Below are 115343 nucleotides of genomic sequence, written 5' to 3'. Positions count from 1 at the left end.
TTAGGATCTAGCGTCTTACGACGTGGGGGTTCAAGTCCCTCCACGCGCATTATCGAGTTTTTGCGGACGTGGCTCAGCGGTAGAGCATCGCCTTGCCAAGGCGAGGGTCGCGGGTTCGATTCCCGTCGTCCGCTCCATAATTTTTGCGCCCTTAGCTCAGCTGGATAGAGCGTTTGACTACGAATCAAAAGGCCGGGAGTTCGAATCTCTCAGGGCGCGCCATTTTTACAAATCAATAACGGGATGTAGCTCAGCTTGGTAGAGCACCTGGTTTGGGACCAGGGGGTCGCATGTTCAAATCGTGTCATCCCGATTGTTTTTGCGGGTGTAGTTCAATGGTAGAACTCCAGCCTTCCAAGCTGGTAGCGTGGGTTCGATTCCCATCACCCGCTCCATTTCTAAAAAGCAGAGACCGGAAGCGGTCTTTTTTGTTATATTCCCGGCGTTCTCTGTGGACGCCATTTTGTTGTATACATTCGCTTTTGCTCTGCGCAGTTTTAAAGCGGGAATTCTGTATTCCATACATAGGTTTCACCCGCTTTCATTCATAAATCAAGTTCCTGTTTCAGCTGATTGTTACTCGAAATACCCGGTCGCTTTTTCGCTATAAAGTGAAGATTTATCAAATGAATTGTTGTATGATGTGATGAAGATGTCATATCGGCAAGCATGCGATGCAGACAGATAGGAGGAGTAAAATGACTGAACTGATGGTAACCGCAAGCAAAGGCAGTTCCAACAATCTGCTCAGACGCGATGTGCGGTTCCTGGGAAATATCCTTGGTGAAGTACTCGTTCATCACAGCGGACAAGAACTCCTGGATAAAGTTGAGAAAATTCGCGAACTGAGCAAGTCGCTTCGCGCTATCTATTTGCCCGACCTGCACGAAGAGTTCAAACGGGAAATTTACTCGCTCGATCCGGAGATCCGACATCAGGTGATTCGGGCTTTCGCCATTTATTTTCAACTCGTCAACATTGCAGAGCAAAATCACCGGATTCGCAGAAAACGGGATTACGAGCGTTCTGCCGGCGAAGCCGCGCAGCCGGGCTCGATCGAGACCTCGGTTCAGCAGTTGAAAGAACAGAACTTCTCCTATGAAGACGTACAGGCTTTTTTGCAAAACCTGTCGCTTGAACTTGTCATGACGGCGCATCCGACGGAAGCGGTCCGCCGGGTCATTCTGGACATTCACAAACGCATCGCTGCGGACGTGATGAAGCTGGACGATCCTTCGCTGACGTTCCGGGAACGCGAACAGCTGCGCGAGAAACTGCTCAACGAAGTCATTACGCTGTGGCAGACCGACGAGCTGCGCGACCGCAAACCGACCGTGCTCGACGAAGTCAGAAACGGCATGTATTATTTCCACGAGACGCTGTTCCACGTGCTGCCGGACGTATACGGAGAACTGGAACGCTGCCTGGATATCTACTATCCGGGTCATGACTGGCATGTGCCGAACTATTTGCGCTTCGGTTCCTGGATCGGCGGCGACCGGGACGGCAATCCTTCCGTGACCGCGAACGTCACGTGGCAGACGCTCCAGATGCAGCGCAAGCTCGCCATTCGCGAATACCACGCCATTCTGGTGGAACTTATCCATATGCTCAGCTTCAGCGGCAGTATCGTGAATGTCACGGACGAGCTGCTGGAGTCGATCGAACGCGACCGCGAGACGGTCACGGTGGAAGCCAAAGCGAATTGGCATAACGATAACGAACCTTACCGCGTCAAGCTGACTTATATGATCCGCAAGCTGGACAACGTGTTGGATGAAGATAAAAAAGGACAGCCCGACCGGTATGCGGACCCGTCCGAGCTGATCGAGGAACTCAAGATCATCGACCGGAGCCTGCGCTATCACCATGCCGACTACGTAGCCGACAGTGCGATCAAGAAGCTCGTTCGTCAGGTCGAACTGTTCGGCTTCCATACGGCTTCGCTCGATATTCGCCAGCACAGCCAGGAACACGAGAAAGCGATGACCGAGATTCTCCACAGCATGAACATCGTCTCCAACTACCCCGAACTGTCGGAAGACGACAAGGTCAAGCTGCTCGTCGGCCTGCTCGAAGATCCGAGACCGCTCACTACGCCGTACCAGACGTATAGCGACGGAACCGAAGAATGCCTGCAGGTATACCGCACCGTGTTCGAGGCCCAAAACGAATTCGGACGCAACTGCATCGGCAGCTATCTGATCAGCATGGCGGAAGCTTCCAGCGACATTCTGGAAGTTATGGTCTTTGCCAAAGAAGTCGGGCTGTTCCGCAAGCATTCGGACGGCACGGTCGTCTGCACGCTGCAAGCGGTACCGCTGTTCGAGACGATCGGCGATCTGCAAGCCGCAAGCGGTATCATGAAGCGGCTGTTCGATATTCCCATCTACCGCGAAGCGGTCAAAGCGAGGAACGACCAGCAGGAAATCATGCTCGGTTATTCCGACAGCAGCAAAGACGGCGGCGTGGTCGCTGCCAACTGGGAACTGCGCGTGGCGCTGAACGAAATTACCGAGATGGCGTCTTCGTACGACATCAAGCTCAAGTTTTTCCACGGCCGCGGAGGTGCGCTCGGCCGCGGGGGCATGCCGCTTAACCGCAGCATCCTGGCCCAGCCGCCGCATACGGTCGGCGCCGGCATCAAGATTACCGAGCAGGGCGAAGTGCTGTCTTCGCGCTATTCGCTCCGGGGCATTGCCTACCGCAGTCTGGAGCAGGCCACTTCGGCGCTGCTGACGTCCGCGGTCGCCGCGACGGACACGTCTTATATGGAGGAAGAACTCCAATGGGAAGACATTGCCCGCAACATTTCCGAAGCTTCGCTGAATAAATACCAGGATCTGATCTTCCGCGATCCGGATTTCCTGTCCTTCTTCAAGGAAGCGACGCCGCTGTCCGAAATCGGCGAGCTGAATATCGGTTCCCGCCCTTCGAAACGCAAAAACAGCGACCGGTTCGAAGATCTTCGCGCCATTCCGTGGGTGTTCGCCTGGACGCAGGGACGTTACCTTGTGCCGGCCTGGTACGCGGCGGGAACAGGTATCCAGAGCTTCTACCAAGGCAAAGCGGAAAATCTGGAAGTGTTGAAAAAGATGTATGCGAGCTTCCCGTTCTTCACGTCGCTGATCGATTCGCTGCAAATGGCGATCGCCAAAGCGGACTTGGTCATCGCCAAGGAATACGCTTCGATGTACGGAGACGAAGAAAGCCGTACCCGGATCTTCGGATTGATCGAGGAAGAGTTCAAGCTGACGAAGCAGCTCATTCTCGACATTACCGGCCAACAGGAGATTCTCGATAACGTGCCGGTCATCCAGGAGTCGATCCGTCTGCGGAACCCTTACGTGGATCCGCTCAGCTATTTGCAGGTACAGCTGCTGAACGAACTTCGCACACTGCGCGATTCCGCGGAACCGGAAGACCAGGAGATGCTGCGCGAAGTGCTGCTGACGATCAACGGTATTGCCGCCGGACTGCGGAACACGGGCTGATCGACGGTCCGCTTCCCGTTTGTGCCAGGCACGCCTCACGAAAAACCGCGTCCTTTCATATGGAAAGACGCGGTTTTTTCGTTCGATTTTCCGGAAAAAGAAAAAGATCGGAGATTGTTGCTCAAGGCTGTAAAGGGTTGGAAGAAGTTACAGCAGCAGTGTTGCTTTTTGACGCCGCATGAATTACGATTTGAACATACGCATAAAACGGCAATTCCGCGTGGTTTGCGCTGCGGTTCGGACAAGAACGAGCCAGGCGGCGCACCGCGTCGGGACGTCGGAAGGAATGCTTGCCTTCAGTTGGTAAGGGAACCCCGGAAACGGAGCGACAGGGCGCTTCAGGTTCCCGATTCAGCAGGCTTAGTCTGGGGGAGACACGGTGGACAATCTGGAAACGAGATTGGTGAAGCTTGCGCTCAAAGGTGACCAGAGGGCTTTTGCCGAAATCGTTGATCTCTATAAAGATCGAATTTTTCATCTCGCCTATCGCATGCTGAGCAATCGGCATGAAGCGGAAGATGTCGTGCAGGAGACGTTTTTGCGCGTGTACCGCAATCTGGATCGGTACGATCCCGGTCAGAAGTTCTCGACCTGGATATACCGGATCGGCACCAACCTGAGCATTGACCGTCTCAGAAAAAGAAAACCTACATATTCGCTCGACGCGGAGATCGGCGATCAGGACGGCGCCGACGGCTACGCCCTTATTCCGGGCGATAACCGCACGCCGGAGACCGAATACATGATCTCCGAGACGCGAACGACGATTCACGAAGCGATCGACGGGCTGCCTCCGAAGTACAAGACGGTAATGATTCTGCGCTATTTGCAGGAGCTGTCTCTTCAGGAAATCAGCGAAGTGCTCGACATGCCCGTCACGACCATCAAGACCCGCGTGCACCGGGGACGGGAATTTTTACGAAAAAAACTGGAATCGCCGCAGCGCTGAGCGATTTCGGTTTTTTTATGCCTCGAAACCGCGAAATTTTACGAAAACCTGAATAAGATTTAATAAAATCGAATTAAAGTCCGATTTTGTCGTTTCGAATTGAAACTATCGTCGATCGAAGGCGTATTAAGTAGGGCATAATAAGGCCCATCACCAATTTCACCGAGTTTTCACGAAAGGATATGGCTCATATGGAATGCAAACAAGCCGTCTCGTTTATGCACGACTATCTGGATGGAGACCTGCCTTCGGAGCAGGCGCGCGAATTACAAAGTCACCTAGACGCCTGTCCGGAATGCCGATCGGCTTTTCGAAGTCTCGAAGAGACGGAGATGATGCTGTTTGCCGCAAACCGCAAAACGGAGTCCGTCGCGTTGTCCGAGGACGCAACCGATCGCATCATGAGCTTTCTTCCTCAGCCCAAAAAGCACAGTCCCGTATGGAATTGGGTGCGCAGGCATCCGGCTCTGACCGCAGCTGCCGCCTTTATCCTTATTATGCTGGGCACATCGATCGGATTCTGGAACGCGGATACGCAGCTTGTCGTCAAAGGCAGCGATCTCAATCGCGTTCAAGTGGAAGGCAACACCGTGATCGTTCCGGAAGGGACGGTCGTAACCGGGGATCTGACCGTTGAACGCGGCGAACTGAAGATCTACGGCGATGTAGAAGGAAACGTGACGGTAATCGACGGTTCGGCTTACCAGGCTTCGACGGCTCACGTCGCGGGCCAGGTGAAAGATATCAACCAGGCTTTCGATTGGGTATGGTACAAGCTCGGGAATATCTTTTCGGAAGTCGCTTACCGGTAAAGGGTCGGCCGCCGCGGTCGTGCGGACATCGGTTCGAACGACCGCCGGAATCCGGCCGGCGCACGGAATTCCGCTTATCTCGCAGTAGAAGCGCGGCGCCTTCGCCCTTATCGGGCGGCGGCGCCTTTTTTGCTTCGCGCAGCATCGGCTTGCAACAAAAGCATGAACGTTATAACCTATAGATATCAATCCGAACTACAATCCGAACCGGCAGTCGGTTCCGAAGCTTGGACGGCCGGCGGACATACATAGATGCCAGCAGCCTGAGGAAGACGGAGATAACGGGGGCTTGGGTCATGATGGATTATTTTACGAACACGGCTTGGACAGATCGGGTCAAAGACGTCGCGGACGTTTTGATCGTTACTTATATTGTATATCAATTGATTTTGCTGGTGAGGGGAACCCGGGCGGTGCAGCTGCTCAAAGGAATTCTCGTGCTGGTCATCATCTGGGCGATCAGCAGTTGGCTCGACCTGTACACGCTGAAATGGCTGATGGACCGCATGTTTACGTTCGGGGTCGTCGCCATCTTCATCATCTTCCAGCCGGAGCTGCGCCGCGGGCTGGAGCAGATCGGACGCGGCAAGTTCGTGGGCAGGAGCAGTGCGGACGAAGTGGAGATCGGTCAGATGATCGGCGAACTGATGAAGTCGGTCGCTTATTTGTCCCGGCGCAAGATCGGGGCCTTGATCGTGTTCGAGCGCAATACCGGGCTTAACGAGTACACGGAGTCCGGCATCCCGATGAAATCGGTCGTGACGTCGGAACTGCTGATCAACATTTTTACGCCGAATACGCCTTTGCACGACGGGGCCGTTATCATTCAGGATCGCACGCTGTCCGCGGCGGCCTGTTATCTGCCCCTGTCCGAAAATCCGTTTATCAGCAAAGAACTCGGAACGAGGCACCGCGCGGCGATCGGAATCAGCGAAGTGGCGGATTCCGTGTCCGTCATCGTATCCGAAGAAACGGGACAAGTCTCGCTTGCCCTGGACGGAAAAGTCGTCCGCGATATCAGCGAAGAAGCGCTGGTCTCGAAACTTTACGAGCTGTTGAAGCCGAATCCGTCCGTCAAGGACAAGAAGAGCCTGTTCTCGAGAAAGAAAGGGGACGAGCCGAATGGATAAGTGGTTAGCCAACAATACCGCTGCCAAAATTATCGCGCTGGCCGTAGCCTTGATCCTGTGGGCCATTGTTCATGTCGATACGGATACGCCGACCATTACGCGCAATACCCAGGGGAATCAGACGATAGCCAATCTGTCGATCGAACCTTACGGGCTCGACGATGCCAAATACGTCATGCAGTCCGTCGTGCCGCAGCGAATCAGCGTCGAAGTGTCCGGCCAGCGCTCGCAAATCACTTCGCTGCTGCCGAGCACCGAATATCAGGTGAAGATGGATTTGAGCCGGGTGACCGAACCCGGGCAGTATACTGTGCCGCTGCAGTTCGATCCGCCGGCCGGCGTAGAACTGCTGTCGATCGAACCGTCCCGGGTAACGGTGACGATCGAAGAGAAAGTGACGCAGGAATTCAATGCGGTCATCCTGACGACCGGCGTGCCGGAGAACGGGTTCACGGAACTCGATCCCGTCTTCGCGGAAGGCAGCGCCGTCCAGGTGACGCTTCCTTCGAGCCAGATCAAGCAGGTTCAGAAGATTCAGGGCGAGATGAGCGTGGACGGGGCAAGCGACAATATCTCCGGCCGCGTCAAGCTGGTCGCCTACTCGAACAACGGCGAAGTGCTGGACGACGCCGTCATCAATCCGTCGTCCCTCAAGGTGCAGATTCCGATCTCGTCCAACGTCTCTTCCGTGTCGTCGAAGACGCTGCCGCTCAACGTGAGTTACAGCGGCGAACTGCCCGACGGGCTGATCTTGTCGGGCGTCGAGGCCGGCGCGCAGCAGGTGACGCTGTACGGCCCCGACAGCGTGCTGCAGCGGCTGGACAGCTACCCGCCCGTGACGCTCGATCTGGGCGAAGTCAAAGCGGAAGGATCTACCCGCTACAAGGAAGCTCTCGCCGCGCCCGAAGGGGTCGAACGCCTCGAACCGTCTTCCGTCGAGTTCACGGTGAACGTCGTGCCTTACGAGCAGCGGACCATCGAGAACGTTCCGGTGACCTTGACGGGGCAGCCGAGCGGAGCCGAAGCGAAGGTTACCGATCCGGCGTCCGGCAAGATGAATGTCACGATCGAAGGCGCGCCGGATCGCCTGTCCACAATCACGGCGGGCGATATACGGCTGACCGCCGATCTGAGCGGCCTGCAGGCCGGTTCGCACAAGGTGCAGCTGAAGGTCGAGCTGCCGGATTACATCCGCGCGGGCGGCCCTTCGGCGCCGTCGGTGACGGTCGAGATCGGCGAGGCGTCCGAAGACGCCCCGGCCGAGCCGCCGGCGGATACCGAACCGGAACCGGCTCCGGACGCGGCGACGCCTTCGGCGCCGGGCACGACGGAAGAAGAACCTGAGCCGGAACCTGCCACGCCGGACGATCCGGCCGTCGTGCCCGAACCTTCGGACGGCGGCGGGACGACTGCGCCGGAGCCTGCGGCTCCTGAAGAAGAGACGCCTCCGGCCGTCGAGGAGACGCCCGATTCGGGTCAAGCCGAACCGGGCGATCCCGCCGTGCCGGGAAGCGAGAATCCGACGCCCGACACCGGCGAGGAACCGAGCGGCGGAACTTCTTCGCCCTAAATCGAAAGTCAGGCAGATTGAACCATCATCATATTCGAATACGTCGCATCGGAGTCTCGATCGGTCCGCATTTTACGGCAACCTAAAATACGGTGGATACGGCCCGCACGTTTTTGAAATAAAAGGAGAACGAGAATCGATATGGGAAAGTATTTTGGAACAGACGGCGTACGCGGGGTAGCGAATAAGGAATTGACGGCGGAATTGGCGTACAAAGTCGGCCGCTGCGGCGGCTATGTGCTGGCAGGCAAAGTGGAGAAACCGACCGTACTGATCGGCATGGATACGCGGATCTCCGGCTTGATGCTGGAATCGGCATTGATTGCCGGCCTGCTGTCGATCGGCGCGAACGTCGTCCGTCTCGGCGTCGTCTCGACGCCGGCGGTCGCTTACCTGACCCGCACGCTGAAGGCGGACGCGGGAGTCATGATCTCGGCTTCGCATAATCCGGTCGAAGACAACGGCATCAAGTTTTTCGGCGGCGACGGCTTCAAGCTGTCCGACGAGACGGAACTGCGTATCGAAGCGCTGATGGATGCCGAGACCGACGAATTGCCCCGCCCGGTAGGCGCGGCTCTCGGCACGGTCGTAAACGACGAAGAGTCCAAGTTCGTCTACCTCGATTACCTGAAAACGACCGTGCAGCAGTCGTTCCGCGGTATCAAAGTCGTGCTGGACTGCGCGCACGGATCCGCGTACGAACTGGCTCCCCGCCTGTTCCGAGAACTCGGCGCGGAAGTGATCGCGATCGGCGCTGAGCCGAACGGCCTCAACATCAACGACGGCGTCGGCTCCACCCATCCGGAGACGCTGCGCGAAGAAGTGCTGAAGCACGGCGCGCAGATCGGCCTTGCTTTTGACGGCGATGCCGATCGCCTGATCGCGATCGACGACCAAGGCGAAGTCGTGGACGGCGACTTTATCCTGTGCATTTGCGGCGACGCGATGAACCGTGCGGGCAAACTGAACGGCAGCACGATCGTGACGACGGTCATGAGCAATATCGGCTTCTACAAAGCGACCGAGAAGCTTGGCCTGAGCACGCTCAAAACGGCGGTCGGCGACCGCTACGTCATGGAAGAGATGCGCAAAGGCGGCTACAACCTGGGCGGCGAACAGTCCGGCCACGTGATCTTCCTCGATCACAACACGACGGGCGACGGCATGCTGACCGCTATTCAGCTCGTCGATACGCTTGCCGCTTCCGGCAAGCCGCTGAGCGAAGTCAAAACGATGATGCGCCAATACCCGCAGCTGCTGGTCAACGTTCGCGTGCAGGACAAACGCAACTACGAAGGCAACCGGGCGATTCTGGCCGCCGTCGAAGCGGTGGAACGGGAGCTCGGCAGCGAAGGCCGGGTGCTCGTGCGCCCGTCCGGCACCGAAGCGCTGATCCGCGTTATGGCCGAAGGTCCGGACAAAGACCAGCTGGACCGCGTCGTCGGACAGATCGCCGACGTCGTGCGCAGCGAGCTCGTCTAAGCCTCCGTTTGAACGCTTCCGAACGCGCGAGTTGTAAAACAGGGTCGAATATCATATAATGTTGAAGTGCCCGCTTGCGTTCAGGCGGGCCTTTTTATATTTTCGCGGCCAGGACTCCGTACAAAGTCCGACTTTGAGACAGAAAGCGAGGATCGTGAGGTAGGGATTCAACAAGCGCCAGAGCTTGGCCGCCGGACCGGAACGCCGAAGGACGACAGTCCGACGGGGATGCGCGGCTCAAGCTGACGAGGTGGAGGTGTTCGAAATATTCGGCGGGGACCTCCCGGTACTGCATCACACCGTAAGCGAATTTCGAAAAACGGACAGGCGACTGGCCGCACAAACGAGTTCGCGGATGCTCCATCATCGGGCTTTTCGTAGCGAAGACAAGAACGCGAGAGCTTACGCAGCCGAAAATCGACGCGCAGCGACCGCATTTTTCGGTATGCTGATTTTGAAAAAACATTCTGTCCGAAGGGTGAAGTCCGCCTTCCGGACCGGATTTAACGATTCCGATTTTGACGCGCCCGACGCGCCATTCCGTTTTCTTTTCAAAAAATAGCTCTGCCCTCGACCGCTCGAATGCCGATGATCCAACCCAAATCATGAGCGGAGGAACAATATATTATGTGTGGAATCGTAGGTTATATCGGAGCAAGAAATACGCAGGACGTCCTGATCGAAGGTCTCTCGAAGCTTGAATACCGCGGGTACGACTCGGCGGGTATCGCCGTATACACGGACGGAGGCCTGCGGGTCACAAAAGCGCTCGGACGCCTGGTAAACCTGGAGAACAAGCTCGAAAGCGCGCCGCTGACCGGTTCGGTCGGCATTGGGCACACCCGTTGGGCGACGCACGGCAAGCCTTCGGACGTGAACTCCCACCCGCACACGGACGCTACACAGAAGTTTTCGGTCGTGCATAACGGCATCATCGAGAACTATCTGGAACTCAAGGACGAGCTGATCGCAAGCGGCGTTGAATTCGTCTCCGAGACGGATACCGAAGTCATCTCCCACTTGGTGGCGCGCGAATACGACGGCAACATCGTGGAAGCCGTTCAGAAAGCGATCAAGCATCTGCGCGGCGCGTTCGCGCTCGGCGTATTGACCGAATACGAACCGGACCGCATCGTAGCGGTTCGCCAAGCGAGCCCGTTAATCATCGGTATCGGCGAGAACGAAAACTTCATCGGTTCGGATATTCCGGCCATCCTGAAGTATACGCGCAACGTCTTCATTCTGAACGACGGCGAAATGGCGCTTCTGACGCGTGACGGCGTGCAGCTGATGACGATCGAAGGCAACGCCATTACCCGGGAAATGACGTACATCGAGTGGGATGCCGTAACGGCCGAAAAAGGCGGCTACGAGCATTTCATGCACAAAGAAATTCACGAACAGCCTAGAGCTTACCAGGATACAATGCGCGGACGCGTGGACGAAACCGGCAAAAAAGTCGTGCTGCCGGACTTCCACATGACGGACGAGCAGATCAAAAATATCCGCAACATCCAGATCATCGCCTGCGGCACGGCTTACCACGCGGGACTGGTCGGACGCACCGTCATCGAACGCCTCGTACGCATTCCGGTCGAGACGGACGTCGCTTCCGAGTACCGTTACCGCTCGCCGATCATCACGCCGGAGACGCTCGTGATCGTCGTGAGCCAATCGGGCGAAACGGCGGATACGCTGGCGGCCCTGCGCGAAGCGCACGCCAACGGCGCGCACGTGCTTGCGATCACGAACGTGGTCGGCAGCTCGATCGCACGCGACGCGGACGACGTAATCGCGACGCTGGCCGGACCGGAAATCGCCGTGGCTTCGACCAAGGCGTACACATCGCAGCTGATCGCGTTCTACCTGCTCGGTCTGTACTTCGCGCAGGTGCGCGGCACGCAGACGGAAGCCCAGGTCGCCGAGACGCTTGCGGCCATGCAGGCTCTGCCGGAGCAGGTCGAGTCGATCCTGGCCCGCGAAGGCGAAGCGAAAGTGCATGCGGAGAACTTCTCGGCGCAGAAGCACCTGTTCTTCATCGGACGCGGCCTCGATTATGCGGCAGCCCAGGAAGGCTCGCTGAAGCTCAAAGAAATCTCGTACATTCATTCCGAAGCGTACGCGGCGGGCGAACTGAAGCACGGTACGCTTGCCCTGATCGAAGACGGCGTGCCGGTCATTGCGCTTGCGACCGAACAGGCGCTGATCGAGAAAACGGTCAGCAACATCAAGGAAGTCAAAGCGCGCGGCGGCGTCGTGCTGACGATCTGCTACGAAGAAGACGCGAAGGAACTCATGAAGTCGGTCGATTCGGTATTCACCATTCCGAAGACGCTGCCGCTTCTGACCGCTTCCCTGTCCGTCGTAGCGCTTCAGCTGCTGTCGTACTACGCCTCGCTGTCTCTCGGCCTGGACGTGGACAAACCTCGTAACCTGGCGAAAAGCGTAACGGTTGAGTAAACCAAGCACGGCTTAACGCAGGGGAGAATAAATCTTCGCCTATCAAAAAGACGACCTCGGTAATCGCGGGGTCGTCTTTTTTGGCGTTGGAGCGCATTAACGGAAACGTGGAACGGTGGCTTGCACAGAAAAGTTCTTTTTTTACGGAGCCGGGGAGATCGCCTTTTCTCTGTGCACGCTTTCCGTGCCGGCGGCCAACGCCGCTTCGTAGTAGTCGCACTTGTGCCGGATCACTTTCATCGTCTCGACCAATTCCGCCATATGGGCTTCCACAACGGCTTTGCGTTCTTCGAACATGTCGCGCCGCTGCCGGAGCGTCGAGTCGCCGTCGGAACACCAGTCGATAAACGTCTTGATTTCCTTGATCGGCATGCCTGTCGCTTTGAGGCATTCGATGATTTTGAGGGAGGCGATATCGGCTTCCTTGAAAAAGCGGGTGCCGCTTGCGCTGCGCTCCAAAAACGGCAGCAGCCCTTCCTTGTCGTAGTAACGCAGGGCGTAGGGAGTCAGGTTCAACAGTTGGGCGGCCTCGCTGATCGAATAAGAGGTCATGGTCATTCTCCTGTTCTATACGGATAGACTTCGAGTTAACTCTAGATTTGTCTTGATCGAAATCTTACCATCGGCATGATCGGCTGTCAAAAGTAAACAGACTTTGCGAAAATAGAACTTGACTTAGAGTTAACTGTAAGGCTTAGCATGGAAAAAGAACGAACACATCTTTGAACTTACAGGAGGTTTTTTATGATAACCGCTCAAGCAAAAGCTGTGCACGGCGCGGACCAGTCGTTTACGAGCACGGAAATCGAACGCCGGGATCTGAAAGCCCAGGATATCTTGATCGAGATCAAGTATGCGGGCATCTGCCATTCCGATATTCATAGCGCCCGCGGCGAATGGGGACCGGTGCAGTATCCGTTCGTGCCGGGACACGAAATTGCGGGTATCGTCTCGCAGGTCGGACCGGAAGTGACGAAATACGCGGTCGGCGACCGCGTCGGCGTCGGCTGCATGGTCGATTCGTGCGGCAAATGCGTACACTGCCACGACGGCGAAGAGCAGTACTGCCTCGAAGGCATGACCGGCACGTACGGTTCGGTCGACCGGTACGGCCAGTATACGCAGGGCGGTTATGCGACCCATATCGTCGTGACGCAGGATTTCGTCGTACGTATTCCGGACGCGCTGGAGCTTGACGCCGCCGCTCCGCTGCTGTGCGCCGGTATTACGACGTATTCCCCGCTGCGCCACTGGGGAGCGGCTCCGGGCCAGAAAATCGCGGTCGTGGGCCTCGGCGGCCTCGGACATATGGCGGTCAAATTGGCTCATGCAATGGGCGCGGAAGTGACGGTGCTGTCGCAATCGCTGAAAAAGAAAGAAGACGGCCTGAAGCTCGGCGCGAGCCACTACTATGCGACGAGCGACGAAGAAACGTTCAAGACGCTCGCCGGTTCGTTCGACCTGATCATCAATACGGTAAGCGCCAAAATCGACATCAACGCCTATCTGTCGCTGCTGGCGGTAGACGGCACGCTGGTCAACGTCGGCGCTCCTTCGGAACCGCTGCCGGTTCAGGTGTTCTCGCTGATTCCGCAGCGCCGTTCGTTCGCGGGTTCGTCGATCGGCGGTATTCGCGAAACGCAGGAAATGCTGGACTTCTGCGCCGAGCACGGCATCCAGCCGGAGATCGAAGTCATCTCGGCCGACCGGATCGACGAAGCCTGGGAGCGCGTCATGGCTTCCGACGTCAAATACAGATTCGTGATCGACATTTCGACGCTGTAAACAGCGGCAAGCCCGGCAGCCTTTCGCGCTGCCGGGCTTTTTTATGCGTGGCAGGCCGTTATAAAAAAGCTGAAATGCAAACGGAAAGCGGGTATAATGAAACAGGCGTAGAATTTACAAAATAACCCATTCACCAACCTTATATCGCACAAAGGAGCGACCCGATTGAACATCAGCAAGTCCTCTGCACGCAAACGCCGATTCCGACCTTGCAGCCGCGACGCCGTGCGTCCGTCCGCCTGGTTGACAGCCGCCTATTCTCGTCCACAGCCCGGCGGCGGGAGCCGGACCGGAGTGCGCCGGACCGGAATACGCCGGATGCCGGGCGGACGGTTCTGGATCGTCCTGCTGTTGGTGGCGGCGACCGTCCTGCTGGCGGCGCCCGCGACGGGACGCATGAACGTCGGCCTGACGCCGATCGGTCCGGACGATCCCCATATCCGGTATACCGGACGTTGGGACACTTCCGGCGCTGTCGCTTACCGGGGGTATTGGTCGGGGACGTCGCTTACGACCGGCTTTACCGGAACCGGCGTCCGGCTGCGGCTCGGTTATGCGGCGCCGCCCGCCGGCTCCGATCTGTTCGTGTCGATCGACGACGGACCTTACAATTTGTACAAAAACGCTTCCGGCATCGTCAATCTGACGCCGGAGCGGCTGCCGGGCGGCGAGCATACGCTGACGGTGGTGACGCGCAACATCCGCGACGTCGCCGTGTTCAAAGGGCTGCTGCTGGACGAAGGCGCCCGGACGTTCGCGCCGCCCGAACGCGGGCGCCTGATCGAGTTTGTAGGCGATTCGATTACGGTCGGTTACAAGACGCCGAACGTCTCGATCGAATCGTACGCCTGGATAGCGGGCGAACGGCTGGAGGCGGAGCATACGCAGATTGCCTATACGGGCATCTGCCTGACCGACGGCGTCTCCTGCAACGGTCTGCCGCCCCGCGGCATGAGCGAGCAGTATTTCAAGCTTCAGCCGCTCGATTACGCCGATTCGCCCGCGTGGAACGTCCGGGCGGCCGCGCAGCCGGACGCCGTCGTGCTTAACCTCGGCACGAACGACGCACGGGCGAAGATCGGCGGCGCCGCATTCCGCAAAGCTTACGTGCGCTTTCTTGAGCGGCTGCGCGGCGCTTACCCGGCGGCGCAAATCTTCGTCATCCGGCCGCTGAACGGCTATATGGCCGAAGAAGCGCAGGAAGCGGCCCTGGTCCGCCAGAAAAGGGGTGACGGACGCCTGCACGTGATTGCGACGGACGGCTGGCTGACGGCGGACACGGGCGACTATACCGACGCGCTGCATCCTTCGGTACAGGGCAACGAGAAGATGGCCGACCGTCTCGTGCCGGAGCTTGGGCGCGTCATGGGCTGGTAAGCGGGCTTGGGGAAAAGGTTCGGGCACCTTTCCCCAAGCCTTTTTTGCCGGGAAGGAAGAAAGAGGCGCTTAGCGGTGGTATAATAGCGGATACCGTCGTATTCGGGCAGAACGTGCCCGCTGCGCGGCCGAGCCGCGATTTGCGGCGGGGAATTCGCTCGAAGGCCGCGCCTAACCAACTTACATCCAAAGGAGAACAACCATGATAGCCAAAACGGAACAGGACATCGAAGGATTGAAAAAAATCGGACGGATCGTCGCGTTGATTCGCGACGAACTGAAACAAATGACGAAGCCCGGCCTGCGCACGATCGATCTGGATCGCCGCGCCGCCGAACTGTTCGAAGAACACGGGGCGATCTCGGCTCCGAAATCGACGTACGATTTCCCGGGATACACGTGCATCAGCGTGAACGAAGAAGTCGCGCACGGCATTCCGGGCGAACGCGTCATTCAGGAAGGCGACCTCGTGAACGTGGACGTGTCCGCTTCCTGCGACGGCTACTTCGCGGATACGGGCGTCTCGTTCGTCGTCGGCGAAGGCGATCCGCGCCTGGTCAAGCTGTGCGAAGCTTCGGTCGAAGCGTTCGAAGCGGGAGCGGCGAAGATCAAAGCCGGCTCCAAGCGCAACAATGCCGGCAAAGCGTCTTACAACGTGGCGCGCCGCCACGGCTTCAACATCATCGAGACGCTGACCGGACACGGGATCGGCACTTCGCTGCACGACGAGCCGGAGTACATCCTGAGCTACTTCGATCCGACCGATACGGATCTGTGGAAAGAAGGCTCCGTCATCGCGTTCGAACCGTTCGTCTCGACGAACGCCCGCGAAGTGTTCGAAGACGCGAACGACGGCTGGACGCTCCGCGCGGACGACGGCAGCTTCGTCGCCCAATACGAACATACGATGATCATCACCAAGGGCGCGCCGATCATCCTGACGAAGTAGGGGCCGGCATGGAGATCATGACGGCAACCCGCCTGTTCAACGAAGCGCTGCGCCTGCGCGAGGCGTCCGGTGCGGAAGCAGCCTATCGCTTCGTGCGCGAACAGGCCGGCAGCGACCGGCAGTCCGGGCAGGCCGATGCCCGGCAGATGAATCTGCTGTACGCGCTGGCCGCCGCTGCCGGCCGCGCGGACGAAGCGTTCGCGCTGCTGCGCGAAGCGGTCGAGGCGCGCGGCTTCTGGTATCCGGCGGACTACCTGCTGGAAGACGGGGATCTGGACGCGCTGCGCGGGCGCGAAGGCTTCGCCGAGCTTGCGGAGCTGTGCGCGCGGCGCGAAGCGGCGGCGCTGGAAGACGCGGCGCCGGCGCTTGCGGTGCTGGAGCCGGAGCCGGGAGCGCCGGCTTACCCGGCAGTCTCTGCCGCTCCGGCCGCCGGCGATGGCGATGCCGTGGCTGCGGCGGAGAGGCAGGCAGCCCCTCACGGGCCGCTGCTGCTCGTGCTGCACGGCGACCAGGAGAACGAACGCGATGCCGAGCCGTTCTGGAGCCCCGCGCTTGCGGCCGGCTGGACGGTCGGGCTCGTGCGTTCGTCGCAGATTCGCTTCCATGATACGTTCGGCTGGGACGATATCGACCTGGGCGCGGCCGAGCTGCGCGAACATCTGCTTGCGCTGCGCGGGGAAGACGCCGGGCAGAGCGGCGCGCCCGTCGTGCTCGGCGCTTTTTCCGCGGGGGCGGAAGTGGCGCTGAATGCGCTGCTGCACGACGAGTTTCCGGCGGACGGCTACGTGTTCGCCGCGCCGTGGCTGGACGCCCCGGACGAATGGGCGCAGGCGCTCGACCGGCTGGAAAGCCGGACGCCGCGCGGCGTCTGGATCGCGGGCGAACTCGACGCAGAAGGCCGGGCAGGCGCCGAGCGGATCTCCGCCGCGCTGCGCGAAGCGGGACTTGAAGCCCGGTTCGAAGTCGCGGCCGGCACGGGGCACGATTACCCGGCCGACTTTTCGGAGCGGCTGCTTGCGGCGCTGGCCCGGATGCGCAGAGCCTAGCGGCGCGGAAGCTGCGCTGCCGGGCGCGAGGCCGGAGGCTGCGCCTTCAAAGCCGATTGCCAACGATAAGCCCGATCCGGTCTGCACCCAGACCGGACCGGGCTTATTTGGCATGTGATCGCTTAGGGCTATTCCGTATCGGATTCGGCATCGGATTCGGCATCGGATTCGGTTGGCAAATCGTCGCGATAGGATTTGGGCGATTTTCCGGTGATCTTTTTGAAAGCTTTGGAGAATACGAGCGGATCGGCATAACCGACCGAGCGGGCAATATCGCCGATCGACAGGTCGGTATTCCCAAGCATGGCGGAAGCGGTATCGATTCGATAGCGGATCAGGTAATCCTGAATACTTGTGCCGGTCTCCCGGGTGAACAAGGCGCACAAATAGCTGCGGTTCAACCCGATCGAGGCCGCGACGTCTTCCATACCGAATTTGCTCGAAAAATTCATTTCGATAAAATCTTTTACCTGCTCCGCGTAAGTTTCCGCCCGGCTGAGCGCCGACGGACGAGGTGCCTCGGTCCCGCATTCGACCAGTAGGGACAGCGCCAGATACAGCAGTCCCGTCAAGCGCGTTTCCCGCGCTTTGCGATCGGCGCACGGCTCGGCCATCTCCTGCAGCAGGCGGCGGATACGATCGTTGTGTCCGCAGCGCAGTACCGGAGCCGCAGACGTAAGTCCCGCCTGCGCCAACAGCGTCTCGGCCAGCGTCCCGTTGAAGCCGATCCAGCCGTAGGACCAGGGATTGGATCGGTCGGCCCGGTAATAAGTGACGACATGCGGACAAATCAAAAACCCTTCTCCCTGTGCGAGACGATATTCGGCGCCGTCCACTTCGAACAGACCTTCTCCTTCGAACACGTAATGAAACAAATAATGCGTGCGGACCGCCGGTCCGAAATCATGGCCGGGCAGGCAGTCTTCCATGCCGAATTGAGTCAGATACAGTTGGGTGTACAGCTTGCTTCTTGGCAGATATTCAATCACGATCTGATCGCCTCACTTTCCGGGTATCTATCAAAATACCATATTTTCTAAGCACCGCGCCATGTACGAAACGTCGTGCCGGCGTATATGATTTCTGCAAGAGGACCTCTTTTATATACAAGAACGAACAAGCCTTATCCCATGTTCGGACCGGGGCGGCAGTCGGTTGGCACAAAGATTCGGAGAGATCCGCCGCAAAAGAAAGAGAGGGGATAGGCCATGGGTGTCATCGTGCAAGAGCAGACGGGATTGTTTCATTTGCAGTCGTCCGGCATGAGTTACCTGATACAGATCGTGGACGGTTATCCTGCCCACGTCTATTGGGGAAGCCGGCTGAAGCAGAGAGAGTCGATGGAAGGCATGCTGATCCATACGCCCGCGGGAGCCGGGTTGGACCGGCTGCCGCAGGAATATCCGCAGTACGGGAGCGGCGATTTTCGGAATCCGGCTTATCAGGCCGAGTTGGAAGACGGGACAAGAATTACCGAACTCCGGTACGAAGGATACCGCATCCTGCCGGGCAAGCCGGCGCTGCCGGGTCTTCCCGCCGTGTACGTGGAACGGGAGAGCGAAGCCGAGACGCTTGAACTTCTGTTAAAAGACGCTTATTCGGGGCTGCGGGTCAGCCTGCTCTATTCCGTGTACGAAGATCGGAACGTAATCGTGCGCTCGGCCCGTTTGGGCAATGAAGGGCCGAATAAGCTGCGGCTTCGCCGCGCTTTGAGCGCAAGCGTGGATCTGCAGGGGCGCGACGAGCTGGAAATGCTCTATCTGTCGGGTGCCTGGGCAAGGGAAGGCAGCGTGAAGCGAAGACCGCTGCAGCAGGGAGAGGTCCGGATCGACAGCAAGCGGGGCATGAGCAGCCATCAGTTCAATCCGTTTGCCGCCCTGGTCACGCCGGAGACGACCGAGAGCGTCGGGGAAGCTTTCGGCTTCAGCCTCGTCTACAGCGGCGGCTTCGAAGCGGGCGCCGAGACGGATTCGTTCGGTTCGACCCGTGTCGGGATCGGCCTGAATTCGTTCGATTTCGCCTGGCTGTTGGAGCCCGGCGAAAGCTTCCAGACGCCGGAAGCCGTACTGGTATATTCCGGCGAAGGGATCGGCGGCATGTCGCGAACCTACCACCGCCTCTATCGGAACCGACTGTGCCGCGGGAAATATCGGGACGAAGAACGGCCGATTCTGGTCAACAACTGGGAAGCGACCTATTTTGATTTTGACGCGGACAAGCTGGTCTCGATCGCGGAAGAAGGCTCCAGGCTCGGAATCGAACTGTTCGTGCTGGACGACGGCTGGTTCGGCACGCGCGATGCCGACAATTCGTCGCTCGGCGACTGGTTCGAAGACCGGCGCAAGCTGCCCGGCGGACTGGCGGACGTGGCCCGGCGGATCAACGAACATGGCCTGCAGTTCGGACTGTGGTTCGAGCCCGAGATGATTTCGCCGGAGAGCGAGCTGTATCGCACACATCCCGACTGGTGCCTGCACGTGCCCGGCAGAAGGCGCAGCGAAGCAAGATGGCAGCTGGTGCTGGATTATACCCGCAAGGAAGTGCGCGAGTACATCTTCGAGTCGCTGTCCGCTATCTTCTCCACCGTGCCGGTCGCTTACGTCAAATGGGACATGAATCGGGCGCTGACGGAGATCGGATCGGCGAAGCTGCCGCCGGAGCGGCAGGCCGAGACGGCCCACCGCTACGTGCTCGGCTTGTACGAACTGCTTGAGCGGATCACCGAGCGGTTTCCGGACATTCTGTTCGAGAGCTGCTCAAGCGGCGGCGGACGTTTCGATCCCGGCATGCTGCATTATATGCCTCAAGCCTGGGCCAGCGACAATACCGATGCCGCAGAGCGGCTGAAGATCCAGTACGGCACCAGCCTTGTGTATCCGGTCAGCTCGATCGGCGCGCACGTATCGGCGGTGCCCAACCACCAGGTCGGGCGGACGACGCCGCTTGAGTTTCGCGGCGATGTCGCGATGTCGGGCAATTTCGGTTACGAATTGGATCTCACCGCCTTCACCGGGGAAGAGAAAGCAATCGTCCGGCAGCAGGTAGCCCGCTACAAGCAGATTCGCGGATTGGTTCAGCAGGGAGATCTGTACCGGTTGAAAAGTCCGTTCGAAGGCGACGAATCGGCCTGGATGTTCGTCTCGGAAAACAAACGGGAAGGCTTGGTATACGCTTTTCGAACGAAGGCGGTACCGAACGGTCCCCTGCGCACGCTGCGCCTGGCCGGCCTGGACCCGGAGGCCGAATACGAGGTGGAAGCGGAACACGGAGGAGAGAGGACCCTTGTGGGAGGAGACCGCCTGATGCGCCTGGGACTTCCTCTGCATTACGAGTCCAAAGACTATCAGAGCCGGAGCTTCCGGCTGCGGGCTGTCGATCCTTCGTTGGAAAGGGCAGGCGAACCCGAATTCCCGAAGCCGTAGTGCCCGAAGGCATAGGAGGGTCCGAAGTCGTAACGGAAGTTGTAGGGTCCGAAGTTGTGCAAAAATGTTGTGCCGCCCGAAGCGGCCTGTCACCGGATTCGGTGTGGCAGGCCGCTCCATAACCGCAATATCTGTAAGCGATTACAAAAAAAGAAAGCGAGGAATACGCCTATGAGCAAACGAATCGGTCTGACCCTGTTGGCCCTGGTCCTGCTGGTCTCGATGATTCCCGGGACGGCGTCGGCCAAATCGGGATTCCGGGTGTACGAAGCGGAAAAAGGAAAATTGACGGGTACGCAGGTAGAAAAGTCGGTTCGCGGCTATACCGGAAAAGGGTACGTGACCGGGTTCGAGGACGAAGGCGACGCCGTTGAAGTAACCGTGAAGCCGGCCAAAGCCGGCTTGTATCAAATCAAGATCAGGTATCGGGCCTCCGAAGGCCCCAAGCAGGCGAATTTGTCCGTCAACGGAGTATCGGCCGGCATCGTCGACTTCGCGCCGACCGCTTCGTTTACCGAAATTGCCGTCACCAAAGCGATATTGAAAAAAGGATCGAATAGTATCCGGCTGGAAAAAGGCTGGGGATGGTACCAAATCGACTCGTTCTCGGTCGGGCCGGTCACCCAAACGCCGTCGCATCCGGTTGCCAAAACGTTGTCCAATCCGGACGCTTCCTCGTCAGCCCGATCGTTGATGAGCTACCTCGTCGACAATTACGGGCATCGTATCCTGTCGGGGCAGCAGGACTATGCCAACGTGGAGTGGCTGCAGACGAATCTCGGCAAAAAGCCGGCTGTCGTCGGCTTCGATCTGATGGATTATTCGCCTTCGCGGGTGAAATACGGAGCGGCTACCGAAGAAATCGAAGAAGCGATCGAGTGGGATCGCCAAGGCGGGATCGTGGCCATGCTGTGGCACTGGAACGCGCCGACAGGCTTGATCGACCAGCCGGGCAAAGAATGGTGGAGAGGGTTCTACACCGACTCGACGACTTTCGACGTCGGGTATGCGATGGCGCACCCCGATTCCGAAGAGTACGCGCTTCTGCTGAGAGACATCGACGCCATCGCCGTTCAGCTCAAAAAGCTGCAGGACGCCGATATTCCCGTACTTTTCCGCCCGCTGCATGAAGCCGAAGGAGGCTGGTTCTGGTGGGGAGCCCAAGGCGCGGAACCTGCCAAAGCTTTGTACCGGCTGTTCTATGACCGGTTAACGAACGAGCATCGCTTGAACAACCTGATCTGGGTATGGAATTCCGTGTCGCCGGAATGGTATCCGGGAGACGACGTCGTGGACATCGTCAGTTACGATTCGTATCCGCAGGGCGGAGACTACAATCCGCAGATCGGAAAATACGACCAACTGCTGGATCTCGTCGACGACAGCAAGCTTGTCGCCATGACCGAGAACGGCGCCGTTCCGGACCCGGATCTGCTGCAGGCGTATCGGGCGGATTGGAGCTGGTTCAGCATATGGGGAGCCTACGACGGCCAAGCCAATTCGCTGGAGCATTTGAAGAAGGTGTTCCATCATGCTTACGTCGTGACTCTGGACGAACTTCCGGACGTCAAAACCTATTCTTCGCAAACGGGAACAGGCGGGATCAGGCCGTAAATCAGACGGGAAGCCGCAGCCTGTCTGCTCCGGTCGAAGCGGCCGCCCATATAAAAGGCAAAGTATAATCGTTTTTCCAAATCACCGGTTCACCGCAGCAAAGCGGCATAAATAATCGTTGACAGCAGGGAGCGAGCCCGGTATATTGGTTGAAAAATCGGTGGACCCGGCAGGAACAGAAAAGTGTTTCCGAGGCGTCTTCAATACGAAGACGCCTCTTTTGCGTGCGGACCGAAAGGGGCAAATACGGATGGATCAACAAAACGGCGGGAATTTTCAGCGGAAAATGGAAGTTCGGCACGTCGTCATGCTGTCGCTCGGCGGCGTGATCGGAACGGGGCTGTTCCTGAGCTCGGGGTATACGATCCAGCAGGCCGGACCCGTCGGAACGATTCTGTCGTACGCGGTCGGCGCGATCGCCGTCTATCTGGTCATGCTCTGCCTCGGCGAGCTGGCCGTGCAGATGCCGGAGACCGGCGCGTTTCACAGCTATGCCGCCAAATATATCGGGCCTGCCACCGGATACACGGTCGCCTGGCTGTACTGGCTGACCTGGACCGTGGCGCTCGGTTCGGAATTTACCGCGGCGGGGCTGCTGATGCAGCGCTGGTTCCCGGACATCAACGTCTGGATCTGGAGCGCGCTGTTCGCGGCGCTGATCTTCGGTCTGAACGCACTGACCGTGCGGCTGTTCGCGGAGTCGGAGTTCTGGTTCTCGCTCGTCAAAGTGCTGACGATCGTGGCTTTCATCCTGATCGGCGCGGCCGCCGTGTTCGGCATCGTGCCGATGGAAGGGCGCGAGACCGCGCCGCTGCTGTCGAACCTGACGGCGGACGGCTGGTTCCCGAACGGGGCGAGCGCGATCCTGCTGACGATGCTGGCCGTCAATTTCGCTTTTTCCGGCACGGAGCTGATCGGGATCGCGGCGGGCGAGACGGTCGATCCGGCCCGCACCATTCCGAAAGCGATCAAGACGACGCTTGTGCGCCTGATCCTGTTCTTTATCGGCACGATCGTCATCTTGTCGGCGCTGCTGCCGATGAACGAAGCCGGCGTGCTGGAGAGTCCGTTCGTGGCCGTGCTCGACCGGATCGGTATTCCTTACGCGGCGGACGTCATGAACTTCGTCATTTTGACAGCCATTTTGTCCGCGGCGAATTCCGGTCTGTACGCGTCTTCGCGCATGCTCTGGTCGCTGGCGGACAAAGGCACGATCCCGCGTTCGCTCGCCCGCCTGAACAAGCGCGGCATCCCGTTTAACGCGCTGCTGCTGAGCATGGCCGGAGGCGCGTTGGCGCTGCTGTCGAGCATCATCGCGCCGGGAACGGTCTATATCGCGCTCGTCTCGATCTCGGGCCTTGCGGTAGTCGTCGTCTGGATGAGTATCAGCGCTTCGCAGCTCATGTTCCGCCGCGCCTACCTCAAAGCGGGCCATTCGGTTCGCGATCTCGGCTTCCGCACCCCGCTGTACCCGTTCGTGCCGATCGCTTCGTTCCTGCTGTGCCTGCTGTCGTGCATCGGCATCGCGTTCGATCCGACGCAGCGCGTCGCGCTGTACTTCGGCGTTCCGTTTATTCTGCTGTGTTACGCGGCTTATTACCTGACCGCCCGCACCGGGCGTCCCGAAGGAGAGAAACAGTCATGACCGAAGATCCGCAAAAAAAGCATAATCGAACCGACCCGGCCGGAGCGCCACGCCAAGACCCGATCGCGGACCTGCTGAGCCGGCACCCGGTCTTGATCCTCGACGGAGCGATGGCGACGGAACTTGAAGGGCGCGGCTGCGACCTCGACGATCCGCTCTGGTCGGCGCGCGTGCTGCTGGACCATCCCGGGCATATCCGGGACGTCCATGCCGATTACTTCCGCGCCGGCGCGGACTGTGCCATTACGGCGAGCTACCAGGCGACGGTGGAAGGCTTCGCGGCGAGAGGGATCGGGGAAGAGGAGGCGCTCCGGCTCATCCGCCTGACGGTGGAGCTTGCGGCGCAGGCGCGCGACGAGTTCTGGGCCGGCGGCGACCATGGCGATCGGTCCAAGCCGATCGTGGCCGCTTCGGTCGGTCCGTACGGGGCTTATCTGGCGGACGGCTCGGAGTACGTCGGCCATTACGGGGTGAGCGACGAGCGCCTGGCGCAGTTTCATCGGCCGCGCATGCGCGCGCTGATCGAGGCGGGCGCCGACCTGCTCGCGTTCGAGACGATTCCGTCGCTGCAGGAAGCGCTCGTGCTCGCCGATCTGCTGGAAGAATTCCCGGGGACGTTCGCGTGGATGTCGTTCTCGCTGCAAAACGGCCGGCAGATCAGCGAAGGTACGCCGCTTGAGCAGTGCGCGCTTGCGCTTGAGCCGCGGGCGGGCATCGCCGCGATCGGCGTCAACTGCGCGCCGTCTTCGGCAGCGGCCGAAGCGGTCGCCGTGCTGGCCGCGCACACGTCCAAGCCGGTGCTCGTCTATCCGAACTCCGGCGAGTCGTACGACGCCTCGACGAAGACGTGGCACGGCGGCGAGTCCGCGGCCTGCGGCGACATGGCCGACTCGGCGCGCGCCTGGCACGCCGCCGGCGCCCGGCTGATCGGCGGCTGCTGCCGCACGACGCCGGAGCAGATCGCGCGGATCGCGTCGGTCTGGCGCGCTTAGCTTTCATAGCGCCGAACGCGCCGAACGCGCCGAACGTTCCGCTGCACCGCTCGCCGAACGTCCCGAAAAAGGTCGCGAAAAACTTTTTTAAAAAATTTCAAAAAAAGTGATCCAATCCGGAATCCTTTGCGTTTTACCCGGTGAGAGCACCACAGAACAACAACCGGTACGGCCCCATCGCCCGCTTAGATTTTCAACCAACCGTGGGTGCTCTCTTCTCAACTTTCGGCACAGGCCGGTCGATTTCCGCGGCTCGTATCCGCAGCTTCTCTCAACGATACAGCCTATACAACCAGAGCACGTTCACGCTTGTGATTTTCAGCCTACGGCATTTTGACCCATACCTTGTTTATTCGCAGCACTATTCCCCGCTTGCCGGCAGCCGCGGAAACGACGAAAAGCCCCGATTCGCATCGGGGCTTTTTGCTGCGTGCCTATGGCCGGTGCCGCGCCGGGCGGGAACGGAGCCTAGGCTCCGCCTCCGGTCGTGCTGGCGAGCAGCGTGTCCACGTTCAGCACGAGGACGAGCCGGTCGCCGTGTTCGAATACCGACGGCAGGAAACGGCGGCTGGCCGCTTCTTCGTTGTCCGTCAGCGCCGAATCGGGCACGGACGCCGTATCGTCGAGCGAATCGACGAGCAGGGCGACTTTTTCGCGGCGGAGCAGGATGAACTTGTCCGTATCCTGCTGGTCGTCGTGCGAGACGTTCAATTTTTTGCGCAGATTCAGGATCGTATAGATTTCTTCGCGGATCTTGACTACGCCCTCATGCCAATTGGAAGAGAACGGAATCGACGTGCCGGGTTTGGAGTTCTGGATCTCGTCGATCTCGTGAAAAGGAATTCCGTAAGTTTTGTCGGCCAGTTTGAATAAAATAAAGTCGCTCATCGTATACGCCGGTCTCCTTCGTTTGCGGATAGAATCTTTTTGTACCCCTTCCAAAAGAAGGCATGCAAAAGGATTGGCTTACCGTCATTATAGGCGATAAGGCCGCGGCTTTCTACCCGCATTGCGGAAAAGGCGCATGCTTTTTACCGGTGCAGCGCTGTTCAGGAGAGCAAGCGCGTGGTACACTTAACACGTGTCGTCCGTTTTTGCACGGAAAGTACGACGCACGTCAAAATTAGGACCAGATCCTAAGCCCATGAACAAGCGGAATACGGAAGGAGCAGTCGACGTGTTGTATCAACCCCTAGCTAAATTGGCCAGACTTGTACTGCGTGGATTCGGGAAGTTCGAAGTGATCGGAGCGGAGCGGCTGCCGGCAGAAGGCGGCTACGTGATCACCTGCACGCACCGGGGCTGGATCGACGTCATCGCGCTCGGAAGCTCGCTGCTGCCGACCGAAGTCCACTTTATGGCCAAGAAGGAATTGTTCCGAAAAAAGATTGCCGATAAATTTTTGCGCGACATCAACGCTTTTCCGGTAGACCGGGAAAATCCGGGGCCGAGCAGCCTGAAAGTGCCGATTCAACTGCTCAAGCAGGGCAAGACGATCGGGATTTTCCCGTCCGGCACCCGCTCCTCGGAAGACGTGCCGCTCAAGCGCGGCGCGGTGACCATCGCCAAGATGGCGAAAGTGCCTGTCGTTCCCGCGGCCTTCTCCGGTCCGACGACGTTCAAGGGACTGCTGCGCGGCGCGAAGACCCGGATCGTGATCGGCGACCCGATTCCGACCGTGTCGAGCGAGCCGTCGGAAGGCAAAAAAGATCTCGGCGAACTGGTCGACCGGCTGGCTCTGGCCATGAATACGCTGGAGACCGGGCTGGAGCGCCTGGACAAAGGCCACGCGCCGGAATAACGGCAAGGCCGCGGACAAGACCGCGAACAAGCTGCACCCCAACTTCATCACATCGACAACGGGAAAAGCGAAGGAAGTGCCTGCGCGGCGCGATCAACGCTTTTTCCGTTTTTGCCGATAAAATCACACAACGAGGAGTCATACATCCATGAAAACTTTAACCGGACCGCAGCGTCTCGGCATGATCGCCGCGCTCGTCCTGATCTGGGGCGTCTCCTGGTCGATCTACAAAGTCGCGCTCGACTACACGCCGCCGCTGCTGTTCGCGGGTCTGCGCACGCTGATCGGCGGACTGCTGCTGATGCTGTTCCTGCTGCCCAAGCGCAGCCGTATCCGCTGGAAAGAAAACCGCAAAGTCTATCTCGTCTCGGCGCTGCTTAATGTCGTGCTGTTCTACGGCCTGCAGACGATCGGCCTGCTCTATATGCCGTCGGGGTTGTTCACCGTGCTCGTCTATTTGCAGCCGGTGCTCGTCGGACTGCTCGCCTGGGTCTGGCTGAACGAGCGGATGAATCCGCTCAAAGCGGTCGGGCTGCTGCTCGGATTCCTGGGCGTGATCTCGGTCAGTCTGGGCGGATTCTCCGGCCATGTCGCCGTGATCGGCGTCGTGCTCGCTATCGCGACCGCGATCAGCTGGGCGTTTGGAACCGTCTTTATCAAAAAAGCGGGTACGTCCGTCGACTCGCTCTGGCTCGTGGCGTTCCAGTGTACGCTTGGCGGAATCGTGCTGACGCTGTCCGGTTCGCTGACCGAAAGCTGGAGCGATATCGTCTGGAACGGCGCTTATTGGACCGGCCTGCTGTTCGGCGTCTTCTTCGGGATTGCGCTGTCGTGGATTCTGTACATCACGCTGACCCAGGCCGGAGAAGCGAGTCAGGTCGCGTCCTATACGTTCCTCGTGCCGCTGCTGTCGGTGCTGATCGGAACGCTTGCGCTGCATGAGCCGTTCAGCCGCTTCCTGCTGCTTGGCCTCGTGCTGATCGGAACCGGAATCTATCTGGTCAACCGCAAGGTGAAGCCCAAGCCGGCCGTTTTGGCCGGATAGCCGCCAGCTCCCGTCAACCCGCACTCTCCGAAGCCGCGAAGGCGCGATCGGTTGAAACTTTCCTGTAACCGGGAACGTTCGGCCGGCCGCGCCCCGCGGCTTTTTGCGCTGCCTGAACAGTCGAACGATCGCCGTTTGGCTTCAAGCGGATGACCGCGCGATACGATGTGTAAAAATGGGTATATAAATACGACAACGACGCGGTTCGCGCAGGACCGACGAATGCCGTGAAGGAGGTGTTCCCCGCTTCGGTTCGCCGCGTGCGGCCGGAGGCGGGGGAACAGTGTGGAAATCGTAAATATATTAATCGTCATTTTGCTTATCGTGCTCACGGCCTTTTTTGTCGCATCCGAATATTCGATTATCCGGGTGCGCGTCTCGCGTATCAACCAGCTCGCGGAGCAGGGCAGCAAAAACGCGCAGGCCGTCAAACGCATCTTGTCGCGGCTCGACGAATTTCTGTCCGCCAGCCAGCTCGGCACGACGCTGACGTCGCTTGCGCTCGGCTGGCTGGGCGAATCGACGGTGGAAGAACTGCTGGCGCCGGCGTTCGTCTGGCTGCATATCCCGGAATCGGCCACAGGCGTGCTCTCGTTCCTGCTGGCGTTCCTGATCCTGACCTATTTCGAAGTGCTGATCGGGGAGCTGGTACCCAAAACGATCGCGATTCAGGTCGCCGAGCCGCTCGCGCTTGCGCTGGCCCGCCCGCTTATCGCGTTCTACCGCCTTACGTACCCGTTCAACTGGGTGCTCAGCCGTTCGTCGCGCGTCATCAGCGGGTTGTTCGGGCTGAAGCCGCTGACCGAAGGCGAAGCCGCGCAGAGTGAAGCCGAACTGCGCCTGGCGCTGTCGGAAGGCTTCAAGAGCGGAGAGATTACGCCGACCGAATACCGCTATCTCAACAACGTGTTCGATTTCGACGAGCGCGACGCGCAGGAGATCATGGTGCCGCGTACCGAGATTCGGCATATTCCGCAGCAGGCGGACGTGCGGGATCTGGTGGCGCTGATCGAACCGAAAGCGTACAGCCTCGTGCCGGTATCGCTGGACGGGGACAAAGACCATATCGTCGGCATGGTGAACGTCAAGCAGGTGCTGAGCGATTACGTGCGCAGCGGCGGCGGGCAGTCCAAGCCGATCGCGGCGTATATCCGTCCGGTCATCCAGGTAATCGAGACGGTGCGGGCGCGCGACCTGCTCGGGCGGATGCAGAAGGAAGGTATTCATATGGCAGTGCTGATGGACGAATACGGCGGCACGTCGGGATTGGTCACGCTCGAAGACCTGCTGGAAGAAATCGTGGGCGATATTCCGTCCAGTTCTTCGCCGGACGGCGAAGGGACGCCGACGCCGCTCATCCGCGAAGACGGGGACGGGCGGTTCCGGCTCGGTTCGAACGCGCTGCTGCACGACGTGAACCGGACGCTCGGCACCGATATCGATTCGGAGGAAGTGTACACGATCGGCGGCTGGCTGCTGTCGGCCAAGTTCGATCTCAAGCCGGGCGATACGCTGCACGAATCGGGCTGGGACTGGAAAATTCTCGATATGCGGGACGGCCGGATCGGACAGATCGAAGCGGTGCGCGCGTTCGGGCGGGACGGGGAAGAACGGCTGACGGATTGAGAGATTTGTGGATAAAAAAACCTGTTAATTGGAAAAAAGGAGCAAGCTTTCAACAGGTTGGGGGTAACTTGCCGATTATTGGGGATAAAGTTGTGGAAAAGCGCGGCATAACTTGTGCATAGCCAGCAAGTTATACACAGGGCTGCCGGGTTCCTTTCCCGCGGCATGAGCCGTATAATAAAGAGATACAGGTTCCTTCCGCAGGAACCGCGATCACGAGGGAGGAAAACAACATGGCTGCCAAGAAAAAACAGCCGGCCGCCCGTCCGGCACCTTCGGACAAGCCGGCTACGCTCAAAGATATGCTGAACCCCGAAGTGCTGGCGAAGCTGCAGGCCCAGGCGAACGAACTCAAGGCAACGGAAGAAGAACGGCGCCAGACCGAGCAGCGTCAGGCGCTCGAAGCGAAGCAGGCCGAACGCAAACGGCTGGAGAACGATTTCGAATATTTGCTCGGCCAGAGCGAAGGCAAGAAGATCAACAAGTTCGATTGATCGGCAGTTCTTGATCCGCAGCCCGGTTCGCGCCGGGTTTTTTGTCGTTTCCGGATTTCTTTTTCCCATAGAACGTTGACAGGGTGGCAAAAAGAGGCGTATAGTACGATTTGTTAATCGTAATAATTACTATTTGTTCGAGGAGCGGTACACATGCCTAGCGAGAAGATTCCCGTTACCGTCCTGTGCGGTTATTTGGGATCGGGGAAGACTACCCTGCTTAATCATATCCTTCATAACCGACAGGGTCTGAAAGTGGCGGTAATCGTGAACGATATGAGCGAAATCAACGTAGACGCGGGACGGGTGGCGGGCGAAGCCAGCCTGTCGCGCACCGAGGAAAAATTGGTGGAGATGTCGAACGGCTGTATCTGCTGCACGCTGCGAGACGACCTGCTGCGCGAAGTGGAGACGCTTGCGGCCGACGGCCGGTTCGATTACATCCTGATCGAGTCGACGGGGATCAGCGAACCGGTGCCGATCGCGCAGACGTTTACGTATGCGGACGAGACGACCGGTGTCGACCTGACGAACCTGGCGCGGCTGGACTGCATGGTGACCGTCGTGGACGCCTACCGGTTCTGGCACGATTTCGAATCGGGCGAGAGCCTGCTGGCCCGCGGACAGGCGAATGACGAGCACGACCTGCGCGACGTCACGGATCTGCTGATCGACCAGGTGGAGATGTGCGACGTGCTGCTGCTGAACAAGTGCGATCTCGTCGCGGAAAAAGATTTGCAGCGCCTCGAAGGCGTCCTGCGCAAGCTTCAGCCGTCGGCCCGAATCATTCGCACCGTACGCGGCGAAGTCGACCTGGCCGAAGTGCTGAATACGAACCGGTTCGATTTTGAAAAAGCGAGCCTCGCGCCGGGTTGGATTCGCGAACTGCAGCGGGAAGAGCATACGCCGGAAACGGAAGAGTACGGCATCGGCTCGTTCGTCTATCGCCGCCGCCGTCCGTTCCATCCGGAGCGGCTGGCGAACGTGCTGGCCGAATGGCCGGCCGAAATCGTCCGCGCCAAAGGGCTGATGTGGATCGCCGTCGAGCAGGATTGGGCAGCCAACTTCAGCCAGGCGGGGCCTTCGATCCAGTTCGGTCCGGCCGGAAGCTGGCTTGCGGGCCTGCCGGAGAGCGAACGCGCGGAACTGTTCGCCGAGCAGCCGGAACTTGCGGATGGCTGGGACGAACGCAGCGGCGACCGGATCAACGAATTCGTGCTGATCGGGATCGACATGCAGCGCGAAGAAATCGAGCGGGAGCTGGATGCGTGCCTGCTGGGCGAAGAAGAGATGGCGGCGGACTGGAGCGGGTTCGACAATCCGCTGCCGTGGACGGTCGCCGAAGAACTGCCGGTCTGAGGAACGATCGGCCCAATAGAAGCAAACCTACCAAAGCAAACCTACCGAAGGAGAGATAAACATGGCCAAAAAGTCCAAAGTGGTACGTCAGCAGCAGCGCGAGGCGATGGTAGCGAAATACGCCGACCTGCGCCGCGAACTCAAAGCAAAAGGCGATTATGCCGCCCTGCAAAAACTGCCGCGCGATTCGTCGCCGACCCGGCTCAAAAGCCGCTGCGAGATTACGGGCCGTCCGCGCGCTTACCTGCGCAAGTTCAAAGTGTCCCGGATCATGTTCCGCGAATTGGCGCACAAAGGCCAGATTCCGGGCGTCAAAAAAGCGAGCTGGTAACAGCGGGTCACGGCGCGAGCGCTGTTGACAAGAGATCAACGAATCCGTATAATTTCAACTATTCGTAATCATTACGATATTAAGCGGCACAGCATGCAGACCGTTATGCGGCCGCTTTCAAAAAAAGGGGAGGGTTCCGATCATGAGAGTCATCATTACGTTGGCCTGTACCGAATGCGGAGACCGCAACTACACAACGACGAAAAACAAAAGAAATCATCCGGAGCGTCTGGAATTGAAAAAATATTCCCCGCGACTGAAAAAGTATACGATCCATCGGGAAACGCGTTAAAACGAAAATACGCTAAAACGGAAAAACGGAAAAACGGAAAAACGGAAAAACGAAAACCGGAAAGAGGCAAATTTTTTTGCCTCTTTTTAAATCGTAATCATTACGCAAGGGGTGTCCGGCATGATCTTGTCTTCCATGCAAAACGTCGTTTTCGGGTACGGGGAAAAGCCGGTCGTGAACGGGGTATCGCTCGACGTGCACAAAGGCGAATTTTTGGGCATCGTCGGTCCCAACGGCACGGCCAAGACGACAGTGCTCAAAATTTTGCTCGGCCTGCTCAAGCCCTGGAGCGGCAGCGTCGAACTGAACGCGGCCGCGTTCGACGGAGAGAAGCCGGTCATCGGCTACGTGCCGCAGCATGCGGCGGCGTTCAACTCCGGCTTTCCGAGCCGGGTGATCGAATTGGTGCGTTCGGGCTGCCACGCCCGGGCGGGGCTGTTCGGCCGCCTCGGCGCGAAGGAAGAGCGGCTTGTGCGGGGCAGCCTGGAGCAGGTCGGCATGTGGGAGCTGAGAAGCCGCCGGATCGGCGAGCTGTCCGGCGGACAGAAGCAGCGCGTATGTATCGCCCGGGCGCTCGTCCAATGCCCGAACGTCATGATTCTGGACGAACCGACGACCGGCATGGACGTTAACAGCCGCACCGAGCTGTATCGCCTGATGCGGCATCAGGTGCGGCATCACGGCGTCACGGTCGTGATGGTCACGCACGGCCTTGAAGAAGCGGGTCGGTATCTGGACCGGGTCGTTACGCTGGAGCGGTTCGACACGGAATCGGTCGAAGCTTCGCCGCGCCCAAGCGAAGTCTCGACCGGCGACCGCTGGGAAAAGGGGTAACGGTTATGCTGGCTTACGAATTTATGCAGCGCGCTTTTCTGGCGGGAGCGCTGATCGGATTGATCGCGCCGGTGCTCGGCATCTACCTGATGCTGCGCCGTCAGGTGCTGATGGCCGATACGCTGTCGCACGTATCGCTTGCCGGGGTGGCGGCCGGCGCCCTGCTGGGCGTGAATCCTTCCGTCGGAGGCTTTGTCGCGGCGGTCGTCGCGGCGCTGCTGATCGAACGGCTGCGGCGCGGGTACCGCACGTATGCCGAAGTACCGGTCGCGATCATGATGACCGGCGGGCTGGCGCTTGCGGTCGTGCTGATGAGCTTCGGGAAGACGCTGTCCCAGAGCTTCAATGCCTATCTGTTCGGCTCGATCGTGGCCGTCAGCGAGACGCAGCTCTGGTTGATCGGGAGCGCCGCGGTCGCGGGCCTTTTGTTTTTGTTCGTGTTCCGGCGGCCGATGTACGACCTGACTTTCGACGAAGAGACTGCGGGGATCAGCGGGGTGCCGGTGCGCGCGTTATCGATCGCTTTCTCGGTATTGACCGGAATGACGGTGGCCGCCGCCATGCCGATCGTGGGCGTGCTGCTCGTCTCGGCGCTGCTCGTGCTGCCGGCCGCTTTGGCGCTGCGGATCGCGCAAGGTTTTTTGTCGGCCATCTTCATCGCCGTCGTCGTCGGGCTGATCGGCATATTCGGCGGACTGACCGTGTCGTACTTTTACGACATGCCGCCCGGCGGGACGATCGCGCTGATTCTGCTGGCCCTGCTGCTGCTCGGGACGGCGCTGCAAAAAGTCGGGCTTCTGTTCCGGCGGAAACGTCACGGCCGGGTCGGTATTTCAAATACCGGCAGCCGCAAAAAAGAGATTAAACAGATCGTTTGAACGGAGAGGACTGAACAAAAAGATGCAGGCAAAAAGAAATACAAAGAACGTGAAGACCGCAAGCGCCGTCGGCGCTTCGCTGCTGGGTTTGATGTTGGTATTGGGAGGATGCGGGTCGAACGCGGCTGCGCCGGCCGGCACGGCTCCGGCGAACGGGTCGGCGGAGAACGGCGGCACATCCGGGCAGGCCGCCGCGCCGGCGGACAAGCTCAAGGTCGAGGCGAGCTTCTATCCGATGTACGAATTCGCCCGCCAGGTCGGCGGGGATCTCGCGGACGTCGAACTGCTCGTGCCGGCCGGAACCGAGCCGCACGATTGGGAACCGACGCCGAAAGACATCGCCAAGATCTCCGAAGCGGATCTGCTCGTCTATAACGGGGCGGGCATGGAGAGCTGGGTCGATCAGGTGTTGAACGCCACGTCGGGCGACGCGCCGGCGGTCGTGGAAGCGAGCGCGGGAATCGACATTATGGAAGGTTCGGAAGACGAGCATGACCATGAACATGGACACGAACATGACGCGGCGGCCGAAGAAGCCCACGACCACGAACATGACGCGGCAGCCGAAGAAGGCCACGACCACGAGCATGACGCGGCGGCCGAAGAAGCCCACGACCACGAACATGACGCGGCAGCCGAAGAAGGCCACGACCACGAGCATGACGCGGCGGCCGAAGAAGCCCACGACCACGAGCATGACGCGGCGGCCGAAGAGGCCCACGGTCACGACCATGACCACGGCGGACTCGATCCGCACGTCTGGTTGTCGCCGCGTCTGGCGATCGAGGAAGTCCGCGGCATCGAAGCGGCTTTTGCCAAAGCGGACCCAGGCAACGCCGAGCGTTTCAAGAGCAACGCCGACGCTTATGTCGCGAAGCTTGAAGCGCTGGACAAGGAATTCGCGAGCGGCTTCGCGGATACGAAACGCAAAGACTTTATAACGCAGCATGCCGCGTTCGGCTATCTGGCCCGCGATTACGGGCTGACGCAGGTGCCGATCGCGGGACTGTCGCCGGATCAGGAGCCGTCCGCCCAGGAAATGGCGGAGATCGTCGAGTTCGCCAAAGCGAACGACGTCAAGACGATCTTCTTCGAGACGCTCGTGTCTTCCAAAGTCGCCGCCACGATCGCGACCGAGATCGGGGCGAGAACGGCGGTGCTCAATCCGCTCGAAGGCTTGACCGAAGAAGAAACGGCCGCAGGCGCCGACTATTTGTCCGTGATGCGTACCAATTTGCAGCAGCTTCAGAGCGCCCTGAACGAATAGACGGTCCCGTACGATCTTTGACCCGCGCCCGGCCTCCGGACGCGCGGGGAGAAGCTCCTGTCCCGTCGTCGCGCACGCATTCCGCCTTTCGCCCTATCGGCGAAAGGCGTTTTTGCATTTTGGTCCGGCAGGGCGCTATGTTATGATGAAGGAAGCAGACCAAGAAGGAGAGATCGTCATGAACGGAAAGAACCGCTCCAACATTCGGCCGGGCCTCACCGTCGATATCATACTCAAAAAAGACCAGCGGACCGGCGCGCTGACGCGCGGCGTCGTCAAAGATCTGCTGACCAATTCCGCTACCCACCCGCACGGAATCAAGGTTCGCCTGCAGGACGGCCAAGTCGGCCGGGTTCAGCAGATCATCGAATGAATGCCCGGTTCGGCCGGGCCGGCGATTAGAGAAGGAATATTCGCGTTTATATAGTAGAGTAACGGCGTCATCTTCATTAGCTTCCGCCGCAGCGCCGGGCACGTCCGCGGCGGTCGGGATAAGAAGACAGGAGGAACGTAGGATGAGCAGTATGTCTCAGGGTACGGAGCCGAAAGTGGAGCTGAAGTTTTTCCGTCCGGAATACGAAAAAGCTCTGTTCGAGGACTATCAGGTATCCGCGGAGCAGGAGAAATATACCGCGCTGCCGGTCCGGGCCATCCAGTTGTGCAGGGAAGACCGGGATCGCCACCCGATCGTGATTTTGGCGGACAAGAAGCCGGTCGGCTTCTTCGTGCTTCACCGGGGAGACCGGATCAAAAGTGTGACCGAATCTCCGCGCGCGATGCTGGTGCGTTCGATGTCCGTCAATCTTCCCGAACAGGGCAAAGGGTACGCGAAGCAGGCGACAAGCATGCTGCCCAAGTTCGTCAGCAATTATTTCCCCGACATGAACGAGATCGTGCTGGTCGTCAACCAGCACAACGAAGCGGCGCTGCGCGTCTATGAACAGGCCGGCTTCGAAGACCGCGGCCACCGCAAGCAGGGTCCCGTAGGGCCGCAGGTGCTGCTGCACTACCGCATGAACCGGAAGTAAAGGCCAAAAGAACCCCCTGTCCGATCGAGAAGATCGGACAGGGGGTTCTTTTGGCTGGATACGGCCCTATTCGGGCCGACAGGCGGCAGACCGGCGTCAGATCGGCAGCAGCACGAGAATGATCGAAGACAGGCTGAGGCAGACGCTGACCAGGCACAGGACGAACAGCACCTGCTTCGGATTCATCCCGCTCGACAGCAGCCGGTAATGGATCTGCGAAGCATCCGCTTCATAGATCTTCTGTCCGTTCTTCAACCGCTTCAGCACGACGAAGATGTTGTCGAAGATCGGCACGCCGAGTGCGAGAATCGGCACGAGCAGCGACAGGGCCGTCGCCTGCTTGAACGCGCCGTCCAGAGCGATGATTGCCAGGATAAAGCCGAGGAAGGTCGCTCCCGAGTCGCCCATATACACTTTGGCGGGCGGCTTGTTGTATTTGAGGTACGCGAGGCCGACGCCGACGAGGCTGATCGCCATGATCGCCGAATTGCTCTCCTGCTGGGCGATCGCGACAACGAACAGCGTGCCGGCGGAGATGGTCGCGAGACTGCCGGCGAGGCCGTCCAGACCGTCGGTGAAGTTGATGACCGTCGTCACGCCGAAGATCCACAGCAGCGTAAGAACGAGCTGGAGCCATTCGGGCAGGACGACGTAGCTGTCCGTGAACGGGTTGGAGAAGCCGGAGAAGCGGATACCGGCCATGTAGACGAGCAGCGCGGCCAGCAGCTGCACGATCAGCTTGGGCAGGGCCGGGAATTCGCGGCGGCTGACTTTGTACCAGTCGTCGACGAGGCCGATCAGCAGGATCAGCAGCGAACCGCCCATGACGGCAGCCGATTCCGTGGCGCTCATATCGTTGAACAGTATGTAAGAGACGGCGAATCCGGCGAACAGCGCGATTCCCGCCATGAGCGGAATCGGTTCGCGGTGCAGTTTGCGTTCATTGTCCGGTCGCGGTTTGTCGACGAAGTCGAGCCGGACGGCCAAATTCCGAAGCAAAGGAATCAGAATCAGGGCAACGGCCAAAGACAATACAAAAGCGGCTAAATAATACATAGACCCTCCTTGAACGGACGGCATGGCCCGTTGGTCGATCGAATGCGAAACGTCGCGTCGCGGCAGACGGGCCGGCGCTTCATCCTGTTGTCAGTATAGTCCGCTTCGGGCGAATTCGCAACGGATGAAAAGGGCGGCCGGCACGCGGATGAACAGCGGCTTCTTTCTGTGTTATGATGAAATGGGGCCGCGTGTCGGCCGATACGGCGAGCGGCCCCGGCAATCGCCCGATGTTCGGAGGATGAAACGTGTGATGAGAAGGTTGACAAGAAGGTTTGTCCGATGGCTGAACGATATGAAAATACGCAACAAGTTGATCTTTTTTTATGTAATCGTTGTCATGGTTCCGGTACTGATCGTCGGTCTGATCGTGATCCAGTATTTCAGGCAGGACGCGCTTGAGAAAGCGACCGAGCAGACCGAGAACAACGTCCAGCGGATCAAGACGCAGATCGAGAACCAGCTTAACGTGCCGATCAGCGTCTCGAACCAGCTGCTGCTGGACCGCGACATGGAGCGGGTCGCCACGACGGTGTATCCGCCCGACGATCCGATCCAGCTGGTGAACGCCTACCGCGGCTATACCGATTTTAGCGACTATCTGCGCGCCTACAGCGAAATCAAAGGCATCCAGCTGTTCACCGACAATCCGACGCTGCTCAACAACCTGCAGTTCATGAACGCGGACAGCGCGATCCAGTCCGCCGATTGGTACAAGAAGGCGATGGGCAAACGGACGATCTATTGGATGTATATCGAAGACCTGAACAATCCAAGCTCGATATCCGGCAAGCAGCTGAGCCTCGTCCGGCAGATCTTTTTCCCCAATACAGGCAAACGCAGCGTGCTCGTCGTGCAGGTCGATACCGATTATCTGAACTCGCTGCTCAGCCAGGAACCGTTCGATACGATGGTCGCCGACGAAGACGGCTACATCGTCGCGGCCAAAGACCGGTCGACAATCGGGCGTACGCTCGGCGATATGGGCTTCGAGGTGGCGGTCGGCGACCGGGAGCAGGAGCGGACGTTCGAGCGGGCGATCAACGGCATGGATTACCAGGTGTCGATCAATACGCTGATTCCCGACTCCAGCACGAGCGGACTGACGATCGTGTCCGCGTTCGCGTCGTCCAGCATCGTACATGACGCGAACCGGATCGGCCTGATCGGAGCGGAGCTGATCATCTTCATCCTGCTGACGGCGCTGCTGGCCGTATATTTCAATTCGCGGCTGATCAGCTCCCGCCTGCTCAAGCTCAACCGCAACCTGAACCGCGTAGCCGAAGGCGATCTGGGCACGGTGTCCCGGATCGACGGGCACGACGAGATCGGGCAGCTGTCGGAACAGTTCAACTATATGGTGAGCAATATCAACGAACTGATGAGCCAGGTGTACGAAGCGAGCGAGACGAATAACCGGCTCGAAGTGATGCAGCGCGAGATCAAGCTCAAGATGCTCGCGAGCCAGATCAATCCCCACTTTCTGTTCAACGCGCTGGAATCGATTCGGATGCGTGCCCATATCCAGGGGGAAAAAGAGATCGCGCGCATCGTCCAACTGCTCGGCAAGCTGATTCGCCGCAATCTGGAACTGGGCAATCGGCATACGTCGCTCAAAAGCGAACTGGACATGGTCCGGTCGTACCTGGAGATCCAGAAGTTTCGCCACGGAGAAAGGCTGCATTACGAGCTGGCGGCCGAGCTCGATACGCTTTTGGTTCTTTTGCCGCCTCTTATCGTACAGCCTTTGATCGAAAACGCTATCGTCCACGGGTTGGAAAACAAGGAAGCGGAAGGCATCGTCTCGCTGCATGCGGTGCGGGTCGGCGACGAGGTGCTGATCGACGTTATCGACAACGGAGCGGGCATGACGCCGGAACGGCTGCGTCAGGTCGAAGAATCGATCCGCGACAAGGAAGAGAACGAAGAAAGCCGGATCGGGCTGCGCAACGTGCACCAGCGGCTGATCATGACGTACGGAGAAGAGTGCGGGCTGCGCATTTCGAGCGAGCTCGGCAAAGGAACGCAAATCTATTTCAAGATACCCGCCGGGAGGGACGAATGATGTATAAAGTGCTGATTGTGGACGACGAGCCGATGATTCGCGAAGGCCTGCGCACGATCGTCGATTGGGGCGCCGAAGGGTACGAGATCGTCGATACGGCGTCGAACGGCAAAGAAGGATTGGAGAAGTTCGGCCGGCTCGAACCGGATCTGACGATCGTCGATATCCGGATGCCGGGGATGACCGGGCTCGATTTGATCGAACGGGTGCGCAAGACGAATTCTACGGCGCATTTCCTCATCCTGAGCGGCTATGCGGAATTCGATTACGCGAAGCGCGCGATCGTGAGCGGCGTCAGCGGCTATCTGCTCAAGCCTGTCGACGAGGAAGAGCTGCTCGACGAGCTGCGCCGCGTGCGCGAGCTGCTGCAGCGCGAACGGGACGCCCTCAGCGCCCGGTTCGAGCAGGAAGCTTCGCTGCCGAAGGCGCAGCTCGTCGAAGAGCTGCTGTTCGAAGAAGACGCGGACGACGCGCACAAGAACAAGCTGGCCGAAGCGCTGGGGCTGCCTGCGCCGGCTTACCGGATCGCGCTGCTCGACGCGCACGGAGGCGCGGATACGGAATCCCGCCAGCATGCGGTGTTCCGGCAGCGCCTCAAGGAAGTGTTCGAAGAACGCGGCGGCAGCGTACTGTTCTCGGCCGGCTCGCATATCGGCATGCTGCTCGTGCGGCAGAGCCACGTGGAATGCGGCGACACGCTGCGCGCCCAGCTGGCCGACGCCGCGAGCGGCCTCGAATTCCATGCGGCCTGCGGCCTCGTCGTCGACAGCCTGACCGCGATCGGCGAGTCGTTCCGCGACGCCGAACGGCTGCTGCACGCGCGCTTCTTTTTCGAGAACGGCTCGGTCATCGACCGCTCCGCCTACGAAGCGCTGTTCGACGGCCCGCAGGCGCCGGCAGACGGCGAAGCGGCCGAAGACGGCCCGCAGCTGGGCGACAAGCTGTATTACGCGCTCGATATTCGCAGCCGCGACGCGGTGGACAAAGTGCTGGCGGAGCTCGAACTCGCGGCGGTCGGCCGGCGGATGGACGAAGCCGCGGTCCGCGGCGAATATTCCCGCACGCTGTCGCTCGCGATCGGCAAGCTGTCTTCCGGCGGTTCCGCCGCGGCGGAGCAGGCCCAGCACTACCACAGCCTGCTGCTCTCGGACGTCAACCAGGCGCAGAGCTACAACGAACTGAAGCAGCGCGTGCATGCGCGGCTCGGCGAACTGGTCGACCGTTTCGGCGGCGCGAACAAAGATACCGTGCTCAAGCAGATGATCGACTTTATCCGCCGCAATTACAGCGAGAACCTGAAGCTTGAACTGCTGGCGGAAATGTTCGGCTACAACAGCGGCTACCTCGGCAAGCTGTTCAAAAACTATACCGGCGAGTATTTCAACGCTTTCGTCGACAAGGTGAGAGTGGACAAAGCGAAAGAGCTGCTGGCCCAGGGACTCAAAGTGCACCAGGTCGCTTCAAGGGTCGGCTACTCCAACGCGGACTATTTCCATTCGAAATTCCGCAAATACGTCGGCACTTCGCCTTCCGCTTACCGCAGCGAGGCGCACGGCGAGCAGCAAAGCGGAGAAAGATAACGGTTGCAAAACAAAGTTCGACGAAATCCCCTTTTATTTTTACGGAAACGGGTGAGGATTGGAGAGCGATCTCTAATTTTCACCCGTTTTTTTGCGAATTGTGAGAGAGTTTGATTTTGATGTCTAATTTTCGCATGATTTTGTCCAAAATTCATAGGGTATGCGCTTTCAAAGAAAACGCTTATCATTAGGTCATAAAGGAAATCAGGAGGGGTTATAGAAATGGGAACGCTCACACCAGGCGGTACTTCCAAAAACCCGGGTACTCCTGCTGCCGATCCAAACGCTGGTAAGCGCTTTAAAAAGCAAGGTTTCTGGCGTACTGCTCTGCAGCAAAGGTATCTGTATTTAATGTCGTTACCGTTCATCATTTGGGCTTTTGTGTTCAGTTACTTGCCGTTATGGGGCTGGACGATGGCCTTCCAGGATTTCAAGCCGGCCAAAGGATTCTTCGATCAAAAATGGGTCGGATTCGAACACTTCGTGGAACTCTTCAGCGATGACCGTTTCTATCTCGCTTTGAGAAACACCCTGGCAATGAGCGTTCTCGGCCTGCTGGTCGGTTTCGTCATTCCGATCATCTTCGCGATGCTGCTGAACGAACTGCGCGGCATGATGTTCAAACGATTCGTGCAAACGGTCTCTTACCTGCCCCACTTCGTATCGTGGGTCGTTGTGGCCGGTCTCGTAACGAAAATGCTTTCGACGCAGGATGGAGCGATCAACGACCTGCTGCTCGGACTTCACATTATCAATGAACCGATCCAATTCATGGCCAAAGGCGAATGGTTCTGGTACATTGTAACCGCTTCAGATGTATGGAAAGAAATGGGCTGGAACACGATCATCTATCTGGCGGCCATTACCGGCATCGATCCCGAGCTGTACGAAGCTTCCCGTGTCGACGGCGCAAGCCGTTACAGACAGATGTGGCATATCACGCTTCCGGGTATCCGGACGACGATCTCGGTTCTGTTCATCATGCAGATCGGTCACCTGCTGCAAATCGGCTTCGAGAAACAATTCCTCCTCGGCAACAACTTGGTGCAGGAATACTCGCAGGTGCTGGAACTGTACGCGCTGCAGTACGGATTGCAGATGGGACGCTTCTCGTACGGTACCGCGATCAGTATTTTCAACTCCGTTGTCAGCGTAATCCTGCTGTTCACGGTAAACGGCATCTTCAAGAAAATATCCAAAGAAAGCATCATGTAAGGGGGGGAACGTCATGGCAGCACCTAAAGCTTTCAACGCCACACGCGGCGATAAAATATTCGACGTCGCCAATATCGTGTTCATGTCGCTGGTCCTGATCGTTACGCTGTATCCGTTCCTGAACGTACTGGCGATCTCGCTCAACGAATCGTCCGATACGGTCAAAGGCGGAATTACGATCCTGCCGCGGGTATTCACCTTCGAGAACTATCAGCAGATCTTCCAATATGAAGGTCTGATCCGCGGCCTGTGGGTTTCGATTCTCCGTACGGTCATCGGTACCCTGTTCGGCCTGGTCAGTGCCTCGATGCTGGCGTACACGCTCAGCAGACCGGACTTCCAGGCCCGCAAATTCACTTCGACGTTCCTGGTCGTGACGATGTACGTCAGCGGCGGCCTGATCCCGGTCTACATCCTGTTCCGCGATCTCGACCTGCTGGGCACGTTCTGGGTGTACGTCCTGCCTACCGTCGTCAACGCCTTCAACGTCATCGTCATCCGTTCCTTCATGGACGGCCTGCCGTATGCGCTGCAGGAATCGGCGAAGCTGGACGGCGCGAATGATTTGACCATCTATTGGAAAATCATCCTGCCGCTCTGTAAGCCGGTACTGGCCACGATCGCCTTGTTCCTCGCGGTCGGCCAGTGGAATTCCTGGTTCGATACGTACCTGTATAACGGACGTCATCCGGAATGGACGACACTCCAATACGAGCTCATGAAGGTGCTGCAGAGCACCCAGCAGGGCGGCAGCGGACAGCAGATCAACGCGAACGACATGGCGCAGAAGATGACTCAAATCTCGCCGGAATCGATCAAAATGGCGATCACCATCGTCGTTACCGTACCGATCCTGATCGTGTATCCGTTCCTGCAAAAATACTTCGTCAGCGGCATGACGCTCGGCGCGGTAAAATCGTAAGGGCAAGCAGATAACGTCAAGACCGCAATCGCTCCCGATCGGGACCGGCTGCGAGCAAGTATTCCTTAGGTATCTATGGGAGGCTTCGGCCTCCCGATATACAAAGGGCGCTTTGCGAAATTCGCCTGAAGCTGTTTTTCGGACATTTTGACAAAGAGCTCCATACAAATAAAGAGATTAAATTCTCAGGGTGAAATTGAATAGGGAGGTTTTTATAAGTGGTAAGCAAAAAAGTGAAATGGGTAGCCCCTGTCGCACTGGCATCGATCGTCGGTCTGACGGCATGCGGAGGCGGCAGCGCAAGCGATAGCGAAGCAGCAGCAGAGACGGAAAGCGGACCGATCGACTTCACGTTGTTCGGCGCCGATACGAATACGAACTGGGTCAATATGCAGGACGAAGTCGGCAAAGTCATTACGGAAAAAACGGGCGTTACGCTCGATGCCGAATTCGCAATCGGCGGCGACACGCAAAAAGTCTCGCTGATGATCGCTTCGGGCGAATACCCTGACCTTATTATGCCAAAAGGCGATACGAGCAAGCTGGTGGACGCCGGCGCGCTGGTCGACCTGACGGACTTGATCGACCAATACGCTCCGAACATCAAAAAACTGTATTCCGAAGACATGAACCGTCTGAAATACAGCAAAGAAGATCCTTCGATCTACATCATTCCGACGTACACCGGCGTAGGACAAACTTCGTTCGACGCGGGCGGCGGTTTCGAACTGCAGCTTGAAGTGCTGAAAGAACTGGGCTACCCGGAAATCCGGACGCTCGAAGATTACGAGAACGCCATCAAGGAATATTACGCCAAAAACCCGACCATCAACGGCCAGCCGACGATCCCGATGTCGCTGAACGCGGATGACTGGAACATCATGATCGGCGTGACCAACCCGGCCTTCATGGCGACGGGCCTGCCGGATAACGGCGAGTATTACATCAATCCGGAGACGTACGAAGCGATGCTGCACTACAAACGTCCGGAAGAGAAAGAATACTTCCGTTGGTTGAACAAAATGAACAGCGAAGGCCTGCTGGACAAAGAAACGTTCACGCAAAAAAGCGACCAATACCTGGCGAAAATCTCCAGCGGACGCGTACTCGGCACGATCAACCAGGAGTGGGGCTACTCGGAAGCGGAAAACGCGCTTAAAGGTTCGAGCGACGCAACGACGCAAAACCGCATCTTCGGCCACTTCCCGGTTACGCTGAGCGAAGAGTACAAAGACCACTCGTTTATCGACGTAGGCTTCCCGGGCGGCTACGGCGTCGGCCTGACGACCAACCTGAACGAAGCGGAACAGATCCGCGCGATCAAGTTCCTCGACTGGCTCGCTTCCGACGAAGGCCAAGTGCTCGTGCAGTGGGGCGTTGAAGGCAAGCATTACAACGTCGAGAACGGCAAACGCGTTATCCCGCAAGAAGTGCAGGACCGCAAAACGAAAGACAGCGCGGCGTTCACCAAAGAAACGGGTATCGGCATGTACACGACGATGTCCCCGCACTACGGCGACGGCGTAAAAGACACGACCGACAACTATTACACGACGAACTTCCCGGAACAGATTCAAGCCGCTTACACGCAGCCTGAAAAAGACGCGCTCAAAGAATACGGCGCGAAGACCTGGAAAGACCTGTTCCCGCAGGCGGACGAACTGGGCACGAGCGACTGGGGCGCGGCGTACAACCTGCCGGCACCTAACGATTCTTCGTACTCGGTAGCGTTCCAAAAATCGCAGGATATCGTGCGCAAGCGTATTCCGGAAGCGATCCTGGCGACGCCGGCCCAATTCGACGCTGTGTACGACGGCATGTTGAAAGAGCTGGAAGACCCTTCGATCCTCGAAATGGAAAAAACGTTCACGCAGCAAATCAAAGATACGGTTGACCTGTTCAACGGTAAATAAGTCATTAGAATATCAAACATTCATAAGAAAAACTCTCCTTATAAGGAGAGTTTTTCTTTTTGAGTAAAAAAAGAACATTTATATAGACAAAACGTTTTCGGTCCGTTATACTCGGACTGTAAGCACTTACAATATTAGATGAAGGTTTATTTTCAGCCTGTTCCGAAAACGCTTTATGCAGAAGGTCTTGCTGCTTATAAAAAGCAGGCCGAAGCGCGGAAACGAAGCTGCATTTTTATTAGATGTGCAAGCGCTTTATAAGTAAAACGAAGTTGGAATTGTCAAAAATACATCCTAAGGGGGATGCAGATCCATGCGCAAACAGACAAAGAAAATGGCGGCTCTGCTTATGACGAGTACGCTGGTAGTGGCGGCAGGATGCGGCGGCGGCGACGCGGCCAACAAGTCTTCGGGAGCCGGAACATCAAGCGAGACGGGCGCGCCGAGCACGGAGCCGATCGAATTCTCGTTCTTCGGCGGCGACGCCAGTCCGAACTGGACCGGCATGCAGGACGCGGTAGGCAAAGCGATTACGGAAAAAACCGGCGTGACGCTGAATGCGGAGTTCGCGGTCAGCGGTACCGACCAGCAGAAGATCGCGCTTATGATCGCTTCGGGCGATTACCCGGAGATCATCTTCCCCAAGGGCGAGACGAGCAAGCTGGTCAGCGCGGGAGCGATGGTCGATCTGACCGATCTGATCGACAAGCACGCCCCGAACATCAAGAAAATCTACGGGCCGTACATGAACCGTCTGAAATTCAGCAAAGAAGATCCGTCCATCTACACGATCCCGACGAACAGCATGGTCGATAACACGGCGTTCGACGCCGGCGGCGGATTCGAAGTGCAGCTGGCGGTGCTGGAAGAACTCGGCTATCCGGAGATTCGCACAGTCGAAGACTTCGAGAAAGCGCTTAAAGATTATTACGCGAAAAATCCGACGATCGACGGGCAGCCGACCATTCCGCTGACGCTGAACGCGGACGACTGGAAGATCATGATTACGGTGACGAACCCGGCCGTATTCACGACGGGCGGCGGCGATGACGGCGAGTTCAGCATCGATCCCGATACGTACGAAGCGAAACTGCACTACAAACGTCCGGAAGAGAAAGAATATTTCCGCTGGTTGAACCATATGTACAACACCGGCCTGCTGGACAAAGAATCGTTCACGCAAAAAGACGACCAGTACAAAGCGAAGATCGCAAGCGGCCGCGTGCTCGGTCTGATTGACCAAAGCTGGGGCTACGGCGAAGCCGAAAACGCGCTCAAGAGCGCGGGCAAACACGAGCGCACATACGGTCACTTCCCGGTTACGCTGACGGAAGAGTACAAAGATCCTTCCTTCACCGATATCGGTAACGGCTCCGGGTACGGCGTCGGTCTGACGACGGCGCTGAGCGAAGATCAGCAGGTTCGGGCGATCCAATTCCTGGACTTCATGGCTTCCGACGAAGCGCAGGTCCTCAACAACTGGGGGATCGAAGGCACGCATTACAACGTCGAAGACGGCAAAAGAGTCATTCCGGCCGACGTGCAGGAGCGCAAGACGAACGACAATGCCGCTTTCCAAAAAGAATCCGGCGTCGGTCTCTATGCTCCGCTGTCTGTCCGTTACGGCGACGGCGTCAAAGATCCGAGCGACAACTACTACACGACGAACTACCCGGAACAGATCACGGCGAACTACAGCGAGCCGATGAAAAAAGCGTTGGCCGCGTACGACGCGACGACGTGGAAAGACCTGTTCCCGGCCAAAGACGAATTCCCGGTGAAAAAGTGGGGCGCCGCATACAACCTGCCTTCGCCTAGCACGCCAGACTTCACCGTACCGTTCCAAAAATCGCAGGACATCGTCCGCAAAGCGATTCCGGCCGCGATCGTGGCGACGCCGGAGAAGTTCGATGCCATTTACGATCAAATGCTGAACGATCTTGAAGGTTCGGGCATTCCGGAGATGGAAGCTCTCTACACGCAGCTGATCAAAGATACGGTCGAACTGTGGAACAGCGACACGGCCGCCCAATAACATAAGCCTTTTCAGACGAAAAACCTTGTCCATTCGGACAAGGTTTTTTGCTTGAAACCAGCCGTCTGCGAAAGACCGAAAACGTTGAAAAAAATTCGTGTCGATTTAAGCGATTGGTTATTGACAAAACGTTTTCGGAGCGTTATATTCTTACTGTAAGCACTTACATTATTAAATGAAGCAATTATTCAAGCTTCGCTCGAAACGGCTTTATCCCAGAGACTTTCCTGCTTCGAAACAGTTTGGAAACCGGCCGGATAAAGCTTAATTATTCATTAATAATGTAAACGCTTTATATGACAATCAAAGTCGGGAAATGTAATCTCTTTTTGGCAGGATCGACAGAAGTTCAGCATCGGTATAACCGGGTCAGCGCCCGTTGTACGACTATAAAATCCGTCCTAAGGGGGATGTAGATTTATGAAGGGGAAAACAAAGAAAATGGCGGCTTTGCTCATGACGAGCACGCTGGTTGTGGCAGCAGGATGCGGTGGCGGTGGCGGCGGTACGACAGCCAGTACCGACCCGGCCAAGACAACGGATACCGGAGGCACAACCGAGACGGCAGCACCGAGCACGGAACCGATCGAATTCACGTTCTTCGGCGGCGACGCCAGCCCGAACTGGACCGGCATGCAGGACGCGGTAGGCAAAGTCATTACCGAGAAGACCGGCGTGACGCTGAATGCGGAGTTCGCGGTCAGCGGTACCGACCAGCAGAAGATTGCCCTCATGATCGCTTCGGGCGATTACCCGGAGATCATCTTCCCCAAAGGCGAAACAAGCAAATTGGTTGACGCGGGCGCTATGGTGGACTTGACCGACCTGATCGACAAGTACGCCCCGAACATCAAGAAAATCTACGGACCTTACATGAACCGTCTGAAATTCAGCAAGGAAGATCCGTCCATCTACACGATCCCGACGAACGCGATGGTCGACCAATCGTACTTCGACGCCGGCGGCGGATTCGAAGTACAGCTCGCCGTGCTGGAAGAACTCGGCTATCCGGAGATCCGTACGGTCGAAGACTTCGAGAAAGCGCTCAAAGATTACTACGCGAAGAACCCGACGATCGACGGACAGCCGACCATTCCGCTGACGCTGAACGCGGACGACTGGAAGATCATGATTACCGTGACGAACCCGGCCGTATACGCGACCGGCGGTCCGGATGACGGCGAATACTATGTCGACCCGGAGACGTACGAAGCGAAACTGCACTACAAACGTCCGGAGGAGAAAGAATATTTCCGCTGGTTGAACCATATGTACAACACCGGCCTGCTGGACAAAGAATCGTTCACGCAAAAAGACGACCAGTACAAAGCGAAGATCGCAAGCGGCCGCGTACTCGGCCTGATCGACCAGAACTGGAACTACCAGGAAGCCGAAAACGCACTCAAAGGCGCAGGCAAACACGAGCGTACGTACGGTCACTTCCCGGTTACGCTGACTGAAGAATACGAAGACCACTCCTTCGTGGATATCGGCAACGGCTCCGGTTACGGCGTCGGCCTGACGACCGCTCTCAGCGAAGAGAACCAGATTCGCGCGATCCAGTTCATCGACTGGATGGCTTCCGACGAAGCCCAAGTCCTCAACAACTGGGGTATCGAAGGTACGCATTACAACGTCGAAGACGGCAAGAGAGTGATTCCGGCCGACGTGCAGGACCGCAAGACCAACGACAACGCCGCGTTCAGCAAAGAATCCGGCATTGGTCTGTACAACCCGCTGTCCGTCCGTTACGGCGACGGCGTCAAAGATCCAAGCGACAACTACTACACGACGAACTACCCGGAACAAATTACGGCGAACTACAGCGAGCCGATGAAAAAAGCGTTGGCTGCATATGACGCGACAACTTGGAAAGACCTGTTCCCGGACAAAGACGCCTTCCCGGTCAAAGCATGGGGCGCCGCGTACAACCTGCCGGCTCCGAGCGGTTCGGACTACACGGTTGCTTTCCAAAAATCGCAGGATATCGTCCGTAAAGCGATTCCGGCCGCGATCGTGGCGACACCGGAAGAGTTCGATGCCATCTACGATCAAATGCTGAACGATCTCGAAGGTTCGGGCATTCCGGAAATGGAAGCGACGTATACCCAACTGATCAAAGATACGGTAGAAGCCTGGTCGGCCAAATAATTCCGTACCCGGATTCTGCACGCAGCGGCAAACAGCCTTCATCCCCCGCGGATGAAGGCTGTTTTTGCGCGAAAGAAAAGGTTCGTACAAGCCGCCGCGGCAGAGCGGGACACAGGACCGGACAGGGTCAAATTTGCATGAAGGAATTGACGCTGTTTGGCGGCTGAATTATACTGAATACGTATGTGTAAGCATTTTCAGCGGGCCAATTCCGCGATGTACCTAAAACGTTTTCCGGAGACGGGGGTAAGACGCAATGGAGCACAACCGAACGTTCAAATTATGGTATAAACAGCCGGCGCAGCGCTGGGAAGAAGCGCTGCCCGCAGGCAACGGACGCCTGGGCGCCATGGTGTTCGGCGGCGACCGCCGGGAGCGATTGCAGCTGAACGAAGATACGCTGTGGTCGGGCTTTCCGCGGGACAAAGTCAACTACGACGCGCAGCGTTATCTGAAGCCGGCCAGGGAAGCGATCTTCGCCGGCCGATACGCCGAAGCCGAGCAGCAGATCAACCAGCGGATGCTGGGCTGGAATACGGAAGCGTACCAGCCGCTCGGAGACCTCTACATCGACCGGATCGGCGGCGGCGAAGCTTCGGGCTACGAACGCGAACTGGACCTGTCCACGGGCGTTCTGGCGACCGTGTTCTCGGCGGACGGCGTCCGCCATACGCGCGAAGTGTGGATCAGCGAACCCGATCAGGTGCTGGTCGTCGTGCTGAGCGCCGACCGTCCGGGAGCGATCGACGCGGACGTGTCGCTGGAGAGCCTGCTGCCTTACGAGACGGCTGCGTTCACGGATGGACGGCTGTCGATCAAAGGCATGGCGCCGAGCCATGTGGAATCGAATTATTTCCGCGACCATCCGCAGGGCGTCCTGTTCGAGGAAGGGCTGGGCATGCGCTTCGAAGCGCAGCTCAAAAGCGAGGTCGAAGGCGGAACGGTGCGCGCCGCCGCAGGGCGGATCGAGATCCGCGGCGCCGACCGGGCCGTGCTGCTGCTTGCGGCGGCGACGAACTTCGAAGCGTACGACAAGCTGCCGGAGAGCGGCGGCCGCCGGCCGGATCGCCTGTGCGAAGCATGGCTCACGGCGGCTTCGGCGCTCGGCTCGTCGGCGCTGCGCGAGCGGCATGTCCGCGACCATGCGGCGCTGTTCGGCCGCGTGGAGCTGGATCTGGGCGGCGCGGAGCGCGCGCAGCTGCCGACGGACGAGCGGCTGGACGCGTACAAGCAGGGAGCGGCCGATCCGGCGCTCGAAGCGCTGTACTTCCATTACGGCCGCTATCTGCTGATGGGCAGCTCGCGTCCCGGGACGCAGCCGGCCAACCTGCAGGGCATCTGGAACCATCAGATCGAGCCGCCGTGGAACAGCAACTACACGTCGAACATCAACGTGCAGATGAACTATTGGCCGGTCGAGTCGGTCAACCTCGGCGAATGCCACGAACCGATGCTGCGCATGATCGGGGAGCTGGCGCAGTCCGGGCGCCGCACGGCGAAGATCCATTACGGGGCGCGCGGCTGGGCGGCGCATCACAACGTGGATCTGTGGCGCATGACGACGCCTTCGGGCGGAGAAGCCAGCTGGGCATTCTGGCCGATGGGCGGCCTGTGGCTGACGTCGCATCTGTGGGAACATTATCTGTTCACGGGCGACGAGCAGTTCCTGCGGACAACCGCGTATCCCATCCTGCGCGAAGCGGCGCTGTTCGCCGTCGACTGGCTCGTGGACGGGCCGGACGGCCGTCTGACGACGGCTCCGTCGACTTCGCCGGAGAACAAGTTCATGACGGCGGACGGCGAGCCTTGCAGTACCGCTTTCGGTTCGGCGATGGACCTGACGCTTATTCGCGACGTGCTGGAGCAGGCATCGGAATCGGCTTCGATTCTGGGGCTCGATCTTTCCGGGACGGCGGAATTCGCCGCGGCGCTGGAACGCCTGCAGCCGCTGCAGGTCGGCTCCGACGGACGCCTGCTGGAATGGGGCACCGAACTGGAGGAGCACGAGCCGGGCCACCGCCACGTCTCGCATCTGTACGGCGTGTACCCGGGCCGTTCCATCAACCGGGAAGAGTCGCCGGAACTGCTGGCGGCCGCGCGGGCTTCGCTTGAAGCCCGCATCGCAAGCGGAGGCGGCCACACGGGCTGGAGCTGCGCGTGGCTGATCAATTTGTACGCCCGCCTGCTGGACGGGGACAGCGCTTATCGCTTCGTACACACGCTGCTGGCGCGCTCTACGCACCCGAACCTGTTCGACGACCACCCGCCGTTCCAGATCGACGGCAACTTCGGCGGAACGGCCGGCATCGCGGAGCTGCTGCTGCAGAGCCATCTCGGCGAGCTGCACCTACTGCCGGCGCTGCCGGAAGCGTGGGCGGACGGCTCTGTTCGCGGGCTGCGCGCGCGCGGGGGCTTCACCGTCGCGCTGGACTGGCGCGGCGGCAAGCTCCGGTCGGCCGAGATCGCGGCCGACCGTTCCGCCACGGTCCGGCTGCGCGCCGACCGTGCTTTTGAAGGCTCTTCGCCGGCTGCCGCGGGCGAAGCCGGAGCTTTTGCCGGCGAATTCGTGTTCGCCGCCGGCGAGACCCGCCGTATCGCCTTCGAGTAGGCGATACGGTCCTGCCGGCCGCTGCCTGCCGAGCGGCCGGCGCCCTGATGCTTTTCGATTCGCCCTGCAATGCGGGCCTGCCTGAACAGATCCGCCCACACTCAATTTATGGAGGAACGACACATGACTATTTTCCAATTCCCGAAAGATTTCAAATGGGGCACGGCTACGGCCGCCTACCAAATCGAAGGAGCCGCGCAGGAAGGCGGCCGCGGCCCGTCGATCTGGGATACGTTCGCCCGCACCCCGGGCCGGGTCTACAACGGCGATAACGGCGACGTCGCGTGCGACAGCTACCACCGCTACGAAGAAGACGTCGAGCTCATGAGAGAACTCGGCATCAACACGTACCGCTTCTCCATCTCCTGGTCGCGCATCATTCCGGACGGCGACGGCGAGATCAACCAGGAAGGACTGGATTACTACCACCGCTTCGTCGACAAGCTGCTGGAAGCCGGCATCGAGCCGTTCTGCACGCTGTACCACTGGGATCTGCCGCAGACGCTGCAGGATGTGGGCGGCTGGGAAAACCGCCGCAGCATCGACGCTTTCGTCAAGTTCTCCGAAGTGATGTACCGCGAGTTCAACGGCAAGATCAGATACTGGCTGACGTTCAACGAGCCGTGGTGCATCGCCTTCCTGTCGAACGTGATCGGCGTCCACGCGCCGGGCAAGCAGGATCTGCAGGCCGGCCTCGACGTGGCGCACAACCTGCTCGTCGCCCACGGCAAATCCGTGTCCAAGTTCCGCGAACTCGGCGTCGACGGCAAGATCGGCATCGCGCCGAACGTAGCCTGGGCCGTGCCGTATTCCAAGACCGAAGCCGATCAAGGCGCCGCGGACCGCAATATCCAGGTCTTCTCCGACTGGTTCCTCGACCCGATCTACAAAGGCAGCTATCCGAAGCCGCTGTACGACTGGTTCGAGCAGTCCGGCCACGTGCCGCCGATCCACGAAGGCGACATGGAAGCGATCGCGCAGCCGATCGACCATATCGGCATCAACTATTACGCGATGAGCGTCAACCGGTTCAACCCGGACGGCGGCTATTTGCAGATGGAAGAAGTCGACATGGGACTGACCAAGACCGATATCGGCTGGCCGGTCGAATCGAGAGGCCTCTATGACGTCATCCATTACCTGCAAAAATACGGCAACATCGACATCTACATTACCGAAAACGGCGCCTGCATCAACGACGACATCGTCAACGGCAAAGTCAACGATACGCGCCGCATCTCGTACCTGCAGCAGCATATCGCGCAGGTGCACCGCGTCATCGCCGACGGTATCAACCTCAAAGGCTACATGGCCTGGTCGCTCATGGACAACTTCGAGTGGGCCGAAGGCTACCGGATGCGGTTCGGTCTCGTGCACGTGGACTACCGTTCCCTGAAGCGCACGCCGAAAGAAAGCTTCTACTGGTACCAGAACCTGGTGAAGAACAACTGGATGGAGACCCGCAAAGACTAGGGCGCAGTCGCCCCGAGGCTTCCCTGTTTCGAAAAAGCGCACGGCCCGAAGACGCGGATCTCCGCGTCTTTTTGGCGTGCGGGGAAAATGGGGGAGTCGGGCCGGGCGATGGTGAGGCTGGTGATGGTGCTGGCGATAGCGGTGGCGGTGGCGATGCCGGTGGCGATACTGAGGCTGCGGGAGATGTTGGTGGTGCTGGCGATGCTGGTGGTGCTGGTGGCGGCAGCCTCGAGGCGGGTCACGGTCAGGCTAACGAATCGTCAGCACGCTATTTGCGCCCGGATTCGCTTTTTGGCGTTTTAACGAATCGTCATCACGCTATATGCTCGAAATCGGCCCTAATCGGGCGGATTGCGGCAGATAAGGATAACAGGATTCGTTGGAGGGCGGAAAAAGCCGAAAACGGGCAAATAGCGATAGGAGGATTCGTTGCGGGTTGTAGCGAGAGCAGGGTAGAGCAGGGATGAGGAGCATAGTACGAACAAGTGGAGCGCGCAGGATGGGTTCGATGTGTCGGAAAAAGGCGAATTCGCGCGGTTTCTACGCGTTTCGGCCGCAGAAATCCGGATAGGACAGAGGCTATGAGAAATGTCACAAAAGTGTCGAAGAGAGCGCCGGATAACCCTTGAACGCGCCGAATAAAGGCCGATAATAGAAAGAAGCCCCGTAGAAGGAGGAAACCGGAAGGAAAGGTGTTTAGGATCGGACCGGAAGACGTTAAAGGCTATATATCGGCCTATTATAAGGAAGAGAAAATTTAAAATTTGAAATAAAGTGAGGTGGGGGCGGAACAATAGGCGGTGATGGAAGGAAAGCGACAGGGGTTTTTTCGCGCCGGGGATTGTTAATGGGGAAAAGATTTGAGGGGAAGATCTGAGGGCAAGACTAAGATCAAGATCCGGGATTAAGATCTCATGATTAAGATCCGAGATTAAGATCAAGTGCGTTTCAAGGCTAAAGGCGCGTTAGGCACTGGGCATGAAAAGCACTTAGCCTTCGGGTAAGTGCTTTTCAAGGCGAAAGGCGCGTTAGGCACTAGGCATGAAAAGACACTTAGCCTTCGGGTAAGTGCTTTTCAAGGCCTAACATCACTAATTCCGGAGGATAGTTTGACATCTTTGTTAACAAAGTCAAAACTTTTCGAAAAAGCTGTTCATTTCTGGTATCTTTAAGTGTAGAATCAAAGTTGCGTTTTAATGTGTGAAATGCTTGTCGAATTTACTGAGCGTTCAACAAAGAGAGGGGATCCACATGGGCAAAAAACGAAGATCGCTCGTTCGCGCAGCTTTCTCGGCTGTCATGCTCGTCATGACGATGCTGCTGCTCTCGGGATGCGCGGACTATATGGTCCTCGATCCGAAGGGACCGATCGCCGCGAAGCAGTTGGACCTGATGATTATCACCGTGATCCTGTGCGCGATCATTATCGTGCCGGTGCTTATCATTACGTTCATCATTGTTTGGCGCTACCGGGCCAGCAACAAGAAGGCCGATTATAAGCCGGAATGGGCACACAGTAACCTGCTGGAGACGATCTGGTGGGGAATTCCGATTGTCATCGTTATCGTCCTCGCTATCGTTACCGTGCGTTACACGCACGAACTCGAACCGTCCAAAGCTTTGGCGTCCGAGAAAGACGAAGTCACGATCCAGGTCGTATCGCTGAACTGGAAATGGTTGTTCTTCTATCCGGAAGAAGGCATCGCGACCGTCAACACGATTACGATTCCCGAAGGTCATCCGGTACGCTTCGAGTTGACGGCGGATTCGCCGATGAACTCGTTCTGGATTCCGGAACTGGGCGGACAGATTTATGCCATGTCCGGCATGTCGATGGCGCTGCATCTGCAGGCCGACGAACCCGGCAAATATTTCGGCACGGCGGCCAACTTCACCGGCGAACACTTCGAGAACATGACGTTCGACGTTAACGCGACAAGCGAAGCGGACTACGAGAAGTTTATCGAAGAGGCGAAAAGCTCGCCGAACAAAATCACCGCCGAGTCGTACGAAGAAATGTCCAAGCCGACCGAAAGCGAAGAACCGACGCTGTACTCTTCGTTCCCGGAAGGCATTTACGAAAGCATCGTGACCAAGTACATGCACGAAGGCGCGGAACTTCACCAGCACGGAAGCGCGTCGGCCGACAAAGCGGACGGCACGGCTTCGACTGCGGACTCGGAAGAACACGGTTCTTCCTCGCACAGCGGTCACTGACATTCGGTCTTGGCCGGATAGGGTGATCTGAACATTTACTGCAACGAAAGGAGCTCCCTAATGCTCGAGAAAATCAAAGAGTTCGCATCCGAGTTTTTTGTAACGGGCGATCCGCTCATCTACGGCGCGGACGCATCCATCGTGTTGGCGACGCTCGGGATCGTATTCGTACTGACCTACTTCAAAAAATGGGGCTGGCTCTGGAAAGAATGGCTCACGACCGTCGATCACAAAAAGATCGGGATTATGTATATCCTGGCCGCGATCGTGATGCTGTTCCGCGGCGGCGTCGATGCCGTCATGATGCGGACTCAGTTGGCTTTTCCGGAATTGAACTTCCTGGAAGCCGACCACTATAACCAAATCTTTACGACGCACGGCGTCGTCATGATCTTCTTCATGGCCATGCCGCTGATGTTCGGTCTGTTTAATATCGTCGTGCCGCTGCAAATCGGCGCGCGCGACGTCGCTTTCCCTTTCCTGAACTCGCTGAGCTTCTGGCTGTTCTTCGCCGGCGCAATGCTGTTCAACCTGTCGTTCGTCATCGGCGGTTCGCCTGACGCCGGCTGGCTCGCCTATCCGCCGCTTTCCGGTTCACAGTTCAACCCGGGCGTCGGACAGAACTTCTACATCTGGGGGATACAGATCTCCGGTATCGGCTCGCTCGCGTCCGGTATCAACTTTATCGTTACGATTCTCAAAATGCGCGCTCCGGGCATGACGATGATGAAAATGCCGATGTTCACCTGGTCGGTATTCGCCGCTTCGACGACGATCATCTTCGCTTTCCCGATCCTGACGATCACGCTGCTGCTGTTGTTCATGGACCGCTTCTTCGGCGCCCATTTCTTCACGCTCGACGGCGGGGGCAACCCGATGATGTATATCAACCTCATCTGGATGTGGGGTCACCCGGAAGTGTATATCGTCGTTCTGCCGGCCTTCGGCGTATTCTCGGAGACGGTTGCGACCTTCGCGAGAAAACGGCTGTTCGGCTACGCGTCGATGGTATTCGCCATGGTTATCATCAGTATCATTTCGTTCTTCACCTGGGCTCACCACTTCTTCACAATGGGCTCCGGCGCTAACGTCAACGCGTTCTTCGCGGTCACGACGATGATCATCGCGATCCCGACCGGGGTCAAGATCTTCAACTGGCTGTTTACGATGTACAAGGGCAGGATCACCTTCCCGACCCCGATGATGTGGACGATCGCGTTCATACCGGCGTTTGTCGTCGGCGGGATGACGGGGGTCATGCTCTCGGTCGCACCGGCCGACTTCCAGTTCCACAACAGTTACTTCCTGATCGCCCACTTCCACCAAGTGCTGATCGGCGGCGTCGTATTCGGTTACTTCGCGGGCCTGTACTACTGGTGGCCGAAGATGTTCGGCTTCAAGCTGAACGAATACCTCGGCAAATGGGCATTCTGGTTCTGGAACATCGGTTTCTACGTCTGCTTTATGCCGCAGTACCTCGTCGGCCTCGACGGCATGACTCGGCGGATCAGCGTATTCAAAGACCCGGATTGGCAGGGCCTCAACGTCCTCTCGACGATGGGCGCTTACCTGATGGGTATCGCATTCCTGTTCCAGGTTGCACAGATCGGCTACAGCATCTTCCGTCACGAAAAAGATACGACGGGCGATATCTGGGATGCTCGTACGCTTGAGTTCTCGATTCCTTCCCCGGCGCCGGAATACAACTTCGCGGTCATTCCGCAGGTTCACAGCCGCGACGAGTGGTGGGAAGAGAAAGAACGCCGCGCCAGAGGCGAGAAGCCTTGGGATCTCGGACCGATCGAACCGATCCATATGCCGAAAAACTCGGCGATCGGGCCGATCATGGGCGCATTCTGGTTCGTGCTCGGATTCGGTCTCGTCTTCCACTGGCTGTGGATGGCCATTCCTGGCCTGCTCGGCGTATTCATTTGCATGTATGCTCGTTCCTTCAGCGCACACAAAGCGGAATACTACATTCCGGTTGATGAGATTGAAAGAACCGAAGCGAAGTTAAGAGGGGGCGCGGTATAATGGCACAGTCTCCGGCACACGGCACGGATCATCACCATCACGCTGCGGGTCATCATGATCCGCAGGATATCAAACTGCTCGGTTTCTGGATCTTCCTCGTAACCGACGTTATCTTGTTCGCAACGCTGTTTGCGACATTCATCGTTCTTCGCGGCGGTACGGACGGCGGTCCGACCGGCGCGGAACTGCTGGAGATCAACGGGATCATCATCTCGACGTTCCTGCTCCTCACAAGCAGCTTCACGAGCGGCGTGGCCGTTCTGGCCATGCACCAGCACAAGATCAAGCAGATGCTGATCTGGCTCGTGATTACCGGATTGCTCGGCGCAGGGTTCCTCTACCTGGAAATCAACGAGTTCCTGCACCTGATCCACGAAGGCGCGACGCTGCAAACGAGCGCGTACTGGTCGGCATTCTTCACGCTCGTCGGCACGCACGGGGTGCACGTTACCGTCGGTATCGGCTGGATGATCTCGATCATGATTCAGATCGTTCGCCGCGGTCTGACCGACGATACCAAAGGCAAAGTTACAGTATTCAGCTTGTACTGGCACTTCTTGGACGCGGTCTGGATCTTCCTGCTCTCGATCGTGTACCTGATGGAGGTGATGTAAGGTGGCGGATCACAACAACGCGCATAACAGCCACGGTGGGGATCGTCACGAGCACGGTTCGCTCAAATCCTACATCATCGGCTATATCATTTCGATCGTGCTTACGATCATCCCGCTCGTTGTCGTCCTGAACGACATGATGGGCCGTACGGCGACCATCGCGGTCATCATGGTTACGGCAACGCTCCAGTTTCTCGTTCAGCTGATCTTCTTCATGCACGTGCGTGACGGAGAGCAGCCGCGTTGGAACTTGATCACGTTGATCTTCGGGGTTCTGATCCTGCTGACGATCGTCGTCGGTTCGATCTGGATCATGGGCAACAACTCGATCGGCATGAAAATGTAGACAGCTTCAACGAAAAAGAGCCCGCTTCGGCGGGCTCTTTTTTTGTTGCGAAGAAACGCGATTGCAGACAATCAAGCAAACAATCAAGCGGGAAACGGCCGCGGCGATTTACGCGTATTCGCACGCAAAGTCGGTGAATTCGGCTTCCGCATCTTCGCCTACCGCGTACAATCCGACCACGACGCCGGTGAAGCCGCCTGCGACCTCCGACGAGAGATAGCGGGTCTGGGCGCTGCCAAGCGGGATCTCGCGGCTGTCTTCGACGAGGAAGAAATGGTAGCGTTCGTGTCCTGAGCGGATCAGCAGCCGGACGGCGCTTGCACGGCTGAGCGGAATCTCTTTTTCAATAGACTTGATGTCGCCGACGTTGAGTCGCTTGATCACGCTGAGGCTGCCGTCGGCATCGGTGCGCACAGCCAGGTCGTAGCGGTGGTTCTCGTCCATGTACAGGGTGAGGCCGGCTTCGCCTTCTCGGCCGGAGAGCCGTACTTCGCAGGCGATCGTCGCGTCGAAGTCTTTTTGCCGCAGCCCGATAAAAGTCGGCGAAGCCGCTTCGTCCAGACTGACCGCCGTGCCCCGCAGCCGCAGCACCTCTTCGCCCAGCTCGTAATTCGACGGCACCGGATGGCGCAGATAGCACCAGTCCAGACTCCAATCCGTATTGTCGAACGTATCGAGCTTCTTCTCCTGCTGGCGCACCGCCTCGGGAATCCGGTCGGTCGTGAACGACGTCAGCGTCAAGCCGTCATACCCGGCGGTGAACCAGCCGTCCGCGCCGAACGTGACCGGGGTGAGGAACACTTCGCGGCCCAGATGGTGATAGGTGAGCCAGCGCCCGATCTGCCGGAAGCCGAGATGCAGCATCCACCAATGGCCTTCGCCGTCTTGCACGAGGTCGCCGTGACCGATGCCCTGCAGCTCGTAGCCGCCCAGATTGCGGTTGGTCAGCACCGGATTGGCCGGGTACGATTCGAACGGGCCGGACAGGCTGTCGCCCCGCGCGTAGACGACCATATGGCCGTATTCCGTTCCGCCTTCGGCGGCCATCAGATAGTAGCGGCCGTCGATGTTGTACAGATGCGGACTTTCCAGATAACGTCCGCCCGTTCCCTGCCAGATCGAGCGGCTCGGCGAACGTTTGGCACCGGTCTCGATATCGAGTTCGCACTGCACCACGCCGCCGATCCCGTCGTCGTCCGTTCCGTTGCTCATGAAGAACGCCCGGCCGTTTTCAAAATACAGATCCGGATCGATGCCGCCCTGATCGACGTACACGGGTTCGGACCATTCGCCGCGGATATCGTCGGTCCAGACGTAGAAGTTCTGGCGCGTCGTATCGTTGGTCGTCGTCATGTAGAACCGGCCGGCATGATGACGAATCGTCGGAGCGAAGACGCCGCCGGAGCTGTTCACGCCGCCAAGCCGCACCTGGCTCTCCCGGGTCAGGCAGTGGCCGATTTGCGTCCAATTGATCAGATCGCGGCTCTCGAACAAGGGAACGCCGGGAAAATATTGAAACGAACTGCACACAAGGTAATACGTATCGCCGACCCGGCAGACGCTCGGATCGGGATAGAAACCTTTGATCACGGGATTGTTGTATTTCATGCTGTGCTCCTTTTTCGAATGTGGGATAAGTTGAATTCGCTTTTGCGTGAATCGATAAAGTTAGAGCAATTAAGCCAATTAAACAATATTCGAAAACGGTTCACAATATGATACAGTAAAATCGGCGCAGAAATTGGGTTGAATGAATGCCGATATGATTTCAACAATCAAGAAGGAGACGGAAGATGCTCAAAGTCAACGGGGACGCGGGATGCATGCCGATCTACGAAGCGCTGGCGAGCGAAGTCCGGTGGCAGATCATGAATCTGCTGGCCGAGCGGGAACGCAACGTCAAAGACCTGGCGGCGGCACTTGGGCTCAGCCCGTCGATCGTGACGCTGCATATCCGCAAGCTCGAACAGGCAGGCTTGACCGGCAGCCGCCGGGTGCGCCTGAACGGGGGCACGCACAAGATTTGTTTTCTCGCGGAAAGCCGTATCGAGATCGAGCTGCCGTCGGAACGCCAAACGTCGAAGATCCGGGAGCAGTCGATCGCGATCGGCCATTATACGGCGTTCGATATACGGCCGACCTGCGGCCTCGGGACGCTGGAGAAAGAGATCGGCGTGTGGGACGATCCGCGCTATTTCTTCGATCCGGAACGCGTGCAGGCGGCTATTCTCTGGTTCGGGCAGGGATTCGTCGAATACAAAACGCCCAATTACCTGCTGCCGGAACAGGCGGCGGAAGCGATCGAAATTTCGATGGAACTGGCTTCCGAAGCGCCGGGGCTGCGGGACGACTGGCCTTCGGACATCGGGTTTGTATTTAACGGCGTGTCTCTCGGCATCTGGACGAGTCCGGCCGATTTCGGTCGGGCCGCGCGCGGGCGGCACACGCCGACGTGGTGGCATCGCAACGTCAATCAATACGGGCTGCTCAAAACGATACGGGTCGACGCGCGCGGCACTTTTATCGACGGAGAGTATATGTCGGACGTGACCGCCGCGGACCTGCGCCTGAACGAGCCGTTCTGGACGCTGCGCTTCGGGGTGGACGAGCAGGCGAAGCATGTCGGCGGACTCACATTGTACGGAGCGGGCTTCGGCAATCATGATCAAGACATCGTTATTCGCGTGCATCTCGGGGAAAACTTATCAAAAGGAGCGGAAAACATTCAATGAAAACGTTCAAAGCGGCGGAAGGTTACGTGAAAAAGCTTGGCCGAACGCACGAATACGACGATGCGCTGTGGCTGGCCCTGTCGGGCAGCGGCGCGGAGTTTTCTTTTTACGGAAAAAAAGCGCAGATTGCCCTGATCGGCGACGATACCGTCGGCGGAACGAATAATTTTGCCCGGATCGGCATTACGGTGAACGGGCAGCGGGTCGTGGACGATCTTATGAACGAAGCCCGCAAAGTGTATACCGTGTTCGACAGCTATGAGCAGCAGGAGGTCACGATCGGCATTCTCAAGCTGTCGGAAGCCGCCATGTCGACGGTCGGCATCCAGGCGATCGCGGTCGACGCCGAAGACGGCATCCGCCCGACGCCGGGCAGAAGCCGCCGTATCGAATTTATCGGCGACTCGATCACGTGCGGATACGGCATCGACGACGAAGACCCGCTGCATGCGTTCTCCACGGCGACGGAAGACGTGACCGGGACGTACGCGTACTTAACGGCCGAAGCGCTCGACGCCGATTACAGCATGGTCTCGTACAGCGGCTACGGCCTTATCTCGGGGTATACGGAGAACGGCGAGAAGCTGCTGACCCATCTGGTGCCGGACTACTACGCCAAATGGGCCAAGTCCGAAGGCCGACCGGGCGGCACGCTGAATCCGCTGAGCGTGGAGTGGGACTTCTCGCGCTTCGTGCCCGACCTGATCGTGATCAACCTCGGCACGAACGACGATTCGTATGCGCAAAGCGATCTCCGGCGGCAGGCGGAGTTTGCGGAGCGGTATACCGCTTTTCTCCAGGAGGTGCGAAGCCGCAGCGCCGAGGCCCCGATTCTGTGCACGCTCGGCATCATGGGCGATCGGTTATATCCGCTGGTGGAACAGGCCGTGAAGCGGTACGTCGAAGCGACAGGCGACACGTCTGTCTCCGCCTTGAGATTCGACGTGCAGCGCGACGAAGACGGACGGACGTCGGATTACCATCCGACGAGGAAGACGCATGTCCGGGCGGCCGGGAAGCTGACGGAGCGGATCAGAGCGGAGTTCGGGTGACGCGAAAGACCCAATAGCGGCTCAGCATGTAGTTCAGCGCAAGGCCCGGAACGGTTACGGCGATTTTGGATATCCACAGAGGCAGGAACGGTTCGAGCCGGATGAGTAAAAAAGAAGTGAGCAGAGCGACGACCCCATTTGCGAGCAAAAAGCGAAGCAGCTCGCCTCTGGGCGCGGGAGAATCGCTCCGGAACGTCCAGCCGCGGTTCCAGACATAGCTGTTGGCCGTGCCCGCGGCATATCCGGCAGCCTGGGCGAGCGGACCCAGCCAGCCCTGCAGCAGGAAAAAGACGATAAAATCGACGGCCGTATTGGATACGCCGACGATCGCGAAGCGCAGCGGACGGCCGAGCGCACTAGCTGTTCTCAACGGAAGAATCCCCCTTATCCAGATCGTACAGCGTATAGCTTCGGTGCAGCCCCAACAGGTCGACGGCGCGGCCGAGCATGCCGGCGACCGTGCCGGCTTGCTCGGCTTCGGCGCCTGCAGCCGCGGAGAAGCCCGAAGCTTCGCCTCGGCTCATGACGTCCCAGCGGGACCGCGGGACGACCGCGGCATGCTGCCGCACCCACGAGGCGACGGCGTCCGCCGAGTCGTGCGAGCCGCCCAGCAGCACGTAGCGCACCTGCCCGGTCGCGGCCATGCGGCGTATCCCGTCGACGCCGAGAGCGGGGTCGGCGCCTTTGAAGCCGCCCCACGCCAGCACCGGCTCGCGGGTCTGGATAATGAGCGAATCGGCTCCGCTGTTGGACGAAGGTATGGCGGCGACGTATTTGGCGTCTCCGCGGTGGCGGAGCAGGTAATGCACGAGAGCGGCGTCGAGCGGCTCGCCGTCGCGGCTCCAGCTGTCGCCGTCCGCCAGATACGGCGACGCATAAGGCTGTCGGGCGCTTCCGCCGTACAGGGCGGGCGTGAGCGACCAGAAGCCCGGCGCGGCCAGCACGCCCGCGAGACAGAGCGCGAGGGCGGCCTTCGAAGCGGCGCGCGCCTGCGGAAGCGCCAGCGCGAGCAGGAGGCCCGAGGCGCCCAGCGCCGCCGCGGCCAGGCCGAGGCGCGGCAGCCCGTCGGTGCCCGCGATATAGGCGGCGGTGCCGAAAGCGACCGCGCCGCCGGCCAGCAGCCAGGCCGGCTGCCGGTTGCGGCACAGCTCCGCGATCGCGGCCCCGGCAAGCGCCGCGATGCCCGGCGCCAGCATGACCAGGTAGTAGCGGTGGAAAAAGCCCGCTGCGCTGAACACGACGATCATCGGCAGCAGCCAGCCGGCCCACAGCAGCACGTCCGCCCGAAGCTTGGGACGTCTCACCCCCAACAGCACCGCGCCGAACAGCGCGAACGGCAGCAGCCACGAGATCTGCCCGGCCAGCTTGACGTCCAGCAGACGCAGCGGGCCGGGCGGCCCGTCTTCGCTGCTTGAGCTCAGAACGGCGGCGCTCGCGCTGCCGCCCATCTGCCCGGTCAGCCGGCCGATGCCGTTGTAGCCGAGCGCAAGTTCCAGCACGGAATTGTGCATGCTGCTGCCCACGTAGGGGCGTTGGTCGGCCGGCGTGGCGTCGACGAACGTCGCCCACGAGAGCGAGACGGCGACCAGCACCGCCAGCGCCGCCGCCGACTGCTTCAGCAGGCGTCTCCACGGCAGCGTGCGGGCCGTCAGTACAAACAGCGCGAACGCCGGCAGCACGAGGTAAGCCTGCATCATCTTGACGTTGAAGCCGACGCCGACGAGCGCCGCCGCGGCGCACAGCCGCAGCGTACTCTCGGTACGCACGGCCCGCTGCAAGGCGAGGGTCGCAAGCAGCAGGCAGAAGAGCAGCACGCTGTCGGCGTTGTTGGTCCGGCTGACCGCCGCGGCGATCGGCGTCAGCGTCAGAATCAGCGCGGACAGCCGGGCCGCCGCCAGACCGAACGAAGGCCGCACGAGCACGTAGAGCAGCGCGACCGAGCCGGCGAACGCCAGCGCGGACGGCAGCGCGAGGCTCCAGGCGTGCAGACCCAGCAGCTTGACGCTGATCGCCTGCAGCCAGAACGCGACCGGCGGCTTGTCGATCGAGATAAAGCCGCCGGGATCGAACGCATTGTACAAAAAGTTGTGGAAGCTCTGGCTCATGCTGACGGCCGCGGCCGTGTAATAAGCGTTGAGATAGCCCGATTTGTCGATCCGCAGCAGCGATAGCAGCAGGGCCGCGAAGGCAAGCGCCGCGGGCAGCGGATCGATTCGGCGAAGCGAAAACAGATTCATGCGCGATTCCTCCGGTCGGGCAGGAAAAGGCGGACAGCGTCGCGGTCCGCCTGTTTGCCGTGCCGCTTTGTTTGCTTCCGAGTATAAGCCTCAAGCCTGAGCGGAATCTGAAAAGGCGCTGAACGAAAGCTGAATGTTTGCGCCGGCGCCGGAGAAGTTTTCTTTTTTACCGGAAAGTCTATACAAAAGGAAATAAAAGAACTAAAATGAACCTATATAAACGTTCATTTGCGTATTTGCGCTGGATAGCAGCATGAAGGGTCCGCCCGGCAAGTTCTTCACACTCCCAACCCGAAAGGATGAATGTTATGGAAAACCGTTATGCTTCGCACCCGAACGCCGTCAAGACTTTTGATACGACCCAACTGCGGGAGGAATTTTTGATCGAGACGCTGTTTGCGCCGGATCAACTTGTAACCGTTTACTCGCATGTGGACCGTTATATCGTCGGCTCCGCCGTGCCCGTATCGGGCGAGATCAAGCTGGAAGTCGATCTCAAGCAGATCGGCGCGGACTACTTCCTGGAGCGGCGCGAAGTCGGCATCATCAACGTGGGCGGCGAAGGTTCCGTGACGGCGGACGGCGAGACGTTCGAAGTCGGCAAAAACGAATGTCTGTACGTCGGCCTCGGCGTTCGCGACGTGACGTTCCGCAGCGCGGACGGCGGCAGCCCGGCCAGGTTCTACCTCGTCTCCACGCCGGCCCACAAAGCGTATCCGACCCGCAAAGCCGGTCAGGGCGAAGCGATCAAAGCGCATCTGGGCAGTATCGACAGCTCGAACGAGCGCACGATCAACAAGTACATCCTGCCGGGCGGCATCGAGAGCTGCCAGCTCGTCATGGGCATCACGGAGCTTGCACCGGGCAATATGTGGAACACGATGCCGTGCCATACGCATAACCGCCGCTCCGAAGTGTATCTGTATTTCAATATGCCGGAAGACGCCGCGGTGTTCCATTTCATGGGCGAGCCGCAGGAGACGCGCCATCTGGTCGTACGCAACCAGCAGGCCGTCATCTCGCCGAGCTGGTCGATCCACAGCGGCGTCGGCACGAACAATTACACGTTCTGCTGGGCGATGGGCGGCGAGAATCAGCTGTTCGACGATATGGACGCGGTGGACATGAAAGACTTAAAATAGAGCCTAATCACTTTTTGCGGAATAGGGGCTATATCGACACATGAACGCACTCAAACGGCACGAGAAAATTATGGAAATCCTGATCGAACGGCAGGAGATCGGCGTGGGCGAATTGAGCTCGCTGCTGGACGTGACCGGCAAGACGATTCGGGAAGATCTGGCGCGGCTCGAAGAAAAAGGGCTGCTGACGCGGGTGCACGGCGGAGCGATGCTGGCGCAAAACGACCAGTTCGGCATCTTGTCGCCCCGCGGAACGGGAGATCGGCACGCGGCGGAAAAAGCGGAAATCGCCGCCCGCGCGCTGCGTTATATCGAGCCGGGCGACATTATCGCGCTCGACGGCGGCGGGACGACGCTCGAGATGGCCCGCCAGCTGGAGAACGCGCCGCTGACCGTCATCACGAACGACCTGTTCATTCTCAGCGAGCTGGCGCGCAAAGACCGGATTCGGCTGGTCGTGCCGGGCGGCGAGCGCGTGCGCAACGTGCTGATCGGACCGGGCAGCGCGGACTTCGTGGGCGGGCTGAATATCAGCAAAGCGTTTCTGTCGGCGACCGCGCTGCATGCGGAACTGGGCGCTTCGATCTATACGGGCGATCTCGTGCCGTACAAAAAGGCGCTCGTCCGCACAGCCCGGCACGTATACGGCGTAGTCGAGCACCAGAAATTCGGCAACTTTGCGCTGTGGACGTTCGCGGACTGCGCGGACCTGGACGTGATCATTACCGACGGCGGGCTGGACGCGGCGCAGAAAGAACTTTTTGCGCGAAAAAACATCAGGCTGGACGACGGAAGTGGACAACCGGGCTATCCGGCGTAATCCGCTTCCGCGGTTCGGCGATATTCGGGAGGCACTCATGGGCATATTCGATCTAAGCGGCAAAGTGGCAATGGTAACGGGAGCAAGCGGCGGACTCGGTCAGGGGATGACGCTGGCGCTTGCGGAAGCGGGCGCGGACATCGTCGCCGTCTCGTTCAGTTCGTGCGCGGACACGGTAGCGAAAGTGCGGGCGCTCGGACGCCAGGCGTATGAGATCCAGGCCGATCTGAGCCAAAAAGAAGGACTGGAAAACGTCGTGGCCCGGGCGCTGGAAGCGGCGGGACGCATCGATATTCTGGTCAACAACGCAGGTATCATCCGGCGCACGCCGATTTCGCAGCACAGCTGGGACGATTTCGACGACGTGCTGGATCTGAACCTGAAGACCGTCTTCTACCTGACGCAGCTCGTCGGCAACCATATGGTCGAGCGCGGCAGCGGCAAAGTGATCAATATCGCGTCGATGCTGTCGTTCCAGGGCGGAATCAACGTGCCCGGCTATACGGCGAGCAAGCACGGCGTGGCCGGGTTGACCAAAGCGTTCGCGAACGAATGGGCTTCCAAAGGCGTGCAGGTGAACGCGATTGCGCCGGGCTATATGTCGACCGACAACACGGCGCCGATCCGCGAAGACAAAGAGCGGACCGATTCGATCACGACCCGCATACCGGCGGATCGCTGGGGCACCGCCGAAGACGTCGGCGGACCGGCCGTGTTCCTCGCTTCGTCGGCGGCCGATTACGTGAACGGTCATGTGCTCTGCGTCGACGGAGGCTGGATGAACCGCTAGACGGCCCGCACCCCACGAGGAGGAATCATAAGATGAAACTTGGCATTCTGGCCCATACGTACGGCAAGCTTCCGGCGGCGGAACTGGCGCGCAAAGTGGCGGACGAAGGCTTCACGTCCGTGCAGCTCGCGCTGCTCAAAGCGATCGGGGATATCGACTGCTCGCCCGGCAAATTGAGCCCGGGGCTTGCGAACCATATCGCCGAGACGTTCGACCGCGAAGGCGTGCGCATCGCCGTCCTCGGCTGCTATATCGATCCGGTGCATCCGGACGAGAGCGTGAGGCGCGCCGAAATCGCGCGCTTCAAAGAACATCTGCGCCTGGCGTGCGATTTCGGCTGCGGCCTCGTGGCGACGGAGACCGGTTCGATCCGGACGTATGCCGAATATCATCCGTCCGATTACGAAGCACGCGGCTGGGGCATCCTGCGGGAGAGCGTATCCGAATTGGCGGAAGAAGCGGAGAAATGGGGCGTGAAGCTTGCGATGGAACCGGTCGCCGGCCATACGCTGCATTCGCTCGACCATTTCCGCCGGCTGCTGGAAGAAGTGCCGTCTTCGACGATCGGGCTGCTGTTCGATGCGTGCAATCTGCTCAACGAAGAACGGCTGCCGCAGCAGGATCGACTGATCCGTGACGCGTTCGAGACGCTGGCCGACAAAATGGTGCTGATCCACGCCAAAGACGTGGACTTCGGCGAAGGCGGGCACTTTGCCGGCAGCGGACAGCCGCGGCTGGATCGGCCGATCGGCGAGGGCCTGCTGAACAAGGCGCTGCTGTACCGGCTGCTCAAAGAACACAAGCCGCATATCGATATTTCGATCGAAGGCGTCACGGCGAGCGAAGCGAAGCGTTCGGCCGATACGCTGCGCCGCATGTACGCGGAAGCCTGAACAGGCGGTTTGGCGTAAGGAATCGGGCGTTTCGCGCTTATGCGGGCTCCGGGCCGGGTAATGGGGCGTGAACGTCCATCTATCCCGATCTACGGCAAAAGGAGCGAACGCAAATGAGCAATCACGTGCTGGATTCGGAACAAGTTCTCGTAGCGCTCGTCACCGGCGGAGCCAAAGGCATCGGCCGCGGCATCTGCCACGTGCTGGCCCAGAAAGGCTATCGCATCGCGCTCACCTATCATTCGGATTCGGATGACCCGGAAGGCATCACCCGGGAACTGAAACATATTTACGCGGCGGACGCGTTTGCGCTGCAAAGCGACCTGACGCAGCCGGGCGAACCGCAGCGCGTCGTCGAAGGCGTATTGGAGCATTTCGGCCGCATCGATCTCGTCGTCAATAACGCCGGGCACGGATTTTCCGGCGAATTGATCGAACTGGAAGAGGAAAAGCTGGCGGCCATGATCGCGCTGGACTACACCGCGCCGGTGCTGCTGTCCAAATACGCGGTGCGGTCGATGATCGAGCGCGGCATCCGGGGCAGCGTCCTGTTTATCACTTCGTCCCGCGGCGAACGCGCCTATCCGGGCGACAGTATCTACGGCGGCATGAAAGCCGCGCTGATCCGCTCCTGCGGCTCTTTCGCCCTGGAATGGGCGCCGCACGGCATCCGCGCCAACTGCGTCGCGCCCGGCGCAACGGTCAACAAGCCGGAGCAGGATGCCCGGACCGAACCGCTGGGGCGGAAGATTCCGCTTGGGCGCATGGGCACGCCGTCGGACATCGGCGAGGCGATCGCCTGGCTGGCGTCCGACAAAGCCGCCTATATTACGGGCATCAATCTGCGGATCGACGGCGGGCTGATCCTGCCGGGCATGCCCGAAGACCTGTCCGAAGCGGCCGGTTACGGCTGGGGCTACATGCACCCGAAGCCGGACTGATCGCGCCGATGCTGCGCCGTTCTTCGTCCGGTACCTGATTCAAGCGGCTCCCGCAGGCGGAGCCGCTTTTTCATTCCATAACACACTAATCGGATCGGAATTTATTTTAAGGTCTTTTCATTCCTGCCCATCTGTGTAAGAATAAGAGCCAAGTACCGCGTTCAAGAACTAAAGACAAGGGAATTTCCCAATCGCTTGAAGGCATCCAGAGCTGCATGCGCAGGCGGAACGCATCGAACGGCCGCAAAGCGGCCGCAGTCGGTCCGCGGGCGGGAACAGGGGGAGATTCCGTTCACTATCCGGCGCAAGGCGCCGGCATTTCGGGAGGAATCGAACATGACGGAAGACAGAAAGCTTGCTTTTGAGACGCTCGCCGTACACGGCGGGCAGGAGATCGATCCGGTTACGGGAGCCCGCGCCGTGCCGCTGTACCAGACGACTTCTTACGGATTCCGCGATACGGAACATGCCGCGAACCTGTTCGGCCTCAAGGAATTCGGCAATATTTATACGCGTCTGATGAATCCGACGAGCGACGTGTTCGAGCAGCGCGTGGCCGCGCTCGAAGGCGGAGCCGGAGCGCTCGCGACCGCGTCCGGCCAGGCGGCGATCACGTTCTCGCTGCTGAACATCGCGGGAGCCGGAGACGAGATCGTCTCGTCGGCCAGCCTGTACGGCGGTACGTACAACCTGTTCGCCGTCACGCTGCCGAAGCTCGGCATCAAAGTGCATTTCGTCGATTCGAGCGATCCCGAGAACTTCCGCAGCGTCATCAACGAAAAGACCAAAGCGGTCTACGCGGAGACGATCGGCAACCCGCGCGGCGACGTGCTGGATATTCAGGCGGTGGCGGACATTGCCCACGAGCACGGCGTGCCGCTGATCGTGGACAATACGTTCCCGAGTCCGTACCTGCTGCGCCCGATCGAACACGGCGCGGACATCGTCGTGCATTCGGCTACCAAGTTCATCGGCGGCCACGGCACTTCGATCGGCGGCATCATCGTGGACGGCGGCAAGTTCGACTGGGCCGCGAGCGGACGCTTCCCGGGCTTGACCGAGCCCGACCCGAGCTATCAAGGCGTCGTCTACACCGAGGCGGTCGGCCCGATCGCCTACATCATCAAAGCGCGCGTGCAGCTGATGCGCGATCTGGGTGCAACGATCTCGCCGTTCAACTCCTGGCTGCTGCTGCAAGGGCTGGAGACGCTGCATCTGCGGATGGAGCGCCACAGCCAGAACGCGCTGGCCGTCGCCAAGTTCCTCGAAGGCCACGAGCGGGTCGAGTGGGTCAGCTACTCCGGCCTGCCGAGCCATCCGTCGCATGAATTGGCGCATAAGTATCTGCCGAAAGGGCAGGGCGCGATTCTGACATTCGGCATTCAGGGCGGAATCGAAGCCGGCAAAAAACTGATCGAGAGCGTCAAGCTGTTCTCGCATTTGGCGAACGTCGGCGACTCGAAGAGTCTGATCATCCACCCGGCGAGCACGACGCACCAGCAGCTCGGCGAACCGGAACAGATCGCGTCCGGCGTCCTGCCCGGCATGATCCGCCTGTCGATCGGCACCGAATCGATCGACGACATCCTGCACGATCTGGAGCAGGCGATCGCGGCTTCGGGTCAAGCCTGATCTCCGAACCCCGAACCGCCTTCGGCCGCCGGGGAAGAACAGGGAACAACGCGAACGGCCGCGCGAACGGCCTCATGAAGAACGATAGCAAAGCCCATTTTCCGCCGCGGCGGAAGATGGGCTTTTCGCTGCGCCGGCAGGCAGGCAGTTCATGAAATCTTCATTTTCATAGCGGGAAATTCAACTTGACACAATACATTTCAGGATTCATAATGAGAACTACATTGTAATCATTATAAAATAGGAATGACTGAGAAAGAGGAGGATCACCGTATGTATAAATCGATCATTGTCGGTACCGGACCCGCCGGACTGACTGCTGCTATCTATCTGGCTCGCGCCAACATGAGCCCGCTGATTATCGAAGGACCGCAGCCGGGCGGACAGCTCACGACGACGACCGAAGTCGAGAACTTCCCGGGCTTCCCGGATGGCATCATGGGCCCCGAACTGATGGACAATATGCGCAAGCAGGCCGAACGTTTCGGCGCCGAGTTCCGTACGGGCTGGGTCGAGAATGTCGATTTGTCGCAAAGACCTTTCAAGCTTAACGTGGAAGGGCTGGGCGAACTGGTCACCGACACGCTGATCATTTCGACCGGCGCAAGCGCCAAGTACCTCGGCATTCCGGGCGAAGAAGAGAACATCGGCATGGGCGTCAGCACCTGCGCCACGTGCGACGGATTCTTTTTCCGCGGCAAAGAAATCATCGTGGTCGGCGGCGGCGATTCCGCGATCGAAGAAGCGAACTTCCTGACCCGCTTCGCCACCAAAGTAACGCTCGTTCACCGCAGAGGCGAACTGCGCGCATCGAAGATCATGCAGGATCGGGCCCGCCAGAATCCGAAGATCGAATGGGCGCTCGACCATACGCCGCTTGAAGTGGTCAAAGGCGGCATGGAGCTGCAGGGCCTCAAAGTCCGCGACAACCGCACGGGCGAAGAGAAGCTGCTCGAAGCAAGCGGCGTGTTCGTCGCGATCGGGCACCATCCGAACACGGGCTTCCTGAACGGGCAGGTCACGACAGACGAGAACGGCTATATCGTCGTGACGCCGGGCACGAGCGAGACGAATATTCCGGGCGTGTTCGCCTGCGGCGACGTGCAGGACACGCGCTACCGTCAGGCGATTACGGCTGCGGGCAGCGGCTGCGCCGCGGCGATGGACTGCGAACGGTTCATCGAGAGTCTGGAATTTGCCGAAGCTGCCGCCGAAGCCGAAGCGGTCGTCTAAGCATCCATCCAAGCATCCGACCCGGCATCCGTTACGCCAGACCTGTTCTTTTTCACGCTTCCGATCGTTTCCGCGCTTGGTATTGCGGAGCGATCGCGTTACAATATAAGACGACGGATATCCAATCAACAGCCAGTCCAATAATAGAGCGAAAAGGTGGAGAGAGTATATGGCAACCGCAATCGTATACACCAAAACGACTTGTCCGCACTGCACGCAGGTCAAAACTTATCTGAATGCAAAAGGCGTCACGTACGAAGAGCGCAACATCGAGCAGAGCGACGCTTTCGCGCAGCAGGTGTGGGATATGGGTCTGCGCGCCGTACCGGTTACGGTAATCGGCGACGCGAAGATCGTGGGCATGAACAAGCTGCAGCTGGAAAAAGCGTTGAACGCGTAAATCCGGATTTCAAGTAGTAACGCATCATGCATAAGCAAATTGAAAAGGCGAAGCCCCTTGGGGCTTCGCCTTCAGTGTGTCGGGAAACCCGGTTCTCCAGCGCGGAGAACCGGGTTTTTTGCATGAACGGTGGATACAAGGCAAGGGAGGTGTGAGCATTCTAATGGATTCAGAGGACGCTTAGAATGAAATGGGGCTTGTTTTTGGCGAAAAAAAGGTGATAAAAAGCAGCTAACGGAACTACGATCCGTTAAAAGTTTGGGGAGGCTTGGTTGGGTATTCTAAAGGACATACAATCCGTTAGCCGAGCCGAGCCGAGCCGAGCCGAGCCGAGCCGAGCCGAGCCGAGCCGAGCCGAGCCGAGCCGAGCCGAGCCGAGCCGAGCCGAGCCGAGCCGAGCCGAGCCGAGCCGGATTGCTCTTTTTATCGGCAAGCGTGGGGGCTCGTCAGCGCCTTGCCCGGCACGCAGCGTGCCTGGCCGCTTAATTCGGATCAAAAGTCAGCATTTTATGCGAAAAAGCTGCTCAAAAAGCAAAAAGCTGACCGGAAGTCAGCTTTTTGCTTCGATAGGGCCTGTCCAAAGCGAATTTTGAAGAAAAAGTGGACGGGAAGTCAGCATTTCTTCTGAACAAGCCGTTCAAACAGCAAAATGTGGATTCCAGGTCAGCATCAGGCAGGAGAGCCTTTTCGCCTGTCCGTGTTCGGACGGTCAGTTGGGCCGTCGGCGCCTCGCTGCCCGCTACAGCGAGACGCGGACGCGGCCGAGAAACTGCGAGACGGCCAGATGCGCCGCGCCAAGCGCCGCCGAGCGGCTGCCCAGCTCCGAGAACGAGACGGCCAGCTCGCGCCGGTGATACGGCAGCGCCCGCTGCGCGATCTCCGCGAGCATGGCGGGCTCGATCCAGGCTTTCGCTTCGGTCAACGGCCCGCCGACGACGATCTTCTCGGGATTGAAGCCGTTGACGAGATTGGTGATGCCGATCCCGAGCCTGCGGCCGATCTCGGCGTACATCGCAAGCGTCCCGGCATCGCCGAGGCTCGCCCGCTCCGTCAGCTCCCGCGTCGTGAGCACCGGCATGTCCCGCGCCGGCTCCGCCTGCTCCAGTCCGTCGGCATAGGCGTAAGCCCGCTCCGACGCGTACAGTTCCCAACATCCCCGGCTGCCGCAGCTGCACAGCCGGCCGTCGCTTTCGATCGACATATGGCCGGTCTCGCCGGCGTAGCCCCACGCGCCTTTGTACAGCTGTCCGTCGATAATCATGCCGGAACCGATGCCCATGCCCGCGCTGACGTAGACGAGATGCCGCACATGCCGGCCGGCGCCGTATTCGCGTTCGCCCGCCGCGCCGGCATTCGCTTCGTTGTCGACGACGACGGACACGCCGAATTCGGCTTCGAGCCGACTCTTGAGATCGACGCCTTCCCAGCCGAGGTTGGGCGCGTACAAGATGACGCCGTCTTCGTCGACCATGCCCGGTACGCCGATCCCGATGCCGATCAGCCCGTACGGCGTATGCGGCGCCGCTTCAAGCAGCGGCGCGGTCACTTCCCGGATCGCCGCAAAAGCCGATTCCGGATCGTGATCCGCAAGCGGCGCGCTGCGTTCCAGCAGGATGCGTCCGCGCAGATCCGTCAGCGCCGCCTTGACCGCGGTGACGCCGAGCTCGATCCCGACCGCGCAGCCCGCCGCGGCGTTGAACAGCAGCATGAGCGGCTTGCGCCCGCCGCTGGACTGTCCCGGCCCGGTCTCCTCGACCAACTGCTGCTCCAGCAGTTCCGTCGTCAGATTGGAGACGGTCGCCTTGTTGAGCCCGGTCCGTTCCGAGACGTCCGTGCGCGACAGCGGCCCTTTTCTGCGAATCGTGTCCAGCACGATCGATTTGTTCAATTTTTTCACGAGCGCCTGATCCCCGGTCACCCTCATTTCGATTCCTCCATCCGTGCCTCAAACCTCTTGTTATCTTAATCCAAACGTCCCGGGAAAAGAAGGTCGCCGCGCAAACTCCCTGTGCCGTGTAGGTTGGTAACGTTATCATCTTCTGATTATAACGTACCCGAAGTTTTTGCGAAAGACTTAGTTTATCCAATAGACAAAGTTTTTGCGATGTGCTAGGATATCCATGTAAACGATTTCCGCGAACCTACGAGGAGGCATTTCTTACATGGCTTATTTTGAAAATATCGGTAAAGTGGCTTACGAAGGCAGTCAGTCGCAAAATCCATTCGCTTTTAAATTTTACAATGCGGACGAGGTTGTCGCAGGCAAGAAAATGTCCGAACACCTGAAATTCTCGATGGCTTACTGGCACACGCTGACGGCGGAAGGCAACGATCCGTTCGGCGACACGACGGCGATCCGTCCGTGGCATTCCTACAAAGGCATGGACATGGCCAAAGCCCGCGTCGAAGCCGGCTTCGAGTTCATGGACAAAATGGGACTGGAGTACTTCTGTTTCCACGATATCGACATTACGCCTGAAGGATCGACGCTCAAGGAGTTTTTCGCGAACATCGACACGATCGTCGACCTGATTGAGACCCACATGAAATCGACCGGCAAAAAACTGCTGTGGAACACGGCCAACATGTTCACGAACCCGCGCTTCGTTCATGGCGCGGCCTCGACGAACAATGCGGACGTCTACGCCCACGCAGCGGCCCAAATCAAAAAAGGTCTTGAAGTCGGCAAACGTCTCGGCGGCGAGAACTACGTCTTCTGGGGCGGACGCGAAGGGTATATGTCCCTGCTCAACACGGACATGAAGCTGGAGCAGGACAATATCGCCCGCATGTTCCACATGGCGGTCGACTATGCCAAGGAAATCGGCTTCGATGCCCAATTCCTGATCGAACCGAAACCGAAAGAGCCGACGAAGCACCAATACGACTTCGACGCGGCGACTTCGATCGCGTTCCTGCAAAAGTACAACCTCGACAAAGACTTCAAGCTTAACCTGGAAGCCAACCACGCGACGCTTGCCGGCCACACGTTCGAACACGAACTGCGCGTAGCCCGCATTAACGGCATGCTCGGTTCGCTCGACGCCAACCAGGGCGACATGCTGCTGGGCTGGGATACCGACGAGTTCCCGGTTAACGTCTACGATTCGACACTGACGATGTACGAAGTGTTGAAGAACGACGGCCTGGGCAAAGGCGGCATTAACTTCGACGCCAAAGTGCGCCGCGACTCTTTCGAAGCCGACGACCTGTTCCTGGCTCATATCGCCGGTATGGACACATACGCCAAAGGCCTCAAAGTCGCAGCCAAGCTGATCGAAGACGGTGCGTTCGATAAAGTGATCGAAGAACGCTACAGCAGCTTCTCCGAAGGCATCGGCGCCGATATCGTAGCCGGCAAGACGACTCTGGCTTCCCTGTCGGAGTATGCGATGAATAATGAGAACCCGCGCCCGAATAAATCGGGACGTCAAGAGCTGCTTCAAGCTGTGCTTAACCAATATATTTATGGTTAAAGGAACGAAACTCGCCGACCCCTCCGGGCAAGGCGAATTGAGTTCCCGCGCCAAGCGATAATCTTTACACGCCGGATCCCCCCAATCCGGCTCCGCGCCTAGCGACTTTTAAATGTTTTAAATCTTCTCAAAAAAAGCCGGCAATTCGACCGGCTAAGCCGCAGCTTACGCTTATCTCTGGATCTGAATCCTTCAGGTTTCACTTGTTTGGTGCTCGTTGAACCTTCGGGCTTCCCCCGTTCGGTTTTCATCGAACCTCCCAGGTCCCCCCAGCGATTTCCGCCGCGGCCGTCAGGGTTCCACACATACAGAATCGCATAAGCGATCACCGCTTTATAATCGGACGGCTTCCCGCAAGCTCCCTTCGGGGAGGGGAGCCGTCCTTTTATCTTTATTCGTAAGCTCCACACCCAAAGGAGGAACCACCTATGACTTACGTAATCGGGATCGACCTCGGCACGAGCGCCGTCAAATCGGTGCTCGTAGACCGCACAGGCAACGTCGTCCGCGAAGAATCGGAACAATATCCGCTGTACCAGCCGAAGCCGGGCTACAGCGAGCAGGAAGCGGAAGACTGGGTCGAGAAGACCGTGCTGTCGCTGAACAAGCTGCTCGCAGCAAGCGGCGTGCAGCCGGAAGAGATCGAAGGCATCAGCTTCTCCGGCCAGATGCACGGACTGGTGCTCGTCGGCGAAGACGGCCGGGCGCTGCGCCGCGCCATCCTCTGGAACGACACGCGCACGACGCCGCAGTGCCGCAAGATCGAGCAGGTGCTCGGCGACAAGCTGCTGAAGATCGCGCGCAACCGCGCGCTGGAAGGCTTCACGCTGCCGAAAATTCTCTGGGTGCAGGAGCACGAGCCGGAAATCCTGGATCAGGCTGCGCTGTTCCTGCTGCCCAAAGACTACGTGCGCCTGCGCCTGACCGGCCAGGCCGCGATGGACTATTCGGACGCGGCCGGCACGCTGCTGCTGGACGTGGGCGGCAAGCGCTGGAGCGAAGAGATCGGCGCGGCGTTCGGCCTCAAGCCGTCGCTGTTCCCGGAACTCGTCGAATCGTTCGACGATACGGGCGCGCTGCTGCCCGAGATGCAGCAGCGTACCGGCCTGACGGGCGCGACGCGCGTCTACGCGGGCGGAGCGGACAACGCCTGCGGCGCGATCGGCGCGGGCATCCTGAGCGAAGGCCAGACGATGTGCAGCATCGGCACGTCGGGCGTCGTGCTCTCGTACGAGACGCGCCGCGACCTGGACTTCGAAGGCAAAGTGCATTTCTTCAACCACAGCGAAAAAGACGCCTTCTACATTATGGGCGTCACGCTTGCGGCCGGCTACAGCATGCAGTGGTTCCGCGAAACGTTCGGCGGCGGCGTCTCCTTCGAGGAACTGCTCGGCGGCATCGGCGAAGTATCGCCGGGCGCGAACGGCCTGCTGTTCACGCCGTATATCGTCGGCGAACGTACGCCGCACCCGGACGCGGACATCCGGGGCAGCTTTATCGGCATCGACGCCAGCCACAAGCTGCCGCATTTCGCCCGGGCCGTGATGGAAGGCATCACGTTCTCGCTGCGCGAATCGATCGATATCCTGCGCGCGGCCGGCAAGACGGTCGACAAAGTGGTCTCGATCGGCGGCGGCGCCAAAAACAAGGAATGGCTGCAAATGCAGGCGGACGTATTCGGCGCCGACGTCGTCAAGCTCGAAAGCGAGCAGGGCCCGGCGATGGGCGCGGCGATGCTGGCCGCTTTCGGCAGCGGCTGGTTCGAGACGCTGCAGGACTGCGCAAGCGAGTTTATCCGCGAATCGGTGACGTACAAGCCGGACGCGGAGCGCGCGCAGACGTATGACCGACTGTTCGCCGTCTACCAGGACGTCTATGGACAGACGGCCGAATTGAATCGCAAACTGTCCGCTTTCCGCGGCGGCAGCTAAAGCCCGCGCCGGGTTCGCACCCGACGTCGATACGATGCGAAAAGCCGTTTGCCCGATTTCGGGGCAGCGGCTTTTTGCCGTGCGCACGCGCCAAAATATCGGGAAACAGCAGGAAGTTGCTTTTTGACGGGAGACGTTCATAATAAAATGGGGGGCTTTTTGAGTCGTCCAACCGAATGTAAGACCAAATAAACGACCCAATGAAATGATACGGCGCGATAACGAAAAACGATCCGAATACCGATATAAGGAAAGAGACTTTCGTCAATAAAGGGGAGAATGCAGGCACATGAAGGGAAAAGCAAAAAGACAGCTGTTGAAAGTGGGCACGGCACTCGCACTGGTGACGGGAAGCACGGTCGGAGGATTCCAGCCTCTATGGGCGACTCCGTCCGCAAGCGCCGCATCCGTATCGCAGACCCAGGCGCAGGCTCAGCTGCAAAATCAGCTGTTTCAGGCGCTGTCGGCGCATAAGGACAGCGTGAAGCTGACTTATTCCGGCGGGATCGACCAACTGAAAAGAGCGATCGAACCCGCGCTGGACGCGGCGATTGCCCAGAACCCATACATTCATTACACGATGAAAGGCTACGCCTATTCGCTGAGCGGCAGCCGTTCGTCCGCCACCGCCACGGTGAAGCTCACGTACCGGGAAACGGCCGAGCAGAGCGCTTACGTCCATCAGCAGGTCGGAGCGGCGCTCAAGCGGATCGTCACGCCGGGCATGAACGATCACCAGAAAGTCAAAGCGATCCACGACTGGGTCGTGCGTACGCTGAAATACGATACGACGCTGTCGAAATTCACGGCGTACGAAGGGCTCAAGACGGGCAGCACCGTCTGTCAGGGCTACGCGCTGCTCACGTACGACATGCTGAAGCAGGCCGGGTTCGAGACGAATATCGTCGAAGGCTACGTCGGCAGCGAAGCGCACGCCTGGAACATGGTGAAGCTGGACGGCAAATGGTATCAGATCGATACGACATGGGACGATCCGGTGCCGGACCGCGGCGATCGCGTGTCGACTTCGTATTATCTCGTGACCGACGAGCAGTTGAAGCAGGATCACACGTGGAAAACGGCCCATTATCCCAAAGCGGTCACGCCCTACAACGAGACGGTGGACAGCCTGATCGCCCAAGGGGTAAAAGGGGCCAAAGAACTGCGGGTCGCGCTTGGCTACTCGGCGACTTCGTCCACGCTCGTCACGACGGCGGCGGTGCTGCAGCAGGTCGTAAAAGCGGCCGACGGCGACGGGCAGAGCAGCCTGACGTTCCGTTACAAAGGCACGAAGTCCAAGCTCAAAAACGATCTGCTGACGTTGTACGGACAGGGTCTGTCGCCGATCGGCTACACGAGCAAATCGCTTGCCGGCGCCAACAACTGGCAGGTTACGCTGTATTGGAGTTAAGGGATACCGAGTGGGAATCAAGCGAGATTAAGCGAGCCGCATGAAAGCCAGGCATACGAAAAGAGCCCGCGTACCGGACAACCGGTACCAGGCTCTTTTTTATGGGAGAAGACAGGTTACAGATCGCTGCCGCGCCCGTTCAGGTCGCATTCTTCCAGCGGTACGATTTTGGTGCCTTTGACCCGTTTGTAGCCGAACCACAGGATCAGGAACAGCGGCACGCTCAAGTAAGTCGCGATGAAGCCCATCCAGTCGACGTTTCCGTTCTCGATCGTGGACAGGCTCTGGCCGACGATGACGAAGAGGCAGAGCGCAAAAGCGAACAGCGGTCCGAACGGGAACCAGCGCGCCCGGTAAGGCAGTTCGTCCAGGCTGCGGCCCTGCTTGATAAACGCGCGGCGGAAGCGGTAATGGCTGACCGCGATGCCGACCCACGTGATGAAGCCGCACATGCCGGACGCGTTGAGCAGCCAGCTGTAGACGACTCCGTCACCGAAAAACGAAGCGAGGAACGCGAGCATGCCGACGGCTGCCGTCATGATCAGCGCGTTGATCGGCACGCCGCCGCGGGTCAGCCGCGCCAGGAACTTCGGCGCTTTGCCTTCGATCGCGAGCGCGTACAGCATCCGGGTGGACGCGTACATGCCGGAGTTGCCGGCCGAGAGCACGGACGTCAGGATGATCGCGTTCATGACGGCCGCCGCGAATGCGAAGCCGGCTCGTTCGAACACGAGCGTGAACGGGCTGACGCCGATCTGGTCCAGCTCGCCGTTCAGCAGGTTCGGATCGGTGTACGGAATGAGCAGGCCGATCACGAAAATGGCCAGGATGTAGAAGATCAGGATGCGCCAGAACACCTGGCGGATCGCACGCGGCACGTTGCGGCGCGGATCTTCGCTCTCGCCGGCGGCCACGCCGATCAGCTCGGTGCCCTGGAACGAGAAGCCGGCGGCCATGAAGACGCCGAGGAAGGCGAGGAAGCCGCCGTTAAACGGAGCGTCCCCGGTCGTGAAGTTGCTGAAGCCGACCGATTCGCCGCCCATGACGCCGAAGATCATCGCCACGCCGATAATCAGGAACAAGACGACGGTCACGATCTTGATCAGGGCGAACCAGTATTCGGCTTCGCCGTAAGCGCGGACGGACATGGCGTTCAGCAGGAACAAGATGGCCAGGAACAGCACGCTCCAGAGAAACGACGAGCTGCCCGGGAACCAGTATTTGATGATCAGCGTGGCGGCGGCAAGCTCCGCTGCGATCGTGACGGCCCAGTTGTACCAGTAGTTCCAGCCCATGGCGAAGCCGAGGGCGGGATCGACGAAGCGGCCCGCGTACGAGCTGAACGAGCCGGGCTCCGGCGAGTAGGTCGCAAGTTCGCCGAGGCTGGTCATGAGAAAATAGACCATGATGCCGACGGCGGCGTAGGCGAGCAGCGCGCCGCCGGGACCGGCTCCGGCGATCGCCCCGCCGCTTGCGAGGAACAGTCCCGTGCCGATCGCGCCGCCGAGGGCGATCATGGTCATATGGCGGGCTTGAAGCCCTTTTTTCAGTTGAGACGCCTGAGGCGCTTTTTCGTGCGATGCTGTCATGGGAAGTCAACTCTCCTCGTGTGGGTTTGAAAATTCACGAAAAGAAGCGTACGGCAAAAAGCCGGAAGACGCGGGTCCGCCGGCTGGGGCCTATTCCGCATCGCAAAATCGCTTCGTTTCGTGAAGATAGCTCAACATCCGCCCTGCGGCGGATGACAGTTCCGTTCCTTGTCGGAGACGGGCCCAACGCGGGATTCAGGTCAGAGAAATCCGCGCTTCGGCGGGTGCGCCTTTCCAGGCCGGCTTCTTTGGCGCTCTGCTGCGCCTCTGCCGGTGTACTGATCGCCACCGCAACCTCTACCTCATCAACGCTTCGAACTGCGGTGCGATGAGGGAATGCCTATTGAATTCGGACAAACAAGTCCGGAGTAACAAAAAAAGCCCTGCATTCGCAGGGCGAACAACTTTCACAGTATACGGGATTGCCCCGCGTGAGGCAACCCTATTTCGCGCAATCTTTCCCGCACCGTGCCCGGCAGGTCCAAGGCCGGCCGGGCGGCCGTTTTACGCCGGGTCGCCCGGCTTCTGGCGGCTCTTGGCCATCTGCTGCCAGATGGTACCGGCCGCTTCCTCGCCGGAATCGATCCGCTCCAGCGCCATGCGCGCCTGCAGCCCGACTTCGAATTCCGGATCGTTCGACGCCTGTTCCAGCGCTTCCCGGGCGTCGGCGGTGCCGACTTCGTACAGGAAGCGCGCGGCGCGCCAGCGGACGATCTTGCTGACGTCGGTCAGCGATTCCAGCATGACCTGGGTCGCGGACGGATCGCCGATGTCCGACAGCGTATCGCCGGCCGTCCGGCGCACGGCCGGCGAGCCGTCCTTCATGGCCCGGAACAGCAGCTGCATCGCTTCCGGCGTCTTGAGGTCGCCGAGATAGACGACGGCCAACCGGCGGATCTGCATCTTGTCGTCGCCCAGCGCGCGTTCGATCAGCGGCAGCGTCTGCTCGCTCGCTTCCATCGCTTCAAGCGCCGCGTAGCGGCGGCGCCAGTCGTCGCCGGCCAGCGTCTCTTCGATCTCGGCCTGCGACCATTCCCGGCGCTGCTCCACGAATTCTTCCGCTTTTGCGCCGTGGGCAATCGCCTGCTTGATGACGCGTTCCAGCCGCTCCTGCGGGAAGGCCGCTTCAAGTTCCTGTTCCACTTCGCGCGCGATATCCGGCAGGTCGCCGTAGCGCACGCCGTAATCGGTCAGCTTGCGTTCCTTGATCATCGTGGCGCTCGCGACTTCCGTCACGGCGTCGACAAAACGCTGGGCCAGGCCGATCCGTTCTTCCTGCAGGCCGGATTTGACCCGGATCTGCATCGGGATGCCGCGGAAGAACTGGACGAACACCTGCGCTTCGCCGAAATGGCCGGCCGCGTCTTCGATGTCCGAGTCGACCGGCAGGTCCGAGCGGCTGCCGAACACTTCCTGGACGCCGGACAAGATGGCGGGCCAGTCCGCGCCGGGCTTGCGGTCGATCGCCATGAAGTCCGTCGTGTGGAAAATGCTTTTGACGCCTTCGACGTGCAGCAGCCGCGCGATGATCGGCGGGGCGGAGCGTTCGTTGTCCAGCGTATATGTTTTGCGAATGCCCGCTTCCAGTGTCTCGTCCAGATGAAGCTTCATCGTATTCGGGCTGGGAGTAGGTTCGATCAATTTGATTTCCATGGGGTAATCAAGCCTCCTTCATATCTTTATTTTACACGCCGCCGTAATAATTGTCACAATCTTGTGCCTGCCGAATCGCGAATCGTAAAAAAATTGAGCTTTCTTAGTCGATATAAGGAAAGAGAGGGTAATGAGAGAGAGAGGCAGTCTAGCGAAGGAGGAACGGATATGCCGAAGGTGAAGTACCTGAACGCAAACAATACCCCGATGGGGAAAACGCTCAAAGAACATCGCGACCGGCATCTGCACCGTAGACGCAAAAAGCGCGATTATTCGTATATCATCCCGAGTCAGCCGGCCAAGCTGGATTACCTGACGGACAACCGCGACGATGTAACGATTACGTGGGTCGGCCATTCCACTTTCCTGATCCAGTACGCGGGACTGAACATCCTGACCGATCCGATCTGGGCCAAACGGATGGGGATCGGCAAGCGCCTGACCGAACCGGGCATTCCGATCGAGAAAGTGCCGCCCGTCGATTTGATCCTGATCTCCCATTCCCACTACGACCATATGCATATCGCGTCGATTCGCAAGCTGCAAAGCCCGAAGACGCAAATTATTGTACCGGTCGGCCTCAAGAAAAAGCTGGCGCGCAAGCAGGTCGGTCCCTGCATCGAGCTGGCCTGGTGGGAAGAGATCGTCGTACAAGGCGTGCGCATCACGTTCGTCCCGACCCAGCACTGGACGCGCCGGACGTTGTTCGACGCGAACACGTCGCATTGGGGCGGGTTCGTGCTGGAGCCGGCGGATGCGGTCAAAGTGACGCCCGGCAAGGTGGTCGGCACGTCCAAGGCGCCGGCGGGAGAAGCGGCCGACAGAGCAGAAGCGGGCGGAGAAGAATCGGATGGAGAAGAAGCGAAGTGCGGCCGGTGGAGCGAGACGTTGAACGCCAACGTGTCGGCCGACGGCCGGCCGCTTCCGCCGACCGTGTATTTTGCGGGAGACAGCGGTTATTTTGCCGGCTTCCGCGAGATCGGGGACCGCTTCCCGATCCATATTACGCTGATGCCGATCGGCGCCTACGAACCCGAATGGTTCATGGGGCCCCAGCATATGAATCCGGAGCAGGCGCTGCAGGCGTTCCGCGACGTCGGCGCCGAGATCATGATTCCGATGCATTTCGGCACGTTCAAGCTGTCCGACGATACGGCCGAAGAAGCGCTGGCGCGCCTGGAAGCCGAGCGCGAGCGGACCCGCACGTCGCGGGACTGCATCAAGCTTATGGCGCACGGCGAGACGATGATCGTGCACGCGCAGCAGAAGATGATCGAATAGCGGGCCAACCGCCCCGGCGCGCCGGGGCGGTTTTTGGCGCGTGCGGGCGTCGAAGCTGCGAAAATTTGCGGAAAACAGTCAGGAAATGTCTTATGGAGCGCCGTTTTGTGCTATAATAAGCTTTTGAAAAGTACCCTTGTTCTTTCGGAACCGAAAGACGACTCAAGCGTTTAACGAAAAGTTTATAATAAAGGATGGGAATGCACATGATCAGTACAAGCGGCATTACGCTTCGCTACGGCAAGCGGCCACTTTTTGAAGACGTCAACATTCAATTCAACCCGGGCAACTGCTACGGCCTGATCGGCGCGAACGGCGCCGGCAAATCGACGTTCCTGAAGATCCTCTCCGGAGAGATCGAAGCGAACCAGGGCGAAGTCTCCATCACACCGGGCGAACGCCTGGCCGTCCTGAAACAGAACCATTTCGAATACGACGAGTATCCGGTACTGGAAACGGTCATTATGGGCCACAGCCGTCTCTATTCGATCATGAAAGAAAAAGACGAGCTGTACGCGAAAAGCGATTTCTCCGAAGCGGACGGCATTCGTGCCGGCGAGCTGGAAGGCGACTTCGCGGAACTGAACGGCTGGGATGCCGAGTCCGACGCGGCTGCGCTCCTGATCGGTCTGGGCATTTCGCGCGACCTGCACGAAAAGAAAATGGACGAGCTGAGCGGCAACGAGAAAGTCCGCGTCCTGCTGGCTCAAGCCCTGTTCGGCACTCCGCAGATTCTGCTGCTGGATGAGCCTACCAACCACTTGGACATCGAATCGATCAACTGGCTGGAAAACTTCCTGATGAGCTACGAAGGCACCGTCATCGTCGTTTCTCACGACCGGCACTTCCTGAACAAAGTATGTACGCATATCGCGGACATCGACTTCGGCAAAATCCAGCTGTACGTCGGCAACTACGATTTCTGGTACGAGTCGAGCCAGCTCGCCCTGCGCCTCGTGCGCGACCAGAACAAGAAAAAAGAAGAGAAGATCAAAGAACTGCAAGCGTTCGTGCAGCGCTTCTCGGCGAATGCCTCGAAATCGAAGCAGGCCACTTCGCGGAAGAAACAGCTGGAGAAGATCTCGCTTGACGATATTCGTCCTTCCAACCGCAAATATCCGTTCATCAACTTCAAGCCGGAACGCGAAGCGGGCAAGCAGCTGCTGACGATCGAGAACCTGAGCAAGTCTATCGAAGGCGAGAAAGTGCTCGACAACTTCAATCTGGTCGTCAACAAAGGCGACAAGATCGCGTTCGTCGGCCCTTACGGCATGCCGAAATCGACGCTGTTCGATATCGTGATGGGCGAGATGGAAGCGGACGGCGGCGAATACACATGGGGCGTCACGACGACCCAGGCGTATTTCCCCAAAGATAACTCCGCTTACTTCGAAGGCGTCAACCTGAGCCTCGTCGAATGGCTGCGCCAGTATTCGAACGAACAGGACGAGACGTTCCTGCGCGGCTTCCTCGGCCGCATGCTGTTCGCGGGCGAAGAAGGCCTGAAGAAAGCAAGCGTCCTGTCCGGTGGCGAGAAAGTCCGCTGCATGCTGGCCAAGATGATGCTCAACGGCGCCAACGCGCTGATCATGGACGAGCCGACCAACCACTTGGATCTGGAATCCATTACGGCGCTCAACAACGGCCTGATCGATTTCGACGGCACGCTGCTGTTCGTGTCCCATGACCATCAGTTCATTCAGACGATCGCCAACCGCATCGTGGAGATTACGCCGAACGGCGTCATCGACCGCGTCATGACGTACGACGAATACCTGGAGAACGAAGAAGTCAAAGAACTGCGCAATCGCATGTATACGGTACAGGTGTAAGTTTTCCCGCCTGATGCCCACGCATTGAAAAAGCCCCTTGTCCGGTATGAACCGGATAAGGGGCTTTTGCTGCTGCCAGGGCGCAAGGATACGTTTACGATCCTCCGGTACGGCGGCGCTGATTATTCGCTTTTTTGTTGTTTTGGGTCGTCAACTTTTTGGGGTCGTTGCCATGGAAGCCGCTTTTGTTCGAACCGTTCTGCTGTTTTTTCTGCTCCAGCTTGCTGCGGATCGCTTCGGCCAGATCGACTTTTCGGGTCCCTTTTTCTTCGGTCATGCGGAACTCCTCCTCGCTGCGCGGCCCGGATGCCGTCCTTGAGAGACGAACGTTCGGGCGCGGATTTCTTACTTTATCTTATCCGCTTTCAGGCGGCGGGACAAGCGCCAAATTCGGCGTTCGTCCGCCGGAGTCCCGCCCGTCGAATTCGCTGGGCGGCCCGGCGCGTGCAGAGAGCGGTCCCGTATCGGGGATGCGCGCCAAAAAGCACCGGCGTAAGCCGGTGCTTTGAAGGAAAACGAGCGTGCGAGGAAGTATCGATTACTCGACTACGATCCAAGCCATACCCATCCAAGTGTAGATTTCTACCCATTGGCCGCTTGCAGGATCAGTCTGGCCTTTGCCAGTCGTATCGAGCTTTTGGGGTCCGAGGTAGCCGATCATCGTGCCGCCTGGGGATTTGTAGAACGGTGTCATACCCGTCAGTTGAATCGTAGGAGTCGGGTTAACGGATACTTTCGAAGGATCGTTGGCGATAACCGGGCTTCCTGGCATCATGCCCGTAGTCGGGTTAACCATGAAGTTCGGCAGGGCGCCGCTGCTGATGCTTTGCAGCAGAGTGTTGAACGCGTTAACGTCCGCAGCTGCCGTGAATGGGTTGCTTGCGCTCGAAGACAGGACGTAAGTCACGCCGCCGCTTGTGTTGAGGGCTTTACCCATAGCATCTTTGTTTGTCATGCTGTTCCATACGCCGCTGTCATAGCCGCGGATCGAAGCGAACACGACTGGTGTAGCGTTGGAATCCGTAGGAGTGTATGTAAATTCAACCAGGTATACGCCGGCTTCTCCGCGTGCTTGCAGAGCTGCTGCGTCGAACTCTTGGCTTTTTACTCTTTCGTTCCAAGCCGTTGGGTTTGTGAAGCTGAAAGCGTTTTTGCTTGCAGTGAACTTCGAAGAAGTTGTGCCGGTAACCGGAGCGGTGTAAGTCGTGTCCGTAACCGTTGCAGGCGTTGTTGTTGGAGCTGGAGTTGTTTCAGCTGCCGAAGCGGCTGTCGCCATCGTGCCCATCAGCAGGGCCGAAGCTGTAAGAGTAACTAATTTTTTCATAAAGTGAACCTCCTTGGTATTTTGGGAGCTTGTTTGCTCCATCCTGCTATAACAATAAACTAGACCTTAGTCGGTTGAACCATTTCTTCACAAAAAAATTACGGAATCGTAACTTGTTTTTGCAAGCGCTTGAAGTTTACATATGCCGCGAGAAAATTGCTATAATGATAATGCCAGGTAAATCGCTTGAAAAAAGCGTCTGAATAGAGGTCAAAATAGAGGTCGAAAAAAGAAAATGAATTTTGTCGAAAAAACAAAAAAAACCGCCCCCGAAGGAGCGGCTTGGCAAACCGTTGACTTGCTGTACGAATATTAGGGAATGTTATCTGCGGGCTCCGCCGCGTCCCCGGCCGAAGAACAGCGAGATGACGAACAAAGCCAGGAACACCCAGAACAACACTTTGAAAATTGCCGCTGCCGCTTCGATGATGCCGACGAATCCGAAGATGCCGAGCACGACCGCGATCACGAGCAGGATCAAAGACCATTTGACCATGACCTTCATCCTCCTTTCAGTATGTAGAATCAAGTGCGGGAAAACCTTCGGACTAATAGTAGGAAACCGAAAGGTTCAAGAAGGCTTCGGGTTCCCTGCGTCTCGTAGACAGACATTAACCGGGCACTTTGTCATTGAAACAAAGCTTACATCGGCATTCACGGCGTTGTTTTCGCTTTTGTTTCGGGTCAAAAACCTCAGGGTAACTATGGAGTAGCGCATGAGAGAGTTTCATCCATCATCGAAAAAACGGACGAGAAGAAAGCGAGGTTTTGAATTTGGAAATTTGGCAGTGGGCTGTGCTTATCGTAGCCTTGGCGTTTGTAGCGTTGGTGATCTTCCTGATCAAAATGCTGCAAGCGGGAACCAAGACGCTGGAAAATACGGCACAAACGTTGAAAGAAGTACAGAAGACGATGGACGAGCTGACTTACGAGGTCAAACAGATCGTTCGGCACACGAACGATATCGCGCTGGATGCCAACCACAAGCTCAAGCAGTTGGATCCGGTCATGGAATCGGTCAAAAACCTCGGACAGCTGCTTAACGAAGTCACGCTGGTGTCGCAGCAGTATTCGCACCGCATGATCGAAAAAGCGAAGCATCACCGGGAAAACAAAGAAAAGCAAAAACACGAGCATGAAGGCGCGGCGATGCTTCCGGAATCCGGACACAGCAAAACCGTTCGTTCTTACGAAGCCACTTACGGATCGGGAGAAAAAGCCGGTGCGCAAAAAATCGTGCAATGGGTCGATACGGGCGTATCGATTTGGCAGAAATTCCGCCGCTAAGCGAACCTCGGTCCAGGTCTAACAAGCAGTGACGGTTTGCCGGGGGACGGCGGGACTTCTGAAGGCCCTGACGCGACACGAGAGGATGAGGACCATGTTTACAATCATGATGCTGCTGACCGGAATGTTATCTTCCTTTTCGACGCAGGATTCTGCTCCTTCCCATACTTCGGCTGCCCTAGATCCGCCTGCGATTCAGCAGGCGGGTTATTTTTTATCCGATCGGGCTGCTGCGGGCGCGAAAGTGTATCCCGCGCGTTCCGGATTCGAGAGCCTGAACGGACTGACGCTTCGGGACCGGATCGAAGACGCGGAACGTCTGCACGGTCCGGCTTCCCGGCAGGTGCCGGCTTATATGGGCGGAGAAGAACGCCGCTACGGCGAGGCGAATGTCGGCTTGTACGAAGGCTGGATCTACTATGTGTCCGTGCCAGGCGACGCCGGAAGCTTTACGTTGAACGGACAGAAGCTGCCGATGGACGCGGACCGGATTCGCGCGTCTCTCGGAACGCCGGACTTCGAAGCCGAAGACGGGTTCGGGTATGCGCATGACGGCCAGGCGATCAAAATCTTCGTCGAAGCGTCTACCGGAACGGTGCGCAGCGTGGATCTGTTCGACGATACGCCGGTGTGAAAGAGCCGAATTGCAAAAAAAACATTTTTAACTGTTTCATTCTCGTTTGAAGTGGGTAAAATATAATTTGTGCTTGTAATAACAAGCACCTTGCAAAGGAGCGTGCACAAATGGATGCTGCCGATGCCAAAGCATACGCCAAGATCGCGGAGAACGGCCTGTAGGCTGTCGAGACGATCCGGGAACTTCGGATGACACTCGAATTGGGCAAAGTTCTGGTCGTCGCATTGACGCCCATGCTGTAAGCGTCCTGCTGCGTAACAACGTTTATTTGCCGCCCGGGGGCGGATTCGAAGTATAGATAAGGAATGGGACTTTGCTGCCCATTCCTTATCTATGTTTATGGGATCTTTTACAAGAAGTAGATAATAAGGTTGATGCAGGATGTAACGTCAGATATTCGCTGAAAATAGAGGGTTATAATGCGCAAGCGCATAAACAGAGGGAGAGGATTATGAAGATTCTAGTTGTCGACGACAATCCCACCAACGTCATTATCATTCGCGAAATTTTGAAAAAAGAAGATTACCGCAATATCGAGATCGCGGCTTCGGCCCGGGAAATGTTCGCCATTCTCGGCGTACCCGATCTCGACCCGCAGGTCAAACCGAAAAATTCGGATATTGACCTTATTTTGCTGGATATGATGATGCCGGAGATGGACGGGATCGAAGCGTGCCGGATCGTGCAGACGTACGAACATCTGCGCGATATTCCGATCATCATGGTCACGGCCGTAGGCGATTCCAAAAAGCTGGCGGAAGCGCTCGACGCGGGAGCCGGCGACTACGTGACCAAACCGATCAACAAAGTCGAACTGATGGCCCGCATTCGCCTCGCGCTGCGGCTCAAGCAGGAGAAAGACTGGCATACCGAGCGCGATCAGCGTATCCAGGACGAACTAAAGCTGGCCGCGCTCGTGCAGAACGCAGTGCTGAGCCTTCCGGTCAACGACCGCAATATCCAGATCGATGCGCTGTACAAGCCTTCGTTCGAGCTGGCCGGCGATCTGTACGCCTGGTATCCGCTCGGCGACGGACGCTACGGCATCATCCTGCTGGACATGATGGGACACGGCATTTCTTCCTCGCTTTTCTGCATGTTCATCGCGTCCGTCCTCAAAGATACCGTCATTACGTACGTCGATCCGGAGAAAGTCATTCAGGAACTCAACCGCCGCTTCAACCAGCTGCATATCGAGAACCAGCTGATCCAGTATTATTTCACGGCGATCTACATGGTCGTCGATACGCGCTTCAAGCGGATTGACTATGTCAATGCGGGGCATCCGCCGGGACTGCTGTTCCGCGGCAGCGGCGAAGTAGTCAAGCTTGAGCGCACGTCGCATCCGGTCGGCCTGTTCGACCGCATCGACGCCGAGCCGCAGACCGTATCCTACGACGGCGAGAGCCATTTGGTCCTGTACACCGACGGTCTGCTGGAAGCGGTCGACGGCGAGCAGGAAGATCAGCTGAATTTCCTCGTCAATCATCTTCGCGAAGGCCATTCGTTCGAAAAAGAGCGGATGGAAGAAGTGTTTTTCGAAGGGGAAGCGGCGGACGACAAATGTCTGGTTTGGATTTCTTTGAAAGAAGGAGCGGCTGAATAGATGAAAATAAAGACCAAATTGGTCGTCGGTTTTACGGCGCTTTTGATCATTATGCTGTCGCTGTCGCTGGTCAGCTACGATCGAATGAGCTACATGAACGACCAGATCGACCGGGTGTACCAGGAACGTTACATGAAAGTCCGGTACAGCAGCGGCATGCGGGGCGAAGTCAACGGCATCGCCACCGAGCTGGCCAACCAGCTGCTTGGCGGACAAGCCGCCGACTTGTCGGCGAGCCGCGTGCTGATCGAGAACGCCAAAGGCCGCGCCCAGACGTTCTGGGATTCGATCACTTCGGAAAAAGGCTCCGCCGAAGAGCGCCGGCTCGTGCAGAACGTTGGCACGAGCTGGGAGAACTTCTCCAGCTACGAAGCGAATCTCATGCAGCTGCTTGAGAACGGCGATACGCAGCAGGCCCAGACGTACCGGGATACGACGGGCATCGAGCTTCAGCGGGCGGCGCTTGGCGCGCTGAACGAGCTGGCCAGCTACCAGGATCTGCAGGTCGAAGCGGAAGTGGCCAGCGTCAAGGAAGCTTATGCGCGTTCGACGCAGATCACGACGGCGTTTCTCGTCGTCGGCCTGCTGCTCGGGCTCGGCATCATGCTATGGATCATTCCGAGCGTAACGCGCGGACTGAACACCGTATCGATGATGATCTCAAGCTTCGGCAAAGGCAAGCTGAAAGCGATCCGCCGCATCAAGGTCAAGTCCAAAGACGAGATCGGCAGCGTCGCTACCGTGTTCCAGCAGATGGCGCAGGACATCGAAGAGAAGCAGCGCCTGGAGCGGGAATACATGGAAGCGCAGAACGACCAGGCCTGGATCAACTCCAACATGGCCCGGATCACCGACGTGCTCAAAGGGATCATGTCGCTGGAAAAAGTGTCGCAGACGTTCGTCAGCGAATTCACCCCGATCCTCGGAGCCGAATACGGCGCGCTGTATTTGGCCGGCACGGACAACCCGAACGAACTGAAGCGCTACGGTTCCTACGCTTTCTCCAGCGAGCCGCGGGCGAAATCTTCGTTCGCGATCGGCGAAGGGCTGCTCGGCCAGAGCGCGGCCGACCGCCGGACCATCCTGCTGGACGAACCGCCCCAGCAGTATATCGAAATCGGTTCGGCGCTCGGGGAGAGCGCTTCGACCCAAATTCTGATCCATCCGATCGTCGCGGAAGAAGAGCTGATCGGCGTGTTCGAAATCGCGTCCCTGACGCCGTTCAACCCGCTGCAGCTTCAGCTGCTCGATCAGCTGCTCGCCAATCTCGGCGTCATCTTGAACAATATCAACGGACGGCTGCGCGTGGAAGAACTGCTGCGCGAGTCGCAGGCGCTCACCGAAGAATTGCAGTGCCAGTCCGAAGAACTGCAGACCCAGCAGGAAGAACTCAAGCGCTCGAACGAGAACCTGGAATCGCAGGCCGAAGCGCTGCGGCGCTCGGAAGACCTGCTGCAGCGTCAGCAGGAAGAACTGGAGCATTTCAACACCGAGCTGATCGCGAAGACGCGTGCGCTCGAAGAGCAGGTACACGAGACCGAAGAGAAGAATCGGGAAGTGGAACTGGCGCGCGTCCAGCTGGAACGCCAGACGATGCAGCTCGCCGTGTCGAGCAAATACAAATCCGAGTTCCTCGCGAACATGTCGCACGAACTGCGGACGCCGCTGAACAGCCTGCTCATCTTGTCGCAGCTGCTGGCGGAGAACAAAGACGGCAACCTCGCGCCGAAGCAGGTGGAATACGCGCAGACGATCTACATGTCCGGCGCGGACCTGCTGAAGATGATCGACGAGATTCTCGATTTGTCCAAAGTCGACGCCGGCAAAATGGAACTCAACCGCGAACCGGTGCCGATCGAAGAGATCAAGGCATTCGTCACGAACAACTTCGGGGCCGTCGCCGAGAAGAAAGGCATCGAGCTGAACGTGGAAGCAAGCGACGCCGAACTGCCGACCGCGCTGCTGACCGACGGGCATCGCCTTAATCAGGTGCTGCGCAACCTGCTGTCCAACGCGTTCAAGTTCACTTCCGACGGTTCGGTCACGTTCCGGATTCGCCAGGCGGACCCCGAACATCTGCCGGACTATCTGGAGAAAAAGCGCAAATTTATCGAGTTCTCCGTTATCGACACCGGCATCGGCATTCCGCAGGACAAGACGGACATCGTCTTCGAAGCGTTCCAGCAGGTCGACGGAACGACCAGCCGCAAGTACGGCGGAACCGGGCTCGGGCTCTCGATCAGCCGCGAGCTTGCCAAGCTGCTCGGCGGCGCGATCGAGCTTGAGAGCGAAGAAGGCCAGGGCAGCCGATTCAGTCTGTATATTCCGAAGCTGAGCGCCTATGCTTCCGGCGAAGACGCCGACGCGCGGGAAGAAGCTTCGGCGCAGTCCCGCTCCGAAGAAAGGACATCGGCCCGTTCGGCCAAGCCGGCGGCCGTCGCCCCGATCGAACCGAAGCCGAAGCAGGCGGATATCGAAGACGACCGGGAAGGGCTCGCCCCGCACGACAAAGTGCTGCTGATCATCGAAGACGATCCGAAGTTCGCCGTCATTTTGCGCGACATGGCGCGGAGCTACGGCTACAAGGCGATCGTCGAAGTGCAAGGCGACACCGGGCTCCAGACGGCAAGAAGCCGGATGCCGGACGCGATCATCCTCGATATCCAGCTGCCGGTCATCGACGGCTGGACGATTCTGAGCGAGCTGAAGAGCAGCTCGGAGACGCGCCATATTCCGGTGCACGTCGTGTCGATGGTCGATGACGTCAAGCAGGGCTTGATGATGGGCGCGATCGCGTACCTCAAAAAGCCGGCCGACAAAGACGGGCTGGAACGCGCGTTTTCCTACATCGGTTCGTATGCGGACAAGAGCCTCAAGCATCTGCTGATCGTCGAAGACGACGAGACGCAGCGCAACGCGATTATCGAGCTGATCGGCCACGACGACGTGGCGATCAAGGCGGTCGGCACCGGCTCGCAGGCGCTCGAAGAACTGCAGCGGCATCATTACGACTGCATGGTGCTCGATCTCATGCTGTCCGACATGACCGGCTTCGAGATGCTGGACCGGATTCGCGAAGACGACCGGCTGCGCGACCTGCCGATCATTATCTACACCGGCAAAGACCTCGATTCCAAAGAAGAAACCAAGCTGCGCCAATACGCGGAATCGATTATCGTCAAAGACGTCAAATCGCCGGAACGCCTGCTCGACGAGACGACGCTGTTCCTGCATCGCGTCGAAGCGGACCTTCCGGAAGACAAACGCAAAATTTTGCAAAAGCTGCACAACAAGGAGACGCTGTTCGAAGGCAAGAAGATTTTGCTCGTCGACGACGACGTCCGCAACGTGTTCGCGCTTTCGAGCGTGCTCGAAGGCTACCGCATGGACGTGACTTTTGCCGAGAACGGGCGCGAAGCGATCGAGACGCTGGAAGAACGCACCGATTTCGACCTGATCTTGATGGATATGATGATGCCGGAGATGGACGGGTACGAAGCGATGCGCCTGATCCGGCAGATGCCGGGCTTCGAGCGGATTCCGATCATCGCGCTCACGGCGAAAGCGATGAAGGAAGACCGCAGCAAATGTATCGAAGCCGGCGCGTCCGATTACGTCAAAAAGCCGATCCAGACGGAACAGCTTCTTTCCCTGATGCGCGTCTGGTTGTATTCGTAAGAGGAGAATTTGGGTAATAGACAAGGAATAACGACGATTTTGCACATATCGGGGCTGAATTCATGACATTTAACGATTTTAAGGCATTGTCTTTATCGGAAAAAGAACCCGACCTGACGGAAAGAGAAACGATCGAAGCGGATCTGCTGCTCGAAGGCGTGCACCGGATGTACGGATACGATTTCCGGAACTATGCCCGCCCTTCCTTGCTGCGCCGCATTTGGCATCATGCCCATTCGGAGAACCTGTCGACCATTTCGCAGCTTCAGGACAAAGTGCTGCACGACCGTTCGTGCTTCGAGCGAATGGTGCAGAACCTGTCTATTCCCGTGACCGAAATGTTTCGCGATCCCGAACTGTTCCGTACGTTCCGGCGTGAAGTGGTTCCGATCCTGAGAACCTATCCGTATATCCGTATCTGGCATGCGGGCTGCTCCACCGGCGAAGAAGTATACTCGATGGCGATCCTGCTGCACGAAGAAGGACTGTACGACAAAGCCCGCATCTATGCGACGGACATGAACGACCGTTCGCTGCAGCAGGCGAAGGAAGGCATTTACGGAATCGACAAGATGAAGCTGTACACCAAAAACTATTTGGAAGCCGGAGGCACGCAATCTTTTTCCGACTATTACACCGCCAAATACAATTCGGTTATGCTGCAGCCGTTTCTGCGCAAGAACATCATTTTTGCCGAGCATAACCTGGCGACGGACCGCTCGTTCAACGAGTTCAACGTCATTTTTTGCCGCAACGTCATGATCTATTTCAACGATACGCTCCGGGATCAGGTGCATGGACTGTTTTACGAGAGTCTCAGCCGTTTCGGCATGCTCGTACTCGGGTCCAAAGAGTCCATTCACTTTACCCGCTTCAGCGATTGTTACGAACCGCTGGATCGGGTCGAGAAGATCTATCGGAAGATTAAATAGAAAGAGTAGGGGGATTCCATGGGGGTTCAAGAGCCGATTCACATCCTGTTGGTCGACGACCGTCCGGAAAACTTGCTCGCTTTGGAAGCCGTGCTGGGCAGTGAGCGTTATACGTTGATCAAAGCGACTTCGGGCGAAGAAGCGCTGCGCTGCCTGCTCAAAGACGAGTTCGCGGTTATCGTCCTCGATGTCCAAATGCCGGGCATGGACGGAATCGAGACCGCGAAGCTGGTCAAGGCCAGAGAGAAGACCAAGGATATTCCGATCATCTTCATATCCGCCAACAGCAAAGAATCCGAGCATCTGTTTGCCGGATATTCCGCGGGCGCGATCGATTATATGGTCAAACCGTTTATCCCCCAGATTTTGAAGTCCAAAATCGAGGGGTTCGTCAGCATGTATTTGGCCAACAAGCGCCTCAAAGATCAGAGTATGCTGCTGCACCAGAAAACGCAGGAGCTGGAAAAGATCAATGAGGAGCTGGTCAAGGCCAAGGAAGCGGCCGAGATCGCGGTCAAAGCCAAAACGGAGTTTCTGGCCATGATGAGCCACGAGATCCGCACGCCGATGAATGGGGTAATCGGCATGATCGACCTGCTGATGGAAACGGAATTGAAGCCGGAACAAAAAGAATATACGGAAATCATTCGCGGAAGCGCGGATGCGCTCGTGACGGTCATCAACGACATCTTGGACTTTACCAAAATGGAATCCGGCAAAATGGAACTCGAAGAGCATCCGTTCGAATTGAAAACGTGCATCGGCGAAGTTTTCAATCTCTTTACGATGGAGACGGCGCGCAAAAATCTGGAAATGGTGTACTTTACCGAAGATTCAGTGCCGGAACTGCTGTACGGAGACATGGCGCGGCTGCGTCAGGTGCTGATCAACCTGGTCGCCAACGCCGTGAAGTTTACCGATCGCGGCGGCATCTACCTCGTCGTCTCGACGCGCGGCGAACAAGACGGCCGTCTGACGCTGGAGTTCGCGGTCAAAGATACCGGTATCGGTATCTCGCCGGACAAGATCAACCGGCTGTTCCAGCCGTTCTCCCAGCTCGACTCTTCGATGACGCGCAAATACGGCGGCACCGGCCTCGGCCTTGCGATCTGCAAAACGCTCGTTGAAATGATGGGCGGCGAGATCCGGGTCGAAGCGATGGAAGAAGGCGGAGCCACTTTCGTGTTCACGATCCAGGTGCAAAGTTTCCAACCGGAAGATCCCGGTCCTTTTCGCGGCGAACCGTTGACGGTGCCGCGCGACAAAACCGGCATGCCGGCTTCGGTGCTGATCGTGGACGACCATCCGGTCAACCGGAAGCTGATGACGAGCATGCTGCAGAAGATGGACATCTCTTCGGACACTGCGGAAGACGGCGAGCAGGCGCTTCGCATGTTGGCGAGACGCCCTTACGATTACGTATTCATGGATTTGCAGATGCCGGTCATGGACGGGCTGGAAGCGACCCGCAAGATCCGGACGCTTTTCGCGGGCGATCGCGGACCGGTCGTCGTCGCGATGACGGCCAACGTCATGAACGATATCCAGCAGCGCTGCAGCGAAGCGGGCATGGACGATTATATCAGCAAGCCGGTCAAAATGGCAGGGATCAAACAGGTCCTTTTGCGTCATCGATCGGGGTACGGCGGGTTCGCCATAAAAAAAGCGGCACATTGAATGTAAAACCTGATTTTTTGCAACTTTTGGTATCGAAGTCGTGGTAAGCTAAGGGTACGCCGGGTTTCAATTGCTTGGTTTATGTTTAATAAGTTTAGAAAACATTTTTTTAGGGAGAATGTCTATGACCACAAATAAAAGCGATAAGTTTAATGCAAGAACGGTTCTGGAAGAAGGCAAAAGCGTTGTTTACTTGAGCGGAGAGCTCGATTTGTCCGTAGCACCGGATTTTCGCCTCGTGATGGAGCCGCTTGTAGGGGACTCCGATGTCGATCTGGTAATCAATCTCAAAGATTTGAAGTACATCGACAGTACGGGAATTGGCATTTTGCTGTCTATTTTGAAAGCCCGGCATTCCGCCAACGCTTCGTTCAGCGTAGCAGAAGTGCCGACACAAATTCAAAAATTGTTTGATATGACAGGCATTGCCAAATTTTTTGAACCCCAAGGGAATTCCCAATAGGAAAGGATCGAACAACGCATGAAAGCAGATCAAACCGTTACCCTCAACTTACCGGCTACCGCCGACTACGTGGATATTGTACGGCTGAACCTGTACGGCATCGCGTCCAAGATGGGCTTTTCCTATGAAGACATCGAAGATATGAAGGTTGCTGTATCCGAAGCTTGCAATAACTCGGTTCTATACGCTTACGGACAGGAAGGAGGATTGGTTGAAGTCATCTTCGGAGTCAACGGAGAAGAACTCACCATCACCGTCAAGGACGAAGGCGTAAGTTTCTCGCTCCCGCAGGAGAAGTCCGATGCTTCCACCCTGCACGACAAAGAACTGCATGACGTAGAAATCGGCGGGCTCGGTTTCTATCTGATGCAAGCTCTGATGGACGACGTTAGCGTTGCCAGCGAGAGCGGAAAAGGAACGCAGGTCATCTTGACCAAGCGTCTCACCAGGAGTGAGGAGAAAGTATGAACGATAAAGTGACCCCGCCTGAATCCATGTCGGAAGCGGTATCCTTGATCTGGGAATATCAACAGACCAAGGATAACGAAATCGCCACGGTGCTCATCAAAAAGTACGAGCCGATGGTCAAGATGGCCGCAGGCAAGATTGCCAGAAACCGGCCCGATCTTTATGAAGACTTGTATCAGGTTGGTCAAATGGCGTTAATCCGCCTGCTTCAACAGTACGATATCCAATTGGGAATTCCTTTTGAGCCCTATGCGATGAAGAGCATGATCGGGCATATGAAGAACTTTTTGCGCGATAAATCCTGGTACATTCAAGTGCCAAGAAGAATCAAGGAAAAAGGAGCGCTTGTCCAACAAGCGATCGACGAACTGACCGTTCGGTTGGAGCGTTCTCCCGATGTCAAGGAAATCGCGCAGTATCTGGACCTCAGCGTAGAAGAAACGGTCGAAGTGCTGGCCGGGCGCGAATGTTACCATTACGTGTCCCTGGATTCTCCCCTGTCCCAGGAAGAGAGTGCGGCGACGCTCGGCGAGCTGATCAGTTCGGACGTGAACGATTACGATACGGTCGAACGGCGCATGGACCTTCAGCAGGCGTTGAGCCAACTGAAGGAACAGGAGCAGAAAGTGCTGCTGCTGGCCTTCCAGGAAGGACAATCGCAGCGGGCGATCGCTCAGAAGCTGGGTGTGTCCCAGATGAGCGTATCCCGGATTCAGAAGCGAGCGACCGAGAAACTCAAACAGATCATGTCCAATTCTTCTTCGTTATGATGAATATCGATATAAATAGCCAGGCCGTCTTGCTTGCTTACGCAGAGACAGCCTGGCTATTTTGTCGATTCCTTTGATCGGGATCAGGCTCCGCCGTTTCGGCCCTGCTGAATCAGGCTGCCCATATAGTCGAAGAAATCGCTGACGTAAGGAACGCCCAGGCTGGCCATAACGGAAGCGATCCAGGTCAGCAGCGCGATGACGACCACGGTACCGACAGACAGGCCCAGACCTCGGGCAACGCCGGCCGTGAAGTTGGAGATAATGCGCCGTTTCCAATCGGTATAGTTCTCGACGAGATCTTTGAAATCGCCTTTTCGCAAAGCGATCGAAATATCTTCCAGCTGTTTGTTCAATCGGGTCACTTCGTGACGAAGCTCGAACGGGTGATCTTTGGACAGATCCTGGGGACGAAGCGTTCCGTCTTGGGTGCGCTCATTCTGCTCGATCGTTCCGCTGGCGAATCGATCGCCCGGATTCGGTCGGGTCTCTGTGGGTGCCATGGTTGAATACCCCGCTTTCGGTCAAGTTGTTGGAGCTGGGAAGCTGGAGAATGTCGATAAAAAAAGCCGGCTGATTCCAGCCGGCTTTTAAGCGTGCATCAGGGATTAAAGAACCGGTTTGCCGTTTGTCGAGTTGCCGGAGTTCGAGTTACCGGAGTTCGAATTGCCGGAAGTCGAGCTGCCCAGGTTCGGGGTACCCGGAGTCGAGCTGCCGGAGTTCGATCCGCCCGTATTGGAAGACTTGATTTCTTTTTTGGCTTCTTCGACTTTTTCGGCCGTTTCTTTCATGGCTTCCTTGTCCGCTTTGGCGGCTTCGTCCGCTACGTCGGCAGAAGCCGATTTGACCGCGTCGCCTACGTCTGCGGAAGCGTCCTTCACGACTTCGGCTACGTCAGCGCTGTTCTTGCGTACCGATTGAACGACGTTCGACGTTTTTTCGGATACGGATTGAGCCAGCGTCGTTGCTTTGTCGCTCACGACGGTAGCAGCCGTTTTGGCTTTGTCGCCTACGAGAGTAGCCGCGCTTGTCGCTTTGTCGCCGACTACCGTAGCGGTGTCTTTGACTTTGAGGCCGATGGTGCTGGCCGCGCCTTTGGTCTTGTCGGTAGCTACGCCGACTTTGTCGGAGATGTCGCTGCGCAGATCGCGACCCGGTTTCGGTGCGAAGAGCAGGGCTGCCGCGGCACCGATCAATCCGCCGATCAGTACGCCTTTATAGAAGGTAGAACCGCTTTGCAATGGGTATTCTCTTTCTGCTTCGTTCATCATCAATCACTCCTTAAGTGTAGTCGGAGGCCGTAAGGCCGTAACCGAATTGGGATGCTGCCGTTTAAACTGGCTTGCGTGTGGATCTGTACGGTGCTCGAATCTGTTAAGCTGCGCGTCTGAACGTTCGGGCAAGCAGCTCCGGCATTCGGCTCGCTTCCGTTACCGGCATTCCGCTGCCGACGCCTCGTTCAGCTTGCTGCGCCGCTGCTCTTAATTGCTATATAAACGCTGCTTTTCCCGCTGAAACAGGCAAGCGGCGTATCGCGGCGCAAACGCGGGCGTTCGTGTCAGGTCCGGGAAACGCAAAAACCCGGCTTTCGGCTCGGAAAAGAGCACAAAAGGCCGGGATTGGCATAAGGTGTAGGTTCTGGGGAGAGGTTCGGCGATTTCGCGCTTATTTCCGGCGTAAACGACCCAATTCGGACGCAATCGCTTCCACTTCGGAAATACTGAGCGTAGGCTTGCTCATGACGACTTCATAGACGTCTTGAATGTCTTCGTACTGCTCGATCGAAAACGAGGAAGACTGCATTGCCGCTCCGGAAGCCATGCGAAGCTTGGTCTTGATGCCTTCGATCATGTATTCGACGTTTTCTTGCGTTTTGTTGGACAAATCCATGCGTAATCTCCTTCCGTCATCCTTTTCCGTCGGTAGACCCGACGGCTCATGTTCCCCCATTGTAGCACGATCCCAAGACGGACTCACCTTTTTTTGCAGAACACCGGTCAAGTGGGTTAAAATCGTAAGGAATGCGGCGCGCGCGTCGCGGACGCGCGTACAGCTTAACCGTTATGAAGAGGGGAACGAAAAAGTGAGCATAAGCGAATCGGTATGGGCCCGAACGGACGGCGGCAGGCGCGAAGACCGCTTCGCGGGGATCGGGCCGCTGTTTGCGGAACTGGCGGATCGGCATCGCCCGGAAGAACTGTTGTTTTTGTGCATCGGCACGGACCGCTCCAGCGGGGACGCGTTCGGCCCCTTGGTCGGAACCCGGCTGAGAGCGGCCGGCTTTCCGCATGTCGTCGGAACGCTTGAGGAGCCGTGCGACGCGACCAATCTGGGCACGATCGCCGCTTCGCTGCCGCCCGAACTTACCGTCGTGGCCGTCGATGCCTGCCTGGGCAAGCCCGGTTCGGTCGGTACTTTTCTGGCGCTGCGCGGGCCGCTCGTTCCGGCCGCTTCCATGAAAGGGTCTTTTGCCCCCGTCGGCGCCTACAGCATTGCGGCAGTCGTCAATATGAACGGGCCGAAGCCTTACCAGACGCTGCAAACGTCTTCGCTGCGCCTCGTGCTGGATATGGCCGACCGGGCCGCGGCCGCGGCGGAAGCGGCGTTCGGGTTGGGGCCCGGCGATGTCGTTCGGCGTTCCGAAGATGTTCACGAGCGTTCGTAAGAGCTTCATCGGACGCGCGTCTATCCTACGAAAGAAGGTGCCAACATGCAAAGACGGCAATCGCAACAACTTCCGATTCGATACGTGGATCGCGGAACGGGACCGGTCGTGGTCCTGCTGCACGGCTTCGTCGGCAGCGCCGATTATTGGGAGCGGATCGTTCCGCTGCTGGAGAGGCATTTCCGCTGCATCGTGCCGGACCTGCTCGGACACGGCTTGTCGGACGCGCCGGACGGCCCGTATACGATCGAGCAGATGGCCGACGGCGTCCTGCAGCTGCTGGACGAATTGAACATCGACCGCGTCGTGCTGCTCGGACACTCGATGGGCGGTTATACGGCGCTGTCGTTCGCGGAACGTTATCCCGAGCGTCTGTCCGCTTTCGGGCTGATCCATTCCATGGCGCTGCCCGACGACGCAGCCGGCCGCGAGAAGCGCACGGCCGTAGCCGAGCGGGTACGCCGCGAAGGGGTCGGGCCGTTCGCGGAGCAGTCCGCGCCGAACTGGTTCGCGCCAGAGAACGCGAAGTCGATGCACGCGGAACTGGAACGCGTGATCGGGATCGGGCGCGAGACGAAGCCCGAAGGCGCCGCCGGCGCCGCGCTGGCGATGCGCGAGCGGCCGGACCGCACCGGCGTCATTCGCGATTCGAAGCTGCCTGTGCTGCTTGTGGCCGGCAGCGAAGACGGCATCGCGCCGCCGGACAAAGCTTTTGCCGCCGAGAACGGGCGGACGACCCGCCATATTATCGAAGGCGTCGGCCATATGAGCCTGTTCGAAGCGCCGCAGGAGCTGGCCCGCCATATCGCTTCGTTCGTCGAGCGCCTATAACGGCCAAGCAGGGAAGAGAAGAGGGAAAAGGGCATGCTGAGAAAAGATTATTTGACGCGCATGATCGAAGAGATGACGGAAGCCGTCGGTTCCATGCTCGGCCTGCGCCGCGAACAGAAAAACGAACAGGCTCTGGAGAAGCTGGACGGCCTGCTGAAGCGCAATTTCCGCATGAGCGAGCAGATGCTGCGTTCGCTCCCGCCCGAAGAACTGATCACGCTGTTCCGGCAGCGGGGCGGCGTCGACGCGGAGAGCCTCCAGCTTGTGGCGCGCATGCTGCAGGAGAACGGGGAGATCCGCGAGAATATGGGCGAAGCAGGCGAAGCGGCGGCGGTGCGGATCAAAGCGCTGCATCTGTATCTATACGCGGCGCTGAACGGCGGCAGCCGGGAGTTGGTCGATTACCCGCAGCGGATCGCCGAGCTGACGGAGCGGCTTGAGCGCTACCGGCTGCCGGCCGACGCGGAGCGGCTGACGCTGCTGTACGAAGAAAGCGAAGGGCGCTACGTACAGGCCGAAGATGCGATGTACCGGATGCTGAACGCAAGTCCCGAAGGCGACCCGGACGCGCTCGAAGAAGGCCGGATGTTCTATGCGCGCCTCGCGCAGCTTGACGAAGCGGCTTTGCGGGCCGGCGGATTGACGCGCGAAGAACTGCAGGAAGGCATCGAAGCGCTGCAGGGCGAATAGGCCGACCGGATTCGATCCGGCCGGCCTTGCGCCCTGCGGCGAAAACATACGCAGGACCCAACCCGAGAGGATGAGAGTGACCCATGCAAACGATCGAGGAAATGCTGGAATCCGTGCTGCCGGAAGGGCGGCTCGTATCGGCGACGATCAGCCAGCCCCGGCGCAAAGACAGCGAAAGTTTCGGCAAAGTCGCGATCAAGCCTCTTTTGCTCAAAAACGATCTGCATTACCAATTCGCTTACCATTACGACAAAAAGGTGACGCACGATAACATAACGCCGGAAGACGCCAAATCGAAAATCGCCGATCTGCTGGAGAACGACATGCGCCAGGGGCTGTTCAATACGCTTGCGGCCGATTACCAGGTGCTGGTCAGCAAAAAAGGCAAAACGGCAATTCTTCAAAAGCCGCCGACCAAAAAACAGGCGCCGGATCTGGCACACAATCGCAAAAAGACCTACGTGCTGGAAGAAGGCGAGCCGGTTCCGTTTCTGGTGGAACTGGGCGTCATGAACGACAAAGGCCGCGTGCTGGCCGCCAAATACGACAAGTTCCGCCAGATCAACCGTTTCCTCGAAATGGTGCGGGATATCCTGCCGTCGCTGCCCAAAGGCCGCAAACTGACGATCGTCGATTTCGGCTGCGGCAAATCGTATTTGACGTTTGCGCTTTATCATTATTTGGCCGTGCAGGAAGGGTTCGAACTGAACGTCGTCGGCCTCGATCTCAAAGCGGACGTTATCGAACACTGCGAATCACTGGCCCGGACGCTCCGGTACGAAGGACTGCATTTCCGCATCGGCGATATCGCCGACTACGACGAATTCGACGCGGTCGACATGGTCATCACGCTGCACGCCTGCGATACGGCAACCGATGCCGCGCTGGAAAAAGCGGTACGCTGGGGCGCTTCGGCGATTCTCTCGGTTCCGTGCTGCCAGCATGAGCTGTTCGCGCAGGTACAAAGCGACGTGCTGGAGCCGATGCTGTCGCACGGCATTCTCAAAGAGCGCTTCTCCGCGCTTGCCACCGACGCGATCCGGGCGAAGCTGCTCGATCTGGTCGGCTACAAGACGCAGCTGCTCGAATTCATCGATTTGGAACATACGCCGAAAAACATCCTGATCCGCGCGGTCAAAGCGGACGTGGCGGATACGGAGGCATCCTGGCGCGAATACGAAGCGTTCCGAAACTTTCTCGGAGCGGCTCCGTATTTGGAAAAGGCGCTGCAGGACCGTCTGCCGGCTCCGTCGGGCGCCTGAGCATTCCAGCGAACAAGACAAAGACAGTCTGAAGAAAAGCCTACACAGAAAAGCATGCAGCGAAAAGAGGGAAAACATTGGGTTTCATTTCGGATATCGTGGCGCAGTTGTTTGCGTGGATTCAAGGTTTGGGTTATTTCGGCATCATGTTCGGCTTGATGGTCGAAGTCATTCCGAGCGAAATCGTGCTGGCTTACGGCGGTTTTCTCGTGTACTCGGGCGAGATCAATTTCTGGGGCGCGGTGCTGTTCGGCACGATCGGCGGCGTCTTGGCGCAGCTGTTCATTTATTGGATCAGCCGCTACGGCGGACGTCCGGTGCTGAACAAGTTCGGTAAATATATTTTCATCAAGGAATCGCATATCGACCACGCCGAAAAATGGTTCAAAAAGTACGGAGCCGGCGTTATTTTCAGCGGTCGGTTTATTCCGGTCGTCCGCCACGCGATTTCCATTCCGGCCGGATTGGCCAAAATGCCGACGTGGCGCTTTACGTGGCTGACGACGCTCGCCGTTATTCCGTGGTCGATCCTGTTCGTCTTCCTCGGCTACCAGCTCGGCGGCCAATGGGAACGAATCGACGAAAAAGCGGCTCCGTACGTCGTTCCGATCATCTTGGGCGCGGTGTTCCTGCTGCTCGTGTATTTGGTCGTAAAAGCCTGGTTGACGCGGCGCAAAAAATCGAACGCTTAACAGGCTGCGATACAACGCTCGGATCAAATGCTCGGGCAAGCCGCTCTGATATCTTCGTTCCAACATTCCATTTCAACAAGAAAAGAGGGACTCCCATGCAAAAATCCAACCTGAAATCCCGATTCGGCACCGGCTTGAGCCCGCAGGGCTTTATCGATTCGATGCAGCAAAACAAAGAAACGTTCGAGAGCGGCTACCGGGACTTCGCATGGAAAAAAGAAGACGACCGCGCTTTCTTCGAAGACATGCGCGCCCGCGAAGATCTGCGAGTCGTGATTCTGGCGGCCGATTGGTGCGGCGACGTCGTGCGCAACGTGCCGGTCGTGTTCCGGGTGCTCGAAACGGCCGAGATTCCGGTCGACGTGCTGATTCTGGAACAAAACTTCGACCTGATGGACGAATATTTGACGATGGGCGGCCGTTCCGTTCCCGTCGTGATTTTCGCGAACGCGGAAGGCGAAGTGTTGGCCCAGTGGGGGCCGCGTCCGGAAAAGGTCCAGGAGCTGATGCGCAAATTCAAAGCCGAAAATCCGGACCGCGAAGCGGCGGACTATGCGGACAACATGAAGGTCGTGCGGGCGCAGATGATGGAACGTTACGGCGAAGGCACGTCGATTCACGAAGTGATCGTGCACGAACTGCGCACGCTTCTGTCGGGGGTGTAACATGCTGAGAGTCGAAACGTTCAATCTCGGGCCGCTCCAGACCAATGCCTATCTGCTGCGGGGCGAAGACGATCTCAAAGCGGTCGTGATCGATCCCGGCATGAATCCCGCCGCGCTGATGCGCCGGGTCGAACATCTGCACGTCGAAGCGATCCTGCTGACGCATGCGCATTTCGACCATATCGGCGGCGTCGAAGAACTGCGCCGGGCCAAAGGCTGTCCGGTCTACCTGCACGACCTCGAAGCCGACTGGCTGACCGATGCCAAGCATAACGGTTCCGCGATGTGGTCGGAACTGGGCGGTCCCGTCGTGACCGAGCCGGCCGAGTTCGCGCTGGCCCAGGGCCAGACGCTGAACCTGATCGGCCATGACTTCAAAGTGCTGCATACGCCGGGACATTCGCCGGGCAGCGTAAGCTTCCTGTGCGGCAAAGATTTGTTCGCCGGCGACGTGCTGTTCCGCGAAGGCGTCGGCCGCACCGATCTGTACGGCGGCCGCCAGCGGGACCTCGAAGACTCGATCCGGTTGAAGCTGTACAAGCTGCCGGACGAGACGGTCGTCTATCCGGGTCACGGCCCGCGGACCAAAATCGGCCACGAGAAGATCAACAACCCGTTCGTACCCGCTTTGTAAGCCCGGGTATTCGCGATGGAAAAAGCTGGACAAGGCAGAAGGCCGAGAGTAAGATACAGCTATCGAAAAGTCATTCGAACCTAATGTGTAAGGGCGCCTGCAGGGCGGGTAGCGCGATCGAAGCCGCCCGCCTCTGCCGTACGTCCCATGCCTGCGAAGCACGCAAGCCGAGAATTCATTCTCGGTTTGCGTGCTTTTTTGTGTGTCGGGCCAAGCCGCGCTTGTACAGGCAATCCAATAGCCACACAGCGATAAATCGGGAAAGGCGTGAAGATTATGGATGAAACAAACCGCAGCAATCCGCAAACAGGCGAGGAGTCGGCAGAGGGACCGTCCGCCGCCGAATCGCTCCTGCCGAAGGAGCCGACGGAGCGGCCGGAAATTCGGGAAACGCAGGCGGAATACGGGCCCGACCGCGCCGAAGTGTGCGTGCGAACATGGGAATCGGCCAAATGGCGGGGCGGCCGGGTCGCGCAGCCCTGGCACGACCGACTGGTGCGGCTTCGCGGCGGCCAAGATCCGCGCGTCTAGCCGTTTTCGGGCCTGGACCTGCACCTGCCGGAACATTAAAGCGACAATTTCGTATAAAACCGAGATTTAACGGGCTCGCGGCGTGGACAGCAAAACTTTTTTTTAGTACGATATAAGCTAAGCATTTGCAATTACATTCATTTTCATAAGAAGCGGACCATACAGAGGGTAACGCCCGGATCAACCGGGCTTTGTACATGACGACCGAGGGGGACAAACCATGCTTCATCTGGGAGAAAAAATCGTGATCGTCGCGGATGTGTTTGAGCAGAACCTTCCTATGGGGGAACACGGCTATTTGATTGCCTACGACCGTAATCCGGATAACGCTTTCGATTACATCGTGCGGATTCCGCAGGCCAACCGCAACTTTTTCGTAACCGAAAAAGATATCGAGCCGGAAGAAAACGTCATGCGCTTCGAAGCCGAACAAGTCGAACGCGCCGCGCTGATCGATTATGCGCTGGCGACCCACAACGAGAAACTGTTTTACCAGGTCATGAACGGCGGCCGGGAAGAAGACCTGCGCGAGTCCGACGACGTCGAAGCATCGGCCGAGCCGATGTCCGAAGCGGAATTTATCAAACGAATCAATTTACGGGCATGGATCTAAAGCCGGCGGCTGCCGGTTTTTTTCTTTATACGGGCGCTGCGGAGAAGACGGCGCGCCGTTTGCGGGCTCTGTTCGGCGAGCGCGCAACCTGCGCGATCCTCTGGATTTTTGCGGGTTGCTCACCTATAATGGGGGACGTTGGGGAGTTTCGGCACTTTAACCCTTTAAACGACAGGAGAACATACGATGAAAATTACGGTGGAACAGGTCGAGCACGTAGCCAAGCTGGCCCGGCTGAACGTAAGCGACGCTGAAAAAGAAAAGTTCGCGGAGCAGCTCAGCGCCATTTTGCAGTATGCGGAGAAGTTGGACGAACTGGATACGGAAGGCGTGGAGCCGACGACCCACGTGCTGCCGCTGCACAGCGTGATGCGCAGCGACGAGGTCCGCGAGAGCCTGCCGATCGAGCAGGTGCTGCGCAACGCGCCCGAAGACGAAGACGGCCAGTTCCTCGTACCGGCGGTACTGGACTGAGGCGGCAGAAAGCGATTAGTTAACGATCAACGCGGAGGTGCGATAGTGACATTGTTCGATTTGGGACTTCGGGAGATTCAGAACCGGCTGCATGCCGGTGAACTGTCCGTGACCGAACTGGTCAAGGATTCCCTGCAAACAGTCGGGGAGCGTGACGGGCAAGTAAAAGCATTTTTGACAGTGGACGAAGAAGGCGCGCTGGCTTCGGCGGCCAAGCTTGACGAGAAAAAGGCGGCGGGCGAAGCACGCGGCCTGCTGTTCGGCCTGCCTGCGGGCATCAAGGACAACATCGTGACGGAAGGGCTGCGCACGACCTGCGCGAGCCAGTTCCTGCGCAATTTCGATCCGGTCTATGATGCGACCGTCGTGCGGAAGCTGCGCGCGGCGGACAGCGTCACGATCGGCAAGCTCAACATGGACGAGTTCGCGATGGGCGGCTCGAACGAGAATTCGAGCTTCGCCCCGGTACGCAACCCGTGGAACCTCGATCGCGTTCCCGGCGGTTCGAGCGGGGGCTCGGCCGCCGCGGTCGCGGCCGGCGAAGTGTATTTCTCGCTCGGTTCCGATACCGGCGGTTCGATCCGGCAGCCGGCTTCGTACTGCGGCGTAGTCGGGCTGAAGCCGACGTACGGCCTCGTCTCGCGCTTCGGCCTCGTGGCGTTCGCGTCTTCGCTTGACCAGATCGGCCCGGTTACCCGGACCGTGGAAGACTCCGCCTACGTGCTGCAGGCGATCGCCGGTCACGACGACCGCGATTCGACTTCGGCGAACGTCGAAGTGCCGGACTACGTGTCCGCTTTGACGGGCGACGTCAAGGGACTGCGCATCGCCGTACCGACAGAGTATATGGGCGAAGGCGTCGATCCGAAAGTCAAAGAATCGGTTATGGCGGCGATCCGCAAGCTTGAATCGCTCGGCGCGACCTGGGAAGAAGTGTCGCTGCCGCATACGGAATATGCGCTGGCCGCTTATTACCTGCTGTCGTCTTCCGAAGCTTCGTCCAACCTGGCTCGCTTCGACGGCGTACGTTACGGCGTGCGCGCCGAAAATCCGGACAATCTGCTCGATCTCTACCTGAAATCGAGAAGCGAAGGCTTCGGCGACGAAGTGAAGCGGCGGATCATGCTCGGCACTTACGCGCTCAGCTCCGGCTATTACGACGCCTACTATTTGAAGGCACAAAAAGTCCGCACGCTGATCAAGCAGGACTTCGACCGGGTATTCGAGAAGTTCGACGTCATCGTGGGGCCGACGGCGCCGACGACGGCGTTCGCGATCGGCTCGCAGACGGACGATCCGCTGACGATGTACCTGAACGATATTCTGACGATTCCCGTCAGCCTTGCGGGCGTGCCGGCAATCAGCATTCCGTGCGGATTCGAAGACGACCTGCCGGTCGGCCTGCAGATCATCGGCAAGCCGTTCGACGAACAGACCGTGCTGCGCGTCTCGCATGCGTTCGAGCAGCATACCGATCATCACAAACGCCGCCCGCAGATTTAATCCGCGCGCGTAAGAGGAGGAACTGCCTGACATGTCCACCGTACAATACGAAACGGTCATCGGACTCGAAGTGCACGTCGAACTGCACACGAAGACCAAAATCTTCTGCGGCTGCTCGACCGAGTTCGGCGCCCCGCCCAATACCCATACCTGCCCGGTCTGCCTCGGGCATCCCGGCGTCCTGCCGGTCCTGAACCGCCAGGCGGTCGAGTACGCCGTCAAGGCGGCGACGGCTTTGAACTGCCGGATCGCCGACGTCAGCCATTTCGACCGCAAAAACTATTTTTATCCCGATTCGCCCAAAGCCTACCAGATCTCGCAGGCGGCCCGCCCGATCGGCGAACACGGCTGGATCGATATCGAAGTCGGCGGCAAGACGAAGCGGATCGGCATTACCCGGCTGCATCTGGAAGAAGATGCCGGCAAGCTGACGCATACGGGCGCTTTCGGCTCGCTGGTCGATTTCAACCGCGTCGGCACGCCGCTCGTCGAGATCGTCTCCGAGCCGGAGATTTCTTCGCCGGAAGAAGCCCGCGCTTATCTGGAGAAGATGCGCGCCATTATGCAGTACTGCGAAGTGTCGGACGTGAAGATGGAAGAAGGCTCGCTGCGCTGCGACGCCAACATCAGCATTCGGCCGCAGGGCCAGGAGCAGCTCGGCACGCGTGCCGAATTGAAGAACATGAACTCGTTCCGCGGCGTGCAGCGCGGTCTGGAATACGAAGAGATTCGCCAGGCCGGCATTCTGGACGAAGGCGGCGCCGTCGTGCAGGAGACCCGCCGCTGGGATGAAGCCAAAGGGCTGACGCTCTCCATGCGCGGCAAGGAAGAAGCGCACGATTACCGCTACTTCCCGGACCCGGATCTCGTGTCCGTCGAGATCGGCGCCGACTGGAAAGAGCAGATCCGCGCCAGCATTCCGGAACTGCCGGACGCGCGCCGTGCCCGTTACAGCGCCGATTACGGCCTGCCGGCGTACGATGCCCAGGTCATCACGGCTTCGAAGCCGCTGGCGGACCTGTTCGAACAGAGTCTGGAGCATACGCAGGATGCCAAATCCGTCTCCAACTGGATCATGGGCGAACTGCTCGGCCACCTCAATACGAGCGGGCTGGAACTGAACGCCGTTCCGCTGACCGGACAAGGCCTCGGCGAACTGGTCGGCCTGATCGAGAAAGGCACGGTCAGCAGCAAAATCGCCAAGACCGTATTCAAGGAAATGCTGCAAAGCGGCAAGCGTCCGCAGCAGATCGTCGAAGAACAGGGCCTCGTCCAGATCAGCGACGAAGGCGCGATCCAGGCGATCGTCACGGAAGTGGTCGCCGCCAACCCGCAGTCGGTCGAAGATTACCGGGCCGGCAAAGACAAAGCGATCGGCTTCCTGGTCGGTCAGGTCATGAAGCAGAGCAAAGGCAAAGCCAATCCGGGCCTCGTCAACAAGCTGCTTATGGAACTGCTGAAAAGCTGATCCCGTCGCGGCGTACAGGCTCTATAGAAGGCGCGTTCGCCTCGCGAACGCGCCTTTCCTTATGCGGCAGACGCCGAAGAACGTAACCGAACGACGAAAATTCGGTTAAAGGATAGAGAGAAGCGAGGAGGAATGACGCGATGACCGACACCATTCAAAAGATCGATATGCGGGACGAACGAAGAGTCGAAGAGCTGCTGAGTCTGCAGACGACGGCTTATCGCCTCGAAGCGAAGCTGATCGGCTTCGACGAGATCCCGCCGCTTGCCGATACGCTGGAGACGCTCAAGCAAAGCAGCGATACGTTCTACGGTTACCTGACCGGCTCCGGGCTGTTGGCCGGAGCGGTCGCCGTCGAGGAAGAACGGCCGGACGAGCTGACGCTGACCCGGATGATGGTGCATCCGGACTTTTTCCGCCGGGGCATCGCGACCCGGCTGATCGAGCACGTCTTCGCCCTGTATCCGGATTATTCGGCTTATATCGTCTCGACCGGCTCAAGCAACGAACCCGCCATGCGATTGTACCGACGTTTCGGCTTCGCCCCTTTTCGGCGCGAATCGATCGCTCCCGGCGTCGAATTGAGCACCATGAGGCTGCGCAACGCGGCCCGACCTACCTACTGACCGTTATCTTTTCGGCATAAAAAGGAGCAGGAAGCCCATGACCAACCCCTGGATGATCGACAATACCCATATCTTGCTGCGCCTCGTATGCGCCGTGCTGCTCGGCGGGCTCATCGGCTGGGAACGCGAACGTTCGAGCCATGCGGCCGGTCTGCGCACGCATATTCTCGTCTCGGTCGGTTCCGCGCTGATCATGCTGCTGTCGATGTACGGCTTCGTCGCTTTCGTCAAAGAGCCCAGCGTCCGGGTCGATCCGGCGCGCCTGGCGACCGCCGTTATTTCCGGCATCGGCTTTCTCGGAGCCGGCACGATCCTGTTCACCGGCAAATCGATTACCGGCTTGACGACCGCCGCCTCGCTGTGGGTCGTCGCGGCGATCGGACTGGCTGTCGGAGCCGGGTTTTATTTTGCCGCGATCCTCACGACGCTGTTCGTTTTCCTGACGCTGCTTCTGCTTAACGTCGTCGAGCAGCGCTATATTCGCGGCCATCATACGCATGTTGTCACCGTAAGGGGAAGGACAGGCAGCGGATTGTTGGAGAAAGTGTCCGGTTTCATGAAAGAGCGCGAAGTGCGCATTCGCAAAATGGAAGTTCACGTCAAAGACGAAGGTACGCCGTCCGTACCGGGCCAGACGTCTTCCGCGGCCGAGATCACGATGCATCTGACGTCGGAGAAACAGATGGACCCGGCGGAAATGACCCATCAGCTGCTGCGAATGGAAGGCGTCTATTCCGTGGCGATCGAGTAGGCCCGGCAGAAGAGAGGAGATCCGGAACATGGCCAAGAAACGCAAGACCCAGCGGCAGAAGCGGACCGTGATCGCCTGCTTGCTGTCCGCGCTCGTTCCCGGAACGGGACATCTGTACCTGGGATTGATTCAAAAAGGCATTTCTTTCATGCTGACGATTCTGCTCGTCATCGAAGCGCTGCTTTATTTTTCGTCGACGGGCATCCAAATAAACGTTCCGCTGCTCATTTTGCTCGGCTTGACGATCCCGGTCATCTACTTCTACAGCGTGTACGACGTGCTGCAGGCGACCGACCGGGTCAACGAACGGCGCCGCGCCGCGGAAAGTGATATGTACAACTGGCGCAAAAGTATGACGTTCGGTCTGCTGCTGCTTGGCGAAGGCGCGCTGCTGCTCGTGCTGCACGGTAGGCCGATCTGGTTCCGGCAGCTGATCGAGCAGTACGGCCGGGAGACGGCCGCCGTGGCTCTGGTGGCGCTTGGCGTGATCTTCGCCGCTGTGCAGGCCGCCGGCGTGCGCCGGGCCGCCAGGCAGTCGCGCGCGGCCGTTCCCGCCGCACCGCAGCCGGACGTTGAACCGGACGTTGAACCGGACGTTGAGGCGGAAGTTCCGCCGGAAGCGGCCGGTCAAAAGGAGGGAACGCCATGAATCCCAAGATTCGGATCGGGCGCTGGACCGCGTCGCTCGTGCTCGTCGCCGTCGGGCTGCTGCTGCTGAGCGACGAACTGCGCGGGCGCGAAGACATGCTGCTGCTCGTGCGCTGGTGGCCGGCGGTGTTCATCCTGTGGGGCGTTGAGTATATCGTCATGCTGCTGCTGTTTCGCAGGAAGCGCGGCAGCGGCCGGCGCTTCCGGGTCGATTTTGCCGGCGTGCTGATCGCTTCCGTGCTCAGCGCGTCCGTCTTTATCGTCACCCAGCAAAATCATTATTTGCATTTGTGGAACCGGGTCAGCCTCGATCTGACCAGTTCCGCGATCGAATTCAGCGAAGCCGAAGGCAACAAGTTCGCCAAGCCTTCCATCGACGTGCCGGCGGCGCTGGAGATGACCGGTCTGTCCGTCGAAGGCATCAACGGGGACATTACGGTCCGCCGCGGCTTCGCCGACCGGATCCGGATTCGTACCAGCGTCTGGGTCGATCAGGCCGAACCCGAAGAAGCCAAGAAGATCGCCGAGAAAACGGGCATCCGCGTCGACGAAGGCAAGACGCTGTCCGTGACGACCGAATCGCAGCCGTACGGCTCGCTGGGCCGGCGCCAGCCGCGCGTCGACCTGGAGATTCTGCTGCCGTCGCAGCGCAGCTTCGATATCGATATCCGCACGAACGGCGGCTCCGTGACGCTCAACGGCGTGCAGGCGATCCGCTCGATCTCCGTGCAGACCGGCGGCGGCAATCTCGATTTCGCCAACCTGGGCGGCAACGTCGTCGCATCCACCTCAAGAGGCGCGGTGCGTATCGATACGGTCGCCGGCAGCGTGCAGGCCGAGACGCAGCAGGGCGATATCGAGAGTTCGAACGTCGCCGGCTCGCTCAAGCTCACGACGATTCTGGGCAATATTACCGCCAACGGTACGATCGGCGATATCGCCGTCGATACGCGTAACGGAAGCATCGACGTGGGCGGCGTCAATTTCGGCCTGTCCGCGCAGACGCTGAACGGCAACATCGCCGTCCGCTCCCGGTTCGTCCGCGGCGACTGGTCGGTCTACAGCGCCGTCGGCCGGATCGATCTGACGCTGCCGGCTTTCGGCAGCTACCGAATGGACGGCTCGAACGGGTACGGCGATATTCGCAGCGAGCTGCCGTTCGCGATCAAGGACCGGACGCTGACCGGCACGTACGGCGAAGGCGAATTTACCGTCCGCGCGGACGGCAACGGAGACCTCAACATTTACCGTTCCGAGTGAACGCGCGCACCGGGGGCGTTTTCGCACGTTGACAAAAAATATTCACAAACCTTACAATGGAGAGTAATCAAGGAATAACGGCAAGGAGGAGAACGGGATGACGACACGCGTACAACATGCTTTGGAACAGTTGAAAATCAACGGTGTGCGCATCACTCCCCAGAGACATGCCATTCTGACTTACCTCATGGAGAACATGGGTCATCCGACCGCGGACGAGATTTATCGCGCGCTGTGTCCGCAGTTTCCGAGCATGAGCGTAGCGACCGTATACAACAATCTCAAGATGCTGATCGAAGCCGGGATGATTCACGAACTGACTTACGGAGACAACTCCAGCCGGTTCGATGCGAACGTCAGCGAGCATTATCATATTATCTGCGAGACGTGCGGCAAGATCGAAGACTTCCATCATCCTTATCTGGGCGAAGTCGAACGTGCTGCGGCGAAGTCGACGGGCTTTACGGTCAAGGGGCATCGTTTGGAAGTGTACGGAGTATGCGAGGGTTGCAGCGAACAATGACGTTTGCTTACAATAAGGCGTGTGGAGCCGGTTCGGGCTCCCGCGCTTTTTTTTGTGGCGTAACCTGGCAGACATGCAGAAGGGCAGCTGTTGCGATTTGAAGAGGAACAGACAAGGACGTATCCGGAAAAAGAGGCGGCTCGGCCGGGTTCTTCTCCTGGGCGCGGTCATTGCGGGCGCGGGGTGGGCGGTATGGAGCTTCCTGCCGAACTTCGACCGGGAGCAGCCGGAGTGGAGAACCGTGGAGAAGCCGATTTTTATAGAAGGAAAATGGAGCGGGTACCATGCCGTCGGCTCGGGCGAGTCGCTCAAGCTCCCGCTGTCGCTGATCCGGGAGAGTATCCATGCGTATGCCTACGAAGATCCCGACGGCGAGACGGCGATCCTCACCACCGCGAACGAACTGCTGGTCATGGCCAAAGACGGCAAAACGGCCGAATCCAACGGCAAAGCGTATGCGCTGGCTTCGCCGCTGCAGGAAGAGGAAGGCTCGTTGTACGTGCCCGTGGAGCCGCTTGAACGGCTGTACGGCATCCGGATCGAGGAGCAGAGCCCCGCAGGCAGCGTGGTCGTGCTCAGAGCCGGCGACCGGTTCCGCAGCGGTTCCGCCGTCGACGGCGGACTGTTCGGCTCGCCCAAGCTTCGCGGCGACGCGACGCTCAAAGCGCCGATCGCGTCCGAACTCGAAGCGGGAACGAAGCTGCGCGTCTGGAACGAGCGGGACGGCTGGCTGTATGCGCAGACGGCCGACGGCAGCTCCGGCTACATTCGCGAGAGCGAAGTGCAGCTCGGGCAGGAAGAACAGATTCCCGTGCCCGAGACCGCTCCGACGGCCGCGTCCAGGGAATGGGCGGACCAGAAAGTCAATCTGGCCTGGGAAGCCGTATACGAGCGCCGGCCCGACCCGGAAGTGATCGAAGAGATGCAGGGAGTCAACGTCGTGAGTCCTACCTGGTTCGAGCTGAAGGACGGCGCAGGCAATATCCGCAGCAAAGCCGATTCGGCCTACGTCGGACGCGCCCATAACAGAGGGAAGCAGGTGTGGGGCTTGTTCAGCAACAGTTTCGAAGCCGATTGGACGCGGGAAATGCTGGGTGACTACGAGACCCGGGCCAACGCGATCCGCCAGGTGCTGGACGAAGCGGCCGAATACAAGTTGGACGGGATCAATCTGGACTTCGAGAACGTCTATACCGAAGACAAAGCGCCGTTCGTCGCGTTCGTGCGCGAATTTACGGTGCGGGCGCGTCAAGCGGGACTGACCGTCTCCGTCGACGTCACGCCCAAATCCAATTCCGAGATGTGGTCCGCGTTCCTCGATCGGCGCGCGCTCGGCGAGACCGTCGACTTCATGATGCTGATGGCGTACGACGAGCATTGGGCCAGCAGTCCCAAAGCCGGTTCCGTCGCCTCCCTGCCCTGGGTGGAACAATCCGTGAGCCGAATTCTGGAAGAAGACGAAGTGCCCGCTTCCAAGCTTGTGCTGGGCATTCCGCTCTATACGCGCGTATGGACGGAGACCGAGGAGAACGGAGAAGTCAAAGTGTCTTCTTCCGCCGTAGGCATGGAGACGTCCCAGAAGCTGGTCGACGAGAACGGCGCCAAGCGCGAACTGCTCGCAGACGTCGGGCAAAACTATGCCGAGTACAAAGAAGACGGAGCGCTCAAGCGCATCTGGCTGGAAGACGGGGAGTCGCTGAAGCGCCGGA

At 58.6% G+C, this 115343-nt stretch carries 99 protein-coding genes, 5 tRNA genes and 1 riboswitch (2 of these 105 only partly in view); of the genes, 88 read left to right on the top strand and 16 right to left on the bottom strand.

Features of this window, described 5'->3' with window-relative positions:
• From FFV09_RS07445 to glmS, 12 genes are all read left to right on the top strand, one after another.
• Positions 1–49: transfer RNA gene (locus FFV09_RS07445), tRNA-Leu, on the top strand; it begins 33 nt to the left of the window's first position.
• Between the two features lie 13 nt (positions 50–62).
• Positions 63–137 (top strand) — tRNA-Gly (locus tag FFV09_RS07440).
• Positions 138–145: 8 nt separating this feature from the next.
• A tRNA-Arg gene (locus FFV09_RS07435) sits at positions 146–222 on the top strand.
• 17 nt (positions 223–239) lie between these two features.
• Positions 240–313, top strand: a tRNA-Pro gene (locus FFV09_RS07430).
• Between the two features lie 8 nt (positions 314–321).
• A tRNA-Gly gene (locus FFV09_RS07425) sits at positions 322–395 on the top strand.
• Between the two features lie 303 nt (positions 396–698).
• Positions 699–3494 (top strand): phosphoenolpyruvate carboxylase, encoded by a 2796-nt coding sequence (gene ppc, locus FFV09_RS07420; RefSeq protein WP_141447262.1) that lies wholly within the window; start codon positions 699–701, stop codon positions 3492–3494.
• 379 nt (positions 3495–3873) lie between these two features.
• Positions 3874–4443, top strand: a complete 570-nt coding sequence (sigW, locus tag FFV09_RS07415) for an RNA polymerase sigma factor SigW (protein WP_141447261.1) — start codon at positions 3874–3876, stop codon at positions 4441–4443.
• 191 nt (positions 4444–4634) lie between these two features.
• Complete coding sequence (locus tag FFV09_RS07410) at positions 4635–5255, top strand: zf-HC2 domain-containing protein (protein WP_141447260.1); 621 nt, start codon at positions 4635–4637, stop codon at positions 5253–5255.
• 296 nt (positions 5256–5551) lie between these two features.
• Positions 5552–6385, top strand: coding sequence for a diadenylate cyclase CdaA (cdaA, locus tag FFV09_RS07405; RefSeq protein WP_141447259.1), 834 nt, complete (start codon positions 5552–5554; stop codon positions 6383–6385).
• A complete protein-coding gene (locus FFV09_RS07400) occupies positions 6378–7955 on the top strand; it encodes a CdaR family protein (RefSeq protein ID WP_141447258.1) in 1578 nt (525 codons plus the stop codon). The genes cdaA and FFV09_RS07400 overlap by 8 nt, the downstream gene beginning before the upstream one ends.
• A 141-nt stretch (positions 7956–8096) precedes the next feature.
• Positions 8097–9437: a phosphoglucosamine mutase gene (gene glmM / locus FFV09_RS07395; protein WP_141447257.1), complete on the top strand. Its 1341-nt coding sequence runs from the start codon at positions 8097–8099 to the stop codon at positions 9435–9437.
• A 627-nt stretch (positions 9438–10064) separates the two neighbouring features.
• Positions 10065–11897 carry a glutamine--fructose-6-phosphate transaminase (isomerizing) gene (glmS, locus tag FFV09_RS07390; protein ID WP_141447256.1) on the top strand — a complete coding sequence of 611 codons (1833 nt, stop codon included), beginning with the start codon at positions 10065–10067 and terminating at the stop codon, positions 11895–11897.
• A gap of 141 nt (positions 11898–12038) precedes the next feature.
• On the opposite strand, the gene FFV09_RS07385 is transcribed toward glmS, so the two are convergent.
• Complete coding sequence (locus tag FFV09_RS07385) at positions 12039–12449, bottom strand: MerR family transcriptional regulator (RefSeq protein ID WP_141447255.1); 411 nt, start codon at positions 12447–12449, stop codon at positions 12039–12041.
• Positions 12450–12641: 192 nt separating this feature from the next.
• Here FFV09_RS07385 and FFV09_RS07380 point away from each other — a divergent pair, with 192 nt between their 5' ends.
• The 4 genes from FFV09_RS07380 (at position 12642) to FFV09_RS07365 (ending at position 17054) form a co-directional block, all read left to right on the top strand.
• On the top strand, positions 12642–13682 hold the full coding sequence (locus FFV09_RS07380; RefSeq protein ID WP_141447254.1) for an NAD(P)-dependent alcohol dehydrogenase: 1041 nt from the start codon (positions 12642–12644) through the stop codon (positions 13680–13682).
• A gap of 294 nt (positions 13683–13976) precedes the next feature.
• A complete protein-coding gene (locus tag FFV09_RS07375; RefSeq protein WP_141447253.1) occupies positions 13977–15059 on the top strand; it encodes an SGNH/GDSL hydrolase family protein in 1083 nt (360 codons plus the stop codon).
• Positions 15060–15261: 202 nt separating this feature from the next.
• Positions 15262–16008: a type I methionyl aminopeptidase gene (gene map, locus FFV09_RS07370; protein ID WP_141447252.1), complete on the top strand. Its 747-nt coding sequence runs from the start codon at positions 15262–15264 to the stop codon at positions 16006–16008.
• A gap of 8 nt (positions 16009–16016) precedes the next feature.
• Positions 16017–17054 (top strand): alpha/beta hydrolase, encoded by a 1038-nt coding sequence (locus tag FFV09_RS07365; protein WP_141447251.1) that lies wholly within the window; start codon positions 16017–16019, stop codon positions 17052–17054.
• A 128-nt stretch (positions 17055–17182) separates the two neighbouring features.
• Here FFV09_RS07365 and FFV09_RS07360 read toward each other — a convergent pair whose 3' ends face one another.
• Positions 17183–18043, bottom strand: a complete 861-nt coding sequence (locus FFV09_RS07360; protein ID WP_141447250.1) for an AraC family transcriptional regulator — start codon at positions 18041–18043, stop codon at positions 17183–17185.
• A 219-nt stretch (positions 18044–18262) separates the two neighbouring features.
• Here FFV09_RS07360 and FFV09_RS07355 point away from each other — a divergent pair, with 219 nt between their 5' ends.
• The 4 genes from FFV09_RS07355 (at position 18263) to mmuM (ending at position 24727) form a co-directional block, all read left to right on the top strand.
• Positions 18263–20476 carry an alpha-galactosidase gene (locus tag FFV09_RS07355; RefSeq protein ID WP_141447249.1) on the top strand — a complete coding sequence of 738 codons (2214 nt, stop codon included), beginning with the start codon at positions 18263–18265 and terminating at the stop codon, positions 20474–20476.
• Positions 20477–20647: 171 nt separating this feature from the next.
• Complete coding sequence (locus FFV09_RS07350) at positions 20648–22090, top strand: glycosyl hydrolase (RefSeq protein ID WP_141447248.1); 1443 nt, start codon at positions 20648–20650, stop codon at positions 22088–22090.
• A 250-nt stretch (positions 22091–22340) separates the two neighbouring features.
• Complete coding sequence (gene mmuP / locus FFV09_RS07345) at positions 22341–23735, top strand: S-methylmethionine permease (RefSeq protein WP_141447247.1); 1395 nt, start codon at positions 22341–22343, stop codon at positions 23733–23735.
• Entirely contained in the window at positions 23732–24727 is a 996-nt protein-coding gene (gene mmuM / locus FFV09_RS07340; RefSeq protein ID WP_141447246.1) for a homocysteine S-methyltransferase, read from the top strand. The genes mmuP and mmuM overlap by 4 nt, the downstream gene beginning before the upstream one ends.
• A gap of 468 nt (positions 24728–25195) precedes the next feature.
• Here mmuM and FFV09_RS07335 read toward each other — a convergent pair whose 3' ends face one another.
• Entirely contained in the window at positions 25196–25615 is a 420-nt protein-coding gene (locus tag FFV09_RS07335; protein ID WP_141447245.1) for a chemotaxis protein CheW, read from the bottom strand.
• A 292-nt stretch (positions 25616–25907) separates the two neighbouring features.
• Here FFV09_RS07335 and FFV09_RS07330 point away from each other — a divergent pair, with 292 nt between their 5' ends.
• The 12 genes from FFV09_RS07330 to FFV09_RS07275 all read left to right on the top strand — a co-directional run bounded on the left by FFV09_RS07330 (position 25908) and on the right by FFV09_RS07275 (position 35682).
• The gene (locus FFV09_RS07330; RefSeq protein WP_272915086.1) at positions 25908–26528 is read left to right on the top strand and encodes a lysophospholipid acyltransferase family protein; all 621 of its coding nucleotides are present in this window, start codon (positions 25908–25910) and stop codon (positions 26526–26528) included.
• A gap of 148 nt (positions 26529–26676) precedes the next feature.
• Positions 26677–27573, top strand: a complete 897-nt coding sequence (locus FFV09_RS07325; protein WP_141447243.1) for a DMT family transporter — start codon at positions 26677–26679, stop codon at positions 27571–27573.
• 285 nt (positions 27574–27858) lie between these two features.
• Positions 27859–29199 (top strand): hemolysin family protein, encoded by a 1341-nt coding sequence (locus tag FFV09_RS07320; RefSeq protein ID WP_141447242.1) that lies wholly within the window; start codon positions 27859–27861, stop codon positions 29197–29199.
• A 233-nt stretch (positions 29200–29432) separates the two neighbouring features.
• Positions 29433–29693, top strand: a complete 261-nt coding sequence (locus FFV09_RS07315) for a YqkE family protein (RefSeq protein ID WP_141447241.1) — start codon at positions 29433–29435, stop codon at positions 29691–29693.
• 153 nt (positions 29694–29846) lie between these two features.
• The gene (locus tag FFV09_RS07310; protein ID WP_141447240.1) at positions 29847–31052 is read left to right on the top strand and encodes a GTP-binding protein; all 1206 of its coding nucleotides are present in this window, start codon (positions 29847–29849) and stop codon (positions 31050–31052) included.
• Positions 31053–31113: 61 nt separating this feature from the next.
• On the top strand, positions 31114–31383 hold the full coding sequence (rpsN, locus tag FFV09_RS07305; RefSeq protein WP_141447239.1) for a 30S ribosomal protein S14: 270 nt from the start codon (positions 31114–31116) through the stop codon (positions 31381–31383).
• A gap of 142 nt (positions 31384–31525) precedes the next feature.
• Positions 31526–31675, top strand: coding sequence for a 50S ribosomal protein L33 (gene rpmG, locus FFV09_RS07300; RefSeq protein ID WP_141447238.1), 150 nt, complete (start codon positions 31526–31528; stop codon positions 31673–31675).
• 120 nt (positions 31676–31795) lie between these two features.
• Positions 31796–32509: a metal ABC transporter ATP-binding protein gene (locus FFV09_RS07295; RefSeq protein ID WP_141447237.1), complete on the top strand. Its 714-nt coding sequence runs from the start codon at positions 31796–31798 to the stop codon at positions 32507–32509.
• 5 nt (positions 32510–32514) lie between these two features.
• Positions 32515–33387, top strand: coding sequence for a metal ABC transporter permease (locus tag FFV09_RS07290; RefSeq protein ID WP_141447236.1), 873 nt, complete (start codon positions 32515–32517; stop codon positions 33385–33387).
• A gap of 49 nt (positions 33388–33436) precedes the next feature.
• Complete coding sequence (locus FFV09_RS07285; RefSeq protein WP_246098500.1) at positions 33437–34654, top strand: metal ABC transporter substrate-binding protein; 1218 nt, start codon at positions 33437–33439, stop codon at positions 34652–34654.
• Between the two features lie 178 nt (positions 34655–34832).
• Positions 34833–35027: a YwbE family protein gene (locus FFV09_RS07280; RefSeq protein ID WP_141447235.1), complete on the top strand. Its 195-nt coding sequence runs from the start codon at positions 34833–34835 to the stop codon at positions 35025–35027.
• Positions 35028–35169: 142 nt separating this feature from the next.
• Positions 35170–35682, top strand: coding sequence for a GNAT family N-acetyltransferase (locus tag FFV09_RS07275; protein ID WP_141447234.1), 513 nt, complete (start codon positions 35170–35172; stop codon positions 35680–35682).
• Between the two features lie 96 nt (positions 35683–35778).
• Here FFV09_RS07275 and FFV09_RS07270 read toward each other — a convergent pair whose 3' ends face one another.
• Positions 35779–36738: a glycosyltransferase family 4 protein gene (locus tag FFV09_RS07270; RefSeq protein WP_141447233.1), complete on the bottom strand. Its 960-nt coding sequence runs from the start codon at positions 36736–36738 to the stop codon at positions 35779–35781.
• A 295-nt stretch (positions 36739–37033) separates the two neighbouring features.
• Between FFV09_RS07270 and FFV09_RS07265 the strand changes: the two genes are divergently transcribed.
• The 14 genes from FFV09_RS07265 (at position 37034) to cyoD (ending at position 57911) form a co-directional block, all read left to right on the top strand.
• The gene (locus tag FFV09_RS07265; RefSeq protein ID WP_246098499.1) at positions 37034–38803 is read left to right on the top strand and encodes a sensor histidine kinase; all 1770 of its coding nucleotides are present in this window, start codon (positions 37034–37036) and stop codon (positions 38801–38803) included.
• Positions 38803–40383: a response regulator gene (locus FFV09_RS07260; protein WP_425472307.1), complete on the top strand. Its 1581-nt coding sequence runs from the start codon at positions 38803–38805 to the stop codon at positions 40381–40383. Before FFV09_RS07265 ends, FFV09_RS07260 begins: the two co-directional genes overlap by 1 nt.
• Before the next feature lie 222 nt (positions 40384–40605).
• A complete protein-coding gene (locus FFV09_RS07255) occupies positions 40606–41598 on the top strand; it encodes an ABC transporter permease (protein WP_141447231.1) in 993 nt (330 codons plus the stop codon).
• A gap of 13 nt (positions 41599–41611) precedes the next feature.
• On the top strand, positions 41612–42520 hold the full coding sequence (locus FFV09_RS07250) for a carbohydrate ABC transporter permease (RefSeq protein ID WP_141447230.1): 909 nt from the start codon (positions 41612–41614) through the stop codon (positions 42518–42520).
• Positions 42521–42738: 218 nt separating this feature from the next.
• Positions 42739–44433 (top strand): ABC transporter substrate-binding protein, encoded by a 1695-nt coding sequence (locus FFV09_RS07245; protein ID WP_141447229.1) that lies wholly within the window; start codon positions 42739–42741, stop codon positions 44431–44433.
• Positions 44434–44746: 313 nt separating this feature from the next.
• Positions 44747–46468, top strand: coding sequence for an ABC transporter substrate-binding protein (locus FFV09_RS07240; protein ID WP_141447228.1), 1722 nt, complete (start codon positions 44747–44749; stop codon positions 46466–46468).
• A 420-nt stretch (positions 46469–46888) separates the two neighbouring features.
• Positions 46889–48619: an ABC transporter substrate-binding protein gene (locus FFV09_RS07235; RefSeq protein WP_141447227.1), complete on the top strand. Its 1731-nt coding sequence runs from the start codon at positions 46889–46891 to the stop codon at positions 48617–48619.
• A gap of 256 nt (positions 48620–48875) precedes the next feature.
• On the top strand, positions 48876–51227 hold the full coding sequence (locus tag FFV09_RS07230; protein WP_141447226.1) for a glycoside hydrolase family 95 protein: 2352 nt from the start codon (positions 48876–48878) through the stop codon (positions 51225–51227).
• 123 nt (positions 51228–51350) lie between these two features.
• On the top strand, positions 51351–52700 hold the full coding sequence (locus FFV09_RS07225) for a GH1 family beta-glucosidase (protein ID WP_141447225.1): 1350 nt from the start codon (positions 51351–51353) through the stop codon (positions 52698–52700).
• A gap of 108 nt (positions 52701–52808) precedes the next feature.
• The gene (locus FFV09_RS07220) at positions 52809–53003 is read left to right on the top strand and encodes a hypothetical protein (protein WP_141447224.1); all 195 of its coding nucleotides are present in this window, start codon (positions 52809–52811) and stop codon (positions 53001–53003) included.
• A gap of 948 nt (positions 53004–53951) precedes the next feature.
• Positions 53952–54917 carry a ubiquinol oxidase subunit II gene (cyoA, locus tag FFV09_RS07215; RefSeq protein WP_141447223.1) on the top strand — a complete coding sequence of 322 codons (966 nt, stop codon included), beginning with the start codon at positions 53952–53954 and terminating at the stop codon, positions 54915–54917.
• Positions 54918–54977: 60 nt separating this feature from the next.
• Positions 54978–56951, top strand: a complete 1974-nt coding sequence (locus tag FFV09_RS07210) for a cbb3-type cytochrome c oxidase subunit I (RefSeq protein WP_141447222.1) — start codon at positions 54978–54980, stop codon at positions 56949–56951.
• The gene (locus tag FFV09_RS07205) at positions 56951–57565 is read left to right on the top strand and encodes a cytochrome (ubi)quinol oxidase subunit III (protein ID WP_141447221.1); all 615 of its coding nucleotides are present in this window, start codon (positions 56951–56953) and stop codon (positions 57563–57565) included. Before FFV09_RS07210 ends, FFV09_RS07205 begins: the two co-directional genes overlap by 1 nt.
• A 1-nt stretch (position 57566) precedes the next feature.
• On the top strand, positions 57567–57911 hold the full coding sequence (gene cyoD, locus FFV09_RS07200; protein ID WP_141447220.1) for a cytochrome o ubiquinol oxidase subunit IV: 345 nt from the start codon (positions 57567–57569) through the stop codon (positions 57909–57911).
• Positions 57912–58019: 108 nt separating this feature from the next.
• Here the strand turns inward: cyoD and FFV09_RS07195 are convergent, their stop codons facing one another.
• Entirely contained in the window at positions 58020–59519 is a 1500-nt protein-coding gene (locus FFV09_RS07195; protein WP_141447219.1) for a glycoside hydrolase family 43 protein, read from the bottom strand.
• 185 nt (positions 59520–59704) lie between these two features.
• On the opposite strand from FFV09_RS07195, the gene FFV09_RS07190 reads away from it, so the two are divergent.
• Together FFV09_RS07190 and FFV09_RS07185 are read left to right on the top strand one after the other, a co-directional pair.
• Positions 59705–60643, top strand: coding sequence for an ArsR/SmtB family transcription factor (locus FFV09_RS07190; RefSeq protein ID WP_141447218.1), 939 nt, complete (start codon positions 59705–59707; stop codon positions 60641–60643).
• Positions 60640–61695 (top strand): SGNH/GDSL hydrolase family protein, encoded by a 1056-nt coding sequence (locus FFV09_RS07185; RefSeq protein WP_141447217.1) that lies wholly within the window; start codon positions 60640–60642, stop codon positions 61693–61695. Before FFV09_RS07190 ends, FFV09_RS07185 begins: the two co-directional genes overlap by 4 nt.
• Here FFV09_RS07185 and FFV09_RS07180 read toward each other — a convergent pair.
• A complete protein-coding gene (locus FFV09_RS07180; protein WP_141447216.1) occupies positions 61676–62065 on the bottom strand; it encodes a GtrA family protein in 390 nt (129 codons plus the stop codon). The genes FFV09_RS07185 and FFV09_RS07180 overlap by 20 nt on opposite strands.
• Positions 62052–63932, bottom strand: a complete 1881-nt coding sequence (locus FFV09_RS07175) for a glycosyltransferase family 39 protein (protein WP_141447215.1) — start codon at positions 63930–63932, stop codon at positions 62052–62054. The genes FFV09_RS07180 and FFV09_RS07175 overlap by 14 nt, the downstream gene beginning before the upstream one ends.
• 308 nt (positions 63933–64240) lie before the next feature.
• Between FFV09_RS07175 and kduI the strand changes: the two genes are divergently transcribed.
• From kduI to FFV09_RS07135, 8 genes are all read left to right on the top strand, one after another.
• The gene (kduI, locus tag FFV09_RS07170) at positions 64241–65074 is read left to right on the top strand and encodes a 5-dehydro-4-deoxy-D-glucuronate isomerase (RefSeq protein WP_141447214.1); all 834 of its coding nucleotides are present in this window, start codon (positions 64241–64243) and stop codon (positions 65072–65074) included.
• 40 nt (positions 65075–65114) lie between these two features.
• The gene (locus tag FFV09_RS07165) at positions 65115–65894 is read left to right on the top strand and encodes a DeoR/GlpR family DNA-binding transcription regulator (RefSeq protein WP_141447213.1); all 780 of its coding nucleotides are present in this window, start codon (positions 65115–65117) and stop codon (positions 65892–65894) included.
• A gap of 37 nt (positions 65895–65931) precedes the next feature.
• The gene (gene kduD, locus FFV09_RS07160; protein ID WP_141447212.1) at positions 65932–66684 is read left to right on the top strand and encodes a 2-dehydro-3-deoxy-D-gluconate 5-dehydrogenase KduD; all 753 of its coding nucleotides are present in this window, start codon (positions 65932–65934) and stop codon (positions 66682–66684) included.
• 32 nt (positions 66685–66716) lie between these two features.
• Positions 66717–67577, top strand: a complete 861-nt coding sequence (locus FFV09_RS07155) for a sugar phosphate isomerase/epimerase family protein (RefSeq protein WP_141447211.1) — start codon at positions 66717–66719, stop codon at positions 67575–67577.
• A 113-nt stretch (positions 67578–67690) separates the two neighbouring features.
• Complete coding sequence (locus FFV09_RS07150; RefSeq protein ID WP_141447210.1) at positions 67691–68518, top strand: SDR family NAD(P)-dependent oxidoreductase; 828 nt, start codon at positions 67691–67693, stop codon at positions 68516–68518.
• A gap of 336 nt (positions 68519–68854) precedes the next feature.
• Complete coding sequence (locus FFV09_RS07145) at positions 68855–70150, top strand: homocysteine synthase (RefSeq protein ID WP_141447209.1); 1296 nt, start codon at positions 68855–68857, stop codon at positions 70148–70150.
• Between the two features lie 273 nt (positions 70151–70423).
• A complete protein-coding gene (gene trxB, locus FFV09_RS07140; RefSeq protein ID WP_141447208.1) occupies positions 70424–71383 on the top strand; it encodes a thioredoxin-disulfide reductase in 960 nt (319 codons plus the stop codon).
• Positions 71384–71552: 169 nt separating this feature from the next.
• Positions 71553–71783 carry a glutaredoxin family protein gene (locus FFV09_RS07135; protein WP_141447207.1) on the top strand — a complete coding sequence of 77 codons (231 nt, stop codon included), beginning with the start codon at positions 71553–71555 and terminating at the stop codon, positions 71781–71783.
• A 739-nt stretch (positions 71784–72522) separates the two neighbouring features.
• On the opposite strand, the gene FFV09_RS07125 is transcribed toward FFV09_RS07135, so the two are convergent.
• Entirely contained in the window at positions 72523–73707 is a 1185-nt protein-coding gene (locus tag FFV09_RS07125) for an ROK family transcriptional regulator (protein ID WP_141447205.1), read from the bottom strand.
• A 238-nt stretch (positions 73708–73945) separates the two neighbouring features.
• Here FFV09_RS07125 and xylA point away from each other — a divergent pair, with 238 nt between their 5' ends.
• The 3 genes from xylA (at position 73946) to FFV09_RS07110 (ending at position 78601) form a co-directional block, all read left to right on the top strand.
• Positions 73946–75259: a xylose isomerase gene (gene xylA, locus FFV09_RS07120; protein WP_141447204.1), complete on the top strand. Its 1314-nt coding sequence runs from the start codon at positions 73946–73948 to the stop codon at positions 75257–75259.
• A gap of 428 nt (positions 75260–75687) precedes the next feature.
• Positions 75688–77190, top strand: a complete 1503-nt coding sequence (gene xylB, locus FFV09_RS07115) for a xylulokinase (RefSeq protein WP_141447203.1) — start codon at positions 75688–75690, stop codon at positions 77188–77190.
• 289 nt (positions 77191–77479) lie between these two features.
• A complete protein-coding gene (locus tag FFV09_RS07110; RefSeq protein WP_141447202.1) occupies positions 77480–78601 on the top strand; it encodes a transglutaminase domain-containing protein in 1122 nt (373 codons plus the stop codon).
• A gap of 116 nt (positions 78602–78717) precedes the next feature.
• Here FFV09_RS07110 and FFV09_RS07105 read toward each other — a convergent pair whose 3' ends face one another.
• A complete protein-coding gene (locus tag FFV09_RS07105; protein ID WP_141447201.1) occupies positions 78718–80190 on the bottom strand; it encodes an amino acid permease in 1473 nt (490 codons plus the stop codon).
• 119 nt (positions 80191–80309) lie between these two features.
• Positions 80310–80498: riboswitch (Lysine riboswitch) on the bottom strand.
• Between the two features lie 196 nt (positions 80499–80694).
• A complete protein-coding gene (locus FFV09_RS07100; protein ID WP_141447200.1) occupies positions 80695–81843 on the bottom strand; it encodes a virulence factor in 1149 nt (382 codons plus the stop codon).
• 168 nt (positions 81844–82011) lie between these two features.
• Between FFV09_RS07100 and FFV09_RS07095 the strand changes: the two genes are divergently transcribed.
• Together FFV09_RS07095 and FFV09_RS07090 are read left to right on the top strand one after the other, a co-directional pair.
• Complete coding sequence (locus tag FFV09_RS07095) at positions 82012–83124, top strand: MBL fold metallo-hydrolase (protein ID WP_141447199.1); 1113 nt, start codon at positions 82012–82014, stop codon at positions 83122–83124.
• A 206-nt stretch (positions 83125–83330) separates the two neighbouring features.
• Positions 83331–84956 (top strand): ABC-F family ATP-binding cassette domain-containing protein, encoded by a 1626-nt coding sequence (locus FFV09_RS07090; protein WP_141447198.1) that lies wholly within the window; start codon positions 83331–83333, stop codon positions 84954–84956.
• Between the two features lie 94 nt (positions 84957–85050).
• Here FFV09_RS07090 and FFV09_RS07085 read toward each other — a convergent pair whose 3' ends face one another.
• The 3 genes from FFV09_RS07085 to FFV09_RS07075 all read right to left on the bottom strand — a co-directional run bounded on the left by FFV09_RS07085 (position 85051) and on the right by FFV09_RS07075 (position 86776).
• The gene (locus tag FFV09_RS07085) at positions 85051–85233 is read right to left on the bottom strand and encodes a hypothetical protein (RefSeq protein WP_141447197.1); all 183 of its coding nucleotides are present in this window, start codon (positions 85231–85233) and stop codon (positions 85051–85053) included.
• Positions 85234–85494: 261 nt separating this feature from the next.
• Positions 85495–86280 carry a hypothetical protein gene (locus FFV09_RS07080; protein WP_141447196.1) on the bottom strand — a complete coding sequence of 262 codons (786 nt, stop codon included), beginning with the start codon at positions 86278–86280 and terminating at the stop codon, positions 85495–85497.
• A gap of 322 nt (positions 86281–86602) precedes the next feature.
• Positions 86603–86776 carry a DUF1328 domain-containing protein gene (locus tag FFV09_RS07075; protein ID WP_141447195.1) on the bottom strand — a complete coding sequence of 58 codons (174 nt, stop codon included), beginning with the start codon at positions 86774–86776 and terminating at the stop codon, positions 86603–86605.
• A 272-nt stretch (positions 86777–87048) separates the two neighbouring features.
• Between FFV09_RS07075 and FFV09_RS07070 the strand changes: the two genes are divergently transcribed.
• From FFV09_RS07070 to FFV09_RS07030, 9 genes are all read left to right on the top strand, one after another.
• Positions 87049–87567 (top strand): DUF948 domain-containing protein, encoded by a 519-nt coding sequence (locus FFV09_RS07070; protein WP_160441615.1) that lies wholly within the window; start codon positions 87049–87051, stop codon positions 87565–87567.
• A gap of 94 nt (positions 87568–87661) precedes the next feature.
• Entirely contained in the window at positions 87662–88201 is a 540-nt protein-coding gene (locus tag FFV09_RS07065) for a hypothetical protein (protein WP_141447193.1), read from the top strand.
• Between the two features lie 454 nt (positions 88202–88655).
• Positions 88656–89810 carry a PP2C family protein-serine/threonine phosphatase gene (locus FFV09_RS07060; protein WP_141447192.1) on the top strand — a complete coding sequence of 385 codons (1155 nt, stop codon included), beginning with the start codon at positions 88656–88658 and terminating at the stop codon, positions 89808–89810.
• Positions 89811–93488 (top strand): response regulator, encoded by a 3678-nt coding sequence (locus FFV09_RS07055; RefSeq protein ID WP_141447191.1) that lies wholly within the window; start codon positions 89811–89813, stop codon positions 93486–93488.
• 62 nt (positions 93489–93550) lie between these two features.
• Positions 93551–94420: a CheR family methyltransferase gene (locus FFV09_RS07050; RefSeq protein ID WP_141447190.1), complete on the top strand. Its 870-nt coding sequence runs from the start codon at positions 93551–93553 to the stop codon at positions 94418–94420.
• A gap of 18 nt (positions 94421–94438) precedes the next feature.
• A complete protein-coding gene (locus FFV09_RS07045; protein ID WP_141447189.1) occupies positions 94439–96097 on the top strand; it encodes a response regulator in 1659 nt (552 codons plus the stop codon).
• A 124-nt stretch (positions 96098–96221) separates the two neighbouring features.
• On the top strand, positions 96222–96560 hold the full coding sequence (locus tag FFV09_RS07040; protein WP_141447188.1) for an STAS domain-containing protein: 339 nt from the start codon (positions 96222–96224) through the stop codon (positions 96558–96560).
• An 18-nt stretch (positions 96561–96578) separates the two neighbouring features.
• Positions 96579–97028: an anti-sigma B factor RsbW gene (rsbW, locus tag FFV09_RS07035; RefSeq protein ID WP_141447187.1), complete on the top strand. Its 450-nt coding sequence runs from the start codon at positions 96579–96581 to the stop codon at positions 97026–97028.
• Positions 97025–97798 carry a sigma-70 family RNA polymerase sigma factor gene (locus FFV09_RS07030; RefSeq protein WP_037291373.1) on the top strand — a complete coding sequence of 258 codons (774 nt, stop codon included), beginning with the start codon at positions 97025–97027 and terminating at the stop codon, positions 97796–97798. The genes rsbW and FFV09_RS07030 overlap by 4 nt, the downstream gene beginning before the upstream one ends.
• Before the next feature lie 83 nt (positions 97799–97881).
• Here the strand turns inward: FFV09_RS07030 and FFV09_RS07025 are convergent, their stop codons facing one another.
• The 3 genes from FFV09_RS07025 to FFV09_RS07015 all read right to left on the bottom strand — a co-directional run bounded on the left by FFV09_RS07025 (position 97882) and on the right by FFV09_RS07015 (position 99688).
• Entirely contained in the window at positions 97882–98301 is a 420-nt protein-coding gene (locus FFV09_RS07025; RefSeq protein ID WP_246098498.1) for a DUF5665 domain-containing protein, read from the bottom strand.
• 105 nt (positions 98302–98406) lie between these two features.
• Positions 98407–99066 carry a YtxH domain-containing protein gene (locus tag FFV09_RS07020; protein ID WP_141447186.1) on the bottom strand — a complete coding sequence of 220 codons (660 nt, stop codon included), beginning with the start codon at positions 99064–99066 and terminating at the stop codon, positions 98407–98409.
• Between the two features lie 397 nt (positions 99067–99463).
• Complete coding sequence (locus FFV09_RS07015; protein ID WP_141447185.1) at positions 99464–99688, bottom strand: DUF1128 domain-containing protein; 225 nt, start codon at positions 99686–99688, stop codon at positions 99464–99466.
• 193 nt (positions 99689–99881) lie between these two features.
• Here FFV09_RS07015 and yyaC point away from each other — a divergent pair, with 193 nt between their 5' ends.
• From yyaC to FFV09_RS06925, 18 genes are all read left to right on the top strand, one after another.
• On the top strand, positions 99882–100463 hold the full coding sequence (gene yyaC / locus FFV09_RS07010) for a spore protease YyaC (RefSeq protein WP_141447184.1): 582 nt from the start codon (positions 99882–99884) through the stop codon (positions 100461–100463).
• A gap of 45 nt (positions 100464–100508) precedes the next feature.
• The gene (locus FFV09_RS07005) at positions 100509–101294 is read left to right on the top strand and encodes an alpha/beta fold hydrolase (RefSeq protein ID WP_141447183.1); all 786 of its coding nucleotides are present in this window, start codon (positions 100509–100511) and stop codon (positions 101292–101294) included.
• Positions 101295–101327: 33 nt separating this feature from the next.
• The gene (locus FFV09_RS07000) at positions 101328–101984 is read left to right on the top strand and encodes a DUF6483 family protein (protein WP_141447182.1); all 657 of its coding nucleotides are present in this window, start codon (positions 101328–101330) and stop codon (positions 101982–101984) included.
• 83 nt (positions 101985–102067) lie between these two features.
• The gene (locus tag FFV09_RS06995) at positions 102068–103246 is read left to right on the top strand and encodes a class I SAM-dependent methyltransferase (RefSeq protein ID WP_141447181.1); all 1179 of its coding nucleotides are present in this window, start codon (positions 102068–102070) and stop codon (positions 103244–103246) included.
• A gap of 77 nt (positions 103247–103323) precedes the next feature.
• Positions 103324–103938 (top strand): undecaprenyl phosphate transporter UptA, encoded by a 615-nt coding sequence (gene uptA, locus FFV09_RS06990; RefSeq protein ID WP_141447180.1) that lies wholly within the window; start codon positions 103324–103326, stop codon positions 103936–103938.
• 95 nt (positions 103939–104033) lie between these two features.
• Entirely contained in the window at positions 104034–104603 is a 570-nt protein-coding gene (locus FFV09_RS06985) for a thioredoxin family protein (protein ID WP_141447179.1), read from the top strand.
• A gap of 1 nt (position 104604) precedes the next feature.
• A complete protein-coding gene (locus tag FFV09_RS06980; protein ID WP_141447178.1) occupies positions 104605–105237 on the top strand; it encodes an MBL fold metallo-hydrolase in 633 nt (210 codons plus the stop codon).
• A gap of 276 nt (positions 105238–105513) precedes the next feature.
• A complete protein-coding gene (locus tag FFV09_RS06975) occupies positions 105514–105768 on the top strand; it encodes a hypothetical protein (RefSeq protein ID WP_141447177.1) in 255 nt (84 codons plus the stop codon).
• 220 nt (positions 105769–105988) lie between these two features.
• Positions 105989–106381, top strand: a complete 393-nt coding sequence (locus tag FFV09_RS06970; RefSeq protein ID WP_141447176.1) for an ATPase — start codon at positions 105989–105991, stop codon at positions 106379–106381.
• Between the two features lie 186 nt (positions 106382–106567).
• Positions 106568–106855, top strand: coding sequence for an Asp-tRNA(Asn)/Glu-tRNA(Gln) amidotransferase subunit GatC (gene gatC / locus FFV09_RS06965; RefSeq protein WP_141447175.1), 288 nt, complete (start codon positions 106568–106570; stop codon positions 106853–106855).
• A 45-nt stretch (positions 106856–106900) separates the two neighbouring features.
• On the top strand, positions 106901–108358 hold the full coding sequence (gatA, locus tag FFV09_RS06960) for an Asp-tRNA(Asn)/Glu-tRNA(Gln) amidotransferase subunit GatA (RefSeq protein WP_141447174.1): 1458 nt from the start codon (positions 106901–106903) through the stop codon (positions 108356–108358).
• A gap of 31 nt (positions 108359–108389) precedes the next feature.
• Positions 108390–109826 (top strand): Asp-tRNA(Asn)/Glu-tRNA(Gln) amidotransferase subunit GatB, encoded by a 1437-nt coding sequence (gatB, locus tag FFV09_RS06955; RefSeq protein WP_141447173.1) that lies wholly within the window; start codon positions 108390–108392, stop codon positions 109824–109826.
• A gap of 140 nt (positions 109827–109966) precedes the next feature.
• Complete coding sequence (locus FFV09_RS06950; protein ID WP_141447172.1) at positions 109967–110452, top strand: GNAT family N-acetyltransferase; 486 nt, start codon at positions 109967–109969, stop codon at positions 110450–110452.
• A 37-nt stretch (positions 110453–110489) separates the two neighbouring features.
• On the top strand, positions 110490–111203 hold the full coding sequence (locus tag FFV09_RS06945; RefSeq protein WP_141447171.1) for an MgtC/SapB family protein: 714 nt from the start codon (positions 110490–110492) through the stop codon (positions 111201–111203).
• A 28-nt stretch (positions 111204–111231) separates the two neighbouring features.
• Entirely contained in the window at positions 111232–111852 is a 621-nt protein-coding gene (locus tag FFV09_RS06940; protein WP_212635460.1) for a hypothetical protein, read from the top strand.
• Positions 111849–113111 (top strand): DUF4097 family beta strand repeat-containing protein, encoded by a 1263-nt coding sequence (locus tag FFV09_RS06935; protein ID WP_141447170.1) that lies wholly within the window; start codon positions 111849–111851, stop codon positions 113109–113111. The genes FFV09_RS06940 and FFV09_RS06935 overlap by 4 nt, the downstream gene beginning before the upstream one ends.
• Before the next feature lie 97 nt (positions 113112–113208).
• Positions 113209–113634, top strand: a complete 426-nt coding sequence (locus FFV09_RS06930; protein ID WP_141447169.1) for a Fur family transcriptional regulator — start codon at positions 113209–113211, stop codon at positions 113632–113634.
• A gap of 241 nt (positions 113635–113875) precedes the next feature.
• Positions 113876–115343 carry the 5' portion of a glycosyl hydrolase family 18 protein gene (locus FFV09_RS06925; RefSeq protein WP_246098497.1) on the top strand. 104 nt of this gene lie beyond the right edge of the window, so the window shows 1468 of its 1572 coding nt (coding positions 1–1468); the start codon lies at positions 113876–113878; its stop codon lies beyond the right edge, outside the window.

Source organism: Saccharibacillus brassicae, assembly GCF_006542275.1.
In the GTDB taxonomy this organism is placed as follows: Bacteria; Bacillota; Bacilli; order Paenibacillales; family Paenibacillaceae; genus Saccharibacillus; species Saccharibacillus brassicae.
The sequence above is the reverse complement of the archived record's forward strand: the minus strand, read 5'-3'. Positions and strand labels throughout refer to the sequence as shown.

Bases quoted from the DNA above. Each gene is read 5' to 3' on its own strand.
- ppc (WP_141447262.1), top strand. From the start codon at position 699: ATGACTGAACTGATGGTAACCGCAAGCAAAGGCAGTTCCAACAATCTG.
- rsbW (WP_141447187.1), top strand. From the start codon at position 96,579: ATGAAAGCAGATCAAACCGTTACCCTCAACTTACCGGCTACCGCCGAC.
- FFV09_RS07055 (WP_141447191.1), top strand. From the start codon at position 89,811: ATGAAAATAAAGACCAAATTGGTCGTCGGTTTTACGGCGCTTTTGATC.
- FFV09_RS07125 (WP_141447205.1), bottom strand. From the start codon at position 73,707: ATGAGGGTGACCGGGGATCAGGCGCTCGTGAAAAAATTGAACAAATCG.
- FFV09_RS06930 (WP_141447169.1), top strand. From the start codon at position 113,209: ATGACGACACGCGTACAACATGCTTTGGAACAGTTGAAAATCAACGGT.
- FFV09_RS07240 (WP_141447228.1), top strand. From the start codon at position 44,747: ATGCGCAAACAGACAAAGAAAATGGCGGCTCTGCTTATGACGAGTACG.
- FFV09_RS07235 (WP_141447227.1), top strand. From the start codon at position 46,889: ATGAAGGGGAAAACAAAGAAAATGGCGGCTTTGCTCATGACGAGCACG.
- FFV09_RS07325 (WP_141447243.1), top strand. From the start codon at position 26,677: ATGAAAACTTTAACCGGACCGCAGCGTCTCGGCATGATCGCCGCGCTC.
- FFV09_RS07195 (WP_141447219.1), bottom strand. From the start codon at position 59,519: ATGAAATACAACAATCCCGTGATCAAAGGTTTCTATCCCGATCCGAGC.
- xylA (WP_141447204.1), top strand. From the start codon at position 73,946: ATGGCTTATTTTGAAAATATCGGTAAAGTGGCTTACGAAGGCAGTCAG.
- FFV09_RS07045 (WP_141447189.1), top strand. From the start codon at position 94,439: ATGGGGGTTCAAGAGCCGATTCACATCCTGTTGGTCGACGACCGTCCG.
- FFV09_RS07040 (WP_141447188.1), top strand. From the start codon at position 96,222: ATGACCACAAATAAAAGCGATAAGTTTAATGCAAGAACGGTTCTGGAA.
- FFV09_RS07310 (WP_141447240.1), top strand. From the start codon at position 29,847: ATGCCTAGCGAGAAGATTCCCGTTACCGTCCTGTGCGGTTATTTGGGA.
- FFV09_RS07365 (WP_141447251.1), top strand. From the start codon at position 16,017: ATGGAGATCATGACGGCAACCCGCCTGTTCAACGAAGCGCTGCGCCTG.
- glmS (WP_141447256.1), top strand. From the start codon at position 10,065: ATGTGTGGAATCGTAGGTTATATCGGAGCAAGAAATACGCAGGACGTC.
- FFV09_RS07075 (WP_141447195.1), bottom strand. From the start codon at position 86,776: ATGGTCAAATGGTCTTTGATCCTGCTCGTGATCGCGGTCGTGCTCGGC.
- FFV09_RS07175 (WP_141447215.1), bottom strand. From the start codon at position 63,932: ATGAATCTGTTTTCGCTTCGCCGAATCGATCCGCTGCCCGCGGCGCTT.
- cdaA (WP_141447259.1), top strand. From the start codon at position 5,552: ATGATGGATTATTTTACGAACACGGCTTGGACAGATCGGGTCAAAGAC.
- FFV09_RS07165 (WP_141447213.1), top strand. From the start codon at position 65,115: ATGAACGCACTCAAACGGCACGAGAAAATTATGGAAATCCTGATCGAA.
- FFV09_RS07220 (WP_141447224.1), top strand. From the start codon at position 52,809: ATGGTGAGGCTGGTGATGGTGCTGGCGATAGCGGTGGCGGTGGCGATG.
- FFV09_RS07275 (WP_141447234.1), top strand. From the start codon at position 35,170: ATGAGCAGTATGTCTCAGGGTACGGAGCCGAAAGTGGAGCTGAAGTTT.
- FFV09_RS07315 (WP_141447241.1), top strand. From the start codon at position 29,433: ATGGCTGCCAAGAAAAAACAGCCGGCCGCCCGTCCGGCACCTTCGGAC.
- FFV09_RS07265 (WP_246098499.1), top strand. From the start codon at position 37,034: ATGAAAATACGCAACAAGTTGATCTTTTTTTATGTAATCGTTGTCATG.
- FFV09_RS07135 (WP_141447207.1), top strand. From the start codon at position 71,553: ATGGCAACCGCAATCGTATACACCAAAACGACTTGTCCGCACTGCACG.
- FFV09_RS07025 (WP_246098498.1), bottom strand. From the start codon at position 98,301: ATGGCACCCACAGAGACCCGACCGAATCCGGGCGATCGATTCGCCAGC.
- FFV09_RS07065 (WP_141447193.1), top strand. From the start codon at position 87,662: ATGTTTACAATCATGATGCTGCTGACCGGAATGTTATCTTCCTTTTCG.
- kduI (WP_141447214.1), top strand. From the start codon at position 64,241: ATGGAAAACCGTTATGCTTCGCACCCGAACGCCGTCAAGACTTTTGAT.
- FFV09_RS07005 (WP_141447183.1), top strand. From the start codon at position 100,509: ATGCAAAGACGGCAATCGCAACAACTTCCGATTCGATACGTGGATCGC.
- FFV09_RS07100 (WP_141447200.1), bottom strand. From the start codon at position 81,843: ATGGAAATCAAATTGATCGAACCTACTCCCAGCCCGAATACGATGAAG.
- mmuM (WP_141447246.1), top strand. From the start codon at position 23,732: ATGACCGAAGATCCGCAAAAAAAGCATAATCGAACCGACCCGGCCGGA.
- FFV09_RS07105 (WP_141447201.1), bottom strand. From the start codon at position 80,190: ATGACAGCATCGCACGAAAAAGCGCCTCAGGCGTCTCAACTGAAAAAA.
- FFV09_RS06985 (WP_141447179.1), top strand. From the start codon at position 104,034: ATGCAAAAATCCAACCTGAAATCCCGATTCGGCACCGGCTTGAGCCCG.
- mmuP (WP_141447247.1), top strand. From the start codon at position 22,341: ATGGATCAACAAAACGGCGGGAATTTTCAGCGGAAAATGGAAGTTCGG.
- FFV09_RS07080 (WP_141447196.1), bottom strand. From the start codon at position 86,280: ATGAAAAAATTAGTTACTCTTACAGCTTCGGCCCTGCTGATGGGCACG.
- FFV09_RS07380 (WP_141447254.1), top strand. From the start codon at position 12,642: ATGATAACCGCTCAAGCAAAAGCTGTGCACGGCGCGGACCAGTCGTTT.
- rpmG (WP_141447238.1), top strand. From the start codon at position 31,526: ATGAGAGTCATCATTACGTTGGCCTGTACCGAATGCGGAGACCGCAAC.
- FFV09_RS06970 (WP_141447176.1), top strand. From the start codon at position 105,989: ATGCTTCATCTGGGAGAAAAAATCGTGATCGTCGCGGATGTGTTTGAG.
- FFV09_RS07095 (WP_141447199.1), top strand. From the start codon at position 82,012: ATGCCGAAGGTGAAGTACCTGAACGCAAACAATACCCCGATGGGGAAA.
- FFV09_RS06935 (WP_141447170.1), top strand. From the start codon at position 111,849: ATGAATCCCAAGATTCGGATCGGGCGCTGGACCGCGTCGCTCGTGCTC.
- FFV09_RS07280 (WP_141447235.1), top strand. From the start codon at position 34,833: ATGAACGGAAAGAACCGCTCCAACATTCGGCCGGGCCTCACCGTCGAT.
- FFV09_RS07290 (WP_141447236.1), top strand. From the start codon at position 32,515: ATGCTGGCTTACGAATTTATGCAGCGCGCTTTTCTGGCGGGAGCGCTG.
- FFV09_RS07155 (WP_141447211.1), top strand. From the start codon at position 66,717: ATGAAACTTGGCATTCTGGCCCATACGTACGGCAAGCTTCCGGCGGCG.
- FFV09_RS07260 (WP_425472307.1), top strand. From the start codon at position 38,803: ATGTATAAAGTGCTGATTGTGGACGACGAGCCGATGATTCGCGAAGGC.
- FFV09_RS07250 (WP_141447230.1), top strand. From the start codon at position 41,612: ATGGCAGCACCTAAAGCTTTCAACGCCACACGCGGCGATAAAATATTC.
- kduD (WP_141447212.1), top strand. From the start codon at position 65,932: ATGGGCATATTCGATCTAAGCGGCAAAGTGGCAATGGTAACGGGAGCA.
- FFV09_RS07270 (WP_141447233.1), bottom strand. From the start codon at position 36,738: ATGTATTATTTAGCCGCTTTTGTATTGTCTTTGGCCGTTGCCCTGATT.
- rpsN (WP_141447239.1), top strand. From the start codon at position 31,114: ATGGCCAAAAAGTCCAAAGTGGTACGTCAGCAGCAGCGCGAGGCGATG.
- FFV09_RS07230 (WP_141447226.1), top strand. From the start codon at position 48,876: ATGGAGCACAACCGAACGTTCAAATTATGGTATAAACAGCCGGCGCAG.
- glmM (WP_141447257.1), top strand. From the start codon at position 8,097: ATGGGAAAGTATTTTGGAACAGACGGCGTACGCGGGGTAGCGAATAAG.
- map (WP_141447252.1), top strand. From the start codon at position 15,262: ATGATAGCCAAAACGGAACAGGACATCGAAGGATTGAAAAAAATCGGA.
- FFV09_RS07335 (WP_141447245.1), bottom strand. From the start codon at position 25,615: ATGAGCGACTTTATTTTATTCAAACTGGCCGACAAAACTTACGGAATT.
- FFV09_RS07000 (WP_141447182.1), top strand. From the start codon at position 101,328: ATGCTGAGAAAAGATTATTTGACGCGCATGATCGAAGAGATGACGGAA.
- FFV09_RS06975 (WP_141447177.1), top strand. From the start codon at position 105,514: ATGGATGAAACAAACCGCAGCAATCCGCAAACAGGCGAGGAGTCGGCA.
- FFV09_RS07050 (WP_141447190.1), top strand. From the start codon at position 93,551: ATGACATTTAACGATTTTAAGGCATTGTCTTTATCGGAAAAAGAACCC.
- FFV09_RS07385 (WP_141447255.1), bottom strand. From the start codon at position 12,449: ATGACCTCTTATTCGATCAGCGAGGCCGCCCAACTGTTGAACCTGACT.
- trxB (WP_141447208.1), top strand. From the start codon at position 70,424: ATGTATAAATCGATCATTGTCGGTACCGGACCCGCCGGACTGACTGCT.
- FFV09_RS07085 (WP_141447197.1), bottom strand. From the start codon at position 85,233: ATGACCGAAGAAAAAGGGACCCGAAAAGTCGATCTGGCCGAAGCGATC.
- FFV09_RS07205 (WP_141447221.1), top strand. From the start codon at position 56,951: ATGGCACAGTCTCCGGCACACGGCACGGATCATCACCATCACGCTGCG.
- FFV09_RS07145 (WP_141447209.1), top strand. From the start codon at position 68,855: ATGACGGAAGACAGAAAGCTTGCTTTTGAGACGCTCGCCGTACACGGC.
- FFV09_RS07355 (WP_141447249.1), top strand. From the start codon at position 18,263: ATGGGTGTCATCGTGCAAGAGCAGACGGGATTGTTTCATTTGCAGTCG.
- FFV09_RS07150 (WP_141447210.1), top strand. From the start codon at position 67,691: ATGAGCAATCACGTGCTGGATTCGGAACAAGTTCTCGTAGCGCTCGTC.
- FFV09_RS07255 (WP_141447231.1), top strand. From the start codon at position 40,606: ATGGGAACGCTCACACCAGGCGGTACTTCCAAAAACCCGGGTACTCCT.
- FFV09_RS07020 (WP_141447186.1), bottom strand. From the start codon at position 99,066: ATGAACGAAGCAGAAAGAGAATACCCATTGCAAAGCGGTTCTACCTTC.
- FFV09_RS07060 (WP_141447192.1), top strand. From the start codon at position 88,656: ATGAAGATTCTAGTTGTCGACGACAATCCCACCAACGTCATTATCATT.
- gatC (WP_141447175.1), top strand. From the start codon at position 106,568: ATGAAAATTACGGTGGAACAGGTCGAGCACGTAGCCAAGCTGGCCCGG.
- FFV09_RS07190 (WP_141447218.1), top strand. From the start codon at position 59,705: ATGCTCAAAGTCAACGGGGACGCGGGATGCATGCCGATCTACGAAGCG.
- FFV09_RS06950 (WP_141447172.1), top strand. From the start codon at position 109,967: ATGACCGACACCATTCAAAAGATCGATATGCGGGACGAACGAAGAGTC.
- FFV09_RS06940 (WP_212635460.1), top strand. From the start codon at position 111,232: ATGGCCAAGAAACGCAAGACCCAGCGGCAGAAGCGGACCGTGATCGCC.
- FFV09_RS07210 (WP_141447222.1), top strand. From the start codon at position 54,978: ATGCTCGAGAAAATCAAAGAGTTCGCATCCGAGTTTTTTGTAACGGGC.
- FFV09_RS07185 (WP_141447217.1), top strand. From the start codon at position 60,640: ATGAAAACGTTCAAAGCGGCGGAAGGTTACGTGAAAAAGCTTGGCCGA.
- FFV09_RS07295 (WP_141447237.1), top strand. From the start codon at position 31,796: ATGATCTTGTCTTCCATGCAAAACGTCGTTTTCGGGTACGGGGAAAAG.
- FFV09_RS07400 (WP_141447258.1), top strand. From the start codon at position 6,378: ATGGATAAGTGGTTAGCCAACAATACCGCTGCCAAAATTATCGCGCTG.
- FFV09_RS07410 (WP_141447260.1), top strand. From the start codon at position 4,635: ATGGAATGCAAACAAGCCGTCTCGTTTATGCACGACTATCTGGATGGA.
- FFV09_RS07225 (WP_141447225.1), top strand. From the start codon at position 51,351: ATGACTATTTTCCAATTCCCGAAAGATTTCAAATGGGGCACGGCTACG.
- FFV09_RS07090 (WP_141447198.1), top strand. From the start codon at position 83,331: ATGATCAGTACAAGCGGCATTACGCTTCGCTACGGCAAGCGGCCACTT.
- FFV09_RS06945 (WP_141447171.1), top strand. From the start codon at position 110,490: ATGACCAACCCCTGGATGATCGACAATACCCATATCTTGCTGCGCCTC.
- FFV09_RS07350 (WP_141447248.1), top strand. From the start codon at position 20,648: ATGAGCAAACGAATCGGTCTGACCCTGTTGGCCCTGGTCCTGCTGGTC.
- FFV09_RS06995 (WP_141447181.1), top strand. From the start codon at position 102,068: ATGCAAACGATCGAGGAAATGCTGGAATCCGTGCTGCCGGAAGGGCGG.
- FFV09_RS06980 (WP_141447178.1), top strand. From the start codon at position 104,605: ATGCTGAGAGTCGAAACGTTCAATCTCGGGCCGCTCCAGACCAATGCC.
- gatB (WP_141447173.1), top strand. From the start codon at position 108,390: ATGTCCACCGTACAATACGAAACGGTCATCGGACTCGAAGTGCACGTC.
- xylB (WP_141447203.1), top strand. From the start codon at position 75,688: ATGACTTACGTAATCGGGATCGACCTCGGCACGAGCGCCGTCAAATCG.
- cyoA (WP_141447223.1), top strand. From the start codon at position 53,952: ATGGGCAAAAAACGAAGATCGCTCGTTCGCGCAGCTTTCTCGGCTGTC.
- FFV09_RS07110 (WP_141447202.1), top strand. From the start codon at position 77,480: ATGAAGGGAAAAGCAAAAAGACAGCTGTTGAAAGTGGGCACGGCACTC.
- FFV09_RS07015 (WP_141447185.1), bottom strand. From the start codon at position 99,688: ATGGATTTGTCCAACAAAACGCAAGAAAACGTCGAATACATGATCGAA.
- FFV09_RS07030 (WP_037291373.1), top strand. From the start codon at position 97,025: ATGAACGATAAAGTGACCCCGCCTGAATCCATGTCGGAAGCGGTATCC.